109 protein-coding genes, 1 tRNA gene and 1 pseudogene (1 of these 111 only partly in view) are annotated in these 115,343 nt (G+C 55.5%); 66 read left to right on the forward strand and 45 right to left on the reverse strand.

Annotated features, from left to right (window positions below; all coding sequences use genetic code 11):
* Window positions 1-367: 367 nt before the first annotated feature.
* The 7 genes from AB4N48_RS15455 to AB4N48_RS15485 form a co-directional block, all read right to left on the reverse strand.
* Complete coding sequence (locus tag AB4N48_RS15455) at window positions 368-703, reverse strand: antibiotic biosynthesis monooxygenase family protein (protein ID WP_122750976.1); 336 nt, start codon at window positions 701-703, stop codon at window positions 368-370.
* A 40-nt stretch (window positions 704-743) separates the two neighbouring features.
* Complete coding sequence (locus AB4N48_RS15460) at window positions 744-1,718, reverse strand: zinc-dependent alcohol dehydrogenase family protein (protein ID WP_305382523.1); 975 nt, start codon at window positions 1,716-1,718, stop codon at window positions 744-746.
* A gap of 575 nt (window positions 1,719-2,293) precedes the next feature.
* Window positions 2,294-4,051, reverse strand: coding sequence for an acyl-CoA dehydrogenase C-terminal domain-containing protein (locus AB4N48_RS15465; RefSeq protein ID WP_122610597.1), 1,758 nt, complete (start codon window positions 4,049-4,051; stop codon window positions 2,294-2,296).
* Window positions 4,052-4,601: 550 nt separating this feature from the next.
* Complete coding sequence (locus tag AB4N48_RS15470) at window positions 4,602-6,224, reverse strand: acyl-CoA synthetase (RefSeq protein WP_122610605.1); 1,623 nt, start codon at window positions 6,222-6,224, stop codon at window positions 4,602-4,604.
* A gap of 140 nt (window positions 6,225-6,364) precedes the next feature.
* Window positions 6,365-7,813 carry an ethanolamine permease gene (gene eat / locus AB4N48_RS15475; protein WP_122610598.1) on the reverse strand — a complete coding sequence of 483 codons (1,449 nt, stop codon included), beginning with the start codon at window positions 7,811-7,813 and terminating at the stop codon, window positions 6,365-6,367.
* 82 nt (window positions 7,814-7,895) lie between these two features.
* On the reverse strand, window positions 7,896-9,416 hold the full coding sequence (exaC, locus tag AB4N48_RS15480) for an acetaldehyde dehydrogenase ExaC (protein WP_122610599.1): 1,521 nt from the start codon (window positions 9,414-9,416) through the stop codon (window positions 7,896-7,898).
* Window positions 9,417-9,471: 55 nt separating this feature from the next.
* Window positions 9,472-10,782: an aminotransferase class III-fold pyridoxal phosphate-dependent enzyme gene (locus AB4N48_RS15485; RefSeq protein WP_122610600.1), complete on the reverse strand. Its 1,311-nt coding sequence runs from the start codon at window positions 10,780-10,782 to the stop codon at window positions 9,472-9,474.
* Between the two features lie 431 nt (window positions 10,783-11,213).
* Here AB4N48_RS15485 and AB4N48_RS15490 point away from each other — a divergent pair, with 431 nt between their 5' ends.
* Both AB4N48_RS15490 and AB4N48_RS15495 read left to right on the forward strand, forming a co-directional pair.
* Entirely contained in the window at window positions 11,214-12,059 is an 846-nt protein-coding gene (locus AB4N48_RS15490) for a phosphotransferase enzyme family protein (protein WP_460143617.1), read from the forward strand.
* Window positions 12,060-12,827: 768 nt separating this feature from the next.
* On the forward strand, window positions 12,828-13,055 hold the full coding sequence (locus tag AB4N48_RS15495; RefSeq protein WP_240995586.1) for a hypothetical protein: 228 nt from the start codon (window positions 12,828-12,830) through the stop codon (window positions 13,053-13,055).
* A 340-nt stretch (window positions 13,056-13,395) separates the two neighbouring features.
* Here the strand turns inward: AB4N48_RS15495 and qhpR are convergent, their stop codons facing one another.
* Window positions 13,396-14,445 (reverse strand): AraC-like transcriptional regulator QhpR, encoded by a 1,050-nt coding sequence (gene qhpR, locus AB4N48_RS15500; RefSeq protein ID WP_122610602.1) that lies wholly within the window; start codon window positions 14,443-14,445, stop codon window positions 13,396-13,398.
* A gap of 757 nt (window positions 14,446-15,202) precedes the next feature.
* Here qhpR and fabG point away from each other — a divergent pair.
* The 10 genes and pseudogenes from fabG (at window position 15,203) to AB4N48_RS15550 (ending at window position 23,646) form a co-directional block, all read left to right on the forward strand.
* Window positions 15,203-15,976, forward strand: coding sequence for a 3-oxoacyl-ACP reductase FabG (gene fabG, locus AB4N48_RS15505; RefSeq protein ID WP_122610603.1), 774 nt, complete (start codon window positions 15,203-15,205; stop codon window positions 15,974-15,976).
* Between the two features lie 27 nt (window positions 15,977-16,003).
* The gene (locus tag AB4N48_RS15510; protein WP_240997339.1) at window positions 16,004-17,539 is read left to right on the forward strand and encodes an APC family permease; all 1,536 of its coding nucleotides are present in this window, start codon (window positions 16,004-16,006) and stop codon (window positions 17,537-17,539) included.
* A gap of 253 nt (window positions 17,540-17,792) precedes the next feature.
* Window positions 17,793-18,095 carry an ArsR/SmtB family transcription factor gene (locus AB4N48_RS15515; RefSeq protein WP_122611912.1) on the forward strand — a complete coding sequence of 101 codons (303 nt, stop codon included), beginning with the start codon at window positions 17,793-17,795 and terminating at the stop codon, window positions 18,093-18,095.
* Between the two features lie 61 nt (window positions 18,096-18,156).
* Window positions 18,157-19,131, forward strand: a complete 975-nt coding sequence (locus AB4N48_RS15520; protein ID WP_122611915.1) for a zinc-dependent alcohol dehydrogenase family protein — start codon at window positions 18,157-18,159, stop codon at window positions 19,129-19,131.
* 42 nt (window positions 19,132-19,173) lie between these two features.
* Window positions 19,174-19,338 (forward strand): annotated as a pseudogene (locus AB4N48_RS15525) (antibiotic biosynthesis monooxygenase family protein); the annotation flags it as partial.
* Between the two features lie 236 nt (window positions 19,339-19,574).
* Window positions 19,575-19,862, forward strand: a complete 288-nt coding sequence (locus AB4N48_RS15530; RefSeq protein WP_122611914.1) for a DUF2790 domain-containing protein — start codon at window positions 19,575-19,577, stop codon at window positions 19,860-19,862.
* A 285-nt stretch (window positions 19,863-20,147) separates the two neighbouring features.
* Entirely contained in the window at window positions 20,148-21,434 is a 1,287-nt protein-coding gene (locus AB4N48_RS15535; protein WP_122611913.1) for an OprD family porin, read from the forward strand.
* Between the two features lie 536 nt (window positions 21,435-21,970).
* Window positions 21,971-22,273 (forward strand): ArsR/SmtB family transcription factor, encoded by a 303-nt coding sequence (locus AB4N48_RS15540; RefSeq protein ID WP_122611912.1) that lies wholly within the window; start codon window positions 21,971-21,973, stop codon window positions 22,271-22,273.
* A gap of 61 nt (window positions 22,274-22,334) precedes the next feature.
* Window positions 22,335-23,309, forward strand: a complete 975-nt coding sequence (locus AB4N48_RS15545) for a zinc-dependent alcohol dehydrogenase family protein (protein ID WP_122611915.1) — start codon at window positions 22,335-22,337, stop codon at window positions 23,307-23,309.
* A gap of 40 nt (window positions 23,310-23,349) precedes the next feature.
* Window positions 23,350-23,646 (forward strand): antibiotic biosynthesis monooxygenase family protein, encoded by a 297-nt coding sequence (locus tag AB4N48_RS15550; RefSeq protein WP_122611430.1) that lies wholly within the window; start codon window positions 23,350-23,352, stop codon window positions 23,644-23,646.
* A 483-nt stretch (window positions 23,647-24,129) separates the two neighbouring features.
* Here AB4N48_RS15550 and AB4N48_RS15555 read toward each other — a convergent pair whose 3' ends face one another.
* On the reverse strand, window positions 24,130-24,567 hold the full coding sequence (locus AB4N48_RS15555; protein WP_277342533.1) for a helix-turn-helix domain-containing protein: 438 nt from the start codon (window positions 24,565-24,567) through the stop codon (window positions 24,130-24,132).
* On the opposite strand from AB4N48_RS15555, the gene AB4N48_RS15560 reads away from it, so the two are divergent.
* The 11 genes from AB4N48_RS15560 (at window position 24,452) to AB4N48_RS15610 (ending at window position 38,047) form a co-directional block, all read left to right on the forward strand.
* Window positions 24,452-24,772 (forward strand): hypothetical protein, encoded by a 321-nt coding sequence (locus AB4N48_RS15560; RefSeq protein ID WP_236248998.1) that lies wholly within the window; start codon window positions 24,452-24,454, stop codon window positions 24,770-24,772. The genes AB4N48_RS15555 and AB4N48_RS15560 overlap by 116 nt on opposite strands.
* A gap of 668 nt (window positions 24,773-25,440) precedes the next feature.
* Window positions 25,441-25,743: an ArsR/SmtB family transcription factor gene (locus AB4N48_RS15565; protein WP_122611429.1), complete on the forward strand. Its 303-nt coding sequence runs from the start codon at window positions 25,441-25,443 to the stop codon at window positions 25,741-25,743.
* Between the two features lie 489 nt (window positions 25,744-26,232).
* Entirely contained in the window at window positions 26,233-26,862 is a 630-nt protein-coding gene (locus tag AB4N48_RS15570) for a LysE family translocator (protein ID WP_122611428.1), read from the forward strand.
* Window positions 26,863-27,353: 491 nt separating this feature from the next.
* Window positions 27,354-28,040, forward strand: a complete 687-nt coding sequence (locus tag AB4N48_RS15575) for a hydrolase (RefSeq protein WP_122611427.1) — start codon at window positions 27,354-27,356, stop codon at window positions 28,038-28,040.
* A gap of 1,079 nt (window positions 28,041-29,119) precedes the next feature.
* Entirely contained in the window at window positions 29,120-31,102 is a 1,983-nt protein-coding gene (locus AB4N48_RS15580; protein WP_122611426.1) for an amidohydrolase, read from the forward strand.
* A gap of 182 nt (window positions 31,103-31,284) precedes the next feature.
* On the forward strand, window positions 31,285-32,049 hold the full coding sequence (locus AB4N48_RS15585; protein ID WP_122611425.1) for an alpha/beta hydrolase: 765 nt from the start codon (window positions 31,285-31,287) through the stop codon (window positions 32,047-32,049).
* Between the two features lie 4 nt (window positions 32,050-32,053).
* Complete coding sequence (locus tag AB4N48_RS15590; protein WP_460093883.1) at window positions 32,054-33,457, forward strand: ligand-binding sensor domain-containing protein; 1,404 nt, start codon at window positions 32,054-32,056, stop codon at window positions 33,455-33,457.
* The gene (locus AB4N48_RS15595) at window positions 33,436-35,088 is read left to right on the forward strand and encodes an ATP-binding protein (RefSeq protein ID WP_460093884.1); all 1,653 of its coding nucleotides are present in this window, start codon (window positions 33,436-33,438) and stop codon (window positions 35,086-35,088) included. The genes AB4N48_RS15590 and AB4N48_RS15595 overlap by 22 nt, the downstream gene beginning before the upstream one ends.
* Entirely contained in the window at window positions 35,085-35,726 is a 642-nt protein-coding gene (locus AB4N48_RS15600; protein WP_122611423.1) for a response regulator, read from the forward strand. The genes AB4N48_RS15595 and AB4N48_RS15600 overlap by 4 nt, the downstream gene beginning before the upstream one ends.
* Before the next feature lie 87 nt (window positions 35,727-35,813).
* A complete protein-coding gene (locus tag AB4N48_RS15605) occupies window positions 35,814-36,383 on the forward strand; it encodes a helix-turn-helix domain-containing protein (RefSeq protein ID WP_122611422.1) in 570 nt (189 codons plus the stop codon).
* Between the two features lie 1,052 nt (window positions 36,384-37,435).
* The gene (locus AB4N48_RS15610) at window positions 37,436-38,047 is read left to right on the forward strand and encodes an HAD family hydrolase (protein ID WP_160768068.1); all 612 of its coding nucleotides are present in this window, start codon (window positions 37,436-37,438) and stop codon (window positions 38,045-38,047) included.
* A 25-nt stretch (window positions 38,048-38,072) separates the two neighbouring features.
* Here the strand turns inward: AB4N48_RS15610 and AB4N48_RS15615 are convergent, their stop codons facing one another.
* Complete coding sequence (locus AB4N48_RS15615; protein WP_122882100.1) at window positions 38,073-38,708, reverse strand: antitoxin Xre/MbcA/ParS toxin-binding domain-containing protein; 636 nt, start codon at window positions 38,706-38,708, stop codon at window positions 38,073-38,075.
* A 314-nt stretch (window positions 38,709-39,022) separates the two neighbouring features.
* Here AB4N48_RS15615 and AB4N48_RS15620 point away from each other — a divergent pair, with 314 nt between their 5' ends.
* The 7 genes from AB4N48_RS15620 (at window position 39,023) to AB4N48_RS15650 (ending at window position 48,112) form a co-directional block, all read left to right on the forward strand.
* Complete coding sequence (locus tag AB4N48_RS15620; RefSeq protein WP_460093887.1) at window positions 39,023-40,159, forward strand: hypothetical protein; 1,137 nt, start codon at window positions 39,023-39,025, stop codon at window positions 40,157-40,159.
* A gap of 362 nt (window positions 40,160-40,521) precedes the next feature.
* Complete coding sequence (locus tag AB4N48_RS15625) at window positions 40,522-40,917, forward strand: DNA-binding protein (protein ID WP_122751799.1); 396 nt, start codon at window positions 40,522-40,524, stop codon at window positions 40,915-40,917.
* A gap of 798 nt (window positions 40,918-41,715) precedes the next feature.
* A complete protein-coding gene (locus tag AB4N48_RS15630) occupies window positions 41,716-42,378 on the forward strand; it encodes a TnsA endonuclease N-terminal domain-containing protein (RefSeq protein ID WP_122611418.1) in 663 nt (220 codons plus the stop codon).
* Window positions 42,371-44,257: a DDE-type integrase/transposase/recombinase gene (locus tag AB4N48_RS15635; RefSeq protein WP_122611417.1), complete on the forward strand. Its 1,887-nt coding sequence runs from the start codon at window positions 42,371-42,373 to the stop codon at window positions 44,255-44,257. Before AB4N48_RS15630 ends, AB4N48_RS15635 begins: the two co-directional genes overlap by 8 nt.
* Window positions 44,254-45,216 (forward strand): ATP-binding protein, encoded by a 963-nt coding sequence (locus AB4N48_RS15640; protein WP_122611416.1) that lies wholly within the window; start codon window positions 44,254-44,256, stop codon window positions 45,214-45,216. Before AB4N48_RS15635 ends, AB4N48_RS15640 begins: the two co-directional genes overlap by 4 nt.
* A 670-nt stretch (window positions 45,217-45,886) precedes the next feature.
* Window positions 45,887-47,056, forward strand: coding sequence for a hypothetical protein (locus AB4N48_RS15645; RefSeq protein WP_162999800.1), 1,170 nt, complete (start codon window positions 45,887-45,889; stop codon window positions 47,054-47,056).
* A 309-nt stretch (window positions 47,057-47,365) separates the two neighbouring features.
* Window positions 47,366-48,112, forward strand: a complete 747-nt coding sequence (locus tag AB4N48_RS15650; RefSeq protein ID WP_056784118.1) for a 3-oxoacyl-ACP reductase family protein — start codon at window positions 47,366-47,368, stop codon at window positions 48,110-48,112.
* Window positions 48,113-48,174: 62 nt separating this feature from the next.
* On the opposite strand, the gene AB4N48_RS15655 is transcribed toward AB4N48_RS15650, so the two are convergent.
* A complete protein-coding gene (locus AB4N48_RS15655) occupies window positions 48,175-48,870 on the reverse strand; it encodes an HAD-IA family hydrolase (protein ID WP_056784114.1) in 696 nt (231 codons plus the stop codon).
* Window positions 48,871-49,109: 239 nt separating this feature from the next.
* Here AB4N48_RS15655 and AB4N48_RS15660 point away from each other — a divergent pair, with 239 nt between their 5' ends.
* The 5 genes from AB4N48_RS15660 (at window position 49,110) to AB4N48_RS15680 (ending at window position 56,327) form a co-directional block, all read left to right on the forward strand.
* A complete protein-coding gene (locus AB4N48_RS15660) occupies window positions 49,110-53,966 on the forward strand; it encodes an RHS repeat-associated core domain-containing protein (RefSeq protein WP_460093894.1) in 4,857 nt (1,618 codons plus the stop codon).
* Window positions 53,963-54,349: a hypothetical protein gene (locus tag AB4N48_RS15665; RefSeq protein WP_460093896.1), complete on the forward strand. Its 387-nt coding sequence runs from the start codon at window positions 53,963-53,965 to the stop codon at window positions 54,347-54,349. The genes AB4N48_RS15660 and AB4N48_RS15665 overlap by 4 nt, the downstream gene beginning before the upstream one ends.
* Window positions 54,350-55,053: 704 nt before the next feature.
* Window positions 55,054-55,467, forward strand: a complete 414-nt coding sequence (locus AB4N48_RS15670; protein WP_217851032.1) for a DUF6896 domain-containing protein — start codon at window positions 55,054-55,056, stop codon at window positions 55,465-55,467.
* Complete coding sequence (locus AB4N48_RS15675; protein WP_406228628.1) at window positions 55,455-55,685, forward strand: DUF6896 domain-containing protein; 231 nt, start codon at window positions 55,455-55,457, stop codon at window positions 55,683-55,685. The genes AB4N48_RS15670 and AB4N48_RS15675 overlap by 13 nt, the downstream gene beginning before the upstream one ends.
* Before the next feature lie 267 nt (window positions 55,686-55,952).
* Entirely contained in the window at window positions 55,953-56,327 is a 375-nt protein-coding gene (locus AB4N48_RS15680) for a hypothetical protein (RefSeq protein ID WP_460093899.1), read from the forward strand.
* 68 nt (window positions 56,328-56,395) lie between these two features.
* Here the strand turns inward: AB4N48_RS15680 and AB4N48_RS15685 are convergent, their stop codons facing one another.
* From AB4N48_RS15685 to AB4N48_RS15700, 4 genes are all read right to left on the reverse strand, one after another.
* Window positions 56,396-56,563 carry a hypothetical protein gene (locus tag AB4N48_RS15685; RefSeq protein ID WP_282387937.1) on the reverse strand — a complete coding sequence of 56 codons (168 nt, stop codon included), beginning with the start codon at window positions 56,561-56,563 and terminating at the stop codon, window positions 56,396-56,398.
* Between the two features lie 118 nt (window positions 56,564-56,681).
* The gene (locus AB4N48_RS15690; RefSeq protein ID WP_024012287.1) at window positions 56,682-57,101 is read right to left on the reverse strand and encodes a YMGG-like glycine zipper-containing protein; all 420 of its coding nucleotides are present in this window, start codon (window positions 57,099-57,101) and stop codon (window positions 56,682-56,684) included.
* A 135-nt stretch (window positions 57,102-57,236) separates the two neighbouring features.
* On the reverse strand, window positions 57,237-57,608 hold the full coding sequence (locus tag AB4N48_RS15695; protein ID WP_123418714.1) for a bacteriocin: 372 nt from the start codon (window positions 57,606-57,608) through the stop codon (window positions 57,237-57,239).
* Between the two features lie 312 nt (window positions 57,609-57,920).
* Complete coding sequence (locus tag AB4N48_RS15700; RefSeq protein ID WP_024012286.1) at window positions 57,921-58,109, reverse strand: hypothetical protein; 189 nt, start codon at window positions 58,107-58,109, stop codon at window positions 57,921-57,923.
* Window positions 58,110-58,330: 221 nt separating this feature from the next.
* On the opposite strand from AB4N48_RS15700, the gene AB4N48_RS15705 reads away from it, so the two are divergent.
* On the forward strand, window positions 58,331-58,609 hold the full coding sequence (locus AB4N48_RS15705; protein WP_016773802.1) for a hypothetical protein: 279 nt from the start codon (window positions 58,331-58,333) through the stop codon (window positions 58,607-58,609).
* A 55-nt stretch (window positions 58,610-58,664) separates the two neighbouring features.
* On the opposite strand, the gene AB4N48_RS15710 is transcribed toward AB4N48_RS15705, so the two are convergent.
* From AB4N48_RS15710 to AB4N48_RS15740, 7 genes are all read right to left on the reverse strand, one after another.
* Window positions 58,665-58,985 carry a YbjQ family protein gene (locus AB4N48_RS15710; protein WP_016773801.1) on the reverse strand — a complete coding sequence of 107 codons (321 nt, stop codon included), beginning with the start codon at window positions 58,983-58,985 and terminating at the stop codon, window positions 58,665-58,667.
* 68 nt (window positions 58,986-59,053) lie between these two features.
* The gene (locus AB4N48_RS15715) at window positions 59,054-60,334 is read right to left on the reverse strand and encodes a Y-family DNA polymerase (protein WP_252885632.1); all 1,281 of its coding nucleotides are present in this window, start codon (window positions 60,332-60,334) and stop codon (window positions 59,054-59,056) included.
* Window positions 60,321-60,752 (reverse strand): LexA family protein, encoded by a 432-nt coding sequence (locus AB4N48_RS15720; protein ID WP_041479371.1) that lies wholly within the window; start codon window positions 60,750-60,752, stop codon window positions 60,321-60,323. The genes AB4N48_RS15715 and AB4N48_RS15720 overlap by 14 nt, the downstream gene beginning before the upstream one ends.
* A gap of 136 nt (window positions 60,753-60,888) precedes the next feature.
* The gene (locus tag AB4N48_RS15725; protein WP_256811932.1) at window positions 60,889-61,221 is read right to left on the reverse strand and encodes a type II toxin-antitoxin system HicB family antitoxin; all 333 of its coding nucleotides are present in this window, start codon (window positions 61,219-61,221) and stop codon (window positions 60,889-60,891) included.
* Complete coding sequence (locus AB4N48_RS15730; protein WP_256811930.1) at window positions 61,218-61,472, reverse strand: type II toxin-antitoxin system HicA family toxin; 255 nt, start codon at window positions 61,470-61,472, stop codon at window positions 61,218-61,220. The genes AB4N48_RS15725 and AB4N48_RS15730 overlap by 4 nt, the downstream gene beginning before the upstream one ends.
* A 431-nt stretch (window positions 61,473-61,903) precedes the next feature.
* Window positions 61,904-61,993, reverse strand: a tRNA-Ser gene (locus tag AB4N48_RS15735).
* Window positions 61,989-62,225 (reverse strand): hypothetical protein, encoded by a 237-nt coding sequence (locus tag AB4N48_RS15740; RefSeq protein ID WP_460093903.1) that lies wholly within the window; start codon window positions 62,223-62,225, stop codon window positions 61,989-61,991. Before AB4N48_RS15740 ends, AB4N48_RS15735 begins: the two co-directional genes overlap by 5 nt.
* A 64-nt stretch (window positions 62,226-62,289) precedes the next feature.
* Between AB4N48_RS15740 and AB4N48_RS15745 the strand changes: the two genes are divergently transcribed.
* The 3 genes from AB4N48_RS15745 (at window position 62,290) to AB4N48_RS15755 (ending at window position 65,025) form a co-directional block, all read left to right on the forward strand.
* The gene (locus AB4N48_RS15745) at window positions 62,290-62,979 is read left to right on the forward strand and encodes a crotonase/enoyl-CoA hydratase family protein (RefSeq protein ID WP_423664442.1); all 690 of its coding nucleotides are present in this window, start codon (window positions 62,290-62,292) and stop codon (window positions 62,977-62,979) included.
* 219 nt (window positions 62,980-63,198) lie between these two features.
* A complete protein-coding gene (locus AB4N48_RS15750; RefSeq protein WP_460093905.1) occupies window positions 63,199-63,921 on the forward strand; it encodes a lysophospholipid acyltransferase family protein in 723 nt (240 codons plus the stop codon).
* 132 nt (window positions 63,922-64,053) lie between these two features.
* Window positions 64,054-65,025 (forward strand): magnesium and cobalt transport protein CorA, encoded by a 972-nt coding sequence (locus tag AB4N48_RS15755; RefSeq protein WP_122612025.1) that lies wholly within the window; start codon window positions 64,054-64,056, stop codon window positions 65,023-65,025.
* Window positions 65,026-65,094: 69 nt separating this feature from the next.
* Here the strand turns inward: AB4N48_RS15755 and AB4N48_RS15760 are convergent, their stop codons facing one another.
* From AB4N48_RS15760 to AB4N48_RS15770, 3 genes are all read right to left on the reverse strand, one after another.
* On the reverse strand, window positions 65,095-65,823 hold the full coding sequence (locus tag AB4N48_RS15760; protein WP_375123333.1) for an amidotransferase: 729 nt from the start codon (window positions 65,821-65,823) through the stop codon (window positions 65,095-65,097).
* A 92-nt stretch (window positions 65,824-65,915) separates the two neighbouring features.
* Window positions 65,916-68,060: a 3-hydroxyacyl-CoA dehydrogenase NAD-binding domain-containing protein gene (locus AB4N48_RS15765; protein ID WP_460093908.1), complete on the reverse strand. Its 2,145-nt coding sequence runs from the start codon at window positions 68,058-68,060 to the stop codon at window positions 65,916-65,918.
* Between the two features lie 24 nt (window positions 68,061-68,084).
* Window positions 68,085-69,290, reverse strand: coding sequence for an acetyl-CoA C-acetyltransferase (locus AB4N48_RS15770; RefSeq protein WP_041479365.1), 1,206 nt, complete (start codon window positions 69,288-69,290; stop codon window positions 68,085-68,087).
* Window positions 69,291-69,867: 577 nt separating this feature from the next.
* On the opposite strand from AB4N48_RS15770, the gene AB4N48_RS15775 reads away from it, so the two are divergent.
* Window positions 69,868-70,689: a c-type cytochrome gene (locus AB4N48_RS15775; RefSeq protein ID WP_252878162.1), complete on the forward strand. Its 822-nt coding sequence runs from the start codon at window positions 69,868-69,870 to the stop codon at window positions 70,687-70,689.
* 121 nt (window positions 70,690-70,810) lie between these two features.
* Here AB4N48_RS15775 and AB4N48_RS15780 read toward each other — a convergent pair whose 3' ends face one another.
* From AB4N48_RS15780 to AB4N48_RS15825, 10 genes are all read right to left on the reverse strand, one after another.
* Window positions 70,811-71,614: a transglutaminase family protein gene (locus AB4N48_RS15780; RefSeq protein WP_095180819.1), complete on the reverse strand. Its 804-nt coding sequence runs from the start codon at window positions 71,612-71,614 to the stop codon at window positions 70,811-70,813.
* Window positions 71,611-72,561: an alpha-E domain-containing protein gene (locus AB4N48_RS15785; protein ID WP_016773788.1), complete on the reverse strand. Its 951-nt coding sequence runs from the start codon at window positions 72,559-72,561 to the stop codon at window positions 71,611-71,613. Before AB4N48_RS15785 ends, AB4N48_RS15780 begins: the two co-directional genes overlap by 4 nt.
* Window positions 72,562-72,573: 12 nt before the next feature.
* On the reverse strand, window positions 72,574-73,983 hold the full coding sequence (locus AB4N48_RS15790; protein WP_056784066.1) for a circularly permuted type 2 ATP-grasp protein: 1,410 nt from the start codon (window positions 73,981-73,983) through the stop codon (window positions 72,574-72,576).
* 477 nt (window positions 73,984-74,460) lie between these two features.
* Window positions 74,461-74,808: a ribonuclease E inhibitor RraB gene (locus AB4N48_RS15795; RefSeq protein ID WP_003223226.1), complete on the reverse strand. Its 348-nt coding sequence runs from the start codon at window positions 74,806-74,808 to the stop codon at window positions 74,461-74,463.
* A gap of 209 nt (window positions 74,809-75,017) precedes the next feature.
* Window positions 75,018-75,251, reverse strand: coding sequence for a hypothetical protein (locus AB4N48_RS15800; protein WP_150638715.1), 234 nt, complete (start codon window positions 75,249-75,251; stop codon window positions 75,018-75,020).
* 288 nt (window positions 75,252-75,539) lie between these two features.
* A complete protein-coding gene (gene speE, locus AB4N48_RS15805; RefSeq protein ID WP_016773785.1) occupies window positions 75,540-76,415 on the reverse strand; it encodes a polyamine aminopropyltransferase in 876 nt (291 codons plus the stop codon).
* Between the two features lie 240 nt (window positions 76,416-76,655).
* Window positions 76,656-76,847 (reverse strand): PLDc N-terminal domain-containing protein, encoded by a 192-nt coding sequence (locus AB4N48_RS15810; protein WP_016773784.1) that lies wholly within the window; start codon window positions 76,845-76,847, stop codon window positions 76,656-76,658.
* A 71-nt stretch (window positions 76,848-76,918) separates the two neighbouring features.
* Window positions 76,919-77,449: a hypothetical protein gene (locus AB4N48_RS15815; protein ID WP_460093911.1), complete on the reverse strand. Its 531-nt coding sequence runs from the start codon at window positions 77,447-77,449 to the stop codon at window positions 76,919-76,921.
* Window positions 77,450-77,583: 134 nt separating this feature from the next.
* Window positions 77,584-78,102, reverse strand: a complete 519-nt coding sequence (locus tag AB4N48_RS15820; protein WP_056784059.1) for an ankyrin repeat domain-containing protein — start codon at window positions 78,100-78,102, stop codon at window positions 77,584-77,586.
* Between the two features lie 94 nt (window positions 78,103-78,196).
* Window positions 78,197-80,035, reverse strand: a complete 1,839-nt coding sequence (locus tag AB4N48_RS15825; protein WP_460093913.1) for a long-chain-acyl-CoA synthetase — start codon at window positions 80,033-80,035, stop codon at window positions 78,197-78,199.
* Between the two features lie 385 nt (window positions 80,036-80,420).
* On the opposite strand from AB4N48_RS15825, the gene AB4N48_RS15830 reads away from it, so the two are divergent.
* A complete protein-coding gene (locus AB4N48_RS15830) occupies window positions 80,421-80,699 on the forward strand; it encodes a DUF3509 domain-containing protein (RefSeq protein ID WP_016773780.1) in 279 nt (92 codons plus the stop codon).
* A 174-nt stretch (window positions 80,700-80,873) separates the two neighbouring features.
* Here AB4N48_RS15830 and mtnC read toward each other — a convergent pair whose 3' ends face one another.
* The 5 genes from mtnC to aroC all read right to left on the reverse strand — a co-directional run bounded on the left by mtnC (window position 80,874) and on the right by aroC (window position 85,094).
* Window positions 80,874-81,557 (reverse strand): acireductone synthase, encoded by a 684-nt coding sequence (gene mtnC / locus AB4N48_RS15835; protein ID WP_236169483.1) that lies wholly within the window; start codon window positions 81,555-81,557, stop codon window positions 80,874-80,876.
* A 4-nt stretch (window positions 81,558-81,561) separates the two neighbouring features.
* The gene (locus AB4N48_RS15840) at window positions 81,562-82,107 is read right to left on the reverse strand and encodes a 1,2-dihydroxy-3-keto-5-methylthiopentene dioxygenase (RefSeq protein WP_038861971.1); all 546 of its coding nucleotides are present in this window, start codon (window positions 82,105-82,107) and stop codon (window positions 81,562-81,564) included.
* 92 nt (window positions 82,108-82,199) lie between these two features.
* A complete protein-coding gene (locus AB4N48_RS15845; RefSeq protein ID WP_024012225.1) occupies window positions 82,200-82,826 on the reverse strand; it encodes a methylthioribulose 1-phosphate dehydratase in 627 nt (208 codons plus the stop codon).
* Window positions 82,823-83,968, reverse strand: coding sequence for an MFS transporter (locus AB4N48_RS15850; protein ID WP_460093915.1), 1,146 nt, complete (start codon window positions 83,966-83,968; stop codon window positions 82,823-82,825). Before AB4N48_RS15850 ends, AB4N48_RS15845 begins: the two co-directional genes overlap by 4 nt.
* Before the next feature lie 34 nt (window positions 83,969-84,002).
* Window positions 84,003-85,094: a chorismate synthase gene (gene aroC, locus AB4N48_RS15855; RefSeq protein WP_460093917.1), complete on the reverse strand. Its 1,092-nt coding sequence runs from the start codon at window positions 85,092-85,094 to the stop codon at window positions 84,003-84,005.
* A gap of 130 nt (window positions 85,095-85,224) precedes the next feature.
* Here aroC and AB4N48_RS15860 point away from each other — a divergent pair, with 130 nt between their 5' ends.
* Both AB4N48_RS15860 and AB4N48_RS15865 read left to right on the forward strand, forming a co-directional pair.
* Window positions 85,225-86,178, forward strand: coding sequence for an alpha/beta hydrolase (locus tag AB4N48_RS15860; RefSeq protein ID WP_056786766.1), 954 nt, complete (start codon window positions 85,225-85,227; stop codon window positions 86,176-86,178).
* A gap of 99 nt (window positions 86,179-86,277) precedes the next feature.
* Window positions 86,278-87,069, forward strand: coding sequence for a hypothetical protein (locus tag AB4N48_RS15865; RefSeq protein ID WP_056784049.1), 792 nt, complete (start codon window positions 86,278-86,280; stop codon window positions 87,067-87,069).
* Between the two features lie 134 nt (window positions 87,070-87,203).
* On the opposite strand, the gene prmB is transcribed toward AB4N48_RS15865, so the two are convergent.
* Entirely contained in the window at window positions 87,204-88,112 is a 909-nt protein-coding gene (prmB, locus tag AB4N48_RS15870; RefSeq protein WP_016773773.1) for a 50S ribosomal protein L3 N(5)-glutamine methyltransferase, read from the reverse strand.
* Between the two features lie 238 nt (window positions 88,113-88,350).
* Between prmB and AB4N48_RS15875 the strand changes: the two genes are divergently transcribed.
* The 5 genes from AB4N48_RS15875 to AB4N48_RS15895 all read left to right on the forward strand — a co-directional run bounded on the left by AB4N48_RS15875 (window position 88,351) and on the right by AB4N48_RS15895 (window position 91,123).
* The gene (locus AB4N48_RS15875; RefSeq protein WP_016773772.1) at window positions 88,351-88,941 is read left to right on the forward strand and encodes a cysteine hydrolase family protein; all 591 of its coding nucleotides are present in this window, start codon (window positions 88,351-88,353) and stop codon (window positions 88,939-88,941) included.
* 131 nt (window positions 88,942-89,072) lie between these two features.
* Window positions 89,073-89,393, forward strand: a complete 321-nt coding sequence (locus tag AB4N48_RS15880) for a hypothetical protein (protein ID WP_041479344.1) — start codon at window positions 89,073-89,075, stop codon at window positions 89,391-89,393.
* Window positions 89,394-89,467: 74 nt separating this feature from the next.
* Complete coding sequence (locus AB4N48_RS15885) at window positions 89,468-90,025, forward strand: Smr/MutS family protein (protein ID WP_071171525.1); 558 nt, start codon at window positions 89,468-89,470, stop codon at window positions 90,023-90,025.
* Between the two features lie 77 nt (window positions 90,026-90,102).
* A complete protein-coding gene (gene folE, locus AB4N48_RS15890) occupies window positions 90,103-90,648 on the forward strand; it encodes a GTP cyclohydrolase I FolE (protein WP_011062625.1) in 546 nt (181 codons plus the stop codon).
* A 103-nt stretch (window positions 90,649-90,751) separates the two neighbouring features.
* The gene (locus AB4N48_RS15895; RefSeq protein ID WP_041479340.1) at window positions 90,752-91,123 is read left to right on the forward strand and encodes a glutathione S-transferase N-terminal domain-containing protein; all 372 of its coding nucleotides are present in this window, start codon (window positions 90,752-90,754) and stop codon (window positions 91,121-91,123) included.
* 167 nt (window positions 91,124-91,290) lie between these two features.
* Here AB4N48_RS15895 and AB4N48_RS15900 read toward each other — a convergent pair whose 3' ends face one another.
* Window positions 91,291-92,457: an aminotransferase-like domain-containing protein gene (locus AB4N48_RS15900; protein ID WP_406228618.1), complete on the reverse strand. Its 1,167-nt coding sequence runs from the start codon at window positions 92,455-92,457 to the stop codon at window positions 91,291-91,293.
* An 81-nt stretch (window positions 92,458-92,538) separates the two neighbouring features.
* Here AB4N48_RS15900 and AB4N48_RS15905 point away from each other — a divergent pair, with 81 nt between their 5' ends.
* From AB4N48_RS15905 to AB4N48_RS15925, 5 genes are all read left to right on the forward strand, one after another.
* Window positions 92,539-92,985, forward strand: coding sequence for a MarR family winged helix-turn-helix transcriptional regulator (locus AB4N48_RS15905; RefSeq protein WP_041479388.1), 447 nt, complete (start codon window positions 92,539-92,541; stop codon window positions 92,983-92,985).
* A 289-nt stretch (window positions 92,986-93,274) separates the two neighbouring features.
* The gene (locus tag AB4N48_RS15910) at window positions 93,275-94,624 is read left to right on the forward strand and encodes an NCS2 family permease (RefSeq protein ID WP_024012217.1); all 1,350 of its coding nucleotides are present in this window, start codon (window positions 93,275-93,277) and stop codon (window positions 94,622-94,624) included.
* An 85-nt stretch (window positions 94,625-94,709) separates the two neighbouring features.
* Entirely contained in the window at window positions 94,710-95,339 is a 630-nt protein-coding gene (locus tag AB4N48_RS15915) for a LysE family translocator (RefSeq protein WP_041479336.1), read from the forward strand.
* A gap of 193 nt (window positions 95,340-95,532) precedes the next feature.
* The gene (locus tag AB4N48_RS15920; protein ID WP_460093919.1) at window positions 95,533-99,054 is read left to right on the forward strand and encodes a calcium-binding protein; all 3,522 of its coding nucleotides are present in this window, start codon (window positions 95,533-95,535) and stop codon (window positions 99,052-99,054) included.
* Window positions 99,055-99,150: 96 nt separating this feature from the next.
* Entirely contained in the window at window positions 99,151-100,989 is a 1,839-nt protein-coding gene (locus tag AB4N48_RS15925; protein WP_460093920.1) for a hypothetical protein, read from the forward strand.
* Window positions 100,990-101,116: 127 nt separating this feature from the next.
* Here AB4N48_RS15925 and uraH read toward each other — a convergent pair whose 3' ends face one another.
* Window positions 101,117-101,470, reverse strand: a complete 354-nt coding sequence (gene uraH / locus AB4N48_RS15930) for a hydroxyisourate hydrolase (RefSeq protein WP_041479332.1) — start codon at window positions 101,468-101,470, stop codon at window positions 101,117-101,119.
* 420 nt (window positions 101,471-101,890) lie between these two features.
* Between uraH and puuE the strand changes: the two genes are divergently transcribed.
* The 8 genes from puuE (at window position 101,891) to AB4N48_RS15970 (ending at window position 110,026) form a co-directional block, all read left to right on the forward strand.
* A complete protein-coding gene (gene puuE, locus AB4N48_RS15935; protein WP_150638729.1) occupies window positions 101,891-102,817 on the forward strand; it encodes an allantoinase PuuE in 927 nt (308 codons plus the stop codon).
* Complete coding sequence (gene uraD, locus AB4N48_RS15940) at window positions 102,814-103,329, forward strand: 2-oxo-4-hydroxy-4-carboxy-5-ureidoimidazoline decarboxylase (protein ID WP_252877737.1); 516 nt, start codon at window positions 102,814-102,816, stop codon at window positions 103,327-103,329. Before puuE ends, uraD begins: the two co-directional genes overlap by 4 nt.
* Before the next feature lie 87 nt (window positions 103,330-103,416).
* Window positions 103,417-104,418, forward strand: a complete 1,002-nt coding sequence (gene alc / locus AB4N48_RS15945; protein WP_122611965.1) for an allantoicase — start codon at window positions 103,417-103,419, stop codon at window positions 104,416-104,418.
* 120 nt (window positions 104,419-104,538) lie between these two features.
* Entirely contained in the window at window positions 104,539-105,042 is a 504-nt protein-coding gene (locus AB4N48_RS15950) for an ureidoglycolate lyase (protein ID WP_016773758.1), read from the forward strand.
* A 51-nt stretch (window positions 105,043-105,093) separates the two neighbouring features.
* Window positions 105,094-106,407, forward strand: coding sequence for a urate hydroxylase PuuD (locus AB4N48_RS15955; RefSeq protein WP_431078393.1), 1,314 nt, complete (start codon window positions 105,094-105,096; stop codon window positions 106,405-106,407).
* Between the two features lie 161 nt (window positions 106,408-106,568).
* Complete coding sequence (locus tag AB4N48_RS15960) at window positions 106,569-107,921, forward strand: nucleobase:cation symporter-2 family protein (protein ID WP_039763799.1); 1,353 nt, start codon at window positions 106,569-106,571, stop codon at window positions 107,919-107,921.
* Window positions 107,922-108,083: 162 nt separating this feature from the next.
* On the forward strand, window positions 108,084-108,869 hold the full coding sequence (locus AB4N48_RS15965) for an outer membrane protein OmpK (protein WP_431078392.1): 786 nt from the start codon (window positions 108,084-108,086) through the stop codon (window positions 108,867-108,869).
* 371 nt (window positions 108,870-109,240) lie between these two features.
* Window positions 109,241-110,026, forward strand: a complete 786-nt coding sequence (locus AB4N48_RS15970) for an outer membrane protein OmpK (RefSeq protein ID WP_460093922.1) — start codon at window positions 109,241-109,243, stop codon at window positions 110,024-110,026.
* 91 nt (window positions 110,027-110,117) lie between these two features.
* Here the strand turns inward: AB4N48_RS15970 and AB4N48_RS15975 are convergent, their stop codons facing one another.
* Both AB4N48_RS15975 and AB4N48_RS15980 read right to left on the reverse strand, forming a co-directional pair.
* On the reverse strand, window positions 110,118-111,290 hold the full coding sequence (locus AB4N48_RS15975) for a patatin-like phospholipase family protein (RefSeq protein WP_041479321.1): 1,173 nt from the start codon (window positions 111,288-111,290) through the stop codon (window positions 110,118-110,120).
* A gap of 35 nt (window positions 111,291-111,325) precedes the next feature.
* The gene (locus tag AB4N48_RS15980) at window positions 111,326-112,258 is read right to left on the reverse strand and encodes a lipid A biosynthesis lauroyl acyltransferase (RefSeq protein WP_041479319.1); all 933 of its coding nucleotides are present in this window, start codon (window positions 112,256-112,258) and stop codon (window positions 111,326-111,328) included.
* A gap of 117 nt (window positions 112,259-112,375) precedes the next feature.
* On the opposite strand from AB4N48_RS15980, the gene minC reads away from it, so the two are divergent.
* The 5 genes from minC to AB4N48_RS16005 form a co-directional block, all read left to right on the forward strand.
* Window positions 112,376-113,113, forward strand: coding sequence for a septum site-determining protein MinC (minC, locus tag AB4N48_RS15985; RefSeq protein WP_041479318.1), 738 nt, complete (start codon window positions 112,376-112,378; stop codon window positions 113,111-113,113).
* 169 nt (window positions 113,114-113,282) lie between these two features.
* Window positions 113,283-114,095, forward strand: coding sequence for a septum site-determining protein MinD (gene minD, locus AB4N48_RS15990; protein ID WP_007913953.1), 813 nt, complete (start codon window positions 113,283-113,285; stop codon window positions 114,093-114,095).
* On the forward strand, window positions 114,095-114,349 hold the full coding sequence (gene minE, locus AB4N48_RS15995; RefSeq protein WP_003223146.1) for a cell division topological specificity factor MinE: 255 nt from the start codon (window positions 114,095-114,097) through the stop codon (window positions 114,347-114,349). The genes minD and minE overlap by 1 nt, the downstream gene beginning before the upstream one ends.
* A 169-nt stretch (window positions 114,350-114,518) precedes the next feature.
* The gene (locus tag AB4N48_RS16000; RefSeq protein WP_460093924.1) at window positions 114,519-115,154 is read left to right on the forward strand and encodes an RluA family pseudouridine synthase; all 636 of its coding nucleotides are present in this window, start codon (window positions 114,519-114,521) and stop codon (window positions 115,152-115,154) included.
* Between the two features lie 152 nt (window positions 115,155-115,306).
* Window positions 115,307-115,343, forward strand: partial view of a protein kinase family protein gene (locus AB4N48_RS16005; protein WP_460093925.1) — the 5' end (the start) only. The gene runs 806 nt beyond the window's last position; only the first 37 of its 843 coding nucleotides appear in the window; its start codon is at window positions 115,307-115,309; the stop codon falls past the right edge of the window.

Genomic DNA, 115,343 nt, shown 5'->3' on the forward strand with positions numbered 1-115,343 from the left:
TGTCTTCAGAGAAAAGTGTATGAGGTTATCGAGCGTCCGCAGTCGCATCGAAAGCTCGGTCACCAACTTAAGGTCATCCGCGAATTTGCACATATACGAGTCGCGCTTGTTTCAACGCTCGAGTGAAAAATAAGTAATAGACTACGTCATTGCCGAACGCTGTTCAGCGTTAAACAAAAATCAACCGTTTCGCAGGTTGAATCGGTGGCGGCAATGTTTCGAAGATCATCACTCAAGTCTTGCTTAACTCGGCCTATATCCCTCACCTCAGTTAAAGGTAAAAATCTCGATTACTACAAATTAGCGATATTTATCCCGATTATTGCTGATGACAAACCATCGGTTAAAAGCGAACCCTAGCAGGGCATTACCAAGCTGCGATCGTGCTCGGAGCTTCATATTCTCCATTAAAAAAATTCGCTCCTTCAATATGATAGACCTGCGGCTCTTCGGAAAAATATTCCTCTAAGCCCATCATGAATTCCTGATGGTCGTCGCTCGCTTCGAAGCCCGGTGTGTGATCCTCGAGCGATTGCCAGCGCACGATCAGGTTGAATTGTTCCGGGGTTTCGATCCCTTGGGCCAGCATATGCCCGCAATAACCTTTTGCGCGGGTGAGCAAAGGCACGACCTTGGCAAATGCTTGTCTGAACGCTTCAGTGCGATCTTTGTGAACGGGTAGCAGAGCGATTTCATAAATCATGGCATTCCTCCAAAAAACTCAGTGGGTTTAAAGTGCACATTCACGGGATGAGCGATGGCTCGACCGCAATCACGATTTTGCCCTGAAGGCCGTTGTTGGGGCTTTCCAGCCGTGCATGGGCGAGCCCAATGTCGGCCAACGAATAGACCGCGCCAACGTGCGGGCGCAGTTGACCGCGCTCTACCAATGCACTTAGCTCATCCAGTTTGCCGCGGTTTTGGCGGGTGAAAACGAAGTGATAACTGGCGTTCTTGCCCCAGGCCTGCACGAGGTTTTGTGGCTTTGCAATGTCCACAATCGAGACCACACGGCCCAGTTGGGCGAGCACGTCGGGACTGCGTGTCAGGGTGTCGCCACCGATAGTGTCGAACACCACATCCACGCCGTGGCCGCTGGTTTCCCGCATGATGGCGTCAACGTAATCTTCTTTTTCGTAGTCGATGAGTACATCGGCCCCCATGTCTCGTGCGAACTCAAAGTTTGCTTCGCGCACGGTCGTGAACACCCGGGCGCCAATGGCTTTGGCCACCTGGATCGCCACGTGACCGACGCCGCCAGCGCCACCATGTACAAGAATACTTTCTCCCACTCTGAGGGCCGCACGCACGGTCAATGCTTCCCACACTGTCCCGCCCACCAAGGTCAGACTTGCCGCCTCAAGGTGGCTCAGCGATGGTGGCTTCTTCCCGATAATGCTTTCGTCCGCGACGTGGTATTCGGCGTAACTGCCTGGACCGTCGAAGATTTGCGGGGTGTACCAGACTTCGTCACCGGGTGCGAAGCTCTTCACACCCGATCCGACTTCTTCGACAACGCCCGATACGTCGTGCCCGGTAATGGCCGGCAGTGGCACGTAGTCGACGTAATCGCCGCGTCGGACCTGATAATCCAAAGGATTGATGGAGGTGGCGTGAACCCGCACCAAGACTTGTCCTGCACCCGGTACTGGCTTGGGCACGTCGCTCAACTCGAACGATTCCGGGCCGCCAAATGATTCAAGTACCATCGCTTTCATCGTAGATCCTCCTATCATTTAAAATGAATGTCGAGGTACTGCACAAGACGCTCACCCTCGACAAGTAAGCTAATTACTGATACGCCCGATACTGTCGCAAAACGCCGCCGTTTATAATTGGATGACTGTCTGAGGATGGGATGATCTTGTGATATGCGGGTTTTTGGATGATTACTGGTACTCGTAATGATTATGCATAGGAGCGCCTGTCTGCGACTGCGAAAATATTTGGAATTTCCACCTCCCCCAAATCCCTTGACATGGAGTTCATTAAGCCCACTGAGCTTTGACCAGCCGCGCTATTGTGATAGCCGACACAGTCTTAGCTGTTGTGAATCTCCTATGGCAAGCTTCGCTCTTACGGACTGTTCGCATAATGCGCAATGCCCCTATTCTGCTCGCTCACCGTTGACTTTGAATGTCGATCTCGCATCGGGTAGGAAGCAGCAAGGGTTTGCCAATCTGCTCGATACCCCTTCCGTGATGGAGTGCGTCAAAAGAATCGTCGGATACACCGTTCAGACAACGCTTTATATTCAGCACCATTTGGTCTCTGTACACGAGGTTCGAATGCATTAAAAATCTTCATCCTTGATGCCATAAAGCGGATCTGCGCCTCCCCGAAAACTGGCGCTCAAACCCCAAACACGAGGCACTAACCTACGGAAGAAAAATTCTGCGGTCGCCATCTTGGCACTATAAAATGCGGGTTCATCAGACTCGTGCCTGGCCGCAATGGTCGCCATCTTCGACCACATCCACCCATAGATCACGTAGCCAACCAGGTGCAAAAACTCCACCGAGCATGCACCTACCTCCCGTGGATCCCGTGTACCGCGCTCAACGACCCACTCCAAGTCAGCCTTGAGCAGCAGCGTCACTTCTCGAAGTGCACCAGCATGCGCAACGCCCGGAACGTCCGCTTCCCGAAGGATTTCGTCGATTAACCCTAATAAAACCTTGCCGCCATCGCCGACAACTTTACGGCCGACGAGGTCTAGAGCTTGAATGCCATTGGTGCCTTCGTATATCTGGGCAATACGTACATCACGGACCAACTGCTCCTGCCCCCATTCCCGCACGTAACCGTGACCGCCAAGCACCTGTTGCCCAAGTACCGTGCTGTCGAAGCCCATGTCGGTGAAAAACGCCTTGGCGATTGGCGTTAACAACGCCACTTTCTGCTCAGCATGAAGCTGCTGCGCCGGCTCGGCAGTATGTTTGGCGATATCCATCTGCTGCCCAATGTAAGTCGCCAGTGCTCGGCCGCCTTCCGTCAGTGCACGCATGGAAAGCAGCATCCGGCGCACATCGGGATGGGTAATTATGGAAGCGCTCGTTTGCCTACTATCAGACCGACCTTGCTTACGTTCACGCGCATAAGCGACCGCTGTCTGATAGGAGGTCTCAGCACACCCTAATCCCTGAATGCCGATCGATAGCCGTTCATAATTCATCATGGTAAACATGGCGCTGAGGCCTTGGTGCAAATTGCCAATCAACCACCCTGTCGCACTATCAAAATTCAGCACGCACGTGGCAGACGCATTGATGCCCATCTTGTGTTCAATGGAGCCGCAGCTCACCGCATTGCGCTCCCCAAGTGTCCCGTCATCTTTGAGCAAAATCTTTGGAACCAAAAAAAGTGACAGCCCTTTAGCTCCATCAGGCGCGTCCGGGGTTTTGGCGAGTACTAGATGGATAATATTCTCGGTTAGGTCATGCTCGCCGCCCGTGATGAATATCTTGCTGCCGCTGAGGGCATAGCTGCCATCAGAATTCCGTAGCGCGCGCGTTCTAATCAAGCCAAGATCACTGCCTGCGTTCGACTCTGTCAGGCACATGGTGCCTGACCATCGCCCGTCATACATTGCCGGCAGATACCGCTGTTTCAATGTCTGATCACCATGTGCATCGAGTGCTAGGCAAGCACCGCTGCTAAGCGCCGAATACAATGCAAAACTACAGTTGGCGGCGTACAGCATTTCATCAAGATGGACTGTCAGCATTTTCGGCATCCCTTGCCCGCCGAAATTGGGGTTACCGGCGATACCGACCCAGCCACCTTCGACATAGGTCTTATAGGCCTGCTTGAAACCATTCGGGGTTGTTACCTGCCCATCTCGCCAACTAACACCCTCTTCGTCACCACTGTGATTGAGTGGAGCTACTACTTGCGAACTCAGACGAGCCGCTTCCTCCAACACCGCTGAGGCAATCTCAGCATCCATTGTATCTGCAAAAAATGGCAGTTCCGACCAAGTGCGCGAAGCAGCGAACACGTCATGCAACAGAAAACGAATATCACGTAACGGGGCTCGGTACTGCGTCATAGCATTTTCTCCGACTAACTGAATGCAAGGAGGTGGCTGGAATGCACACTCTGGCAACGGTATGAGCCACGTAGCGATGCCACGACTGACGCCACGGGCATCAGCCAACACACCACGAGGAAGTTGGGTCAGTTTTGCTGCCAAGCAGCCCGGTTTGGGCTACCCATAAAAGCAACCGTGCGGTACTTAATTCGATGCGTGTGTGCAGTACGGTTAACCTATCTTCGTTTTACACTGTTTCATCGCATACGCTGCATTGAAGCAAGGCAACTGGTGAACAGCGTTTATGTAAACAACCGGGGCCGAGGCACCGATGAGTGACCAAAGCTAAAGGTGAATTATTTCAACGGGTCTCCGGGAGAATTTGGAGCAAGGAGACTACGCAGGCCTATTGAGCGAAATCTCACTTGGCCCCGATCAAGCACATAACCGCGACCTTCAATCCAGCTCGCTAATCCGGGAAGTGACGCGTATCGGACGATGCCTCATCAACCAACCCTCAACCCCCAACGTACGCATAAGAACTACACACGCCGGTGGCCGAGTTTTGTCACAGTGCTCTGGCCCAGTCTCGCAACAAATATTTCTGAATCTTGCCCGTCGAGGTTTTCGGTAACTCACGGAACACCACGGTTTTAGGTAACTTGTAACTGGCCAATTGCTCTCGACAAAACTCAATGATGTCGGCCTCCAGAGTGACCACACAGCCGTCTTTAAGTGTGATGAACGCACACGGTGTTTCTCCCCACTTCTCATCCGGTCGGGCTACTACCGCAGCTTCCAGGACTGCCGGATGGCGGTAGAGAGCATCCTCGACCTCGATGGTGGAAATATTCTCGCCACCGGAAATGATAATGTCTTTGAGTCTGTCCTTAATTTCGATATAGCCATCCGGATGTCGCACCGCTAGATCGCCAGTGTGAAACCAACCTCCAGCGAAAGCCTCGCGGGTCGCATCTGGGTTTTTCAGGTATCCCTTCATCACCGTGTTGCCGCGCATGAAGGTTTCGCCAATAGTGATCCCGTCGTTCGGTACCGGTTTCAACGTTTGCGGATCGGCCACCATCAGACCTTCGAGCGTGGCATACCGCACCCCCTGACGCGATTTGAGTCTGGCGCGTACCTCTAATGGTTTTTCATCCCACTCGTCATTCCACGCGCACACTGTCACGGGACCGTACACTTCGGTGAGCCCGTAAACGTGGGTGACCTTGATGCCCATTTCCTCAACCGCACTGATAACCTTCGCCGGCGGCGCTGCTCCGGCCACCATCGCATCAACTGGATGCTCGATGAGCACCTTGTCTGCATCCGGCAGATTGACCAGAGCGTTAAGTACGATGGGCGCACCACATAAATGGGTGACCTTGTGTTCATTGATCAAGCCCAAAATTTTCTGCGGCTCAACGCGACGTAAAAACACATGGGTGCCCGCCAGCGCCGTTACCGTCCAGGGGTAGCACCAGCCATTGCAATGGAACATCGGTAAAGTCCAAAGGTATACCGGGTGATTGCCCATCGCCCAAGTCACCTGATTGCCCAGCGAATTCAGGTAGGCACCGCGATGGTGATAGACAACCCCTTTGGGATTGCCGGTGGTGCCAGAGGTGTAATTAAGCGAAATCGCTTGCCACTCATCTTCAGGCCATTGCCAAGCAAATTGCGGGTCACCTTCAGCGAGGAACGACTCATAATCCAGCGCACTCACAGCGCGACCTTCGCCATACTCGGGGTCGTCTACATCGACCACAAGTGGCGGATCGGTCAGCAAACCCAACGCCTCACTAATAACGGCGTGGAACTCCTGGTCGGTGAACAGTACTTTCGCTTCGCCATGCTCCAACATGAAAGCAATGGCTTGAGCATCGAGCCGCACGTTTAGAGTGTTGAGAACCGCGCCAATCATCGGTACTCCAAAATGCACTTCTAGCATCGCCGGAATATTCGGCAGCATCACAGCCACCGTATCGCCCTTGCCGATCCCGCGCCGGCTGAGCGAACTGGCTAGGCGCCGGCAACGTTCGTAGGTGTCTTGCCAATTGCGCCTGATCGATCCGTGAATCACAGCGGGAGACTGCCCATAAACAGAAGCGGTGCGCTCAATGAAACTCAGCGGTGTGAGGGCAATATGGTTGACTGCCGAGGGCGCCAGGCCCGTTTCGAAAATCGACATGACGTTTTCCTGTAAGAAGGCCACCAGCCACATTGCTGCGCTGGAAACCTCCGGTTGCTGATTGTTAGCTCTGACCAAGCTTTGAACGGTGCCGCCATGCACGTTTTGATGATGCATGAGCGGCCCTCCAGTAGTAGTCGTTAATGAGGTGTTTCTTCGGTTTTCTGGATGGCCGCGAACTCTTCCTCGGGAGTACCGGACACCAAGTGGTGCCGGCTGTATAACGCAAAGTAGGCAATGAACAGGCCGTAGATTGCCGCCGTACCCAACATGACTTTCGGATCGACCAGGAAGCCGGCGACTAAAGCAACCGCGGCCAGTACCAAGGCGAATGAGGAAGTGACGATGCCACCTGGTGTGCGATACGGGCGCTGCATGTCCGGGCGACGTATGCGAAGGGAAATATGCGCAGCCATCATGAGCACGTAGGACAACGTCGCGCCGAACACCGCTACCAGGATCAGCAGGTCACCTTGCTCCGTCAGCGACAAACCGAATCCGATGATTCCCGGTACGACCAGCGCGTAGACCGGAGCCTTGTTGCGGTTGGTAACCGACAGTTTGCGCGGCAGGTAGCCCGCTCTTGACAACGCGAAGATTTGCCGAGAATAGGCATAGATCACCGAGAAGAAGCTGGCAATCAGGCCTGCCAGGCCAACTAAATTGACAAGCTGGCTCATCCAGGTCGTCCCCCCATACACCGCCTCCAGCGCTGCCACCAGCGGGTTTCCGGAATCCAGCAGTGCCTTGGCACCCGAGGCCCCTGGACCTACCGTCAGAATGAGCGCGGCAAAGATGAGCAGCACCAGCATTGAGCCGATCAAACCTCGTGGCAGATCGCGTGTGGGATTCTTGGTTTCCTCTGCGGCTAGAGCGACACCCTCTACGGCGAGGAAGAGCCACATCGCATAAGGAATTGCCGCCCAGATCCCGACATACCCAAACGGCAGGAAGCTACTGGCTCCCTTCGCTTCGGTCACCGGGATGTCGAATAGGTTGGCAACTTCAAAGTGTGGAATCATCGCGACAATAAACAGGCCAAGTGCAAGGGCCGCCACCGCTGTAATGACGAACATCAGCTTCAATGCCTCTCCCGCGCCGAGCACATGGATACCGATGAAAACCGTGTAGAACGCCAAATAGATCGGCCAGCCGCCAATGCCGAACAGTGATTCACAGTAAGCACCGATGAAGCAGGCAATTGCTGCTGGAGCGATGGCGTACTCAAGGAGGATCGCCGCCCCGGTGAAGAATCCACCCCAAGGTCCGAAGGCTGTACGGACGAAGCCGTAACCGCCACCTGCGGTCGGAATCATCGAAGACAGCTCCGCCATGGAGAAGCACATGCACGTGTACATGGCAGCCATCAGCAAAGTGGCGAGAAACATCCCACCCCACCCGCCTTGGGCCAAGCCAAAATTCCAACCTGCAAAGTCTCCGGAGATGACATAGGCAACACCGAGGCCGATAAGCAACACCCATCCTGCTGCGCCTTGTTTTAACTGTCGATTCTGAAAGTATTGCGCGTTAACACTCTCAGTCCCGACCCCGTGTGCGAGGCTCACCGTATTGTTTTTTTGAGTGGACATAATCAAGGTCCTCTTCTTGATGGTGACCGCCGTGAACTTCGACGGCGGCGTGCGGCCAATAATGAAGTGGCTATTGCTGTGCTTAGAAAAATCCCAGCGGGTTGATGTCATAGCTGATCAGCAAATTTTTTGTCTGCTGATAGTGATCAAGCATCATCTTGTGAGTCTCGCGACCCACACCGGACTTCTTGTACCCACCAAACGCAGCGTGCGCCGGGTACAGGTGGTAGCAGTTGGTCCAAACACGCCCGGCCTTGATCGCACGACCCATGCGGTAGGCGCGATTGATATCGCGGGTCCACAGGCCTGCGCCGAGGCCGAACTCAGTGTCGTTGGCGATGGCCAATGCTTCTGCCTCGTCCTTGAAAGTAGTGACTCCCACCACCGGGCCGAAAACTTCTTCCTGGAACACGCGCATCTTGTTGTTGCCCTTAAGCAGGGTCGGCTGGATGTAATAACCGTTGGCCAAGTCGCCCTGCAGGCGCTCGACGGAGCCGCCTGTGAGTAGCTCGGCCCCTTCCTGTTGGGCGATCTCCAGGTAGCTGAGAATTTTGTCGTACTGCTGCTCGGAAGCCTGGGCGCCAACCATGGTCTCGGTGTCCAAGGGATCACCGCGCTTGATCTGCTTGATCTTCTTCATCACCTCGACCATGAAGGTGTCGTAGATCGATTCTTGTACCAGCGCACGGGATGGGCAAGAGCACACCTCGCCTTGGTTGAAGAAAGCCAACACCAAACCTTCGGCGGCTTTTTCGATAAAGGCCGGCTCGGCGCTCATGACGTCTTCGAAGAAAATGTTTGGCGACTTGCCGCCCAGTTCGACGGTCGATGGAATGATGTTCTCGGCGGCGCACCTGAGAATGTGCGATCCCACCGGGGTGGAGCCGGTGAACGCAATCTTGGAGATACGTTTGCTGGTGGCCAAGGCCTCACCGGCTTCGCGGCCAAAGCCTTGGACCACGTTGAGCACGCCCGGTGGCAGCAGGTCGCCAATCAACTCCATCAACAGGGTAATCGACAGCGGCGTCTGTTCGGCCGGCTTCAAAATCACGCAGTTACCCGCCGCCAGCGCTGGAGCAAGCTTCCACGCAGCCATCAACAACGGGAAGTTCCACGGGATGATCTGGCCGACCACACCCAGTGGCTCGTGAAAGTGATAGGCGGCGGTGTGTTCATCGATCTCTGCAGCGCTGCCTTCTTGGGCGCGGATGCAGCCGGCATAGTAACGAAAATGGTCTGCTGCCAAGGGGATATCAGCATTCAGGGTTTCGCGTATGGCTTTACCGTTGTCCCAAGTTTCGGCCACAGCCAGTAGTTCGAGGTTGGCTTCGAGGCGGTCGGCAATTTTCAGGAGCACCAAGGCGCGTTTTTGCACAGACGTCTTGCCCCAGGCGTCGGCGGCGGCATGGGCGGCATCCAGTGCCAGTTCGATATCTTCGGCACTTGAGCGGGGGAACTCTCCTATCACCGAAGCATCGACTGGGCTGGTGTTGGAGAAGTACATACCTTTGACCGGCTCAATGAATTTGCCACCGATGTAGTTACCGTACCGTGGCTTCAGTTTAAAAATCGCGTCGGGTGTTCCGGGTTTTGCGTAGATCATGGCTTTCTCCGTGACATTATTCTTGTGATTGTCGAGCGCAGTAGGGCTGCGCCGGTCAGAGTCGTTCGAGCACTCGCTCAAGGCTGTTGAGGAGTATCTCTGCGTGCTCACGCTGGAATACCAACGGTGGCCTGATTTTGAGAGTATTAACATGTGGTCCGGCGGCGCCGATCAGCACTTTTTCCTCTCGTAGGCAGTTGACCACTCTTGCCGCGGTCGCAGCATCCGGGGTGCCGTCCGGGCTCGTGAAGTCGACGCCGGCATACAGCCCCATGCCGCGAACATCTCCGATGACTGTGTGGCGCGCGGCTAGGCTCTTGAGCCCTTCGAGCAAAAACTTGCCGGACTCATGGGCATTCGCGATGAGGTTTTCCTTCTCGATCACCTCTAATACCGCCAGCCCCACCGCGGACGACACTGGGTTGCCGGCGAAGGTGTTGAAATAGCCGGACTCGCTGGCGAAACGCTCAAGGATTTCCGGCTTGACGGTGAGGCCAGCCGTTGGATGACCGTTGCCCATCGGCTTGCCCAGGGTGACGATGTCCGGGACCAGGTCATGACATTGGAATCCCCACATGTGGCGACCTGAACGACCAAAGCCGGGCTGAACTTCGTCGGCGATATACAGCCCACCGGCCTCTCGCACAGCCCCAACGGCCTCGCGCAAAAAACCTGCCGGTTCGAAAAAGCCACCGTCACTGGTAAAGAAGGTATCGAGTAGCAGGGCCGCTGGTTTGATACCGTGCCGGCGCATATCGGCCAAGGCCGCACGCACGTCGGCGGCAAATCGACGGCCAACTTCTTCGGGGTTCGTCGGATTATGAATCGGCGCAGCAACCGTGCGTGCATCAGGGCTCGCTGCGATCTGCGGAAACTGCGAGGAAGACAATTCCGCAATGCTGGCGGTCAGCCCGTGATAAGCGTACTTCGTGATGATCACGCCGGTACCGCCGGTGTAGTCACGGGCGATACGTACGGCTAAGTCGTTGGCCTCGCTGCCCGTGCAGGTGAACATCGCCTGACTCAGTTCGCCAGGCATGGTTCCCAGCAGCTTTTCGGCAAAATCCAGCACGTTATCGTGCAGGTAACGAGTGTGCGTGTTGAGTAGGCGAGCCTGGCGACACAGGGCATCGACCACACGTGGATGGCAATGTCCGACTGACGGCACGTTGTTATAGACGTCCAAATAGCGCTGACCGTCGATATCGTAAACCCATACACCTTCACCACGAATCAGGTGCAGCGGGTTTTGATAGAACAGTTGATAACCCGGGCCGAGCAAACGACGACGACGCTCGATCATCTGGCGGGTGCGTGTCGAGAGTGTGTGACTGTTTTCTTGCGAAAAAGCGTTGGTTTTCAACATGGTGGACCGAGCCTCGCTAGACATGCAAAGAGTGCGATACGCGCCATCCGCGTTTCAGAGCTTCCTAGAGAGAGATGGTGCCCATGGTTTCTTCACAGGACTTGACCTTGAGAGATTTGTTATCTGCTCTGAGGTCAATTTTTAGCTCGCGATATTGGTATTTGTCCTCTGTAGTCAAAATCGCTTAACCCAAAGTCAAGCACGTCCAAGACAGTCTCTCCATCCTGACTCTGACTTTTAATCAGAACGCTCTGGAGCTGACGTATGACCACGGCACAACAAGAAGAACTTGGTATTCAGGCCCTGCACGAAGCGGCTACCCGCACGCTCGCCCGTTGCTACCCCCCCATGTGCAAGGGCAAGTAACTTTATTGTGTCGTTCAGAGAATGCCACCTATCGCATCGACACCCCGAGTGGGCAACGTTACGCCTTGCGCGTTCATAAATTGGGTTATCACCAAAAGGCCGATATCGAGAACGAACTGGTATGGTTGGATGCTTTGCGGTCTTCAGGTATTCAAGTCCCGAACCCCATCGCTGGCTTGGATGGGCACCATGTGCAGAATGCTCAGTTGGGGGACGAAAAAGAACTTAATCTGGTGCTATTCCACTGGGTAACCGGGGTTGAGCCCACAACAGATGTAGACCTGAGTGCCTTTAATAGGTTAGGCGCCATCACCGCAAAGCTACATAAGCATAGTCAGGAATGGCAGCGCCCAGCTGATTTTCGCCGGATCGTCTGGGATCACCGGAGTATGGTCGGGCCCCAGGGACATTGGGGAAACTGGCGAGATGCGGTCAATTTGAACAGCAGCGCTTTGGGTTTGATAGAGGACACATTGCACCGCGTGAGTCGCGAATTGACAAGCTATGGTCAGGACGAAAAGCGTTACGGATTAATCCATGCGGATCTGCGTCTGGCTAATCTGCTGGTCAATCATGAGCAAACACATGTGATTGATTTTGATGACTGTGGTTTCGGTTGGTACATGCACGATCTAGCTGCCGCCCTGAGTTTTTACGAAAATCACGAGCGGCTTGATGAATGGGTTGAACATTGGCTCACCGGCTATACGAGCATTACCCCTTTGAGCGCTCACGACATAGGCATGATTCCGACTTTCATCATTCAGCGGAGAATTCAGCTTTTGGCCTGGATCGGATCCCACGCTGATACCTCGCAAGCGCGTAGCCTGGGAATTAACTGGGCGCAGCAAAGTGTTGAACTATGCCGGAGATATTTAAATAACGAGCTTGCTCAAGTCGCGGCTAGATGAAGCTTTTGCGTGTGAGCCTATCACTCTGAAAACAACAGTAATCAAAGAAAATTCATCCGGAGGTGCGCCGTGAAAACGCTGTCTGAAATGTATTCTTTCGTCGCCGTAGTGGACGCGGGTAGTATCTCCGAAGCTGCTCGTCGTATGGGTACAGCCAGTCGGTGGTTTCCCACAGAATTCAAAACCTGGAAAAGTGGTTGTGCGGCTCTTTGCTAGATCGGGGGCAGGCATACAAGACAGACCGAGTCGGGCGAACTATTTTATCGCCCTGCATAGACATACTGGCTGATATTGAGGACTGAAAACGCCGTTCAGATTTCTCAGGCTACCGTCCGGGGACGCTTGGGTGTTGCAGCGCCCATGGTTTTTGGTGCGTGCTACCTCGACCTCGCTCCGATCTTGTACTTTGTCAGGCATTACTCCGAGTTTCAGTTAGATGTTGAGTACGACGATCGTCGGGTTAACTTGCAGGAGGAGGGGGTCGATGTGGCCGTACGTATTGGTTAGCTGCAAGACTCTTCGCTAGTGGCCAGAGCCATCAGGCACAACCGCCACGTCATCTGCGCCAGCCAAGATTATCTGAGTGTCCACGTATACCGTTGACCCCACAAGAATTGACCAAACATTTTGCTATGCATTACGTGAATCGTGAGCCCCATGCCATGTGGTCGTTCCGGTTAACAACACTTTGACGTCATTTCGCGTTCGATGTCGCAGCGTACCAATTGTGGTCACCAGCTTATGGATGCAGCTAAGGCTGGCTTGGGGATGGCTATATTGCCCACTTTCCTAGCCGCGCAGCCCGTAGTGGATGGGGAACTCATAGAGGTACTGGGACCTTATACCCCGCGAGGGGGCAATATCTCTGTGGTGTATCGCCAGTCGCAGAAAATCTCATCCAAACAGCTTGCGCTAGGTGGTTTTCTCGGTGAGAAGATCGGTGATCCTCCAATATGGGATCAGATACTGGAGGCCCATTTGCATCTATCGGGTTGATTCGCTCGATAAAAGCGGAATACTGGTTCATTTTGTCCCGACTAATATTCGCTTTAGCCCTAATCCATCCTTTTCACAACAAAGGTATCACCTGTATCTGAAAATGAATAGAAAAGGGCGGATGACAATTTTCGCCAACAGCCTCGTTAGAAAGCCTCAGACCGCAACACCCGTACTCACTCGCCCGACGTACACTCTCATTTGTTTAAAATCAACATAAACCTAACCGTCTTGGGGCTTCACATACGCCCTACCCCATGCCTCGGCATTGCTCGATCTGCGAATGATCAATGCAATAAATCGCCGGCAGCTTACTTAATACCGATAGGGAGAACGTATTTCAGTCGGACTTACGACACTGTTTTGGACTGGCTCCATGCCACCGCCGGAAAGCACGCGAGAAAGCACTGGTCTCCGAATATCCAAGCAAAAGTGCAAGTTCGGAGATTGATAAACGTGTCTGAGTCAAATAATACCGAGCCAGCTCTTGACGCACCTTATCAACTAAGCCAGAAAAATTTAACCCTTTCTCTCCAAGCCGACGTTGCAAGCTCCAACTTGTAATCTTAAGTAGCTCTGCGACTTGATCAAGGCTAGGTTCACCATTAGCGAACTGAAGTCGGATTTGCGCTTGAACATCATTAATGATGTCATGCCCCCCTTGTCTTTCACCCCATTGCCGCGCTAACAGCACCATACTTTCCATGACGATAGATAATAGGCGACTATCGCGGCCGGGCATAATTTTATCCAGTGCACTCCTCCTGAACACTAGTGAATTACAAGGCTGGCCGAAGAAAACAGGAGCATCGAAGGCTTTACAATGTTCGTGCCAAGCCTGTGGCTGAGGATGCTCGAAATGCACCCGCTCAGGTGCCCACTTTTGCCCGATAGAGTGACGAATCAAGTTGGTGAACATCCCCATAGACAATTCAGCATCCTGGCGCTTGCGAAAGATTGCGCCGTACTGAACCTGATAATCAAGCCGACACCATTCGCCCTCCACCTCAAATCGCAGCAGACTACCTTGCTGATGTATTGGAAATACCTTCACCACGTTGCGCAACGCATCTCCTAGGGTTTCCGAGCAAAGGCCGACGTATCCGAGCATGCCTAGGCCGTCTGGTTTGAATTGACTGCCGTAACGCAATCCGAAATTATCATCGTGCGTCTGGCGCGCAGCCTCCTCGAAAACTGCGCAATACTGTTTGAGATCCAGACTCAATGTAGGATGCTGCAGATGCTCCGGATTGAACCCCGCGTGACCGAAAATTCGATCTGCATCTCCCCCCTTCTGCTGGATAAACTCGATCAGACCTGTTGCGGCCGAACTGAGCACGCCGATTGATTGAAGCTCATCGGCGTATCGCCGCGAAGTGTCAAGTTGCATGGCAACCTCTCAAAAAGTTGCTAATAAGGACGCTAAAACGGTTTTAGAATCATAACAACAAGAACAAGGCAAATCCCATGCCGCTCCAATTATGTGCGCGCTGAATGCTTTGCGAAACGATCCGCTACCTGATAGCTCTTCTCTATGATTGAACGGCTTGAAAACCTTAATTGTGATGTACAGGAACTCCAGCGCTGACGCAAGGTTATGAAATACCAGCAGAAGCCGTGATAATCCATGTCGCTCATGCGAGTTTGCCCTCCATTGATCATTAGATTCTCTATAAGCGGGTCCACCTCTACCAAGCTGAAAAGCGATGCTTGTTACTGAAATCCAAAGGCATTTCTCCATACCTGCAACGAACAGCTCGATCAACGACCAATAGACTCTCCGCAGTTGCCGCACATGTTTCCAATTACCCCAATGGATGTTACTGCGGACCACACCTTGAATGGTCACACATCAAGCGCTGAATATCTGGAGGGACGACCAGTATGAGCAGAGCTTTGCAAAGCTACCACCAGCCCTTGGGGTTAACGATAGCGGCGTCTATATCGGGGTTCCGATAACCCCAAAGTGCCAACTGACGTGGGTCAACGCTTGACACCTGTAAGCCGGTCTTTGATAGGCGAGCACATAACAAAAATTTTTTGCAATTGATTTGACGCCAGAGGACAAAAAATGTGCTCGACGGTCAAGCCGCGCGCGAAGGTTTAACTCACTATCCAGCCACTCTCAAATGATTGGAGCCGCGCACATGTTCACGTCTTTAAGTGGCAAGAGTGTCTTAGTCACCGGCGGCAGCAGTGGTATAGGCCTAGGGATCGCCAGGCAATTTGGTATTCAAGGCGCGAAAGTATTTATTACCGCCCGCAACGCAGACAAGATTGAAGCGGTCGCTGCCGCTATGCGCGCTGAGGGTTTGCACGTGGAGGGGCTAGCCGCCGATGTGGCTAATGCCGCTTCTGTCGAGGCTCTCATGCACACCGTTGAGGAGATGCATGGCGGCCTGGACGTGCTGTGCTGCAATGCTGGCATTTTCCCAAGTTCAACATTGGAAGGCCTGACTGAGGCAGATTGGGATCGGGTGATGGCCACCAATGCCAAAGGCACATTCCTATGCGTGCAAGCCGCTCTGCCTCTTCTGCGGTTCGCCGAATACGGTCGCGTGATTCTCACCTCATCAATCACCGGCCCAGTCACTGGGTCTCCAGGCTGGGTTCATTACGGCGCGAGTAAGGCGGCGCAGTTGGGATTCATGCGAACTGCGGCAATTGAGTTGGCAAAAGACCGTATCACCGTCAATGCGATACTGCCCGGCAACATCATTACTGAGGGCTTCCTTGATGTGGCCGCCGATTATCAAGCAGGCGTGGCAGCTTCCATCCCTCTCAAGCGGCTGGGCACTTCCGAGGATGTTGCTAGCGCAGCTTTGTTCTTTGCCAGCCGCGAAGCCAGCTACATCACCGGCCAGAGCTTGATCATCGACGGCGGCCAGGTCTTGCCTGAATCACTTCAAGCCCTTGTTTAAAAAACATCCTGAACAAGGAATATGCTCGTGAACACAATTATCAGTGATGCTTCACCGGAGCACTCAGCACCTGCAGATATTCAGCGGTTGCGCAAAAACGCCGTCGGGTTAGTTGGCGTATTATTCATGACGGTCGCGACGGCGGCGCCGATCACCGCAATGCTGGGTAATGTGCCAATTGCCGTGGGTAGCGGTAATGGACAATTTGCCCCCGCCGGTTACCTGGTGGCTACGGTAATCTTGGCTTTGTTCGCGCTGGGGTATTCGCAGATGGCCAAATACATCACCGCGACTGGAGCCTTTTACGGCTTTATCTCCCATGGGCTGGGCCGGGTTGTAGGCATGTCATCGGGCATTACCGTCACCTTGACCTACATTGTATTTGAAGCCGCGCTGGTGGGAATTTTTGCTTTTTTTTGCCAGGAATTCGTGCACAGCGTACTTGGTTTACATGTCCATTGGCTGCTATTCGCGCTGTTGATGCTCGCGGCAAATGGCATCCTTTGTTATTTCGACCTGAGTCTGGCAGCCAAACTGCTGGGCGGCTGCCTGATCCTCGAGATTCTCATGTTGGGGGTGACTGCGTTCGCAGTGTTGTTACATGGCGGTGATGCGCATGGCTTGCACGTGGAGTCGATCAATCCTCTCAACGCATTCAAACCGGCCGAGGGCGTTGTCGGCGCTAGCGCGGGTCTTGGATTGTTTTTCGCTTTTTGGTCATGGGTCGGATTTGAGTCCACCGCTATGTATGGCGAAGAGTCCCGAGATCCCAAGCGCATCATTCCTCTGGCCACAATGATGGCGGTGATCGGCGTGGGAGTGTTCTATGTCTTTGTCTCTTGGATGGCCATCGCTGGAACAGGCCCGGCCAACGCAATTCAACTGGCCCAGAATCCAGCAACTGCTGCCGAATTGTTTTACGGTCCGGCCCGTACTTATCTAGGAGAGTGGGCAGTAACCTTGTTCAAAGTGTTGGTAATCACCGGGTCCTTTGCCTGCGCCATGGCTTTTCACAACTGCGCGTCGCGCTACCTGTACGCAATCGGACGAGAAAATCTGTTTGAATGCCTAGGCCGTAGTATTGGTCGCACTCACCCGCAACACGGATCTCCGCACGTGGCGTCTACTGTCCAGACGGTGATCGCCACGCTGATCGTTTTGGCATTCTGGCAGCAGGGCAAAGATCCCTATGCGGACATGTTCACCTTGCTAGCCATCCTTGGCACCATGGGCATCATGATCGTCCAAGCGCTCTGTGCTTTCGCAGTCATCGCCTGGTTCCATTTCGATCCAGAGAATCGCCATAAAGCGAACTGGTTCAAGACCTTTTGGGCACCGCTCATTGGCGGTCTGGGGATGCTGTACGTGGTCTACTTGCTGTGGATCAATATGGGCTTTGCTGCCGGTAATGCCGTCAGCTCGCTGCTCTACCAACTCATTCCCTACATCGTGCTGGCGAGCTTTCTAGTCGGTGCTGGTATCGCCCTATATTTCAAATACTTCGATACCCACAAATATCAGATCATCGGCCGTATTGTCATCGACGAGCAGCGTCACATTTGAGGAAATCGTGGTTGTGAAATACTAATCTGTACGATCATAAATGAAGGTGATGTAGAAGCCAAAAGCTCGGATGGCGCGCTTCGCCAGTGTCTGCCGGAGCATGAGAAAAGCCAATGAGCGGCGTACATGAAAACTTCACATCCTCTCCCTTCAGAAGGCCTGCAATGTGAGAGCGACTGGAATCGGATCAGCTCCAAATACCGTCGATCAATTTCCGTATTGACATATCGATAATTCTAGATATGATGGCGCCATGGAACTGATCGAAGTCTTCAAAGCCCTCTCCAACCCTACTCGCCTGAAGATCTTGCAAGGCTTGAAGGATCCGGTAAAGAGTTTCCCTCCGCAGGATGAGGGTGACGTCTTCACCGTAGGGGTCTGCGTCAGCAGCATTCAAGAAGGCATTGGATTGTCGCAGTCGACGGTGTCTGGCTATCTTGCAACGCTGCAACGAGTAGGCTTAGTCGAGGTCAGGCGCATCGGGCAGTGGACCTACTACAAGCGTAATGAAGCAGCCATCAAAGCGTTGGCTGAGGCAGTGAGAAAAGAGTTGTAATTTTTTAATATATTATATCGATATTTCTCGATATCCCTTTTTATAGATGCGGAGTTCAAACATGCAAGCGATGATACTTAAAGCATTTGGCGGCCCGGAATCGTTCGAGTTGAGCGACGTGCCCAAGCCAGTACCGGGTGCAGGACAAGTCTTGGTGCGGGTTCACGCCACCTCCATCAATCCTTTGGATTATCAGGTCCGACGCGGCGATTACGTCGACTACGTGCCACTGCCGGCCATTACCGGGCACGACGTATCGGGCGTTGTCGAAGAAGTCGGATCGGGTGTGAAGAGCTTCGCACCCGGTGACGAAGTCTGGTACACCCCGCAAATCTTCGACGGTCCAGGCAGTTACGCCGAATACCACGTCGCGGACGAAAGCATTATCGGGAAGAAGCCACCATCGCTGAGCCACCTTGAGGCGGCAAGTCTGACCTTGGTGGGCGGGACAGTGTGGGAAGCATTGACCGTGCGTGCGGCCCTCAGAGTGGGAGAAAGTATTCTTGTACATGGTGGCGCTGGCGGCGTCGGTCACGTGGCGATCCAGGTGGCCAAAGCCATTGGCGCCCGGGTGTTCACGACCGTGCGCGAAGCAAACTTTGAGTTCGCACGAGACATGGGGGCCGATGTACTCATCGACTACGAAAAAGAAGATTACGTTGACGCCATCATGCGGGAAACCGGCGGCCACGGCGTGGATGTGGTGTTCGACACTATCGGTGGCGACACCCTGACACGCAGTCCCGACGTGCTCGCCCAACTGGGCCGTGTGGTCTCGATTGTGGACATTGCAAAGCCACAAAACCTCGTGCAGGCCTGGGGCAAGAACGCCAGTTATCACTTCGTTTTCACCCGCCAAAACCGCGGCAAACTGGATGAGCTAAGTGCATTGGTAGAGCGCGGTCAACTGCGCCCGCACGTTGGCGCGGTCTATTCGTTGGCCGACATTGGGCTCGCCCATGCACGGCTGGAAAGCCCCAACAACGGCCTTCAGGGCAAAATCGTGATTGCGGTCGAGCCATCGCTCATCCCGTGAACGAGAACCTTTCAACCGGTCGTGTCTTTTGGGTGGAACGCCATGATTTATGAAATCACTCTGCTCTCTGTACACAAAGATCGCACTGAGGTGTTCAGACAAGCATTTGCCAAGGTCGTGCCTTTGCTCACCCGCGCAAAAGGTTACTGCGGGCATATGCTGGCCCAAGGGATCGAAACACCGGAGCAATTCGACCTGATCGTGCGGTGACAATTGCTCGATGAGCACACGCCTGTCTCTGAAGATATACGATTTGTTAGATAACTTAATTTTTTCAGCGCATTATTTCGATGCGATGCAGCTACATAGGCACAAAGTGAAGATGTAGCAACTAACCAGTGCTTAGGTACCCGAGCGCCCCATGTCTTTTGCTCCGCTGCAACTAACACTCAAAGAATGAACTTAAAAAGCCTTAGCAATAATTCGACTTTACGGAGTGAGATATGACCAGCAAGAAACTCAGACAATTAGCAACAGCGATTGCTGCCAGCTTTAGCTTAATTTTATCCTCTAGCGTACTCGCTGAAAGCGACCCAACAACATATGAATATGGAATGAAGCTTGACATTGCGAAGGTTATATCTATATCAACAACAAGAAGCCGCACTTGCGAGCCAGTTGACCGCATATTGAAATATATAGATTCATCTGGAAAAACCGAAACTCTGAAATATCGGGTTCTTTCGGATGCTTGCGACAAAAGGCACTTACATCACAGTAACGGCATCTAACAGGCTCCCTAAATTTATCAGAACCCAAAATTTAAAATGCTCAACTAAGGCTCAACAATATTTTGACTACCCCTGAGGCATACGTATACTCCGTGATCGTCAAAGCATTTTTCCGTATTTAAATTCGCGCATTAAATAGTACTGGACTGTCGCGTCGTTCAGCCCAGCTCATTAACGCGTTTAACATTGATTCAATGCATCCAGCAGTCTTATGAAACAAAGAGCGCATAGCGTCATTTCATCTGTTCGGCACAATGCATATTAACTCGTAAAAAGGACAATAAAATGTTGAATAAGCGAATCAGTTTGATCGCTCTGGGGATGATGAGCGCAACGCAGGTCATGGCTAACGACCAGGCCGAGTCCAAGGGCTTTGTTGAAGACAGCAGTCTCAATGTGCTGCTGCGCAACGCTTACATTAGTCGTGACTACAAGGACGGTCGTGAAGATAAAGCTGAGTGGGGCCAGTCGGCAATCGGTACGTTCTCGTCTGGTTTCAGCCAAGGCACAGTCGGCGTGGGCGTGGACGCTTTTGGTCTCTACGCTCTACGTCTGGATGGCGGGAAAGGTCGTACAGGTGCACAAGGTATCGACTTCTTCAAAAAAGGCGACAGCGGCAGCGCGGCTGACGACCTGTCGAAGGGCGGCGCGGCGGTTAAATTCCGGCTCTCTAGTACTACATTGATCTACGGCGACCAGATGCCGGCCCTGCCGGTGTTGAGTTACCACAACGTGCGCCTGCTGCCGGAAAGCTATACCGGCACGCTGATCACCTCGAAAGAGATCAACGGTCTGGAACTGAATGCAGGTCGTTTCACCGCCCAATCGCGCAAAAGTGCGGAGGGCCGTGACAGTGGTGGCTTGAATTCGATCAGCGTCTTGGGTGGTAGCTACCAGTTCACTGAACAATTCAAGGCAGCGGTCTACGCGTCCGATGTTGAAGATGTGTTGAAAAAGCAATATGTCAACGCCAACTACTTATTACCGATCGACAAGGATCAGTCCCTATCCCTGGACTTCAACGGCTATCGCACCAAGCTGGATGATGGCTACGTTCGCCAAAAAGGCGCTAGTGGCGACGACAACAAAATCTGGAGTCTGGCCGCCACATTCAAAAATGGCCCGCACTCGTTCACTATCGCTCATCAGCGCAGTACAGGCGACAGCAATCTTGGCTACGCATTTGGCGGCTACCAGAAAGGCCAAGGTCGAGTCGGCGACGGTGGCAACACCATTTACTTGGCAAACTCCTACTGGTCCGATTTCAACGCTGAAGACGAACGCAGTTGGCAACTGGGGTACGGTCTGGACTTTAGCACCTTCGGCATCCCTGGCCTAAGCTACAACGTAGCCTACGTGCGCGGCGATAACATCACCACGTCTACTAGCGAAGGGGGGACAGAGCGCGAAATTTTCAATCAGCTCAAATTTATCGTACAGAGCGGTCCGGCCAAAGACCTCAGCGTGAAACTACGTAGCTCCGTCTTACGCGTGTCGCAGAAATCTAGTGAGTACAACGTTAGTGGTAATGAGGTGCGTGTGTTTATAGATTATCCGATTAATATCTTTTGATGATGGGCGGCGCTATCGAGGGTGGATTAAAGGCTGTCAAAGGAAGAAGCCCCAACTGGTTCGGGGCTTCTTTGTAATGATCGAAAGTCGCTGTGCAACACATGATTAGCCGCGTAGCGGTCAAACTGACCACCCTGACTTCATAGGCGCCTACCATTGGCGGCGTGTGGCTAAAAAACGCTAGGGGGCAAACGGCCGTTCTAGGCGCACTTCGCTCCGATTCACTGATCCAGCCGCCTGCACTTGACGCACATGAGCGAGTGCACCTGCTTGAGCTAACGCTTGTAGAGTTTCCCGTCACATCCCAGATGATAGATTCGCACTCACGACGGTTGTCCGCGAAGCCAACGGTTGAGGATCTTATTGGTCGATCCGAACGGCTTAATGCGCAGATTCAGTGGACGGGTTTAATTTGGAAATGGAAGTCTTCTCTCTTAGACGGTTGACATGTGAGAAGGACATCGGTCGAGAGGGGTCCAAATGCCGTCGATCAATTTTCGTATTGACATATCGATAATTCTAGATATGATGGCGCCATGGAACTGATCGAAGTCTTCAAAGCCCTCTCCAACCCTACTCGCCTGAAGATCTTGCAAGGCTTGAAGGATCCGGTAAAGAGTTTCCCTCCGCAGGATGAGGGTGACGTCTTCACCGTAGGGGTCTGCGTCAGCAGCATTCAAGAAGGCATTGGATTGTCGCAGTCGACGGTGTCTGGCTATCTTGCAACGCTGCAACGAGTAGGCTTAGTCGAGGTCAGGCGCATCGGGCAGTGGACCTACTACAAGCGTAATGAAGCAGCCATCAAAGCGTTGGCTGAGGCAGTGAGAAAAGAGTTGTAATTTTTTAATATATTATATCGATATTTCTCGATATCCCTTTTTATAGATGCGGAGTTCAAACATGCAAGCGATGATACTTAAAGCATTTGGCGGCCCGGAATCGTTCGAGTTGAGCGACGTGCCCAAGCCAGTACCGGGTGCAGGACAAGTCTTGGTGCGGGTTCACGCCACCTCCATCAATCCTTTGGATTATCAGGTCCGACGCGGCGATTACGTCGACTACGTGCCACTGCCGGCCATTACCGGGCACGACGTATCGGGCGTTGTCGAAGAAGTCGGATCGGGTGTGAAGAGCTTCGCACCCGGTGACGAAGTCTGGTACACCCCGCAAATCTTCGACGGTCCAGGCAGTTACGCCGAATACCACGTCGCGGACGAAAGCATTATCGGGAAGAAGCCACCATCGCTGAGCCACCTTGAGGCGGCAAGTCTGACCTTGGTGGGCGGGACAGTGTGGGAAGCATTGACCGTGCGTGCGGCCCTCAGAGTGGGAGAAAGTATTCTTGTACATGGTGGCGCTGGCGGCGTCGGTCACGTGGCGATCCAGGTGGCCAAAGCCATTGGCGCCCGGGTGTTCACGACCGTGCGCGAAGCAAACTTTGAGTTCGCACGAGACATGGGGGCCGATGTACTCATCGACTACGAAAAAGAAGATTACGTTGACGCCATCATGCGGGAAACCGGCGGCCACGGCGTGGATGTGGTGTTCGACACTATCGGTGGCGACACCCTGACACGCAGTCCCGACGTGCTCGCCCAATTGGGCCGTGTGGTCTCGATTGTGGACATTGCAAAGCCACAAAACCTCGTGCAGGCCTGGGGCAAGAACGCCAGTTATCACTTCGTTTTCACCCGCCAAAACCGCGGCAAACTGGATGAGCTAAGTGCACTGGTAGAGCGCGGTCAACTGCGCCCGCACGTTGGCGCGGTCTATTCGTTGGCCGACATTGGGCTCGCCCATGCACGGCTGGAAAGCCCCAACAACGGCCTTCAGGGCAAAATCGTGATTGCGGTCGAGCCATCGCTCATCCCGTAAATGTGCACTTTAAACCCACTGAGTTTTTTGGAGGAATGCCATGATTTATGAAATCGCTCTGCTACCCGTTCACAAAGATCGCACTGAAGCGTTCAGACAAGCATTTGCCAAGGTCGCGCCTTTGCTCACCCGCGCAAAAGGTTACTGCGGGCATATGCTGTCCCAAGGGATCGAAACACCGGAGCAATTCAACCTGATCGTGCGGTGGCAATCGCTCGAGGATCACACACCGGGCTTCGAAGCGAGCGACGACCATCAGGAATTCATGATGGGCTTAGAGGAATATTTTTCCGAAGAGCCGCAGGTCTATCACATTGAAGGAGCGAATTTCCCATAGGTAATATCGGTTTCTAGATTCCCACATTGCAGAGAATCATTGGGTCAACGGACATCTGCGCCCTTGGCCCAATAACACTAGGCAAAGGCGTTCTCGCGATATTAATTCGCACTGCTTAACACATGTGTGCTTGTGCCGGGTGGACGCCAATAGTGCAGTTGGTTAACCATTAGGAATTTCTCCCATTTTTACCAATTTCGTAGAAATTGCTCAGGAGTTACAAATGCCTTTTTTCAGAAGCTATGTTTCTGACCTTGACGATGCCTCACGCGAGAAGGAATGCCGGCCCTCCGATTTTTTTGCATGCGATATTTTAATCAACGAAGATGGCACGCTTTGTCCAAACGAAGACAGTAATCTCTTTGAACTATCACCCTCAGTTCCACCAGGAAAACGACCAGTAGCGTTACTCTGATCGGCAGCAATCACTAGGGAATTATTAAGCGCAGATGAGAAGAAAAGATGTCTATTTAACAGACGAAACTACCGCGCTATTTTTTTCTCTCTACCGCCCTTTTTTACCCCATTGGAACAACGCCAATGTCTTGGCGGAATGCCGAAACTTTTAGAAAAAGTCTTCGTAAAGTGAGATTGATCGGAGAAACCACATTCATGACCTATTTCCGTAAGCGAGAGGTTACTCACCTGAAGTAATATACGAGCCCTTTCGATCCTAGCATTTATCACCCATTGCTGAGGGGACAATCCAGTGGATTTTTTGAAGGCACGAGAAAAATAGCTCCGAGAAAGTGAGCACGCCGCTGCTACGTCAGAGATACTAATTTGACCGTTGATCCTTGAAAGAATGAAGCTTTTTGCAAGACGTTCTTTACGCTGTGAAAGACAACCCTTTGGCGACGATCGCGAATCTACTCTAAAAAGAGCCGGTGCTGAGCGAATTAAGCTGATTCCATCTTTTATACTTCCCCTGAAATATAGCGCTGATGCCCCTCCGGTTTGGGCAAGAAATCTAAATATTGGCATCGTGGAGTTCTTTATCATGGATTCGGCACTTATTTCTGTCAACTCCAAATCAGCAACGCCCATTGTAGGCGTGATACTAGTGAGCAGCACCTTCATATTAACTACTAACCGCCTGCAAAAAAATTCAAGTTCAAGTTTATGAATTCGACGCTTCCAAGTTGAAAAATTTCAAATTTGATAATTCTGCAAATTTGAACACTGAGCCCTTCATGGCGCCGAGGAGCTTGCAGCTACAAAATGCAACAACGCGTCGTCCTTAACCAAGCCGATTGAAATCTCTAAAAATTTACTTCAAGCCATTTATTCGGCATTGACAAATTATGAATGTGGAAAACACTATCAGCTCCTTAATCAAACTTTTGCCTACGCCAAACTAGAAAAATCATAAGCATCGAAAGCCGAACCTCTGGCTATTTTGTTGCTTCATGATATGTTCATACCTGCGAGGCGAGTGTAGTAGGGCGTGAATTCTGCTGGGTAATAGCAAGCAATTTGACAAGCATATTGTGCTCCACTGAGTGCTCTGCTCTGTTTCGAACTTGCGAGGCAGAATCGACACTGAAATGATACGACTGCTCTAAAGGTGATCGAAAGCTAATAAAGGGGGTGGTGCCCCCCCTCAAAAGTGTGGGAGCACAGCGCCCACGGTAATAATCCTGCATCATCTCGCTGGGACTCAGCGACCTAGAGCCGATACGAGCCATTCCCCTTGGGACGTTTGCAAATTCTCGAGGGTGCTACAGCGCAGACGGGCACCAATCATGCGCTTTTCCGTATTGACATATCGCGGATTGTCGTTATGATTAGGGAATGGAATTGATCGAAATATTCAAAGCTCTCTCAAACCCTACACGCCTTGCAATTTTGAAAGGCCTGAAGGATCCCTCAAATAGCTTTCCTCCGCAGGATGAAGGTGACGTTGACACAGTGGGAGTGTGCGTTAGCAGCATTCAAGAAGGCATAGGATTGTCGCAATCAACTGTGTCTGGTTATCTTGCGACTCTCCAACGAGCCGGCTTAATCGAAGTAAGGCGAATCGGACAATGGACCTACTACAAGCGAAACGAAGCAGCCATTAAGGCGCTCGCAGAGGCTGTAGGCAAAGAGCTTTAAACATTTGACCTTAAAAATCGAAAAATCTAAATATCTGTTTTTATCGATACGGCGGTGTTGGTGGCATGACCTTCAACGACATGCAGAATGGAATCGATCAAACTCAGGGACGATTTTTCGCCAGCTTCGAAAGCAGGGTAACGTCCGGATACATCCGAGCAAAATATTTCACTAATTTTGCATGGCGATCACTCAAAATTTGACCGTATCACTCACTTTACAGAATCGAACGTAATAGCTGCCGATCAAATAATTATCTTCGGAGCCATTCGTAGATTAGTGAGTTAGTAAACCAACGTATATTTTTTGCTTTATCGATGTATGTCGAAATGTGAGGTTATTTGACTGAAAGAATTCCGTAGGTTTATCCATGGAATCTGCAAGAACGCTCATGTGCCTCATTAGCTTAATTAACCTTGGCTTCAGCCCGGCGTATTTTATCCGGTTCAATTCCGCTGATCACGACGGTCATACCTATCGGTATCTTCTATGCCTCTCACAGAATACGTGCTTTTCACACTAATCGCCGTTTCTCAGATTGGCTTTCCCAAGCCATCAAAGATATTTCTGGTTAATCATGCACTGGTACATAGCCCCAACAGAGACATGTTGATTCTTAGCGGAGATGTATTGGCCACCACGGTAGTCGCGGCCTGCTCATTGCTAGGTATTAATTCATTATTATGGGCACATCCAGACGCTCTAAAAATTATGCAATTTACTGGTGCAGTCTATATTTTGTGGTTAAGCCTTAAGCAACTTCGAAAAAAGAGTAGTAGTCAAAATAACGGCGCGCAGCATGTAATATACGGGCGAACCTCAGTACTTTGGGTGAGATCGTTCATTGCGGGAATTAGCAACCCCAATACAGTGTTATTGTTCTTATCGCTACTACCACAATTCATCGAAAGCGCCCAAGAAATAAACAACGAAGCGTTGTTTCTAATGACTCTAATCTTCGTCTTTTGCAAATTTTTACTATCAAGCACCTACACTCTCACCTCGAAAAAAATGAAAAAATGGCTAGATGAGTCTCATGTACTGTTGTGGAGTAAACGTGCGTTGGGTAGTGTGACGATGTTTTTTGGACTAGTAATGGGATTTCATGCTTTTGATTGAGCCGTGCTTACAGTGAAACTCCAATTACTACTCACGCGTTACTCGAAAATAAATCTGAGTGCTTGGTGAACTCCAGCGCATAAATTTTCAGCTCGCTAAGTCGCGCGCAATAATTCGCTTGAGTTTTTTTCAAAAAACGCTCACCCAATAATATATTCTTTCAGGGACGTTAATGGCAGACTTAGTTGGCAGCTGTTCCGAGCAATGAGAAACAGCTGTACCAATAGTTTTTTTCAACGCCTTGGTTACGCACTTACACTTTAAAATTTCGACTTGACGCCAAAACGGGTCCAAGTTCCAACCATGCATCGCCGTGCAAGGGGTGCGCTTGACTGTTTTCATCACCGCAAACTGATCCCAAGATCACACATTGGTCCAATGCAACGTAGGCCTGCTCGGCAATCATTCGATTACCTACCGGCGGCCGATTAACAACCACAGCTATTAGGACGCTTGGATAAGGACCCCAACATAACAGACAGGTTACCGAAATGAGCAATCCCAAAACTGAACTCCTCACACCGCACAACTGCCAGTTGATCTTCATCGATCACCAACCACAAATGGCGTTTGGCGTGCAGAGCATCGATCGGCAGACGCTGAAAAATAACACAGTGGGCTTGGCTAAGGCCGCCAAAATTTTCGACGTTCCTACCATTATCACTACTGTCGAGACGGAAAGCTTTTCCGGCCATACCTACCCGGAACTGCTCGCCGTATTTCCAGAGGCGCCGCTGCTGGAGCGCACCTCGATGAACTCTTGGGATGATCAGAAAGTACGCGATGCATTGAAGAATAACGGTCGCAACAAGGTGATCGTCTCTGGGTTATGGACCGAAGTGTGCAACCTGTCTTTTGCCCTTTCCGCTATCCATGATGCTGGATACGAAATCTATATGGTGGCCGATGCCTCAGGCGGTACCACTCAGGGGGCTCACGATTACGCGATGCAGCGCATGATCCAGGCGGGGGTGGTACCCGTAACGTGGCAACAGGTGCTGCTGGAGTGGCAGCGAGATTGGAAAAACCGCGATACCTATGAAGCAGTAATGGCTTTAGTGTCGGAACACTCTGGCGCGTATGGCATGGGCGTTGACTACGCCTACACCATGGTGCACAAAGCTCCGGAGCGAGTACAACACGGTCCAACTCTGGCACCGATTGCGGCCCCTATCTGACCCAGTAACGGCGGACAGTTTTATCGAGTCAGCGTCGACCTTGAGTGTGGGGCTGGCTCGACAAAACAAGACTCTGAACAGGACTTAAACATGAGCGAGCCGCAGGAGGAGACTGTGACCTTAGTGGTGCGACATCAGGTTCTTCTGAGGCATGCGCCAGATTACGAAGTTTGGCTAAAACGCATCGTCTCTGTAGCTAGCCGGTGCCTGGGCCACTTGGGCGTGAACGTGGTTCGCAGTCTGCTAACCAGCCTAGCGAAGCTCACCTGTCTACTACACTTCGCTCGATTGGAGCAATCGCAGCAATGGCTAGAGTCGGGAGAGCGCCATCAGTTTGTTACTGAGGTAGCGCCTATGTCGCATGCGAGCGAACGATTCAAAGCTACCAAGAATCATACGTTCTGGTTCAGAACACAATCTGGACGGGCACCGCGCTGGAAAGAGGCAAATGTAGCTTGTCTAGTAGTCATGCCGTTAAGCCTCCTTGTGCCATGGTTGTGGCAACTACTGACACATCAATTTATCTGGCTCGGCGGTTACGTGCCAAGCATCGTAGTGATTACGCTAAGCACTGTGTTGCTTTTGCTGTATCTATCCATGCTCTTGTCGAGGAGATTATTTGCTGGTTGGTTGAGTCTATCTGCGGGCTCCGAGACTAATTGCCCGAATATGAGGGGAATGCCATGTCAGCGTCGATGTTATCGGTCCTCCACGTAGATTTTCAGTCATGAGTATAACTCTCTTCTTACAGCTCGCACCCGCTGCTGAAGCACTTGGGCTTTACCTTGGCCGATTGGGTGGGGCGTATTAAATGACTGGGAATGTCTCTCGTTGCGAATCTACCCTAAGCATTCAAAACCGATGACCTGGACAGCCGAACAATTTTGGCGCTCTGCTGAAGCTCGGGATGCATTTGTAAACAGCAAGTCGTTGCATCAGATACTTTAAGCGATCAATAAAAATTCGATAGCCAGCAAGAGATTCAGCAGCGCCCCCTGCAGCGAATAGTTAGGGAATTCGCACTGATGTTTCGTCAAGTCAGACTAGCGAATTTACTTATCAACTTATGAGGATCGACCATGAGCCAGCCTCCCTCTCACGAACAGCGCCGCCAATTCCTTGCCACAGCCGGCCTGCTCGGCGCCGCTGGCGCCCTATGGCCATTTTTTCCCCTCGCTGCTACGACAGACAACTCAGCCAACTATTCACAAGGAAGCAGCACAAGTGCCGATCTAATTCTGTACAACGGTCGCTTACACACGGTTGACCGCGAACAACCAGAGGCTAGCGCTGTGGCAATCAAAGATGGCCGATTCATTGTAGTTGGCAGCGACGCCGAGGCCATGGCCCTGCGTGGTGATAGCACTCAAGTAATCGACTTGCAGAAACGTACGGTGATACCCGGCATTAACGACTCACATCTGCACCTGATTCGCGGCGGTCTCAACTATAATTTGGAGCTACGATGGGAAGGTGTGCCGTCGTTGGCTGACGCCTTGCGCATGCTAAAAGAGCAAGCCGACCGTACCCCCACACCACAATGGGTGAGGGTGGTCGGCGGTTGGACAGAGTTCCAGTTCGCTGAAAAACGCATGCCCACAATAGAGGAATTGAACAAAGCTGCACCTAGCACTCCCGTATTCGTCCTCCACCTCTATGATCGCGCCCTCCTGAACCAAGCTGCGTTGCGAGCGGTAGGCTACGACCGGAACACGCCCAATCCGCCGGGCGGCGAGATCCAGCGCGACGGCAGCGGAAATCCCACCGGTATGCTTATTGCCCGGCCCAACGCGCTAATTTTGTACGCGACTCTGGCCAAAGGGCCAAAGCTGCCGTTGGAATACCAGATTAACTCCACTCGCCAGTTCATGCGCGAACTAAATCGCCTAGGCGTAACCAGCGCCATCGACGCTGGCGGCGGCTACCAAAGTTATCCAGACGACTATCAGGTCATCCAGGAGCTGGCCGACAAGGGCCATCTGACCGTACGTATTGCCTACAATTTGTTCACCCAGCATCCGAAGGAAGAGTTGACCGACTTCAAGAATTGGACCAGCAGCGTCAAACTGCATCAAGGCAACGACTTCCTGCGTCACAACGGCGCCGGTGAAATGCTCGTGTTCTCTGCCGCCGATTTCGAGGATTTCGTCGAGCCCCGCCCCGACCTGGCACCGAGCATGGAAGACGACCTAGAGCCAGTGGTACGTCACCTAGTAGAGCAGCGCTGGCCGTTCCGGTTGCACGCAACTTATGACGAGTCGATCACCCGCATGCTCAACGTGTTTGAGAAAGTGAACCGTGACATTCCGTTTAATGGCCTGCCTTGGCTGTTCGATCACGCTGAAACTATCAGCCCGCGAAACATCGAACGCGTGCGCGCACTCGGAGGTGGCATCGCCATCCAACATCGCATGGCTTTCCAGGGGGAGTACTTCATCGACCGCTATGGTGCGAAGGCCGCTGAAGCTACACCGCCTATTCAGCGCATGCTGGCCGAAGGCGTGCCAGTGGGTGCCGGCACTGATGCGACCCGCGTTGCCAGCTACAACCCCTGGACCGCAATGTATTGGCTGGTAAGCGGCAAAACCGTCGGCGGCACCACGCTTTACCCGCAAGGTCTGCCGCGATCAACCGCGCTGCAACTGTTCACCCACGGCAGTGCTTGGTTTTCCAGCGAGCAGGGTAAAAAAGGTCAGATCCGTGTCGGTCAGCTCGCCGATCTGGTTGCCCTATCAGGTGATTTTTTCAGTGTCGAAGAAGAACAAATCAAGTGGATTGAGTCGGTACTCACTGTGGTAGGTGGCAAGGTAGTACATGCCGCGTCCGAGTTCGACAAATTTGCCCCGCCGCCTCTACCGGTCATGCCGGACTGGTCGCCAGTTGCGCTCGTCCCCGGTCACTGGAGCCCAAACAGAGCACCTCTAGCCGCCAGCGTCCACCAGTGTATCGGAGCCTGTGCAGTACATGCCCACCAGCATGAGCGTGCGCGCCGCAGCAACGTGCCGGTAAGCGACCATGGAGGTTTCTGGGGTGCTTTCGGGTGCTCATGCTTTGCCTTCTGAACATAAGCGGCCGAACAACGTATTGAGGCGGCCGCTAGACGCTTCCAGAACGTTAACGTGCCGGTGCCCATTGATCATTTCCCGATGCCCGTGGAAAGCGCACCGCAGCAAGTTGAGAAGCAACATGCGGCTACATGATGACCGCATTTGCCGACTGCAACCTATGAAAGGCTAAGTATCGAATGCCTCATCAAGCCCTGTTCATCCATGGCATCTGGGTCACACCTGCGATCTGGGAATCGTTCCAGCGTCGTTTCCGAGCCTGTGGTTATTGCTGCAGTGCGCCGCCTTGGCCTCTTGATCAAAGCAGGCCATACGCAAAGGGTGAGCAGAAAATTCAGCAACTAGGTATCAGCGCCATCCTCGCCCACTATGAAAAACACATCCGCAGTCTCGAACAACCGCCACTGTTGATCGGTCATGACCTAGGGGGGCTGCTGGTGCAAATGCTCCTCGACCGCGGCTTGGGTCAGGCCGGAATTGCCATAGAACCGCTACCACGACGAGCCGACCTGCTGAGTTTATACAGAAGCTGGCCTTGGCTGTTGCAATGGGCCGGCTGGCGCAAAGTTTTACACATGACACCGCAACATTTCGCGCGCAATATGGCGCAGACATTAACGCCGGAACAGCAGAGAGCCGCTTATGCACGACAAATCGTACCAGCGCCCGGACGAGTGGTTTTCGAAGCCGCGCTGGGGATTGGCATTCGCGTAAACTTCGCCAACGATAAACGTGCGCCCTTGTTGTTGATCGCTAGCGACAGCAACCGAATTGTACGAGCCAGCGCGGTAGCCGCCACCTACCGTCGTCATCGGCAATCGGTTGCTGTTACTACGTTCAAACAGTTTGCAGGCTACAGCCACTGGCTAATCGCCGAACCCGGCTGGGAGAAACTTGCCGATTACGGCATTGAATGGGCGCAGTATCAGCTTGAACGCTTCTAGGCACTTGATCCCTTCTTTCCGTCCTTTGTTGGCGGCCTTGGCAGCTTTATACCTGCTCTGTCATAGCGTGTGCGGATGGGCGGAAGCTCGCGTCCTGGATCAACTAGAACATCGTCGCTGGACGCTTGCTGATGACAGTCCAAGCCACATCGGCGCTCTTGCACAAACCCGGACTGGCTACCTGTGGCTCGGCACACACGATTCGCTATACCGCTTCGACGGTTTCACTTTCAGCCGTTATCGAACATCCAGCGGCCAGGATCTGGGCATAATTTCCAGCCTACTGACCAGTCAACATGGCCTGTGGGTAGGTCAACGTAACGGCCATATTTCCTTTATACCGGATGGAGATGCACCGTCTACGAGTTTTAAACTTGGACGAGGGGTAATTTACGCTTTGGCGGAAACGCCAGACGGCTCCTTATGGGCTGCCGCCAACGACGGCCTCATGCGATTCGATGGCGAGCAATGGCAGCATGTCGGAGTATCTGAGGGCTTCCTTGGAAAAAATGCCCACAGTCTTATCGTTGATAATAGCGGCAGGTTATGGGTCGCAGATGAACAGCGTCTATATTTCTTAGCACGCGGCGCGCATGTACTTCAGGATAGCGGCGTTCGCAGCACACGCACCCTTCACATGACGCAGGCCAGCGATGGGAAGCTTTGGCTGATCGAGAGTGGCAGTGAGAATCTGCTTCAGGTGGAACTGAACGAAACGCCTCGGCTGGCTCGGCGTATCAAGGTTGGAGAATCAATCAACCAACTGCTTTTTGATCGAGTAGGCGGGCTTTGGCTGAGCACTACCAGCGGTGGTCTGCTTTATGTGGCTCAGCCGGACAAACTCAAGGATGACAGCTTCGCTAATTTGGAGCGGTTTTCCGCAGTGGACGGACTTAGCTCGAACTTTGCCCGCCCTCTGCTTGAAGACAGCGAAGGTAGCCTCTGGATTGGTACTCAAAGTGGTCTTGACCGCCTGCGCAGCAAACTCCTCCATCCTGCTGGCTTCCCCGCCAGCGCGCACAATCTGGCGCTGGTAGCCGATAGTCACGGCTCGCTTTGGGCAGGTAGCAGCAATCTGCCGATAATGCGCCTCGACAGTGAGGGTATTCATTACCTGCCGGTGCAGACGCCGATCAGTGCGACGGCTCAAGACCCGCAGGGACATGTATGGATGGCCGGACCGCAGGGCGTTTGGCGCAGTTCTGGCGAGCGCCTAGAGAAGGTCACTGAGCTTCCCCCCGGAAGCAGCCTGGACTCCGTGGTGCGCGCAATGTTAGTCGATCAACAGGGTGAGCTATGGTTATCGCTGAACCGTCGGGGCCTGTTCCTACTGCGAGGGGGGGCTGGCAGGCACTACCTTCTTCGAGCGAAAAACCTTCCCAGCAAATGCCTGTCAGCGCTAGTTTAGCGAGGGATGGAAAGCGTTGGTTTGGTTACCGCGATAATCTGATCGTCACCTACGATAAAAACGGTGAACGTCGCTGGGGAAAAGACGAAGGACTTGACGTTGGCCATGTAACGGCTATGGCGCACGCATCAGACCATAGCTGGGTTGGTGGCCAGAATGGTCTCGCGCGCTTCGATGGCGAGAGATTTCAGACTCTGAAATTGCCTGATAACCGATTATTCGACAACCTCTACGCTATTATCCCTGTACCGGTAGTAGATGGCGAAGACCTCTGGCTGCAGGGACAAGGAGGCATTTTTCAAATACCCGCAAGTGAAGTTCAACAAGCGCTGGTAAACCCCGAGCACCATATCCGTTATCGCAATTACGATCCGCAGGGCGGCCTTGCGAATGATCCCCACCATGTGCTGGTATTGCCTACAGCAGTGCGTACAAGCCAAGGCCACCTATGGTTCGTCACCCGCAAAGGAGTAGTCGGCGTCGACCCCGCTCGCGCGATGCAGACCAGTGCACCACCCAAAGTGCGCATTGAATCACTGGTAGTGGACGGCAAGTCGGTCCCTCTCACGTCATCAACGGAGCTACAGGCGGATAGTCAGCAATTGCTGATCAATTACAGTGCACTGAGCTTATCTGCATCGGATAGCTTGCATTTTCTGTATCGCCTCGATGGATATGATACCGGCTGGCAAACCGCCGGCCTGAGGCGCGAAGCCCTTTATAACGATCTGCCAACCGGCGAATACCGGTTTAGAGTTCGCGCGCTCAATCAGAATGGCGTGCCTAGCGCACAAGACACCGAGTTGAACTTCATTATCGCCCCGGCATTCTATCGTCACCCGATGTTCCTACTAGTTGCGGGAGTCACAACGCTGGGCCTACTGCGACTGATCTACGGCATTAATATGCGGCTTGTGGCCGATAGCCTGCGGACTCGTTTAGAAGAGCGGCATGGAGAACGAGAGCGCATCGCTCGAGAATTACACGACACTCTGCTGCAGGGCGTGCAGGGGTTGATATTGCACGTGCAGGCTGTAGCAAACAGCTTACCCGCAGACCAATTAGCCCGTTGCCAGTTAGAAAAGGCACTGGACCGCGCTGACCAGATGATCCGAGAGGGACGAGATCGAGTGCGCGACCTACGCTTTGTGCAGCATGTTACTGTCGATCTGCCATCGGCGTTGCGGGACCTAGAGCATTTGCTGAGTCATCAGAATATTGCCTACGAGGTGGTGGTCATCGGCGAGCCGAACGGACTCCACCCTGTGGTCTACGACGAAGTCTACCAGTTGGCTCGAGAAGCGATTAACAACGCGTTTCGCCACGCCCAGGCAAGTATGGTAAGGGTTCAGCTGGACTATCACACTCGCCAGTTCGAGCTACAGGTGATCGACAACGGGTGTGGCATTCTCGCTGATCAACAAAAAGCTGAACCCTCTGAGCGCTGGGGGTTGAAAGGCATGTACGAGCGCGCTGCAAAGATTGGCGGTACTCTCAGCGTTCACAGTGCTCCGGAGCGAGGCAGCAACGTTCACCTGACCCTCCCAGGAGCGCTGGCATACTGCCAACGGCAAACTCGTCGACGCCGCTGGTTGGACTGGAAAATACTCGCAAGGAGCTCGCACCGATGACAGCCGAAAACCGTATTCGTGTTCTAGTCGCCGACGACCACCCTTTAATGCGCGAGGGCATCGCTGCGGTCATTGCGACTGAGGACGATATTGAATTGGTGGGCGAAGCTTGCGATGGCCGCGAGGCTTTAGACTGCTTCCGCCGCCTCCGTCCGGATGTAACCTTGATGGATCTACAGATGCCACGCATGAACGGAATCGAGAGCATTCAAGCCATTCGCAGCGAATATCCTGACGCACGCATTGCAATCCTCACTACATACAGTGGCGATGTGCGTGCCCTTCATGCCCTACAGGTAGGAGCGTTGGCTTACCTGCTCAAAAGTAGCCTTCGCAAGGAGCTGGTTGAGACTATCCGCCATCTAGCTGCCGGCAAACGTCATATTCCCGCGGAAATTGCCACCGAGTTAGCCGCGCATATCGGCCAGCAATGCCTAACACCGCGCGAGGTCGAAGTTCTGCATGTTGCAGCGCGCGGCCTATCGAACCGCGAAATTGCGAAGCGACTTTGCATCACTGAAGACACGGTAAAAGGCCACATGCGCCTGATTATGGACAAGCTGGGAGCAAAAAATCGTACGCATGCCGTAGCTATTGGTTTACAGCGCGGCATTCTGGAAGCCTGGACCATACTTTAGTGTTGCATCGATCTTACTCTTTGTGAGCTGTGCGTCGACGCAAAAAAAAACCATGCTCCACATCTATAACAAGATGGGAGACTTCGTATGGGCGCGCGCGGAAATACGAGTGAAGATATGCACGACTGCCAGCATAATGCCGGTTGCAACCTTCAAACACTTCTGAAAATCAGCCTCCTCCTCGGTGAGGCTCAGGCTTCTCTGAACGAAGATACGCAAAGGGCCTACGTGTTCTTGGACAACGCTATGGAGCTACTACGTCAGGAGAATTCGGCGAAGAATCGTAACTTTGATCAGCCGGGCAAGCTCAGCCGCCGGCAGATGAGGAATTTAAACGATTACATCGATCATCATTTAGAGTTACCCATCCGAATCTACAACCTGTCTGCCCTCCTCGGTCTGAGCACCAGTCACTTCTGTCACTTATTCAAGAACACTTTTGGAGTCACCCCCAGAGTCTATGTAGCGCGAATGCGTCTCGCGGCGGCGCGTAGAATGATGCTGGACACCGACCAGCCCCTAACAGATATCGCTCATGCTCACGGCTTCTGTGACCAATCACACTTTTGTCGTACTTTCCGTCGCGAGATAGGTATGAGCCCCCAAGTGTGGAGGCAGCGACGCGCTCACACCGACGCCCATCTCTCGATCAGTTAAATGTGAATATATCATCGATAAGGCCTCGGGATGAGGCTCAGCCTAATTGGATATCCGAGAAATAATTGAAAACCCACCTTATAACTAAACTTAATCAAAAGCTTAACCATTTCATGAAGACGCCTCCCCTAGTCTGGATAGACGATAATTAAGCGTCGCTCATGATAATCAAAGACGAATTAGGTATGCAGGTGCGCCTGCATAGGCGCTTCGCGAGGTCGTAAATTTTCATGCATTCTCCTATGGTTTTTAATTTCCAACTGCGCGCCTTATGGGCCTAATTAGTTATACAAATGACGCCTCGAAATTACGCCTAGTGGAAAAACACCTATTAGGATAGAGCTCCATGCTTCGTGAGCCAATTTCTGGCGTAGCACAGCTTCTTGCTAGCGAGCACCGGAAACCTCGTCAGCCACGACCAGCATCATAAACTGATCGGTTGTTACATCGAGATCAAGCAAGTGTTGATGAGCTTTAAACCGAAAATCATTGTCGGTGGGGACACGCGTCCGATGTCGGAGATGTCAGGGACTAGGAGCCGTTGTTTCTGCCCCTAGAGCGTGGCACGCAATTGGTGCTTTGAATACTCAACACAATGCTCAGGGGAGTTGCCTATCTATCCAACGCTCGGCGACTGTCATTGTTTCAGCAAGCACGTCATGATAGTCAGGCCATGGCCCTGGCAGATCGGCAACACTGTCATCGAGACCCGGTGCGACCATCCTCGATCATGTGTGCTGCCACGGGAGAATCATTGCAGGCTTTTCCTAATCAAACTTCACGGCCAGCTTACGCCCGAGGTACTCGAATGCTATTTGCGCATCCCAAACGTGTGACATGACCGGTTCGTAGTCCCTAATAAGAGGTTTAGATTTTCACCCCTTTTGGCAAATGGCTCTATCGAAGCAACCTGCTAGCCTTGGGGTAGAAGCGCTTAGAATTGTCTTGACCGCACTTTCAAAGAAAAGCCTCCTCTGGTTCGGAGCGCACTCATCCGCCCAAAAATGATAAATCACGCCCGCAAGCGTCGTGCGATGAGAACCGGAGTTGCTATGCCCCTTGCAGTTATCTTCGACGCCTTCGGCACCCTCATAAAAATTCACAAAGGCAGTAGCCCCTATCGAAAAATCCTCAAAATCGGGATTGAGCAAGGACGGCGCCCCCAACCGAGCGATGCAGAAATCATCCTATCTTCACCTATGGATCTTCGCCAGGCGGCTGATTTTTTTGGGATAAACGTCGCCCCCTCGGTGATGGCGAGTCTGGAGGAAGGCCTTAATCGTGAGCTCGCTGAAATACAAGCCTACCCAGATGGCCTTCATGCCGTTCGACTTTTGCAAGAAGCGGACATCAAGGTGGTGGTCTGTTCAAACCTTGCGAAACCCTACGCAGCTGCCGTAAAACGCCTCTATCCAACACTGGATGCTTGCTCTTACAGCTTTGAAGTTGGCGACGTTAAGCCATCATTCAAGATATACAGCCATGCGGTTCAAGCTGTTTCATGTTCTCCAGCTGAAGTGTGGATGATCGGGGACTCCAAGGAGTGCGATTGCGACGGTCCAACTGCCTTCGGTATGCGAGGATTCTGGCTAGATCGAAAATTCCAAAGCAACCACTCCTCTCTCGACCAATTTGCTGCTGAGGTACTGGGCTTTCGCTTGTGATCATGCGCTTCGCTAGAAGGAAGCCTTAGCCATACAATCCTTCACTTACGCGAATCAGCATTTCTTCGACGTGATGGAAGCCAACAGTAGTTCGGAGGAATTCCAGCGGGGTTTTTTCTGTAAGATGGAATTGAGGTTTACTGAGCCAGCGAGCCGCTTTTTCGGAGTCATCGAAAACAGCAGTAGCCATCGCAACTATATGGACCGTACGGTACAAGCGATCGCTGGCAGCAACGTCTAAGGGCAAATCATCCTTCAGATAAGCTCGGAAAACTCTGCTCGAAACGATCCATTCGCGGTCTGCAATCCTTAGAACCCCTTCATCACAGAGTGCCTTGAGGATGACGGCTGAAAAACCGGACTCTATTGTCTTATGGATGGCAAGCTCGGAGGCCTCAGTGGGGATACACAAATAGGTCTCAAGCAGCGATCTGTAAGTCCTGTAGAAAGCGTTCCTGGAAGATTCCGGTGTTGGCCGAAGACCTGAGGTGTGGCCTATCGGGCGTAGCACAACCACACCATTCTCTACCTCAACACTTAGCTCGTCGCCAATTCCGAGACCAGCCTGGGTAAGGAGATCAGTAGGAAGATTGACAATCATGTCTCCGCTGCCATCCCCTGCATCAACGCTCCCAACTAACCAGCGATTCTTTTCGTTCATGGTCCGTGCGCTCGCTTCAACGATCGAGTCGTTGGAGTATGCTCGCAATACGTCTAATACACATGCCTAGACCATTGGTATCGCTAGGCAATTGCTTGCCGCTTGGGGAAAAAAATTGCTGACGATCACACGACGAGCAAAGCGTGACCGATGAAAAAGCGTCATTTGCGCAAGGACTCTGCAAAGGGAGAATGCATGGACGTTAGAAAAACTCACACGTGAGCATCTTTTCAAGAAACGACGGATGGAGGCGATATAGCGGCCGTCAGCCTGCTCATCAATTCATCGTCGTTAGTCCACAAGAGAAGCCAAACGTGTCAGATCAAGCGCAACCCAACTTCAAGCAAGCATTAAAGAAAAACCTCAAACGAATCCTAGCTTTCTGGGTCCTGATCGCTGTGCTTTTGGGCGGCCTCGGCACGCTGTTGGGAATCTACACGATATCTAATTACACAACAGCCATTGGACGACCTGATCTGATGGCCGCCGCGCTATCGGCGAAATCGGATCTAGTGACTTGGCTGGTCATCGTCGCGCTCGTGGTAACCGCCTACTTTCTTGTCTTGATGACCACTGGGATTCTGTTTGGCTTGGCCGTGTCATTGTTCAACGAAAGTCCCAGTCTGCAATCCGATATTGTGAAACTGCTACTGTTACCGGTTTTTCTGGGCATCGCGGTCTTGATGGCTTTGGTGTTGAAGGTGCAGCAGTTGGATGATCTAGGTAGGCTTGGCTTTCTCATTTCCTTCGTGGTTATTACGATATGGTCGCTTCATTTGAGCCCGAAGTTCAGACTGGCCGTAGATCTCTGCGCGACAGCGGCAACACCAGGAAAAGCCAATAGCAAAGGATCGAGAATTTTTCTGTTGGTGATGCTGATGTTTGTCTTGGTGAGCGCAGTGTTTTCAGCGGTCCTACCGGTGAGCCTGATTCTGAAAGGTTACACGGGCGAGGACTCACCGGAAGCCATCACCAAGCTCATGTTTATATCCATTTTTTCAGCCGCCCTACCCCTGATGCCGGCTTTGGTCTTTTATGTTAGCCGCGCGGACCTTTTCAAGCGTGTTGCGCAATGCCTCGCATTGGCGTTGCTGATCCTGCCCATCGTGATAGGAATTTCCCCTGGCGGCTCTCAGAGCATCGTCTATTCGTCGGCCTCGCTGATGAAGGTGCGCGACCAATCTGAAGCCAAATTTTTGCTGACTGAAATCTACGCGGCTGACGACTTCTCCTCCGATATCTGGGGGGCGGTGGAAAGCGTGCGCAATCAACCGCTCATTTCAGCGTTTCCCCTTTTCTCCTTTGGCGATGTCTTGCTTCTCTGCCCCATCAAGCTGATCAAAACCAAGCTCAAGGACTGGCCTGCCGAATCAGCGTACTGCGTCACTACGAAGGGTGGCAAAGCCATCCGCATGCCTCGCAAGCCCGAAGCGTCAAAGAACGCCGCTTAGCCTGGAAACAGGAGGCTCCCTTTGAGACGTCACATGGTGCGTGGGCGCACTCTCCCGCCGGCCCAATTAAACCGTGCAAAACTGCGGTATCGTTATATTATTCGTTGTAATTCGCGCAGTAGGAGATGCAGCCGCTCCTCCTACTTGCTTAACCGTATTGCTGTGGTGCGGGCTGTGCAGAAATGATTCAAACCGCTCAAACAGTATGAGTCTGACCAAGTGAAAATCCGATGAGTGGTCATCACATGAGATAACTCTAAATTATCACGTCTCAAAGTTACTCCGAACAAGCGTTTAACCAGCTGAATTTTTAGCCTGTAATTTAATGGAACGTAATACAGTACGAAATCGTAGGGGGTGAGATGGGACGAGGCGGCATCACCAAACAAATGGTTAAAAAAGCAAAAGCGGATTTGATCGCTCAAGGCCTCCACCCAAGCATCTATGCGGTCCGGATTGCGCTAGGGGGTACAGGCTCGAACTCCACTATCTCTCGTTATCTCAAAGAACTCGAAGAACCACCGAAGACAGCTTTCGATCGTTTATCTGAACCATTACTTGTCTTGATTAACGAAATAAGCGAACAACTCCAGCAAGAGGCAAACGATAAATTGAGGGCTGCGGAAACTAAGTTCGCCCTCGAAAAAAATCAGTTAGCAGAGGAGCTAATAGAGGTCCGAAGCCAAACCGAGCAACTTAAGCGAGAAAACTCGGAATTAAAGTTGCTAATACAAAAAAAACAGCAACATAAGATGTAAAATATGAAAAATTAATTATTCATTCCATTAAAATAGAGGCGCGCACTACCACATCCAATGCGCTATCAAAAGTCGCACATTGAAGTAACCTTCTGCCAAGTACAGCACAGAAACTCTCCGGGTTTTCAGTTCGAACTATCCACTACCCCGAAGATCCAACTTCGGCAAGGCGTATAGCATCGAGCGTTTTAACTACATACGCCTAGCTATTTTGCAAACCCTCTCCGAAGCTTACATACGTCTTATCGAGTGTTTATATAGGGTCCGCATAAGTCTTTTCCCCACGAATGATTGGCTTCCATCAGCGAGCCAAGCCCAAGGGTATGCATTAAACCATATCTTGAATGAGCTAGAGAGCGTACGAGGTGCACCAGCTTAGGCGTGCCACTACTGCCGAAAAAGTGTCAACACATCAAATCGGGCCATACCTTGCACCGCTGGCGGTTTCGTCAGGCAGGTGTACGTTACGCTCAATATTGACGAAAAATCTCCTCCTATCGTCTGGTATCTAATTGTATTTATTAGCGATTTACCGATTGTCGCTTGGTAGTGGACGATACGTAAGAACGTGTAAGAATAGTCATAGTCCTTGGCAGACGTTCGTGAAATTTAATTTCTGCACCCAATATTTATCGAATTTGAAACGGCCCCTTTCTGAACCCAGGAACCCTACCCCCTGCAGTTACTGATCCACGACTACAAGGCGTTGACGGCAAGCGGATTCTTATGAGGCACAACGAGTACGAACCTATGTTTCCATGCGTGATGGAACATCGGATGTCTTAGTGGGGATCTCCTATGATCATCACCTCGAAGCCTATGATTCTCGAAAATAGCCCGGTACGTCAGTCGCTTCCGCGCCGGCGTCAGAATTTTATCGTTAATTTTCCGTCCTTAAAAAACGGTCGCTCGATTGAATGCGAAGCGATTCTCGAGTCATCTTATTGCATTTGGTTAGAGTATTATCCGCAAGTGCTCAGGTACTATGCACAGCCACACACATTTACCTGGATCGACGACGACCAGCTTTATCGCTATACACCCGACTTTCTTGTCATTACTAACGATGGGGACGGTTATTTCACCGAGGTCAAATACGACTTCACTAAACAACGCTTAAGCCGAATTATAAAACTTGAAAGCTTTAATAATTTATGCACCCAGGAAGGATGGAGTTTCCAACAGCACGATAAACTGAGCATAACTGGCTCTGCCGAATTCACGACGTTAAAAGCACTATATAGCCGTTGCAGGAACAGCAGCGGTCAACAACAAGCACATTTTTGTTACTACGTACGGCAACGTTCATGGCCAGCCACTCTCGGTGACCTGATCCAAGATGACGCCGCCCCGCACGCATCTACGATTTTTTATAATATTCTTTTGGGAAGACTGGTTGTTGATTTGACTCAAAAATTAACACCAAGCCTTCTAGTAGATTGGAGGCCGAAACATGCGTAATGAACCGCCGGCTCCGACCATCGGAAGTCAATATGTGGTAAATGGGCGAGTAATGGAAGTTATACACGTCGACGAAGAAATCGTGACTTTAAGGGATTTAGAAAGGCTTCACACAATATCTCTGACCTATGAAAGAATGGCACATGAAATTTCGCTCCGATCTATCGTCCAGTTTGCAAATTCGCCTGGCACAGGGTCTAAAGCGCTAGCTTTCACCAATCCTTGCGACCCAGCGGTAATCTCAGCGCAACGTAAATTTTCTTACGTTGAGGCAGCGATAAAACAGTTAGGAGGTACGCTTCCACTAAAGGCAACAATTGATCTTATTTCTCATTTGGGTCGTAGCATGTGCGATCCAAAACCTCCTAGTTACAGCAGTCTTTACGCCTGGACGAAGGAGTACAAGAAGCACAACTGCGACCGTTTCTGTTTATTAAAAGATCGAAGCTTCCTGCCGCGCGGCAAACGCTTACAACCAGATGTAGAAACAGTCATTCATGATCTGATCAAAGAGTACTACCTATCTCCACGTCGCATAGGATTTAAAACACTGCACAGCTACATCCACGCTCAGATCACAATCATCAATCGCCGAAGAGAAGGATATTCGACAGTTCTACTAAAAGCGCCTTCCCTCTCAACGGTTAGAAGAAAGGTACTTAATCTTTGTAAAATTACCAGCGACGAAATACGTCATGGCCGAGACTATGTAAAAAAAGCTCATCACTCAAGCAAGTGCAGCGAGGAACCTGAAGAGTGTTTGGATTCGGCAGAAATAGACAGCCACTTGTTGAAGATAGATATAAATGATAAAGATGGTAACTGTCTAGGTAGGATTTTATGGCTTACCATCATTTTAGACATCAAGACGCGATGCGTAATTGGGTGGGAGCTGTCCGCTACATACCCCTGCGCAGAAAAAACGATTCGAGCTCTAAAGAAAGCACTAATAGCTGTGCCAGGCGAAGAACAGATACGGGGTAAGCCCATCTTCATACATAGTGACAATGGTTCGGAGTTTGACAACTCAACAATCAAGTATTTTTTAGACCGCCTAAACATTCTCTTCGACCGCGGCCCACCCTATACACCTAACGCACGTGCTCGTGTAGAACGTTTTTTTGGAACGTTTGAATCTTGGCTTCACGAACAAGCAGGGGCGACGAATGCCGACTTGTCGTTACGCATGTATTACGCTAATGAACGAGAAGCTACGTTCACAGAAGAAAGCCTAGGCCGTCATTTCGAATATTGGTTAGAGCGTGTATATCATCAAAAAAAACACCGGGCGTTGAATATGCCTCCCGCTGTTGCATGGCAGCGTGCGATAAAAAATCACTTGCTCCCTGAGAAATTTACGGAAGAGGATCTCGATGCGCTATGCAGAATCGTAAGAAGGGCGAACATCAGCGCTGCGGGGCGAGTGCATTTTTTGTCCTTGAGTTGGTATGGTCCCGGCCTTCCAGAAATTCGGTCGAACTTAAGGCGTGGACAAAAAGCAATTTGCTATTTCAGTCCTTTAAATTTAGGCGAAATCTGGGTAGCTCATCCTGACAATCCACGTAATCCCGAACGCGCATACGCGACACAACCAGAGTACCAAAATGGCCTGACTCTCACAGAGCATGAATTGTTGCGCCGTCACTTCTTGGAAGAAGGCCACGAATTTGATGATAGCGATGCTGACCTAGCATTGCTTCTCCTGCGACAGAGCATGGCCGAGGAGTATGAAGACTCTCGATCCGAACGTAGAAAAAGGAAGCGTAGAACGACTCCTTCAACCGAACCATCTCGCGATGCCGATGCCCCTTTGATATCTGACCTCGCAGGTAAAGGTGATGTAGACGACATACCGATTTTTGAAGGAGAAACTTTATGACCTCGACAACTGTTAATACCGATGAAATTCTGGAGACACTTGCTGCCTATACGATTCTCTACCCTGACTTCTGCGAAGCGATGCGTCTGATAACAAAGTGCTTTGACACTACCCGCCATCGAAAAGATCCAGCGTCAGCCATGCTAATCGGCTCAACCGGCGTGGGCAAAACCCGTCTATGTCGTATGATAGAAAAACAATTGGGCTACGCGCGAAAAGTCAGAGACGTTAGGTGCGAGCATATTGTTAAGCCTTGCTTATATGTTGAGCTTCCTGAGTCTGCCACGATCAAAAGTTTGTCAATGGTTCTAGCGAGAGAGCTAGGTGCAAACCCCAACGACCATCAAAGCGTCACGACCTTGGAAACGCTAATAATCGAAAGACTTGACATAATGCAAGTTAAATTAGTGATATTAGACGACTTCCACCATATTGCTGAAAAAGGTCAATCAAAAACAAAATACTCACTTTGCAGTTGGATAAGCATACTTCTAAACAAGTCAGGAGTTCCTTTCTTACTATCGGGAACTTCGGCTGGAGAAACCATCGTGAATATGATTCAGGAGCTGAGCGACCGGTTCCCGTATCGGGCGAAACTGAAAATACTGCCCATCACAGAGGAAACCTCATCTTCCTCATTCATCGGTATACTTTCTGGATTGCAAAAAGAACTGATCAGACTAGGTGATTTGCAAAAATTTATCCACCTAACTGACCCGAATCACTATATCGCTGTTTATCTCTCAACCCAAGGAAATTTCCGTAAATTAAGTAACCTACTGCACGATGGTTTTCGGATTTCTTTACTCAGGGGTGATCACACTCTAACTCTTAATGATTTCGCCGAAGCTGCTGATGACCTTGCATTTTGCTGCAGTCCAAACTATTTCCGCATGTCTCCCGCCCAGCTTAAGATCGCACTAAAATCAAAGAATAGCGCCACAGGAAGTAAATCGTGAACACCTTGTGTTATGTAGGTATCCCTCAACAGTGGGAAAGCCCAAAAGGGCTGCTCATGCGCACAGCATTACATAATGGATATAACACACTTTCGTCGTTGTGCTTCGCTCTAAACACACCATGCCCTTCCGACACTCTTGAGTTGTTAACAGAACGTTCTCCGCTGTTTGTGCATTTTCTATCAGAGTTTCCAAATATCTCATTCGACAAATTCGTTTACTCCACTCACCCCTGCGCCGATTCTTATTGGGGGATAGATGATGTGAGCTTGACTCGGCAACAGTTTACGAGAATATTTAGATATTGCCCAAAGTGCCTGCTTGAAGAATTGATCACGATATTTTCAGACGTAAAAAATATAGAGCATTGCCCCATACACATGATCAAATGCATAACTCAATGTCCGCAATGCCAAAAAAAAGAATCATGGACCAATGCTAACTTATTATATTGTGCGTGCGGATATGAAAGAAGAACTGCCCCTTGCGAAACAGCGATTTTCGTCGACAAAAGCAGAGTACATGTTTTCGGGACTGATTCATATATAAAGGAATTGTCATCGTTAACCAAAATGGCGATCATATGCGAAACCCTTTGGATAGCGCGCCAACCCGACCACACCCCCCTACGCACAAATTATTTCCAACCATACTTAAACATGCAAAGAGCATGATTAGCTATCAGTCCAGCGAACACCCCAACTTTACTAAACCAATGCATCTTGCGCCCTGGGTTAAAAGCCATGCCGTATTAAGAAGCTATGCAGATAATGCGCTTGCGGAGGAGCTTTCTATAAATCCACGCCGCCAATGCACAAATGACAGCTGCTGCTCACAGGTAGAGTTTTCATTGAAGGAGCTCCATTACTTGATAGGAGGAAATAGCAAGTGGCTATGGAAAAATGATTTTATTCAGAGAAATTTTGAGTACGACAAAAACAAATCACCGTACAGTAGGCACTACAAATCATGCACTCCACTATGCCAAATTGTCGATCAGATAACATCTCACATATCACAATTCAACAAAGATAAAAAACTTATTGAACTCAAACACTACCGTATTCGTGAAGCTTGCACATTGCTTAAATGTACAACCGATGCCGCAGCAAAGTTAATAAAATCTGGCATCTTAGTAGCAATCAAAAGCGAACAAAACCCTGGACCTAAAAATTTAATACTAATTACTAAAAAATCGGTGAATGCTTTTAGAAAACTATACATCTTAACCAGCGAAATCGCATTTTTTCTAGGGTCAAGTACTCATAAAACACGGCGTCTAATTCAGGAACTTGAAATCACTCATGTCAGCGACATTTCTCTGATTGATTTTTATCACCGAAACGAAATATTCGTCAAATTGGAAGAGTTGCGAAAGGCTCTTTTATATCGGAAACCGCTACTCCCCGCCTCATCCTCAACAGATGAGCTTTATAACATCACACCAGCTGAAGCCGCGAACAAGCTAGGTATTGCTGTAACGCTTTTTCATCGTCGCTTTCTTCTGACAAACTTAATCATGCCTAAAATATTCGATGGAAAAAAATTTCTATCAGCATCCCAAATTCATGAAGCAAAAACTCACTTAATTAATCACTTATCGATTCAACAGATTGGTGACATCATAGGTTACCACCGAGGCAAAGTCAGACTTTTAATTGAACGACATCAACTTAAACCTTCTTGCACATTGACTCTCTGTAATGGCGATACTCAGCATTTGTATGACCCCACATCGATTTATGAATTAAGAAACCTTTTGCAAAGCGCCCCATACCGCCCAAAACTCACACGAAAAAGATGCGGAAGTACCACTACACGTAGATCTAGCGACATCTGAAGCCACCAAATTTTTACTGTGCATTCGTTAGCGTCTCCAAAAACCACTCCTACCTGATGGATCCTTTTCCGTCATGCGTCACTCCCTGCTCCTTTCAAAAGCCTATTTTATTTTATAACGGCATGCTAAAACTAAATTTAAGTATTGATGAATTTTCACTGTATTTTCTAATGAACACACCTGCATAACCCACTGTTTTCATTAGGCTGGAATTTAAAATCTGATGAATGACGATGCCGGTTGTCGATGCCAGGCCGATACTCGGCACCAACACCAAGGCATTCCGCCTTGAACACTTGGAGATCGAACATGACCACTCAACACCTCAGCGGCAAGGTCGCTCTGATTCAAGGCGGTTCGCGCGGCATCGGCGCGGCCATCGTCAAACGTCTGGCCGCTGAAGGCGCCGCTGTCGCTTTCACCTACGTCAGCTCCGCCGCCAAAGCTGAAGAACTGCAGAACAGCATCACCGGCAACGGCGGTAAAGCCTTGGCGATCAAGGCTGACAGCGCCGACGCCAGCGCGATTCGCCACGCCGTCAGCGCCACCGTCGAAGCGTTTGGACGCCTGGATATTCTGGTCAACAACGCCGGCGTGCTAGCCATCGCGCCGCTGGAAGATTTCAAACTCGAAGATTTCGATCAGACCCTGGCCATCAACGTGCGCAGCGTGTTCATTGCTTCGCAGGAAGCGGCGAAACACATGGGCGAAGGCTCGCGGATCATCAACATCGGCAGCACCAACGCCGACCGCATGCCTTTCGGCGGTGGCGGTGTCTACGCGATGAGCAAATCGGCACTGGTCGGCCTGACCAAAGGCCTTGCCCGCGATCTCGGCCCTCGCGGCATCACCATCAACAACGTGCAACCTGGCCCGGTCGACACCGACATGAACCCGGCCCATGGCGAATTCGCCGACAGCCTGATCCCGCTGATGGCCGTCGGTCGTTACGGCACCGCCGATGAAATCGCCAGCTTCGTCGCCTACCTGGCCGGGCCTGAAGCCGGCTACATCACCGGTGCCAGCCTGACCATCGACGGTGGTTTCGGCGCCTGACAGACCGGCAAGAAAAAACGCCGCCCTTCTTTACAGGAAGGACGGCGTTTTTGTGCGGACGGTCAAGCCAGTTCCAGCGTCGGCAAGCCAAAGGCGCTGGGCATAAATGCTTTCAGCGAGCGGATAATGCCGTCAGCGTGAGCATATTTCTCATCAGCCATCGCTGCGTCGGGGATGGCGATTGCGGTCATGCCTGCCGCTTTCGCGGCGGTGACGCCGAACGGCGAATCCTCGAACACCAGACAATCCCCGGGCGCGATGCCCAGGCGCCGGGCGGCGGTGAGGAAGATATCCGGCGCCGGTTTGGCCGCGCCGACTTCCGGATCGTCCGCCGTGACGATGAAATCGAACAGCGCAAACCACTCACGGTGCAAGGTGGTTTTCTGCCCGAACGACTGGCGCGACGAACTGGTGCCGACTGCGATCGGGATGTTGTGCGCCTTGAGGTGACGCACCAGCGCTTCGGCCCCCGGCATCGCTTGCGCCTTGGGGAAACGCTCGCGCATCAGCGGCTCGCGGATCTGCAGAAATTCTTCCGGAGTGATCGGTAACTCCAACGCCTGCACCACGTAGTTGGCCAGATCATTGGCACCGCGACCAATGATGTTCTGCTTGACGCTCCAGTCGAAGGTTTTCCCGTAGCGCCCGGCAATCAGCGAGGTGACCTCGGTGTAAATGCCCTCGGTGTCGAGCAGCAAACCGTCCATATCGAAAATCACGGCCTTGATCGGGCCGAACGTCTTCAGCGGTGCATTCATCATCGGATCCGTTAACAAAGACATCCCGGGCGACAGGCAGCGTGCCGCAACGCGGATCTGATTAATGGGTTCAGCAGCATAGCGAGGCCGATGGACATTGAGCAACGGGCAATGCCATCGACGCCTTTTCGCATTTAGCGAAAACTCCTACAGACACTGCCTACTTCCCCGACTTCTTTCCTTTTTGATCCCCCGCAAAGTCCGCGCTCCCGTTTCTTCATATGCGCGAGCGACTGCGAATGTTTCAACCCGATCAGCTCCTGGCCCTGAACAACAGCATCGGACTGCTGGTGGTGGCCGCCCTGAATCCGAAGCAGCTAGATTTTGAAGCGCTGATCGACGAGTTCCGCCTGTGCCTGAACAACTACGACGCCTGGGCCGAGCAATTCTGGACGGGGACGGCGCTGGACATCGAGCAGGTGTTCAAGGTTGGCAATGACGTACAACTGAGCGCGCCGATCACTTCGCGCGCACCTGTCAGTTCATCGGTGGTCATGTGTTCGGCCAGCGGACCGCTGACCCTGGTGCATCTGTTTGAAGCAGCGCGCTTCGTACCGATCGGCGACACCCCGGTGACCCTCGAACCGCTGCTCAGCGACGTCGACGGCGTGCTGACCTTCGGCGAACCAAAGCGCTACACCATTGGCCCGAGCGGGATCCTCGAGGTGACCGATTGCATGCGCGGCCAGCGCTATCGCGTCACCTTCTTTCCCAACGTTTCCTCCGCCCATGTCCGCGCCCTGTATGCCTCATATGAAGGGGTCATTGCCGGCCTTGAAGGCTGGCTGCGCAGCGAATGGACAGGCTTCCAGCCGCAGTGGACGGAGTTTTCCAGCGCCGGTTTTCTTGATCGTTACGGGCAGTTGCAGCGGGCCGATTGGCGCGGCCTGGAAAAAGCCCTGAATGGCGTCTGGGATGACATTCAACAGCTGTTCGCCCTACTTGCCGATCTGCAGGAGCACAGCGCAAAGCTCCTCGAATACCTGAGCGAAGTCGAACTCGAGGCGCTGCTTGCCGCTTCAAACGAAGCGATCGCCAACGCCTTGTTGATGCTCAGCGACGAGCCGTTGTTGTTCATTCATCTGGCCGCGTTCACCAGTTGGCTGAAGATGCTGCCGCCGCAATACCTCGCCGAGGTGGTGGCCGAAGTTCGCACCGAGTTGCTGATCAGCTTCCTGTTGATGCGCGTGGCGGGCGGTGCCGGCGTATCGCTGCGTTTGAGCGGCAAGGTCTTGGCGAAGATCAAGTCGCCAAGGGCGCGGGAGTGGCTGGCCGCCTCAGCCTTGCGTCTGGCTGAGCTGACTTCGACACCGGAACTCAAACAGCACGCGAGCACGCTGAAGCCGCTGATGTTCCATGCCCGCGAAGTGGAGCTGAAGCCGACGCCATCGATTCCGCTGAACATTCGTCAGGCCGACGCGGTGGTGCTCCGCGTGCCGAATCCGGCGCCGCTCGCGCGGGAAAAATCCCAGGGCATGGCGCGCCTTGAGCGCCACGAGCCCCACGACGACGCCCCCGACCAGGCGAAAAACCCCAACGGCGACGCCGCCGACTGCGTCCCCAATACCTGCAAAAACGGCTGCCCGGTGTCGATGGTCACCGGCGAGGAACTGCTGACCCTGACCGACGCGGTGCTCGATGGCGTGCTGCCCTTCGAGTTCACCCGCTTGTACCGCAGCAGCGCGGTCGAGATAGACATCGGCCTGGGTTTCGGCTGGAGCCACACGCTGGCCCATCGCCTGGCCTTCGACGGCGATGGCGTGATCTGGATCGACCACGAAAACCGCCGCACCCGTTTTCCCCTGCCCAACGTCGCGCGCCCAGCCATTCACAACAGCCTGTCGCGGGCGGCGATCTTTCTTGGCGATGAGCCGGAAGAACTGATTCTGGTTTTGGCCGGCGACAGCGCGCGCTTTTATCACTTTCGCGCCGGCCGGCTGACGGCGATCAGCGATGTCTACGGCAATCGTCTGACCCTGCAACGCGATCGCTCCGACCGCATTCAGCGTCTGGACAACGGCGCCGGCCGCTCATTGCTGTTGCGTTATGACCGCGCGCAGCTGGTGGCGATTGATTATCAGGTGTTCGTCCAGGGCGAGTGGACCACCGAGCAAACCCTTGCCACCTACAGCTTCGATGCCCGGCAACGCCTGCTGACCGCGACCAACGCGGTCGGCGACAGCGAACGCTACGACTACGACGACCATCACGTCATCCTCCAGCGCCAGCTGACCGGCGGCGCGAGCTTCTTCTGGGAGTGGCAGCGCGAGGGCAAAGCGGCGCGCTGCGTGAGGCACTGGGCGTCGTTCTCGCAGATGAACACCCGTTACGTCTGGAACGATGACGACGCCAGCGTGACCGTGCATTACGTCGACGGTACCGAAGAAGTCTACGTCCACGACGAGCGCGCACGGCTGGTGCGGCAGGTCGCGGCCGATGGTGGCGAGCAGCTCAAGGCCTATGACCAGCAGGGCCGGTTGATCGCCGAGCAGGATGCGTTGGGCGCGGTTACCGAATACCGCTACGACGAGGTCGGACGGCTGATCGCGCTGATTCCGCCGGACGATGCACCAACGTCCTACGAGTACCGCAACGGTTTTCTCTACAAGCGTTGCCGTGGTGATGCGGTGTGGATCTACCGGCGCAACGCTGAAGGCGCCGTCACCGAAGCGGTCGATCCCGACGGCCAGGTCACCCATTACTACTACAACCTGCGCGGGCAATTGCTGTCGCTGCGTTATCCGGACAGCAGCCGCCACCGCTGGGTGTGGAACGAGCTCGGTCAGCTCATCGAAGAAACCCTGCCCGATGGCGGCGTGCGGCGCTTTTCCTACGATGCGCTGGGACGGCGGATTACCACCCAGGACGAATTTGGTGTTGTCAGTCGTCAGCAGTGGGACGCGGCCGGCCGACTGATCCTGACGACTTCTCCTACGGGCAGCACGCGCGCCTACAGCTACGGCGCCTACGGCCAGATCACCGCTGAGCGCGACGAGCTCGGGCGCATCACCCGCTACGAATATGACGACGACCTGCACCTGGTCTCGCGGCGGATCAATCCTGACGGCACCCGCGTGCAGTACCGCTATGACCATGCGCGGCTGTTGCTGACCGAGATTGAAAACGAGTCCGGAGAAAAGTACCGACTGGATTACACGCCGACCGGATTGATCCGACAGGAAACCGGGTTTGATGGGCGGCGCACGGCGTATGCCTACGACCTCAACGGGCACCTGCTGGAGAAGACCGAGTTTGGTGATTTCGGCCCCAGTCTGGTCACCCACTATGAGCGCGACAAGGCCGGGCGCTTGCTGGTCAAAACCCTGCCCGATGGGCTCAAAGTTCGCTACGACTACGATCGCCTCGGTCGGTTGATCGGTGTCGAGGACGGGCAAAACCATCCGCTGGCCTTCGAGTACGACCGTCAGGATCGGCTGATCACCGAGCATCAGGGCTGGGGCACCTTGCGCTACGCCTATGACGCCTGCGGTCAGCTCAAACGCCTGCGTCTGCCGGACAACAGCAAGCTCGATTATCACTACGCCAAGGGCGGTGCGCTGTCAGCCATCGACCTCAACGGCACGCCGCTGACCCGGCATGTGTATCAGTCCGGTCGCGAACAGCAACGCCAGCAAGGTTTGCTGCTCAGCGAATACTCCTACGACGATCAGGGCCGCTTGCTCGCCCACGCTGTAGGCCATCGCCACGCCTCGCTGTACCGCCGCGATTATGCCTACAGCGCCAACGGCAATCTCGAGCACATCGCCGACAGCCGCCACGGCCAGCGCACCTACGGCTACGACGCCCTCGACCGGTTGATCCGCGTCCGTCACTCGCGCGACGAACTGCCCGAATCCTTCGCCCACGACCCGGCGGGCAACCTGCTGATGCAGGACCGCCCCGGTCCCGCGCAGATCAAGGGCAACCGCCTGCTGATGCAAGGCGACCGCCATTACGACTACGACGCCTTCGGCAACCTGATCCGCGAACGCCGTGGCCACGGCCAGACCCTGGTCACCGAATACCGCTACGACTGCCAGCACCGCCTGATCGGCCTGACCCGCCCCGACGGCCAGACCGCCACTTATCACTACGACGCCTTCGGCCGGCGCATCCGCAAAACAATCGACGGCGCCGTCACCGAATTCTTCTGGCAAGGCGAACACCTCGTCGCCGAAAGCAGCGCCACGCAATACCGCAGCTTCCTCTACGAACCCGGCACCTTCCGCCCACTGGCGATGCTCGACGGCAAAGGCCCAAAAAAAGCCTGCCCGTTCTACTACCAACTCGACCACCTCGGTACTCCGCAGGAACTCACCGACTACAGCGGCGAAATCGTCTGGTCCGCGCAATACGACGCCTACGGCAAAGTCGCCGCCGTCACCTTGGCCGGCGAAGACTACCTCGACCAACCGCTGCGCTTTCAGGGGCAGTATTTCGATGTTGAAAGTGGGCTGCATTACAACCGGCATCGGTATTACGACCCGAGATTGGGGCGGTATTTGACGCCGGACCCGGTGAAGCTCGCGGGTGGGTTGAATCAGTACCAGTACGTGCCGAATCCGACGGGGTGGGTGGATCCGTTGGGGTTGACGTCCAATTGCCCACCGCCGAAGAAGCCTGGGTGTGAGGTTCCGGGGGCGAGTGATGGGGTTAAGGTTGATGAGGGGGAGCCTGATGCACCAGCGCCTAAGAAAAAGCAGGAATATCTGTACCGAGGAGATTCAAGAGACCCGTCCGATGTTTTTGTGAACGGATTCAAAAGCAAGGGAGACAGCGAGGACTTATTCCTCCACTCCATTGATAGCGATTTTCCTCCAAGCGGCTTTATCAGCACCTCCCCCTCTCGAGACGTGGGAAAAGAGTTTGCTACCAGCTTTTTTACAAAAACCGGGTTTCTTTATACTTTGAAGAGAGTCAATGGCTATGATTTGAAGCAAGAATTAGGAAACCGATACAAATTTTCCCGAGAACAGGAATTCGCCGTCCCAAAAATCATCAAAAACGAAGATATTCTAGGCGCCACGATAATTATTGATGATGGGCGTGACTTTGGTTACTCCATCCCGAATCCATATAGGAAAATTGACAAATGATTTCGGAATTCACAATTATCGTAGAAAAAGAATATGCAATCAAAGATGTAGTTCTGATTTGCGATAGCGAGAAAATAAGCATAACTCTAAACCTGGACGGTTTATCGTCAAAAACATATGCCGGCAAAAATTTTTATCATTGTTTCGGTTTGATCCGAAAGGACAACCCTCTAGTAACTTTTTTTTGCAAAGGCTCAAAGCTAAATGTTCACCCCTCGAGCTTATCATCACAAATGTCTCTTGGATTAAAAGCTTATGAATTGACAAATGGAGCAGAACCATCACTAAAAGACGTAGTGTCGATATTTGACTACGAAAATGAAAACCTAACAAACTCGCCAGAATTACAGAGGGAATTTTTCTTACAGTGGATAGGGACTTAGGGGAAGAACGACATATCTCGTGACGACAGAATGGACAAATGGCGCCCATGTGAATATTTAGAAAAACGCAGGCCGAGCATTAACCAACACTACATGAAGGCGCTTTCTAGAAATAGATCGACAGAGTAAAAGAAACACATGAAATACTGGAATGAGATAAATGGCAGCAAATTCTTCAATATGGTCTTCAGCCGAAATATACCTATCGGAGAGATTAAGCTCTTCACTCTAAACATAGACAATAATCTTTCAACACTGACTCTGGCATTTGACATCAGAGAAATTCCAGACACGCCTCCGAAGACGTGAGAATCCATAGAATACAATGCTTGCCGCATAGGGATGACGTGCAGTGAAGTTACAAGCTTGACGACATCCAATCTCCCCACACGGGAAAAATTTTAATTATCCATTCAAACTATTGAGAGCAGGCACTTAGTTTGCGTTGCATCAGAGACTTCCGAGATAAAATTCATTACATCATCATTGAGATTAAGAGAACCTAGCGTCTACTTAACAGAGTCACTTTTCTAAACATCACGCATCAAACACTCCTCGCGCATCGCCTGCAAGACCAAAAGCAATATCACCAAGGCTGAAAATCACTACCACCCCAAAGAGCACTCAGCAATTTTTAAACAATAAAAATGCAATCCAACCAGCCAAATCATTGGACTAGATATTTCGCAAAACCGGAGAAAAAAATGAGTGACCAAGATCAAACTTTGGATACCCTGATACATGACTTTACTTCTATGGTAGAGACAAGCACGCTTATATTTGAAAAAAAATTTGGCACTCGGGACATTCGAAGGCTTTGGCATACCAGGGCGATAAAGCGTCGCGGGAGAGTCACTCGAGGCGTTAAATATGAACTGCACGGCATTGGCTGCCGCATTAATCTATCGACAGGAACTGTAGATTTTGACTATGGGCCTAATGGTGAAATCAATGGGTTTGACATTCGCCGCTTATACTTCTTTGCTTGTGAAAGACCATCTAAATATAGAAAATACTGCGACAAAAAAATAATCGAAAAAGAATTCGCCGAATACATAGATCTAAAAAAAATCAAGAAAATTTCCTTAATTAGCAACTTGTATATATGGACCAACTGAAAAAAAGAAGGAACAACGCTATTACAAGAAAAATTTGGCACTCGAAACATCCTAAGACTTTGGGGAGCGGCAAAATAGAAAGTTGCGGAGAAGTCATCGATGGCGTTGAATATGAACTACACGGCATAGGCTGTGCTATTCATTTTCCCACTGAATCAGTGGATTTCGATTACGGTTCGAATAACAGGATCGATGGTTTTGATGAGTGGCGCCTTTAAATGTACGCCACCGACAGACCTGAAGAGTACAAAAAATACACTGACATAAATTTTCTTGAGAGCGAGTTCAAGTCTTATATAGGCTCAGGCAGAATCAAAAAAATATCGCCCTCCGATGACCTCTATGAATTAATCGACCCGCCGGAAAACCTCTGAAAACGAGACTTAAGCGCCTGCTGACTCAGGCCATTATGGCAAAGTCCAACTCATAAAAAACTTCACTGATCACCTCAATCCTCTGAAAGAAAACGAGAGCATGGCTCGCAGATGACTAAGAAATATCCCGCGCATATTGTAGAGATCGACCCAATCATCGAAGAAATGGTCCTACTCAGCATCAACGGTGTGACTGTGAGATGCTTCGCAGGCCACTGCCCGTCAGTAATCGAAGTAGGTGAGACCTACTCAGCCGAGTTCGAAATGGTGCTGCCGGACGAAATAGACATCTCAAAATGTGATGGCAGCGAAACACGTGTCAAGATGATTGACAATGGTTTCTCATGCGATATCTACGGGCGCTTAGAAGGCAATACGCTCAAGTCGTTCGTCGAATTTGCGGATCAAGATATCCACTTCGATTTTCCGCACCTCAATGGTCAGTTTGTAAAAATCAGAGCACAAAGAATCGACGTCTCATTCTGAGGAACAGATTTTCTGTAGGGCCTGCGGAGTCAGGCCCTTAAACCATCATTCAAAACCTCAACCCCACCTCACTGCTCATCCCCATCCTCCTCATACTCCATATCCGCCTCATCCGCATCATTCAACGGCACCGGCGCATCATCCGTCACCGCTCCAGGATCTTCACTGCCCGGATCATTGATAAACGGCAGCCCATTAGGGCCCTTCTCTTCTTTGCCTTCGGTTTCGGGAGTCATGGCGCACCTCTTGAGCGTGTGGGATGTATCACTTTCGAAAAGCCCTATCGCCAATCGTTCCTCCGCCTGACGGCCAGACACAAAAAACCCGGCGCCAGGCCGGGTTTTCGTTGATCAATCAGCGATGTTTATTTTTGTGTTTGTTCTTGTGCTTGTGGCCACCGGAATGAGATCCACCGTCGTCGTCGCCAAGATTGTTACCTACCGCGCCGCCTGCTGCGCCGCCCAGGCCCGCGCCAATGGCGGAGCCGGTGGAGCCGCCGAGGCTGTTGCCGACGACCGAGCCCCCTGCTGCGCCAAGACCGCCGCCAATCGCGGCTTCGGTGCGGTTGCGTTTGTTCGCGCCGACGGCACTGCCGGCCGCGCCGCCAACACCTGCGCCGACCGCTGCGCCCGTACTGCCGCCAAGTTGTCCGCCAACCACATTACCCAGCGCACCGCCGAGACCACCGCCTACGGCAGCGGTGCCGTCTCCGGCCGCCATCGCGCCCTGCGCCACGACCAAGCCAAAAAACAGTGCAGATAATGACAATCGCATATGAACCTCGCAGTTCCCGAATCGGGACAGTCCGCCCAAGCGGGGCGTATGCAGATTGGAGATGATTTCTGACGAAACGTTCAGCCATGAAAAAGCCCGACATCGAGTCGGGCTTTTTCTGACAGGCCATCAGTCTCAGTGGCGCTTGTGACCTTTGCCCAGATTGCTGCCGACGGCACCGCCGGCCGCGCCGCCCAGACCTGCACCGATGGTGGCGCCGTTGCGGCCGCCCAGGCTGTTGCCGATCACCGAACCGCCGGCTGCACCGACACCGCCGCCGATCGCCGCTTTGGTGCGGCTGCCCTTGCGTGCGGCGACTGCGCTGCCCGCTGCGCCCGCAACGCCAGCGCCAATTACGGCGCCGGTGCTGCCGCCCATTTTCTGACCGACCACGTTACCCAGCGCGCCACCCAGGCCACCGCCCAGCGCAGCGGTGCCATCACCGGCAGCCATCGCACCTTGAGCAACCAGAAGGCCAAGAACCAGAGCAGGCAGTGTTAAACGCATGACGAAAACCTCAAATAAACGGGATGACGAAAAGGAGCGGGATTTAATGCGCTCGGCCCAGGAAAGTCCAGACGCAGGCGACAGCGTCGTTTGGACCGCGATCAGGGAAAAGGTTTTATGCCGGGCAAAAAAAAGCCCGCTGGGGAAACGGGCTGGAGACTTGCTTTCTAACGGATGGCTTCACACTACGTTGGCCAACGTGAAAAGTTTGTGAAAAAAAACCGACATTAATGTCAATGCTTGCCAGAGATTTCAAACCCCTATTCTTGCGCACATAAAAAACCCCGTTCAGTGACGGGGTACGGGATGAAATCACTTTCTGGTCCTTGCCGTGACCTTGGGTAGGAATTTCGCTTTCGGCCCTTTGGGGGCTGTGGATTTGATTTTGCCGATGCTCACCGGATCCTCGCCAAACCCCGACTGATACTCCGACTGACCGCAGCGCACACAATTGTTGAATGAAAACTCTGCGCCATCATCTTCGATAAATGGACCTGACATAGACTCTCCCCTACGCAACCGGGTCGACACCGACAAAACAGTTTTGCCTGGAAAATATCGCCCCTCAGCGCTTTTGAGACTAGCTGGTCACTACTGGACTTGCCGTTCAGAAAGGCTGATCACCGACGAATGGAAAAAAGCGTCGTGAACGATCATTCGCTAAAGATTTCCATCGAACGGCCGCTGCCCTTACTCCTACAAATGAATCTCAAGGAGAGATCATGCAGATCAATGGATTCCCGAACATGCCAGTCGTAAAACTCACGGACGAGCAGATCGCTGCCGGCAAGGCCGGTGCGGAAAAACTCAAGGAAAAGATCGCCTCGGGTGAAATCACCATCAAATACCCGGACAAACCGCTTCTCCAGCCGGGCGTCGTCTACCATCCCAGCGAGCCCGCACCATCGGCGCAGCCTGACGGGACACCGCCCCTCGTTGCCATCGATACACCGCTGACCTATGACGCAAGAGGTGCTGTGTTGCTCAAGCCACAAGGCTGATTGACGCGAAAAAGCCCATTCGTTGTGCGAGTGGGCTTTGCCTTGAACACAATGATCAACGCAGCTTCACCGCCGTTCCGGTGACAAACACCACGACCATGCCACCCTTGCCTGCCGGCATGCTGATCTCAAAATCCACGCCAACCACCGCGTCAGCCTGCAATGCCCGCGCTCGATCTTTCAGTTCGTCGGTTGCCTGAATACGTGCTTCTTTAAGAGCCCGCTCCAACGTCTGCGAGCGCCCGCCAAAGAAGTCGCGCATGCCCGCAAACATATCGCGGATCACGTTGACGCCCTGCACAGACTCGGCGCTGACGATGTCCAGATAGGCCGTGATCTGCCGCCCCTCGACGGAATGAGTGGTGGAAATGATCATGAAAGTCGTCCTTTTACTGCAAAAGTGAAGGCGGCGATTGTAACGCGGCACCAGATCTGGCCCGTGCCTCAATTGGATTTAACCACCCACAATTGATCCAGCTTCGTCGTAAAACTCGAACTCATCATCTCCCGCCGCATGCCCCAGGCCGGATCCGCCGGCACACTCCCCGCTCGCAACGTTCCATGCCCCCAGCGCTGATTGATCTGGTCGAGCACCCCCATCACCTTCTCCGCCGTCTGCGGTTGCGACTGGGAAAACAAGTCTTCGGTAAACTCTCCGGGCTGCCGAAGATCCATCAATAACACTTCAGCCTTGCTGTACTTGAAGCCCGGCCGGAACAATCGATCAACCGCCTCGCTCGCCACCTTGCTCAGCAATCGCACATCATTGGTCGGATAAGGCAACTCGATCAGCGCGCCATTGGCGTACTTCGCCTCTTCCGGATTGAACATGCCGGTGCGGATACTCACGCGGATCTTTTTGCACAGCGAACTCTGCGCACGCAGCTTTTCCGCCGCTCGATGCACATAAGTAGCAACGGCTTCCTTGATCGGCTCGATGGTAGTCAAACGGTTGCCAAACATGCGGCTGCTGCAGATTTCCTGCTTCGGCGGTTCTGTTTCCGACAGTTCCAGACAGGATGTGCCGCCCAGTTCGCGCGCGGTCTTCTCGATCACCACGCTGAACTTGCGCCGCAGTGTCCACGGATCGGCCTTCGCCAAGTCCATCGCACTTCTGATTTGCATGCTTTCCAGATGAGCTTTCATCCGCCGTCCGACGCCCCACACTTCACCGACATCGGTATTGCGCAACACCCAGTCGCGTTTGGACGGATCGCAGATGTCGACCACGCCGCCGGTATGCGCTTGCAGGCGTTTCGCGGTGTGGTTGGCGAGCTTGGCCAGCGTTTTCGTCGGGGCGATGCCGACGCCGACCGGGATGCCGGTGCGCTTATAAACAGCAGAGCGGATGGTCCGGCCAAAACCTGTCAGGTCCCCAGGAATGCCGCTGAGATCGGCGAACGCCTCATCAATGCTGTAAACCTCGACCGCCGGCACCATGGATTCGATGATCGTCATCACCCGTTCGCTCATGTCGCCGTACAACGCGTAATTACTGCTGAACACCTGAATGCCGTGGCGGCGCAGATCATCACGAATCTGAAAGTACGGCGCGCCCATTTTCACAAAAGGTTTGGCATCGTAGCTGCGCGCGATCACGCAGCCATCGTTATTGCTCAGCACGACAATCGGCGTCTTCGCCAGATCGGGCCGGAACACTCGCTCACAGCTGGCATAGAAGCTGTTGCAATCGATCAGCGCGAAAACCTGCTCACGATTTGCCATGGTCGCGCACGCTGTAAGTCACCACACCCCAGATCACCAGCTCATCCCCTTCCATCACATAGCGAGGCGGGTATTTGCTGTTGGCCGAAAGAAGAATGATGGTGTTGTCGCGCATGTGCAGGCGCTTGCAGACAGGTTCGGAGTTGAGACCGGCGATGACGATATCGCCGTGCTCGGCATTCAGGCTGCGATCAACAATCACCAGATCACCGCAAAATATCCCGGCGTCCTGCATGCTCTCGCCTTCGATCTTCGCCAGATAAACGTGCGGCGCACGAATATCAAAAACCTCGTCCAGAGAGATGTGCTTTTCAATGTGATCAGCCGCCGGCGAAGGAAAACCGGCGGGAATCCGAAACGAATACAGCGCAAGCTGTTCGCCCGCGCCTGACAAAGGGCCGAGGATGGTGACGCTCATGATACGAACCTGATAGTGAGTTTACTGTATGCGCATACAGTAAACTCGGGACGGTTCGGGGGGTCAATGAGGCGTGTAGGAGATTTCGACGGGTGACAGGGTTTTGTACAACTGCTGCCGAAATTGGGTTTCGCGGCTACGCGTGGACTTCACGATCGAGCACGTCTGCAACCCATTGATTGATGCTCTTGTGAGCAAGCTGCGCCTTTACAGCGACAGTCGCATGCAGCGCTGGTGCCAAACGCAGGCTCAGATTTCCCGAATAGGGTTTCTGCGGTTCGCGACCGAGCCTGGCGCAGGTTTCGAGATAATCAGTCACGGCCTCCTGAAACGCGTTTCGCAGTTCTGCCACCGACTCTCCATGGAATCCAACGACGTCCTTGATACCGGCGATGTGGCCGACAAAGAGGCCGTCTTCGTCGCTGTATTCAATCCGGGCGGCATAGCCGTTGTAGTTCATTACATTCACGGGATGACTCCTGCTTGCTCAAGGAAAGCCCGAGCGTCACGCACCTGATAGGGCTTCGCTTCTTTGTCTGGGTGGGGCCGGTGAAACGTCACGACCACACCGTTCAATTCAAAACGCACTCTAGAGCCGCTGCCTTCGATGGTCTGGGCGCCTACTGCGCCGAAGAGGGATTCCATACGAACCCACTCCAAGTTATTTGGGACCGGCCTTGAAAAAATAGCTTTAAGCGTGCCGAGCTGTTTGTTGTTCATGGTATTAGATCATGATACCGCGATAATAGGGCAACTGGGTCAAACCGCAATTACGAGGAGAAAGCCTGCTTTCTGCGGAAAACGTATTTCCTGATGGGATCGCTGCAGACTGGTACTGCATCAGGATAACGAGAGACTCAACGCGCGGTTGTAGGCGAATTCTGCGAGTTGTGTGAGGAAGAGCGACTTTTCCGTTTCCAGCAGGCAGTGCTCTTTTCCGAGTACCAGAATTGGGACACCGCTATATCAGCGCGGATATTCTTGGCGAGAAAAGGTGAAGGGCTCAAGGGAGCTGTGCGCTTGGCGCATCCATCCAAGGCACAAACAAACCGACACTGAGTCGGGTTATTTTTGATATTCACTTTTTGGGCTTTCAGAAACGCAAAACCCCTGAAAACTCTAAGTTTTCAGGGGTTTTGTCGTTTCAAATTTGGCGGTGAAGGAGAGATTCGAACTCTCGATACAGTTTCCTGTATACACACTTTCCAGGCGTGCTCCTTAAGCCACTCGGACACTTCACCGTATCTCTTCAGACATGTTCTGTCTGTCGAGGCGCGCTAATGTAGTCGAAAGCTTTTCCGATGGCAAACTTTTTTTCAGAATTTTCATGCGCTTAAGAGAGGCCGTTGCGTTCAGCCAGAGCGGACGATGGCAAACCTGCCAATCTCGGGTAAGCCGTGCGCTTCCTTTATAGAAGGCAACACGCGCGCAGCGCTGGCCGAAGCGCAAAACGGTGACTGGCAGGTCAGTCACGGCGCTTTACCTGGCCTGCGGCGGTGGGTAACGTCTGCCCATCTTTCTAATAAGGAATAGCGTCATGAGCGAGTTGATTGCCTACCACCTCGAAGACGGTATCGCAACCCTGACCCTGAACAATGGCAAGGTCAACGCGATTTCTCCGGATGTGATTGCGGCGTTTAATGCGGCGCTGGATCAGGCGGTGGCGGATCGCGCCGTGGTGATCATTACCGGGCAGCCGGGGATTCTCTCCGGTGGTTATGACCTGAAGGTGATGACGGCCGGTCCGAAAGAGGCCGTTGCGCTGGTGACAGCCGGTTCGACCTTGGCGCGCCGCCTGCTCTCTCACCCGTTCCCGGTGATCGTTGCTTGCCCGGGGCACGCCGTGGCCAAGGGTGCTTTCCTGCTGTTGTCCGCCGATTACCGCATCGGTGTCGACGGCCCGTTCAGCATCGGTCTGAACGAAGTGCAGATCGGCATGACCATGCACCATGCCGGTATCGAGCTGGCACGCGACCGCTTGCGGCGGTCGGCTTTCCATCGCTCGGTAATCAATGGCGAGATGTTCGATCCGCTAAGTGCCGTTGATGCAGGCTTCCTCGACAAAGTCGTCACTGCCGAAGAATTGCAGGGCGCCGCGCTGGCTGCCGCGCGTCAGTTGAAGAAGATCAACATGCTGGCGCACAAGAACACCAAGCTCAAAGTGCGCAAGCAACTGCTGGAAACCCTCGACGACGCGATCCTGCAGGATCAGCAACATCTGGGCTGACTCGTCCAAAATCTGCCGGTAAGAGAATAGCCCGACCTTGGTCGGGCTTTTTCTTACGTTCAGCGTTGAAGATTCGCTGAAAGCTCTAGGACGCGCCTGACAGGCAATGCTGAAACATGCGCTTAAACATCGGCCATCTCCGAACTCTATAGCGGCAATTGCCGAAAACAGTGCACATCCGTACACTGCGCCACCTTTTGTCCCGGTGGGCCTGCAAAAATGCTGTTCGCGTTTCGTATGTTGTTGATGGGCCTGCACTTTATTCTGGCCGGCGTGCTCGGCGTGATCCTTGGATTGTGCCGCCCGTTCAACCCGGACAACAGTCGACTGTGCGCCCGCCTCTACGCTTTGCCGGCGATGTGTATCTTGCGTTTGCGGGTCAAGTCAGAGGTCAACGGCTTGATGAACAAGCCCGACAGTTGCGTGATCATTGCCAACCATCAGTCCAACTACGATCTGTTCGTGTTCGGCAATGTCGTCCCCCGCCGCACCGTGTGTATCGGCAAGAAAAGCCTGAAGTGGGTGCCGTTGTTCGGCCAGTTGTTCTGGCTGGCCGGCAATGTGTTGATCGACCGTGGCAATGCGCACAAGGCGCGGCAGTCGATGCTGACGACGACCCACACCTTGCAGAACGAAGACACCTCGATCTGGGTATTCCCGGAGGGCACCCGCAACCTCGGTGAAGATTTGTTGCCGTTCAAGAAAGGCGCGTTCCAGATGGCGATTGCCGCTGGCGTGCCGATCGTTCCGGTGTGCGTGAGCAGCTATATAAAGCACATGCGCCTGAATCGCTGGCGCAGTGGCAACGTTCTCATACGTTCCTTGCCGGCAATTCCTACAGTCGGATTGACCATGGACGACATGCCCATGCTGATCGAGCGATGCCGCGAGCAGATGCGCGAGTGCATCGAATCGATGGATCGGCAACTGCAAGCCGCGTGAAACCAAACCCGCCCCGTGCGGGTTTTCTTTTGCCGGGTGAACTGTAGAAGTTTCACTGACTCTCAAGCAGCGACACGGCTAAGCTGAAGCCTAGTTTCCCTGCCATCTGCCAAGAAGAAGTGAATCACCACCATGGGTCGAGTTGTTGCTGCTGCGGTGTACAGCGAGGGTAAGAAAGTCTCCAATATTTCGCTGGACGAAGGTGCTGCCTGGGCCGCCAAACCCGGCCATTTCGTCTGGATCGGTCTGGAAGAACCGGACGCACAGGAATTATCCAACCTGCAACGACAGTTCAACCTGCATGAACTGGCCATCGAAGACGCGCTGGAAAAACACAGCCGACCGAAACTGGAAACCTTTGGTGACGCTTTGTTTATCGTCACCTACTCACCGGTCCGCGAAAACGGCGTTTTGCAATTCATCGAAACTCATATTTTCGCTGGCAGGGGTTACATCATTACCGCACGCAACGGCCACTCCGCGTCGTATGCCTATGTGCGCCAACGCTGTGAAGCGCGCCCGCTGTTGCTTGAGCACGGGGAGGATTTCGTCCTGTATGCGCTGCTCGATTTCGTCATCGAGAACTATCAGCCGGTGGGCGAAGCGATCCACGCCGAGATCGATGAGCTGGAGCGCAACGTGCTGTGCAGCGCTCTCAACGAGCGCGACATCCAGAAGCTGCACGGTCTGCGCCGCGATGTGGTGCGCTTGCGTCGGTACGCGGCACCGATGGTGGAGATCGGCGAGGAGCTGCAAAAGCTCAGTTTCCCGTTCATCGACAAGAACATGCGCCCGTACTTTCGCGATGTGCAGATTCATGTAACGCGGCAGATGGAAGACCTCAGTACGCTGGCGGACATTGCCAGCCAGACGATCGAGATTGGCGTGTTGCTCGAGGCATCACGGCAGAGCGTGGTGCAGCGCAAGTTTGCGGCGTGGGCGGCGATTCTGGCGTTCCCGACAGCCGTGGCGGGGATCTACGGGATGAATTTCCAGAACATGCCCGAGTTGACCTGGCACTACGGTTATTTTGCAGTGCTGGGGTTTATTGCGGTGGGGTGTGTGAGTTTGTGGGCGAGCTTCAAGCGGTCCGGGTGGCTGTAGCCGGGACCGCGTTGCCCCGGAGATTCGCGAGCAGGCTCGCTCCCACAGGGATTGTGGGAGCAGAGCCTTTTAGCGTTGAGCAGCTTCTGGCTTGTGCGCCACGAACCGCATCATCCACTCCGCAACCGTAGCGCCATGATGTTCCTGCTCAAGGCTGGCCATGCCTTTGCTGTAAATCTGCGGGCCCAGCGCTTCCTGGCGCAGATCGAGCAGCGCGCGGGAGTAATCGTGAATGAATTCCGGGTGACCCTGGAAGCACAGCACTTGATCGTTGATGTGATACGCCGCGAACGGGCAGAAATCGCTGGAGGCGATGACCGTGGCGTTTTCCGGAAGCTCGGTTACCTGATCCTGATGACTGATCAGCAGTGTCAGCTCTTCGCGCGCCGGGCTCATCCACGGTGCCTTAGCTGCCAGCTGATAGCTGTGAGTGCCGACGCCCCAGCCTTGGGACGCACGCTCACTCTTGCCACCAAGCAGTAGCGCCAGCAATTGGTGGCCGAAGCACACGCCGAGCAGTTTGTCGCCGCGTTCGTAGCGATTCAAAAGGTAGGTCTTGAGGGTCTGGATCCACGGATCCGTGCCGAACGAATCGGCCTTGCTGCCAGTGACCAGGTACGCATCGAAAGTCTCGTCGTCACTTGGGTAATCCCCTTTCACCACGTTATAGACAGTGAAATCAGCGGCGATCGGTTGCTGCGAGAACAGGCGCTGGAACATCTGCCCATAGCCCTGATATTGGTCAATCAATTCGGGCCGCAGGATGTCGGTTTCGAGAATGCAGATGCGCAGCGACATAAAAAATACCTGACACGTGATGGGAATAATGAACACCCCAGAGCCTGCCCTGAAACACCCGGCCAAGGCAAGCCCCGATATGCTCGCCAGCCCTAGAACATTTCACCTTTCGCCGCTTTGTCCAGCAGCAGCGCTGGCGGGGTAAAACGCTCGCCGTATTGCTCGGCCAGATACTGCGCGCGGGCGATGAAGTCCTCCAGGCCATACTGGTTGATGAACTGCAGCGCCCCGCCGGTCCACGCGGCGAAACCGATGCCGAAGATGGAACCGACGTTGGCATCCGCCGTCGAGGTCAGCACGCCCTCCTCCACGCAACGCACGGTTTCGATGGCCTGTACAAACAACAGACGATCACGCACATCCTTCGCAGAGATCTGTCCGTAGGCCTTCTCGAAGCGCGTTTTCAGCTCCGGCCACAAATGCTTCTGCGAGCCCGCTGGATACTCATAAAAACCGCCTCCGGCAGCTTTGCCCGGTCGCTTGAATTCATTGAGCATCAAGTCAATCACGGCGAAGGCCGGGTGCTCAATCAGCGGTTTCCCTTCAGCCTGTAGGTCCTTGGCCGTCTGTTGACGGATATGGCTCATCAGGCTGAGGGAAACTTCGTCGGAGATTGCCAGAGGCCCGACCGGCATCCCGGCCTTGCGCGCTTCGGTCTCGATCATCGGCGCACTGACACCCTCGCCGAGCATGGCGATGCCCTCGTTGGTGAACGTGCCGAAAACCCGCGAGGTGAAGAAGCCGCGACTGTCATTGACCACGATCGGAGTTTTCTTGATTTGCAGAACGAAGTCGAAACCGCGAGCGAGAGTTTCGTCGCTGGTCTGCGCGCCCTTGATGATTTCCACCAGCGGCATTTTTTCCACCGGACTGAAGAAATGCAGGCCGATGAATTTGCTTTGATCGGGCACGGCCGTCGCCAGGCCGGTGATCGGCAGGGTCGATGTGTTGGAGGCGATGACAGCGTCGCCACCCACCACCTGTTGCGCGGCGGCAGATACCTTGGCTTTGAGCTGGCGATCCTCGAACACCGCTTCGATGATCAGATCGCAACCGGCCAGATCGCCATCGCTTTCGCTCGCAACGATGCGCGCCAGCACCGCCTCGCGCTGTTCGACAGTCAGCTGGCCACGGGCAACTTTTTTATCCAGCAGCGCCGCGGAATGCGCCTTACCTTTCTCGGCAGCAGCGAGATTGATGTCCTTGAGGACGACTTCGATACCGGCCGAAGCGCTGACAAACGCGATGCCCGCGCCCATCATTCCGGCGCCGAGCACACCGACTTTCCGGGTTTTATAGGGCGCAAAACCTTGCGGCCTGGAACCGCCGGCGTTGATTTCGTTCAACTGGAACCAGAACGTGCCGATCAGGTTTTTCGAAATCTGCCCGGTCGTCAGCTCGGTGAAGTAGCGGGTTTCGATCAGGTGCGCGGTGTCGAAACCGACCTGAGCGCCCTCCACCGCCGCGCATAGAATCTTCTCCGGCGCCGGCAGGGTGCCCTGGGTTTTCGCGCGCAGGATCGACGGCGCAATCGCCAGCATCTGCGCCACTTTCGGGTTCGATGGCGTGCCGCCAGGGATCTGATAGCCCTTCACATCCCAGCGCTGCCCTGCCGTCGGATTGGCGAGAATCCACGCGCGCGCCTTGGCCAGCAGCTCATCGCGATTCGCTGCCAGTTCATCAATCAGCCCGGCCTGCAACGCCTGTTGCGGGCGCACCTTCTTGCCTTCGAGCAAGTACGGCAGGGCTTTTTCGATACCGAGCATGCGCACCATGCGCACCACCCCGCCGCCGCCCGGCAACAGGCCCAGCGTCACCTCCGGCAAACCGAGTTGCACCGAGGCATCATCCACAGCGATGCGATGGTGGCAGGCCAGACAGATCTCCCAGCCGCCGCCCAACGCAGCGCCGTTGATCGCCGCGACCACCGGTTTGCCGAGGGTTTCCAGGCTGCGCAATTGCGCCTTGAGGGTCAGCACCATGTCGTAGAAAGCTTTGGCTTCGGGTTTGCCGACCTTGATCAATTCATTGAGGTCGCCGCCGGCAAAAAAGGTTTTCTTCGCGGAGGTGATGATCACTCCGGCGATGCTGTCCTTCTCCGCTGACAAACGAGCAACGCAAGCGGCCATGGCCTCGCGATACACGGCGTTCATGGTGTTGGCGCTCTGGCCCGGCATGTCCATGGTCAGCACGACGATACCGTCCTGGCCTTTTTCGTAACGAATGGCTTCGCTCATAACAGGGTTCCTTGAAGTCGGGGCTCAGAGGCGTTCGATGATGGTGGCAATGCCCATGCCGCCGCCGACACACAGCGTCGCCAGGCCGTAGCGCAAGTTGCGCGCTTCCAGTTCATCAAGCAGGGTGCCGAGGATCGCGCAACCGGTGGCGCCCAGCGGGTGGCCCATGGCGATCGAGCCGCCGTTGACGTTGACCTTGCCCGGGTCGACGGCCATGTCCTTGATGAATTTCAACACCACCGAAGCAAACGCTTCGTTGACCTCGAACAGATCGATGTCCTCCACGCGCAGTCCGGCCTTGGCCAAGGCTTTGCGGGTCGCCGGCGCTGGGCCGGTGAGCATGATGGTCGGATCTGTGCTGGTGACGGCCGTGGCGACGATACGCGCGCGTGGCTGCAGCCCCAGCGCGCGGCCCTTGGCTTCGGAGCCGATGAGCATCAGCGCCGCACCGTCGACAATTCCGGAACTGTTGCCCGGCGTGTGCACGTGGTTGATCCGCTCGACATGGCTGTAGACCCGCAACGCCGTGGCGTCGAAGCCCATTTGCCCGATCATTTCGAAACTCGGCTTGAGCTTGCCCAGGCCCTCGAGGGTAGACTCGGCGCGGATGAACTCATCGTGGTCAAGCAGGATGATGCCGTTCTGATCCTGCACCGGCACCAGCGACTTGTTGAACGAGCCGTCGGCCCGCGCTCGTGCGGCTTTTTGCTGGGAGTGCAGTGCGTAGGCATCGACATCCTGCCGGCTGAAGCCTTCGAGGGTGGCGATCAGATCGGCGCCGACGCCTTGCGGAGTGAAATGGCTGTGCAGGTTGGTCTGCGGGTCCAGTGCCCAGGCGCCGCCATCGCTGCCCATCGGCACCCGCGACATCGACTCGACGCCGCCGACCACCACCAGATCCTCGAATCCTGAGCGCACTTTCATCGCGCCAAGATTCACCGCTTCCAGACCCGAAGCGCAGAAACGGTTGATCTGCACACCGGCGACGCTGACGTCCCAGTCGGCCACTTGCACCGCCGTCTTGGCGATGTCCGAACCTTGATCGCCGATCGGCGTGACGCAGCCGAGGACGACGTCATCGACCTGACTGGTATCCAGCGCGGTGCGCGCCTGCAAAGCGCTCAGCAAACCGGCCACCAGGTTGACCGGCTTCACGCTGTGCAGCGCGCCATCGGCCTTGCCTTTGCCACGCGGAGTGCGTAACGCATCGAAAATCAAAGCTTCAGTCATGACGTCCTCGAACCTGATTCATTGTCACTTCACTTTCGCCCTGCGCCGACTGGCAAGCAATGACCACATTGCTCAAAGCGCTTGACGCACACGCTCAGACGGACGGTCATCGGACCTCAGGTGAACCGGTTCAGGTCGTCGAGTTGTCTAGCCAGCGGGCGGCAAAGAAGCTGGCAATACGCCTCATGCCGTTTTAAAAGCTTTTTTCAAGATCCCCATATGAAATGGATCTAAGCGAAGAGTGACGCGGGCTCTAAGGTGAACATGTACGCCATCGTCGTCGGGTTTTGCCGAGACGGGCGTGCTTCAACAGGAAGTGCAACGCGTGCCGTCAGGGAAATGCAGTCAGGCATGCATCAGGAAATAACAATAAAGGCGGTCAAGCCATGTTCAAACAACCGAAAGTACGTCAAGCAGGACTCATTCTTTTCGCCACCACGCTGTTGTTGATCTTGCCGAATCTGACCAAGGTCATCGGCTGATTCAAACGTCGCGTGCTGTATATCGCCAATGAAAATGTGACTGGCCCGCTACCCGGGCCAGCGTGGTTGTGCCAACCTTTGCGCACTTCCTCGACATGGACGGCGATCATTTGAAAACGCTCATTGCGCTCGGTGCCTTGCTGCTGAGCTTGCCCTTGTCCGCCGCACAACTGGATCTGCAGTTGGGCGCAAACAGCCGCACCTGGCAGACCGAAGAGCTGCTCAAGCATCCTCAGCTGCAAACTCTCACGATCAACAATGATGTTTCCTATAAGAAGGACATGACCTATCAGGCCGTGCCGCTGGCCGCATTGCTGACGGGGGTCAAGCCGGAGGATCACTTGCAGGCGGTGGCGCTGGATGGCTTTGCCGCAGAGTTGGCCGCCGCGCCCTTGCTGAACAAGGACGGCGCGCGGGCATGGCTGGCGATCGAGGATCCGGCGCAGCCGTGGCCACCGCTGTCTGCCGGCAAGCACAGCGCCGGGCCGTTCTATCTGGTCTGGACCGACCCGCAGGCCGGCAATATCAGCCCCGAGCAGTGGCCGTTCGAAGTCGCCAGCATCAAGCTGATGGCGCCGGTGGCCCAACGCTTTCCTGCCCTGCTGCCCGATCCTGCCTTGAAGGCCGATGATCCGGTGAACCAGGGTTTTGCCCTGTTTCAAAAAAACTGCCTGGCCTGTCACCGGTTGAATGGTGCCGGAGACGCGCAGTTCGGTCCGGATCTGAATATTCCGTATAGCCCGACCGAGTATTTCGGGGCGGATTTCTTGAAGCGCTACATCCGCGATCCGCAGAGTTTGCGTCAGTGGCCGCAGGCGAAGATGCCGGGGTTTTCTGCTGAGGTATTGCCGGATACAGATCTTGAAATGCTGGTGGGCTATCTCAAGCATATGGCCGGGCGCAAAGTTAAGCCGTAAGCCTTAGGGTGTTATTACTGGCCTCTTCGCTGGCAAGCCAGCTCCCACAGGGTATGCGCAGAGTTCGAATCAGCGGTCATCCTGTGGGAGCTGGCTTGCCAGCGATAGCGGTATCCCGAATCTATTGTTGCTGCACGGAAATAACCGGTGTCGGCGAGACGAACACCTTCGCATGCATCTGCTCGCAGCCACCGCCCCGGCGCATGCCACGGACCGGGCAGGCATCGAGATAATCCAGGCCCACCGCCAGCTTCAGGTGTCGCTCCGGGCGCGCCAGCTGGTTGGTCACGTCGAAGCTGTACCACGCGTCATCCAGCCACGCTTCCGCCCAGGCATGACTGGCCAGATGCTCGCAATCTTCGCTGTACAGATAACCCGACACGTAACGCGACGGCACCCCGAGACTGCGGGCGCAGGCTAGGAAGGCGTGGGCATGATCCTGACAGACCCCGGCCCGACCGGCGAAAGCTTCGGCGGCGCTGGTGTCGACTTCAGTCGAGCCCGGCGTGTAGCTCATGTGCTGATTCAACCCGTGCATCAAGTCGATCAGCGCGGTGCGATCACGCCGTTGCTTGCAGTTCTTCTCGGCAAACTCGCGCAAGGCTTCATCGGCTTCGGTCAGGCGCGTGAAGCGCAGGAACGGCAGCGCCGACTGGCTCTCATGTTCGGCCTCGCGCAATTCGTCGATATCGACCTGCCCCCGGGCGCCAATGATGATCGCTTCGTGCGGCTCGTCCATGGTCAGCACATGCAGGATGTTGCCGAACGGATCGAGCTGCGCACGCACCGGACGCGGCAAGTCGAGTTGCCAACTGAGGACATGCTGACGCTCGCTGTCGTGGGGTGTCAGGCGCAGGTACTGGATGCTCGCGCGCACCTGATCTTCGTAGTGATAGGTGGTCTCGTGGCTTATGGAAAGTCTCATGCAGCCTCCAGATAGGAACTGTGAATGGCGTTGCCCAACTGGCGCACCAGCGGGATGAATTCGGTCAGCCAGGCGTGCAGGCCTTCTTCGAGAATTTCGTTGATGCCGGTGTAACGCAGGCGCGCATCCATTTCCGCCGCCAGGCGTTGTGCCGGGCGGCCGTTGGCGCCGGGCAGTTGCGCGAGGATCTGGTCAATCTCTTCTGTACAGGCACGCAGCGAACGCGGCACATCGGCGCGCAACAGCAGCAATTCGGCGACATGCCGGGCGCCGGGCGCGTCGCGGTAGATTTCGGTGTAGGCCTCGAACGACGACAACGCCCGCAGCAGCGCACTCCACTGGTAATAAGCGTGCGCGGTGCCATCGCTGACCGCTTCGGCCTGATCGCCGGCCATTTCGTAACGCGCATCAAGCAGGCGCAGCGTGTTGTCCGCGCGCTCGATAAACGTGCCCAGACGAATAAAGCGAAACGCGTCGTTGCGCATGATCGTGCCGTAAGAGGCGCCGCGAAACAGGTGCGAACGCTCCTTGATCCATTCGCAGAAACGACTCATGCCATAGCGGCTCAAGCCCTGTTCGGCGATGCCGCGAATTTCCAGCCAGGTCGCGTTGATGTTTTCCCACATGTCCGCAGTGATTCGCCCGCGCACGGCATGGGCACTGGCCCGCGCTGCACCAAGGCAGCTGTAGATACTGGCCGGGTTGGCCGCGTCCAGTGCGAAGAAATGCAGCAAGCGTTCAGCGTGCAGGTCGCCGTGGCGTTCAAGGTAATCGTCCAGGGTGCCGGTGATCAGCAACGGCATGGCGAGTTCGTGCAGACCGTCGCCGCGCCCGTCCTGCGGCATCAGCGACAGCGAATAACTGATGTCGAGCATGCGCGCGAGATTCTCCGCACGCTCCAGGTAACGCGACATCCAGTACAGATCCGAGGCAGTTCTACTTAACATGGCAAGCTTCCTTCAATCCTCGACTACCCAGGTGTCCTTGGTCCCGCCGCCCTGGGAGGAGTTCACCACCAGGGAGCCTTCACGCAACGCGACACGGGTCAAACCGCCAGGCACCACACGGGTTTCGCGGCCGGACAGCACGAACGGACGCAAGTCGATATGGCGCGGCGCGATGCCGTTTTCGACAAAGGTCGGACAGGTCGACAGCGACAGCGTCGGCTGCGCAATGTAGGCATGGGGTTTGGCTTTGATGCGCTCGCGAAAGGCATCGATTTCCGCCGTCGTCGCGGCCGGTCCGACCAGCATCCCGTAACCGCCGGAGCCCTGGGTTTCCTTGACGACCAAATCCGCAAGATTGGCCAGTACGTGGGACAGCTCGGACGGGTTGCGGCATTGCCAGGTCGGCACGTTTTTCAGAATCGGTTCTTCGTCGAGGTAGAAACGGATCATGTCGGTGACAAACGGGTACACCGATTTATCGTCGGCCACGCCGGTGCCGATGGCGTTGGCCAGCACCACGTTGCCGGAGCGATAGGACGACAGCAGCCCCGGCACACCGAGCATCGAGTCCGGGTTGAACGCCAGCGGATCAAGGAATGCGTCGTCGAGGCGGCGATAGATCACATCGACCGCTTTCGGGCCATCGGTGGTGCGCATGAATACCTTGTCGTCACGCACGAACAGATCTGCGCCTTCCACCAGTTCAACGCCCATCTCCCGCGCCAGAAATGCATGTTCGAAGAACGCGCTGTTGAAGCGTCCCGGCGTCAACACCACCACGCTCGGGTTGTCGATCGGGCTTGAGCTTTTCAGGGTGTCGAGCAGCAGATTGGGATAGTGATCGATCGGGGCGATGCGCTGGGCGGAGAACAGTTCGGGGAACAGGCGCATCATCATCTTGCGGTCTTCGAGCATGTAGCTGACGCCACTGGGTGTGCGCAGGTTGTCTTCGAGAACGTAATAAGTGCCATCGCCATCGCGTACCAGATCGACGCCGGAGATATGCGAGTAGATGTCGCGGTGCAGATCCAGGCCCTGCATTGCCAACTGGTATTGCTCGTTGGCCAGCACCTGTTCGGCGGGAATAATCCCGGCCTTGATGATGCGCTGCTCGTGGTAGAGGTCAGCGAGAAACATGTTCAACGCCTTGACCCGCTGGATGCAGCCGCGCTCGACAATCCGCCATTCACTGGCGGGAATGCTGCGGGGAATGGTGTCGAACGGAATCAGGCGCTCGGTGCCCTGCTCGTCGCCATAGAGCGTGAAGGTGATCCCGGCCCGGTGAAACAACAGATCGGCCTCGCGGCGGCGCTGCGCGAGCAGCTCGTCGGGCGTCTCGGCCAGCCAGCGGGCAAATTCCCGGTAATGCGGGCGGACCAGGCCACCGGCATCGTACATCTCGTCAAAATAGGTGCGGATCATGCCGTACTCCTTGTCACTCCGGACATACAGGCCTTCGCAAGGCCCGTGCCATCGGCATAAACGCTTTGATTTCAATCGGTTGTAGATCCACGCCGAACGCTGCGCACCATTCCTGTGCGGCAAATGCCCCGGCCCGATTGCCCCCGCTTCATTGCGACGCACTGCATCGCCTATCACCAGCATAGTCAGAGTTGATTTCACTGCCCGGCCGCGATTGCGGATAATCCGCGCATTCGCTGCAAAACTTCCCCGGCACGCCGTCGCGAAGTAGTCAGCTCAACTGATCTGAACTGCCTTGGCAGCCCCGTCCCGACGGGACTTTATTGCATACGCGTCTTCCCTTTTAGCCACCCTCTCCGGTGGCTTTTTTTTGCCCGGGATTCTTGTTTCAGGGTTTTGCCACTGCGATGTGCAGAAGCCAGAAACGACAACGGCCGACCCGAAGGTCAGCCGTTGTCCGACAAACAATGCGCAATATCAATTCAACCGGTAACGATTGCGCACCTCCTGCTTCACGCCCCAACCCTCGATAATGCCGCCCAGCGGTTCGACCACGGCAGAAAAGCCTTGCTCGAAATCGCCGATGTCGTCATAGGTTGCGTACATCACTTTGCTCAATTCCAGCGACCAGGCGCCGTCGTCGCGCGCACTGACCTGGGCATTGATGGATTCACCGCGAAATTTGCCTGCTGCCCTGCGCGCCCGCTCCTCGTCCGGGAAAATCGCGTAGAACTCGATGGGATGGAACCGGGAAAAATCGAAGCCGCCTTCTTTCATGCGGCGCAGAACGTTGCTGCTGATGTCTTCTTGATAGGCTGTGCTCATGAATCGTCCCCCTCGATTGATGGATAGACTTTCCGTATTCCCGCCCCGGGCCTTTTGGCCTAAGTACTACGGCAACGTGGTTGCGCGCGGGAAACAAGCATGTAGCTGACAAGACCAGACCTTAGCGATCCATTCGCTGATCTCGCTTGCAGAGTAGCCCCAAGAGAGCGCCGCTGCCAAGGCCTGGTTTACGAGATGACAGGAAGTGTTCAGACAGGGGTGATGCTGAGGATTTCGATGCCGTTCTGGGTCTTGAGGTTTTTCACCCCGGCATCGGCGGTGCGCCCTTCCAGATCGTTGAGATCCAGCTTGGCGGCAACCGGAAGAAGCCGCTCCTTGATCAGCCGGGCGGCTTCATCATCGGACGGGCATTCCTCACGTTCGAAGACTTCATCAACAATTTCGCCGTGATCATCCACGAAAGTGACTTTCCACTTTTGCATCAGTGCCTCCTCGATCAACCCGTAAATGGGCTTACCTCTATCTCGACTTTTTTCCGCGAGAGTTGGTTCAAAAGGATTACAGCCGCCAACGGTGAAAATAACCATCCGATCGATAGGGCGGACTCTGTGGCGAGGGGATTTATCCCCGTTCGGCTGCGCAGCAGTCGTAAGACCGTCCATTGCGGTTTAACGGAGACACCGCGCCGGCCGGTTCAGGGATGCTGCGCATCCCAACGGGGATAAATCCCCTCACCACAAAAGCTCCCTTGCAGAGCGCCTTCAGCGTGATCAGTCGTTGCTCGGCTTGTTGACCGCTTGCAGCACGTATTGCGGCAAGGCGAACGCGCCGATGTGGATTTCCGGATTGTAGTAACGGGTGACGATGCCGCTGCCGATGAAGCGCTGTTGCAGGGTTTCACGGCTGAGCTTGCGGTAGGCCGGGTTGGTCGAGCCCCAGGCGAAGGTCATCGAGCCGCCGATGTAGGTCGGCACGGCGGCCTGGTAGAAGTGCCAGTCCGGGAACAGGCTGCGCAGGCGACCGGCGGTGGTTTTGACTTCGTCGATCTGCATGAACGGCGTGCCGTTCTGAGTCACCAGGATGCCGCCTTCGTTCAGGCAGCGGTGGCACGCCTGGTAGAAGTTCTCCGAGAACAGCACTTCGCCCGGGCCGATCGGGTCGGTGGAGTCGGAGATGATCACGTCGAATTTTTCAGTGGTGGTGGCGACGAAACGCATGCCGTCATCGATCACCAGGTTCAGGCGCGGATCATCGTAGGCACCGGCGGAATGGTTCGGCAGGAATTCCTTGCACATGTCGACCACGGTGCCGTCGATTTCGACCATGGTGATGTGTTCGACGCCGGCGTGCTTGGTCACTTCGCGCAACATGCCGCCGTCACCGCCGCCGATGATCAGCACGCGCTTGGCAGTGCCGTGGGCGAGGATCGGCACGTGGGTGAGCATTTCGTGGTAGATGAATTCGTCGGCTTCGGTGGTCTGGATCACGCCGTCCAGCGCCATCACCCGGCCCATGCGCGGGTTCTGGAAGATCACCAGATGCTGGTGTTCGGTGCGCACTTCGTGCAGCAGTTTTTCCATGCGAAAACGCTGGCCGTAGCCTTCGTAGAGGGTTTCCAGGTACTCGCTGGTCTTGGTAACGGTCATGGTCAAGTGCTCCGATAAATGCGCGGGCGCCATCGTGGGGACGATTGCCCGGGAAAGGCGCGCATTCTACGTTGCCGAAGATGACAGGTCGAACCTCAGCTTGTTTTTACCACCGCAAACCAATGTGGGAGCGAGCCTGCTCGCGAAAGCGGAGCGTCGGTTGCCGTTGATGGCGACTGACACAACGTCTTCGCGAGCAGGCTCGCTCCCACAGGGATGACCGTGTGATCGAAACTCAGCTCAGATCCGGACGTTACCCCGTGGCCCGGCAATAGCCCAGATGATCAGGCCCAGCACCGGCAGGAGGATAATCAGCAACACCCAGACGATTTTCATCCCGGTGGAGGCGCCGCTTTTGAGCACATTGATGATGGCCCAGATATCGAGGGCAAGGATGATCAGGCCGATCAGACCGTTAAACGTGGAACCCATGGTGTCGCTCCAGAATAGTGGCATGCACTTTTAGGATAGACGGTCGCGCGCAGGGTTCCCTTTTATTGCGTTCAGACGTGAACAGCGACCTTCAAGGCTTCCAGTGCCGGCGCAGCGGCGATGCCGACCTCGGCGCACAACTCCAGCACGCGGGGCACGTCGTTGCCGTAGACCAGGACCATTTGCAATTCATCGTCGAGCAACTGGCTGAAGTTCATCAACGTGTAACCGCCGTTTTCCTTGTTCAGGCTGCTCATCTGCACCTGGATGCGGTTGAGTGCGGTCAGTGCTTCGGTCTTGGCCAGTTGTTTGGGCGTGAGGTTGAAATCCACGCCGGGGCCAAACGAAGCAACGATTTGTGCGAACAGATCGACATAGGTATCGGCCTGGAACAGCACAGTTTCCGGCAGGCTGCCGACCACTACCCACTCACCTAGCGGGATCGGGAATGTGTCGTCGTAGTTGATGTCCGGATTGGCGGCCAGAAAAGCATTGGCATCGGCGTAGGCCTGCGCGGCTTCGTCGGCCACTTTCAGGATCTCGTCCTCGCCCATGCAGCCGGAGCTGATTTTGCTGATGAGTTCGACGAGTGCGGCTTTCATGAGGGCGGATCCTGTGATGGAGGTAGATTTTGCGGGCGCGAAGAATAGCGCAGAAAAGCAAAAGATCGCAGCCTTCGGCAGCTCCTACGGATTCTGCTTTTGACTGCGGACAGGCTGCGATCTTTTGACGTTTATCAGGCCAACAACTTTTCCAGCTGCGCAGTGGTATCGACTGCACCCATGGTCCGCGCCGCATCCAGCGCGGTCACGCCATTGGCGTCCTTGGCTCTCGGGTCAGCACCCTGGCCGATCAGGTAATCGACGATTTCAACGCGGTTGAACATCGCCGCCATCATCAGCGCCGTGCGGCCGTCGAAGGAAGAACCTTCAATTTCGGCGCCCGCCTCGACCAGCGCCTTGACCACCGCCAGATCGCCTTTGAACGCAGCGCCGGCAATCGGGCTCTGGCCGTTGCCATTGCGCATTTCCGGATCGGCTTTGTGTTTAAGCAGAACCTTCACCGCATCAACATGGCCGTAGTAGCTGGCGAGCATCAGCAAGGTGTCGCCCTTGCTGTTTTTCAGGTTCACCGGCAGCCCGGCGGTGACCAGGCGATCAAGCATCTCGGCATCACCGTCGCGCGCCTTGTTGAAAACCTGCTCGGTGAATTCGGCAGCTTCTTCAGGGGTCATCTGGCGGCTTTGGTCAGACATGTGGCACTCCATTTCGGTCTATCGGAAGCCGACAGTTTCCCGAGCGCGACGGTGCCTGTCACTCGGTTTTTTCCGAGCGTCCCGATAGCCACGCTCAATACCGATGTTTGCCTTGTTGAATATCAGCGAGGATTTGCTCACTGACATGCACATAAGTTTCGCTGCCCGGCAGCCAGGCGAAGATCGGGTCATCGCCCGTGAGGCCGGGATCGAAGCCTTCTGTTTTCAGGCGAGTCTTCTGGTACTTGAACGTGCCGGTGGTTTCCATTTTCACTTTCACCCGCAGGAACAACGGCACGGCATAAGCCGGCATACGTTGCCGGACGAAACTCAGCAATTCAGCGAAATCCAGCGTGGCCAAGGATTCCGCAGGAGTGATGGCGGCCATTCCGGCGCGCCCGTTGGTGTTGGGGATTTCGACACCGTAGGCCACGGCTTCAGCAATCAATGGATGTTGCAGCAACAGGTTCTCGACTTCGGTGGTCGACACGTTTTCACCCTTCCAGCGATAGGTATCGCCGAGGCGATCAACAAATTGCGCGTGGCCGAAACCGATGTTGCGCAGCAGGTCGCCGGTGTTGAAAAAGCGATCGCCCTTGTTGAACACATCGTGGAGGACGACGCGCGCGGTTTTCTGCGGATCGGTGTAACCGTCCAGCGGCGCTTTGTCGTCGATCCGCGCCAGCAGCAGGCCTTGCTCGCCCTTGCCGACCTTGCGCATGAAACCATCTTCGCCGCGCAACGGTTCGCCACTGTCATGGTCGTAAGCGACCAGTTCCCAGGCCATCAGCGAAAACCCGACGGTGTTGTCGAAATTAAGGATGTTGGTGAAACCGATGTTGCCGTCGCTGGCCGCGTACAGCTCACAGATATGCTCCACCGCAAAACGTGATTTGAACTCGGCCCAAGCACCAGGACGCAGGCCATTGCCGATCATCTTGCGCACATCGTGACGGCTGTCATCGACGCTGACCGGTTGTTCGACCAGGTAGCGGCACAATTCGCCAACATAGCCGATGGTGGTCGCGCGATAGCGGCGCACATCATTCCAGAACTGGCTGGCGCTGAATTTGCGGCGGATGGCGAAACCCGAGGCGCCGTTGATCGCCGATCCCCAACACACGCACAGACCTGTGGCGTGATACAGCGGCAAGGTGCAGTAAACGACATCATCCGGGCGCATATCGAGGGCGATCATGCCGAAGCTCGCCGAACTGCGCATCCACCGTCCGTGCTTGAAAACCCCGGCCTTGGGCAGACCGGTGGTGCCGGAGGTGTAGATGTAGAAACACGGATCGTCGAAGAATACTTGCGCGCTGCTCGGCGGGTTATCGCTGCTGGCGTCAGCACTGGCGCTGATCAGATTGACGTAATCCTCGGGCGCGATGCCCGGGTGGGTGTATGTGTCCTGATCAGCGACAAACCAGGTACGGGGCGCTGCGATCGCTACCTGATCACGCACGCCGGCATAGGCAGCGGTCAGTTCTTCGCCGACCACGATGGCCACAGGCGCAACCAGATTGATGCTGTGAACAAGCGTGTCGCGCATCAATGAGGTGTTGAGCAGCGCACTGACCGCGCCGAGCTTGGCCAGCGCCAGGATTGTCACCAGTAATTCCGCACGGTTCTCGATGAACACCGCGACCACATCGCCCTTGCCGATGCCCTGCTCGCTCAGGTAATGCGCGATGCGATTGGCCCACTGATTGACCTGTGTATAGGTCAAGGCAACGTCGCCCTGCAACAACGCCGCACCATCGGGATTGCGCAGCGTCGCCTGCTCGAACGTCCAACCCAGGCCGCACGTTTGGGTCGGATCCGTGACGTTGGCCACCTTCATGCCTTTGACCACCCGGGGGATGGCCTTGGCGATCATCGGCAGTTTGCGGAGCATCATGCCCCAGGTAATCGTGTCGCTTGGTGCGTGACGCATGAAAGCTCCCCGTTCGATCTTGACGTGCAGACCGCTGTTCTTGTTATCGGGTAATGACTGCGACCGACGCGTTTACTCCGTGGGTCGAGAAGGAAAGTACGTCAGTGCTCGCGGGGCTGTACACGCGGTTTTTGCAATGATTTGTATCCCGTCGCGCCTCCGGGGAAGAGCGGATTCTGGTACGGACGTTTGGTTCCGTTGTACGGAGAAAAATCACGCAAAATGCAGGATGCACGATGGCCATTCATGCAGATTGCACGACGCCTGCAAAATGCAACGCCTTCAACTTGTTGATTTTAAAGGGATTTTATTCGAATCAATACTGGCACAAACGCTGCAACTACCTCCGCATGCTTGCCATTCAAGTACATACGGAGCTGATGACATGAGCCTGATTCAAGAAAAATTTACATCGCTGTTCTCCAACTACGAAGTCAGCACTGCCCCGCGTCCTGACGGTGGCATCCTGCTCACTCTGCGTAGCAGCGACGGCAAAGTCTTCAAACGCGCCCTCTCGTATCAGCAACTGCATGCCGGTGACCAACTGTCGTGGGCGATCAGCGCGATCCGCCGCGACCTGGCCGAACAAGCCAGCGAGCTGCCGCAAATTGCGATGCTGCAGAGCCAGCAGCGTTTTGCTCTGCCGACCTATCACTCGCTGTAATTGGCTTTAAACAAAAACAGGCCGTGGAGCATGCGCTTCACGGCCTGTTTTTTGTGCGCATGATTTTTGTAGGAGCTGCGGTACGCTGCGATCTTTTGATCTTGATTTCATGCGTAAATCGAAAGATCGCAGCCTCGTTTCACTCGACAGCTCCTACAGGGATGCGTGCAATGGTCAGAACGCTTCCGGTTCGATCCCGGTAAAGCTGTCCACCGTCACGTGTCCTGCCAACTCCCCGCCTTCACGCGCCAGGCCACAGGTTTTCATGCCGGCTGACTGGGCAGCGTCGAGCTCTTCGACGATATCCGACAGGAACAGGATTTCATCGGCTTCAACACCCACCGCCTGCTGAATGTTGCGGTAGGACTGCGCCTCACGCTTCGGCCCCGATGTGGTGTCGAAATAGCCGCTGAACAGCGGTGTCAGATCCCCCGCTTCCGAGCAACCGAAAATCAGTTTCTGTGCCTGGATCGAGCCGGACGAGTAAACAAACAGTTGATAACCGGCCGCATGCCAACGTTGCAGCGCTTCAACGGCATCCGGATAAACATGCCCTTTCAACTGCCCGGCCTGATAGCCCTGCGCCCAGACCATGCCCTGCAACGCCTTGAGCGGCGTGGCTTTGCGGTCTTCAGCGATCCAGCTCAAGAGGATTTCAACAACCCGCTCGACATCGGCCTGCGGCTCATTGCTGTCTCGGCGCACGGCGTCGAGCTGTTCGGCGACATCGGCACGCGAAGCGGTCTGGCGCACAAAGTCGGGCAAATGTTCGGCGGCGTAGGGAAACAGCACGTCGAAGACGAAACTCACCGCGCTGGTGGTGCCTTCGATGTCGGTGAGGATGGCTTTGATCGACACGGTTTCAGTCCTCCAGACGCGGGAAACGACCGGCGATGTCTTCGCCGGTGAAATTGGCAACCCAGCCTTCCGGGTTGTTGAACAGACGAATCGCCACGAAATGCGGATGTTCGCCCATGTCGAACCAGTGCTTGGTGCCGGCCGGAACCGAGATCAGGTCGTTCTTTTCACAGAGCACGGCGTAGACGTAATCGTCGATATGCAGGGTAAACAAGCCACGACCGGCGACGAAAAATCGCACTTCGTCTTCGCCATGGCGGTGCTCTTCGAGGAACTTGGCGCGCAGCTCGGCTTTTTGCGGATGATCACTGTTGAGGCTGATCACATCGACCGTAATGTAACCGCGCTCGGTCATCAGTTTGTCGATCTGCTCTTTATAAGCGCTGATGACCTCTTCCTGACTGGCGCCGGGCTGAATCTTCGCGGCGGCCTGCCAGCGGTCGAAACGCACGCCCTGCTCGGCCAGCGTCGAGGCGATGTCTTCGAAATGGGTCAGCACCTTGTTGGGAATCTCAGGGCTGGAAACGTGATAAACGGACAGGCTGCTCATGGGCAATTCCTCGGTAGCGGCGGCGCCGTCCGGCTCTTGAAGACCGGTCGGGCGCCGCATGGCATCAGGCAAACGGGCTGTTTCAGATGAACTCAGCCTTGGCGGTTCATGACGCTGCGGGTTTTCAACTCGCATTCAAACAGGAATTCAAAAGCCTCGATCTGCCGCAGCGCGTCGCTCATCTGCGCGCCCCAGGTATAGAGACCATGGCCGCGGATCAGATAACCGACGCAATCGGGATGGGCGTCGAGCCAAGGCTGCACCTTGGCGGCGAGGCGCGCAATGTCCTGATCGTTGTCGAAAATCGGCACACGCACCCGTGATTCGTGGGTGGAAATGCCGCTGAAGGCTTTCTGCAATTCGTAGTCTTCAAATTCGATGAAATCTTCCGGGGTCAGGCGCGACAGCACCGTGGCATTCACCGAATGGGTGTGCAGCACCGCGCCGATTTCCGCGCGCCAACTGTAGAGCTGGGTGTGCAGCAAGGTTTCGGCGGAGGGTTTCTTGCCCGGCTCCAGGCTATTGCCGGACAGATCGGTAGCGAGCACGTCATCCACACCCAACTGGCCCTTGTGCTTGCCCGATACGGTCAACAGCGCTTCGCTCGGCGACAGGCGTGTCGAATAGTTGCTGCTGGTAGCTGGCGACCAGCCACGGCCATATAGAAAACGCCCGGCGTCAACGATCTGCTGGGCGAGCTGTTCACGACTAAGGCTCATGGCCTGTCCTCTTGCATACATGTGGCAATGATAACGGCAGCGGCAAGCGCTGCGAGACTGGCAATACTAAAGGTCAATGTTGCGCCGAGGGCATTCCAGCTGTAGCCGGAATACAGCGCGCCGAGCGCCCCGCCGGTGCCGGCCAGTGCCGCATACAGCGCCTGGCCCTGGCCTTGCTGGCGGGCGCCGAAACTACGTTGCACGAAAGCGATGGCAGCCGCATGAAAGCTGCCGAATGTCGCTGCATGCAACACCTGGGCGAACAACAACACCCAGAGAAACTCCGCAAACGAACCGAGCAGCACCCAACGCAACGCCGTCAGAAGGAAGCTCGCCAGCAGCACCCGGCGCAGGGAAAAGCGCGCCAGAATGCGGCTCATGGCCATGAACATCAGCACTTCCGCCACCACGCCCACGGCCCAGAGCATACCGATGACGCCACGGCTGTAACCGAGGCGTTCAAGGTGCAAAGTCAGAAAGGTGTAATACGGCCCGTGGCTGACCTGCATCAGCGCGACGCAAGCATAAAACGCCAGCACGCCGGGATGACGCAATTGCTTGAGGAAGCCCTCACCCGTCGGCCGATTGCCTTGCGCCGGCTGTGCATTCGGCACCCACAGGCTGCTGAGAACGATACCGGCCATGATCAGCACCAACGCCGCTGGGTAGATGTCCAGACTCAGCCATTCGAACAGCCGTCCCAGCACCACCACAGTGATGATGAAGCCGATCGAGCCCCACAGGCGAATCTGGCTGTAACGCGAGGTCTGCCCCTGCAGATGCGCGAGGGTGATGACTTCGAACTGCGGCAGCACCGCGTGCCAGAAGAACGCATGCAGGGCCATGACCATCGCCAGCCAGGCGTAGGTCTGGCTGACGAAAATCAGCGAAAAGGTCAGCAACGTACAGACCGCACCAAAGCGCACGATGGCCAGACGCCTGCCGGTGTAATCGCCGAGCCAGCCCCAGATGTTCGGCGCCACGCAGCGCATCAGCATCGGAATCGCCACCAGCTCGCCGATGCGTGCGGCGCTGAAGCCGAGGTGATCGAAGTACAGCGCCAGAAACGGCGCTGTCGATCCGAGCAAGGCGAAATAGAACAGATAGAAACTGGACAACCGCCAGTAAGGAAGCGCCGCCACGCCCGTTATGCCGCGACGGCTTTGAGCGCAGCCATCAGAGCTGGCCCAGCACCGGCGTGCTCACGCGCACATCGGCGTTCTGCCCACGGTGGCGCAGCAGGTGATCCATCAGCACGATGGCCATCATCGCTTCGGCGATCGGCGTCGCGCGGATGCCGACGCATGGGTCGTGACGACCCTTGGTGATCACGTCGACCGGGTTGCCATTCACGTCGATCGAGCGGCCCGGGGTGGTGATGCTCGAGGTCGGTTTCAATGCCAGATGCGCAACGATTGGCTGGCCGGACGAGATGCCACCGAGGATGCCGCCGGCGTTGTTGTTGAGGAATCCTTCCGGCGTCAGTTCATCGCGGTGTTCGGTACCACGCTGGGCGACACAGGCGAACCCGGCGCCGATCTCGACGCCCTTGACCGCGTTGATGCTCATCAGCGCGTGGGCCAGTTCGGCGTCGAGGCGATCGAAGATCGGCTCGCCAAGACCCGGCATCACGCCTTCGGCGACCACGGTGATCTTCGCTCCGACCGAGTCCTGATCGCGGCGCAACTGGTCCATGTACGCTTCCAGCTCCGGGACCTTGTCCGGGTCAGGACTGAAAAAGGCGTTTTCTTCGACCGAATCCCAGGTCTTGAACGGAATTTCGATCGGGCCGAGCTGGCTCATGTAACCGCGAATGACGATGCCCTGACTGGCCAGATACTTCTTGGCGATCGCACCGGCCGCCACGCGCATGGCGGTTTCCCGCGCCGAACTGCGGCCACCGCCGCGATAATCGCGTTCGCCGTATTTATGGTGATAGGTGTAGTCGGCGTGAGCCGGGCGGAACAGGTCCTTGATCGCCGAGTAGTCCTTGGACTTCTGGTCGGTATTGCGAATCAGCAGGCCGATCGAGCAACCGGTGGTGCGGCCCTCGAACACGCCGGAGAGGATTTCGACTTCATCGGCTTCCTGGCGCTGGGTGGTGTGGCGGCTGGTGCCGGGCTTGCGGCGATCGAGGTCGCGCTGCAGATCTTCCAGGGAAATCTCCAGGCCCGGCGGGCAGCCGTCGACAATGGCGACCAACGCCGGACCATGGCTTTCGCCAGCGGTGGTGACAGTGAACAACTTGCCGTAGGTATTGCCGGACATGCAGGACGCTCCGTGAAATCAAACCCGAATTCTTGATGCGCGCCAGTATACGCAGGCTAACCGACTAGTTCATCCTCGAACCTTAGTGGTGCTGGCGAGTCCAACCGGCACCTTGACCAATGATGGCGTGATGATGCTGCGAGTTCTGATCTTGAGTCTTACCCTCTTTACCGGCTTTGCCCAAGCGACAGTCCTACAGCGCCCGGTCACTCTGGACACCGGCAGCGGCGAACTTTTCGGTTCGCTGTTGCTGCCCAAGTCCGACAGCCCGGTGCCGATTGTTCTGATGATTTCTGGCTCAGGTCCTACAGATCGCGACGGAAACAACCCCGACGGCGGACGCAATGACAGCCTCAAGCGCTTGGCCTGGGTGCTGGCCAAACACAACATCGCCAGCGTGCGCTATGACAAGCGCGGCGTCGCCGCGAGCCTGGCGGCCGCTCCCGATGAACGTGATTTGTCTGTAGAAGGCTATGCGGCGGACGCAGTGGCATGGGGGCAGAAGCTCAAGGCCGATCCGCGTTTCGGCAAACTGATTCTGCTCGGCCACAGCGAAGGCGCGCTGATTGCCAGCCTCGCCGCGCCGAAGCTGGACGCAGCGGCGGTGATCTCGCTGTCCGGCAGCGCGCGCCCGGTCGACCAGGTCATCCGCGAACAGTTGGCGCGCAGCCTGCCGCCGCCACTGATGCTGCGCAGCAACGAACTGCTCGACAGCCTCAAGGCCGGCCATACCGATGACAACGTGCCGCAGCCGTTGCAGGTGATCTTTCGCCCGAGCGTGCAGCCGTACCTGATTTCGCTGTTCCGTCAGGACCCGGCGCAGGCCTTTGCCCAGTTGAAAATGCCGGCGCTGATTGTCCAGGGCAGCAACGACATTCAGGTCGGCACCGAGGACGCGAAGCTGCTCAAGGCGGCGAAACCGGAAGCGCAACTGACGGTGATCGACGGTATGAATCACGTGCTGCGCATCGTCCACAACGACATGAAGCGGCAATTGGCCTCCTACAAGGACCCGAATTTGCCCCTGGCCGCCGAACTGGGCGCCGCCGTCATCGAATTTATTGACGGAATTCGTGCAAGTTAACTGCGTTTTACCCTCCAGCCTCACAGAAAACGGCCGATAAGCCTTTGTCGCCAGCGCAACGTCTGGCGGCAAGCAGGGCTTGGACAGGATCTCGCCGTTATGACTGAAACCCAGACTTCACCCGACACCAGCGCTGAAAAAGACGCATCGCCAGCGGTCGAACTGCCGTGGGCGGACGTTCAGGCCGAGCACCACAAGATGCTCCGCCTGGCGCCGCTGCAGACCGACCGCAATACCGGCGGCCGGCCGTTGCGCTTTGTCGAATTCGGTTACGCCGAGCGCAACAGCAAAGAGCGCAGCCTGATGCGCATGGCGATCAAGCTGCCCAACCAGCGCGTGCGCAAAGAGCAGAATCATCTTGATGTGTGGGTAGACCACGCGAGCAAACGGGTGAGCTTCGGTCCCGATAGCGGCTTGCAGATTGAACCGCTGAATCGCGGTATCGGCCGCTTCATGGCTGCGCAAGGCATCAATTGGGCGAAAAAGCGCTGGCCCGGCTACACCGTCGACGGCATGGACCTGAACAACAAGGACGCGCTCAACGAAGACACTCGCTTGCGTCGCGACCATTTCCTGCGCGTGCACGGTTTCGATGTGGCTTACGCCGACGCCCAGCATTTGAAAGGCAGCATCAAGGCCGTGCAGGTCGGTGATCTGCTCGGTGACTGGAACAGCGAAAAGCTGCAGATCGTCGAAATTCTTGAAGCCGCGCAGATGCTCCAGCAGGCCGAACAGAACCTGGCCGAGCAGGAAGTGAAACTGAAGAAGCAGGAAGAAAAAGTCAGCAAGTTCAAGCGTGAAGACGCCGGGCTGCGTTTCACCATTACGTGTCTGGTGGCATTTGCGGTGTTTCAGGCGGGGTTGTTGATCTGGATTGCTACGCACCGCTGAGGGCTTGAGCGCGTACTGATCGTTCCCATGCTCTGCGTGGGAATGCAGCCCGGGACGCTCCGCATCCCAAAAGCGGACGCAGAGCGTCCATTGATGCATTCCCACGCGGAGCGTGGGAACGATCTGTCACAACCTTAGACGCGGGACGCGAACAGGGCCTGATGCGCGCGGCACTGCTCGGCTGTCAGCATGAACACGCCATGCCCACCACGCTGGAACTCCAGCCAGGCGAAATCGACTTCCGGGTACAACGCCTCGACGTGCACCTGGCTGTTGCCCACCTCGACAATCAACAAACCTTTCTCGGTCAGGTGATCCGCCGCTTCGGCGAGCATGCGCCGGACCAGATTCAGACCATCATCACCGCAGGCCAGACCGAGTTCCGGCTCGTGCTGATATTCATCCGGCATGTCGGCGAAATCTTCCGCATCGACGTAGGGCGGGTTCGACACGATCAGGTCGAAACGCTGACCCGGCAAGCCATCGAAGCCATCACCCTGCACCGTGTAGACGCGCTCATCGACGCCATGGCGCTCGATGTTCTGGTTGGCCACTTCCAGCGCTTCGAACGACAGATCCGCGAGCACCACTTCGGCATTCTGGAATTCGTAAGCGCAAGCAATGCCGATGCAGCCGGAGCCAGTGCACAGGTCGAGAATCCGCGCCGGTTCGTTGCCGATCCATGGCGCAAAGCGGTTTTCGATCAGTTCACCAATCGGCGAACGCGGGATCAGCACGCGCGGGTCGACGATGAACGACATGCCGCAGAACCAAGCTTCACCGAGCAGATAGGCGGTCGGAACGCGATCCTCGATGCGGCGCTTGAGCAAGCGCTGCAGATTGACCAGTTCGTCATCTTCCAGCGCGCAATCAAGATAGCTGTCGGCGATTTCCCAAGGCAGGTGCAAAGCGCCCAGTACCAACTGGCGCGCCTCGTCCCAGGCGTTGTCGGTGCCATGACCGAAAAACAGATCCTCCCCATGGAAGCGGCTGACGGCCCAACGGATGTGGTCGCGCAGGGTACGAAGTCGGGAAGTGATCACGGCGTAGAACTCCAGAAAAAACGACTGGCGATTCTAGCAGCCAAAACGCGCGACGACGACGCAGGAAAAACCGCGTGGTAACGGTAGGAGATTTCTTTTTTTGCATCAGGCATTGAACGGAACGTGTAACTTGACAAGGCTGCAGGCCAAGAACGACGGCGCCTACGATGGTAGCGATTCACAGAACCGCTCAGCCAGAGGACAATGTCGCAAAAGCCCCACCCCGAGGAGCCCCAGAATGTCCGTTCCAAAAACGATGTTTCAACTCAGCGGCCGCGGTTACGCAGCGGCCACACTGAGCCATGCCACCGTGGTCATCATCGATGCCCAGAAGGAATACCTCAGTGGCCCGCTGGCCCTGAGCGGCATGGACGCGGCCGTCGCGAACATCAAACAAGTGGTTGCCGCAGCCCGTGCCGCCGGTCGGCCGATCGTGCACGTGCGTCATCTCGGCACCGTGGGTGGCCTGTTCGACCCGCAGGGCGAACGTGGCGAGTTCATCCCTGGTCTGGAACCACAGGGTGATGAAACCATTATCGGCAAACTGCTGCCGAGCGCGTTCCATGGCACCGAACTGCTCGAGCGCCTGCAGAACCTCGGCTCGCTGGACCTGATCGTTTGCGGTTTCATGAGTCACTCCAGCGTCAGCACCACCGTGCGCGCGGCGAAGAATCTCGGTTTCCGCTGCACTCTGGTCGAAGACGCCTGCGCGACACGCGATCTGCCGTTCAAGGGCGGCGTGCTCAGCGCCGAGCGCGTGCAGGAAGCGGAAATGGCGATCATGGCCGACAACTTCGCCACGCTGGCCAAGACTCAGGACCTGATCTGATCCTGCCCTTGCGAGCGGTGCGTTGGCGCCGCTCATCCGCTATATCCGCTGATTTGCCGCAAATGCCATAGCCTCAGGAACAACCCGGTCAACTCCCGGTCGAAGGGCCGATACCATTGAGGAAGGTCGGAATGAAGTTATCCGATGGATTTGACGCACGCCGTTTGCGGCCCAAAGGCCAAAGCAACTGGCGTTTTCGATTTGGCGCGGCGATCTCGGCCATTCTGGCGACGTTCGGCGTGCTGCTGGCGATGGCCGGGGCAGCCAGCCTGCTCGGCCGCCCGCCGGCGCTGGGTGACCTGAACGCATCACCGCTGGGCTCGGCAATCATGCTCGCGGTCGGCTTGCTGTTTCTGTATTTCGGCGTTGCCCTGTGGCGCCGCTGCCGACGTCGCGCACGGCAATCGCGGGAACTGAACATGGCCCCGCATCTGATGAAAAAACACGACTGACCCAACGGCCTGGCTTTTTGCCGGGCCGTTTTCTGTCGACTTGGGTAAACTGGCCGCCCTTCGCGGAGGCTGACATGCAAGACGACGATTTTTCTCTGTTCAAAAGTGCGATCCAGGGCGTCAAGCCGATCAAGCACGACCGCGCCGACACCGGCAAACCCAAGGCTGACCGCGCGCAGATTGCCAAGCTGCGTCAGTCCGCCACCGTGCGCAGCGACACCACCATCATTGATGGCTTGTCCGACCAGTTCGTGATCGACGTCGGCCCGGAAGACGAGCTGATGTGGTCCCGCGACGGCGTGCAGGAAAGCCAGATGCGCAAGCTCAAGGTCGGGCAGATCCCGTTCGAAGGCAGTCTCGACCTGCACGGCATGAGCGTGGAAAAGGCTCGGGAAACACTTTGGGCATTTCTTGCCGAAGCGACCAAATTCGAAATCCGCTGCGTGCGCGTGACGCACGGCAAGGCTGTGCGCCTGGATGGCAAGCGCCCGATGATCAAAAGCCACGTCAACACCTGGCTGCGCCAGCATGCGCAAGTGCTCGGTTTCTGCTCGTGCCAGGCCAAACACGGCGGTGCCGGCGCGGTTTATGTGATGCTGAAACGGACGATGATGGAAGGCCGCGACGAATAAAGCCGTCACACCGAACTTGCAGGGTTGTGTCCGCCACCGTACCCTTGCCCTTTGCGAAAATCCCCACAGGTAGTTTCATGTCCCTGGAACAGAATTACACCGCGATTCTCGGCCAATTGGGCGAGGACGTCTCCCGCGAGGGCCTGCTCGACACGCCAAAGCGTGCCGCCAAAGCCATGCAGTACCTCTGCCGCGGTTATGCACAGACGCTCGAAGAGGTCACCAATGGTGCCCTGTTCAGCTCCGACAACAGCGAAATGGTGCTGGTCAAGGACATCGAGCTGTATTCGTTGTGCGAACACCACTTGCTGCCGTTCATCGGCAAGGCGCATGTCGCCTATATCCCGAGCGGCAAAGTGCTGGGCCTGTCGAAGGTTGCGCGGATCGTCGATATGTACGCCCGTCGCCTGCAGATTCAGGAAAACCTCAGCCGCCAGATCGCCGATGCGGTGCAGCAAGTCACCGGCGCACTGGGCGTGGCCGTGGTGATCGAAGCCAAGCACATGTGCATGATGATGCGCGGCGTCGAAAAGCAGAATTCGTCGATGATCACTTCGGTGATGCTCGGTGAGTTCCGTGAAAACGCGGCAACCCGTAGCGAATTCCTCAGCCTCATCAAGTAATTCGCAACAGAAAAGAGCCGGCGTTGATCGCCGGTTTTTTTTCGCCCGTGAAAAATCGGGTAAGCTGCGCGCCTTTCTTCATTTGCACCGTGAGGCTTTCAACGTGTTCGTCAAAGCGCTTCGTGTCGGCCTCGGCCAACTGGTTATCTTCATCGATTTCATCACCCGCCCGGGCAAGACCAAACGCCCCGCTGCTGCTCAGGCACAAGTCGACGCTGCCGCGAAAGATCTGACCCTGTACCAATTTCACGCCTGCCCGTTCTGCGTGAAAACCCGCCGCGCCCTGCATCGCCTGAATGTGCCGGTGGCGCTGAAAGACGCGAAGAACAACGAGCAGGATCGCCAGACCCTGCTGGAACAGGGTGGCCGAATCAAAGTGCCTTGCCTGCGAATTGAAGAGAACGGGCAGACAACCTGGATGTATGAATCCAAGGTGATTATTGATTATCTGGATAAGCGGTTTGCTGCAGTCTGACATTGATGTGCTGTGGCTGAAGGCGCCATCGCTGGCAAGCCAGCTCCCACAATTCTTGTCTACAACCTGAGATCAATGTGGGAGCTGGCTTGCCAGCGATGAGGCCCGTCAAATCATCACAAAACTCAGACAATGATAAACCGGCCCTCCAGCCGGTTTATTGCTTATCAGGCCGCCCTCTCCATCTGCGCCCGCCGCACCACCGCCGCCAACCGCTTCAACCCTTCATCCAGCCGCGCCGGATCGATGTGGCTGAAATTCAGGCGCAAATGCCCATGATGCTTGTCCGGCTCGGGAAAGAACGGCTCACCGGGCATGAATGCCACATCATTGGCCAATGCCTCATTGAGCAAAGTGCGCGTATCCAGCGGTTGCTTCAGCGTCAGCCAGAAGAACAGTCCGCCTTGCGGCATGTCCCAGTCAGCCAGATCGGCAAAATGGCTTTCCAGCCCCATTTGAAACGCATCTCGCCGCAGCCGATAGAAATCCCGCAACTCACTTAAATGCTGTTGATACTTTTCCGAGCCGATCCATTGCAGCGCCTGCCACTGACCGATGCGATTGGTGTGCAGATCCGCCGATTGCTTGAGCTTGAGCAGGTGCGGGAACAGATCCGCACTAGCGATCAAATAACCGACACGCAAACCCGGGAGCAAGGTTTTCGACACGGTGCCGGTGTAGATCCAGCTGGCTTTTTTCAGACGCGCCGCAATCGGCTTCGCGCTGCCACCATCGAAAGTCAGTTCGCGGTATGGCTCGTCTTCAATCAGCGTGACGCCAAATTCATCGAGCAATGCCGCAACCGCTGCGCGCTTGGCCTCGCTGTAGCGCACGGCGGAAGGATTCTGAAACGTCGGGATCAGGTAGATAAACGCCGGGCGGTGTTGTTCCAGACGTTTGCGAAGTTGCGCCAAGTTAGGTCCGTCCGCTTCCTGCGGCACGGTCAGGCAATCGGCGCCGAAAAGCTGGAAGATTTGCAGCGCGGCCAGATAAGTCGGCGCCTCCAGCAAAATTTCCGTGCCCTTGTCGATATACAGTTTTGCCGCCAGATCCAGAGTTTGCTGGGAACCACTGACCACCAGCACCTGACTCGCATCGCACTCGAGGCCCAGCGCCCTCGCCTCTGCCGCCAAAGCTTCGCGCAAGGCCGGCTCGCCTTCGCTCATGCCGTACTGACCCAGCGATAACGGCATTTCGTCCCACTCGACCTTCGGCAACATCGCCTCAGCCGGCAAGCCGCCGGCGAACGACATGACCTCCGGACGCTGGGCCGCCGCGAGGATTTCTCGGATCAAAGAACTTTTAAGGCGCGAGACACGTTCGGACAAAGCCATGGAGGTCACCGTAGCAAGGCATGCAGGAAATGAGTCAAACTTGTTGACTGAAATTACGACAGCTTGAGCGAGTACGTCAACATGCTTGACCTTAAGAACCCCTCTACTCAGCAACAGGCCATGGAAGCGTTTTTCTTCGGCTATCAGGCGTTCACTGCCAAGGCTGATGAAATGCTCGAGCGTCGCGGCCTCTCGCGGGTGCATCAGCGCATCGTGTTTTTCATCGCGCGCTATCCGAACCTGAGTGTGAAAGAGTTGCTGGCCCTGCTGGGCGTGAGCAAACAAGCGTTGAACATGCCCCTGCGCCAGTTGCAGGAAATGCATCTGGTCGACAGCGTCGCTTCGCAGACGGACAAGCGTAAGCGCCTGCTTGAGTTGACGGCGGAAGGCGCGAAGTTCGAGCAGGCGTTGCGCCGTGAGCAGGTGAAATTGCTCGAGCGGGTATTTGCCGAGGCTGGGGAAGCGGCGGTGAATGGGTGGTTGGCGGTGAATCTGGCGCTTGGGGGGAATCAGCCGCATCTGGATTGACAGGACCGCCCTCTTCGCGAGCAGGCTCGCTCCCACATTGGAACGCATTCTCCTGTGTGAGCGAGCCTGCTCGCGAAGCCATCCTGATAGCCATATATCCCTATCGGCAAAAAAATCGGCGACAAAAACCAAAACAATATTTGCTTTATTTGTACACAAAAGCATAATCCACTGCGTGCGAGTTCCTGACTATACGGTCAACAAATTCGCGTATGCCTCAAAGGGCCGCTGCCACCCCTCATGGGTCCGGCCCTGGAAATAACAATAAAACTCTTGAGGAGTACTCGCTGTGGAAAGCCGCAAATCCGAAGCACCGCCGCTCGAGCTCACGCCGCCATTACGCAATGGCCTGCTGGAGCGTCTGTTCAAACTCAGCTTGCATGGCACCACGGTGAAGACCGAGCTGATTGCCGGTCTGACAACCTTCATCACCATGGCTTACATCATTTTCGTCAACCCGAACATCATGGCCGACGCAGGCATCGATCACGGTGCGGCCTTCGTCGCCACCTGCATCGCCGCTGCGCTCGGTTGCCTGTTGATGGGGCTCTATGCCAATTGGCCGGTGGGTCTTGCACCGGGCATGGGCCTCAATGCTTTCTTCACCTACACCGTGGTCGGCACCATGGGCTACAACTGGGAAACCGCCCTCGGCGCGGTGTTCGTCTCGGGCGTGCTGTTCATGTTCCTGACCTTTTCGCGGATCCGCGAGTGGCTGCTCAACAGTATCCCGGTCAGCCTGCGGTTCGCGATGGGCGCCGGTGTCGGTCTGTTTCTGGGCCTGATCGGTCTGAAGACGGCCGGTATCGTCGTCGACAGCCCGGCGACGCTGATCAAGCTGGGTTCGCTGCGTGAACCTGGCCCGCTGCTCGCTGCGATCTGCTTCCTGATGATCGCGATCCTCAGTTACCACCGCGTGTTCGGTGCGATCCTGATCAGCATCATCACCGTCACCCTCGCCGGCTGGGGCCTGGGTCTGGTGCACTACGAGGGCATCATGTCCGCGCCGCCGAGCCTGGCACCGACCTGGATGGCAATGAACGTCGCCGGCGTGTTCAACGTCAGCATGATCAGCGTGGTGCTCGCGTTCCTCTTCGTGCACATGTTCGACACCGCCGGTACGCTGATGGGCGTGGCCCAGCGCGCCAACCTTGTCGCCGCTGACGGTCGCATCGAGAATCTTTCCCGAGCCATGAAGGCTGACAGCGCATCCAGCGTATTTGGCGCCGTGGTGGGGGTTCCACCCGTGACAAGTTACGTGGAAAGTGCCGCCGGCGTAGCCGCTGGTGGTCGGACTGGTCTTACCGCCGTCACCGTGGGTGTGCTATTTATAGCAGCCATGTTTTTCGCACCGCTGGCTGGCATGATTCCCGCTTATGCCACGGCAGGTGCACTGATCTACGTGGCGATGCTGATGATGGGCGGTATGGCCCACATCGAATGGGACGAAGCGACCGACGCCATTCCGGCGATCGTCACGGCGATCATGATGCCGCTGACCTTTTCGGTCGCCGACGGCATCGCGCTGGGCTTCATCACTTACGTCGCGTTGAAGGCTGGCACCGGCAAGTACAAGGAAATTTCCGTCAGCCTGTGGGTGCTCTGCGCGATCTTCATCGCCAAGTTCATCTTCCTGTAAACGCTGCGCGGTTCAGGCTTCAAACCAGCCTCACCCTCACCGGTGGGGCTTTTGCACATCTCGATAACAACAAAGGAGCAATACGATGAGTCTGGAAACCTGGCTGCTGTTCAGTGGCGCTGCGCTGGTGGTGATCCTGATCCCGGGACCGCTGTCATTGCTGATGATCAGCAACAGTCTGAATTACGGTTTGCGCCGGTCGTACCCCGCGTTCCTGGGTGGCGTGATCGCCTCGATCTGCCTGCTCAGCGCGTCGGCACTTGGCCTCGGCGCATTGCTAATGGCTTCGGAGCAGTTGTTCAGCGCATTGAAAATCGTCGGCGCGCTGTACCTGTTCTACCTCGCCTGGCAGAGCTGGCAGCAGTCGCGGCAGCCATCGACGGGCGCCGAAGTACCTGAGGCTGCACCGGTGCCGCGTTTTCGCACATTGTTCGGACGCGCTTTTGTACTGGGTGCGAGCAATCCGAAGGACATCCTGTTTTTCGCCGCGTTTCTGCCGCAGTTCCTCCGCGCTGAGCAACCTTTTCTGCCGCAATTGCTGATCATGATCGCGACCTGGGTAGTGCTCGATCTGTGCTGCAAGCTGGCCTATGGCCTGGGCGCCCATGGCGCCGCACGTTATCTGCGCAGCGGCAAAGGCCAGAGTTGGTTCAATCGGGTCAGTGCCGGACTATTTGGTGGTGCTGGCGCCGCGTCGTTGCTTGGCAGCCACTGAAAAGCGCCACTATTGATCATCCTGCCGGAACGGACCTCGGGCGGGATGATGTGTTGTTTTGAATCAATTCAACTCGAACAACATTCAATCTTTGATATGCAATAGATAGCAACAACCCCCCGATATACAGCTCTGGAAAAGCCAACGTACTATTATTCGCCTTAACGACAATTGCCGGAACAAGGAAGTTCTAATGGCCACACTGATAAGCGAAGCAACAGCACAAACCGACCCTTCAATACATGCGGACCTGCAACCTGTTTCCGATACCGTAATAATCATGGATCTGGGCTATGAAGCCAACGAATACAAGCCCTCAACCATTGATCAGAGCCGAACTAACGAAAAATCGAGTCAGTTGCAAATGGTGGACGAAGTGTTCGGCCCCTTGGAAATTGGCGATATTTCAATTACCCGTACCGCACTCGACGGATTAGGCGCGACCATTGACGGTCAGCCGTTGAATGGCGAGAACAGTTTCTTTCGCCGCCCCAAGCGCTCTTTTATCAATAGCCTGCAGTTCGACGCCAATAAAGTTGAACACTACCTGAAAACTTCAACGGGCAGCGATAGCTACTTGTTGCCCACGCTCCTGTTTGAAATGGCCAGCCAGCGCCCGCTCACCGCTCCCCGGCTCTTGAGGGAAAGTGCTGCAGATACTGTATCCGGCAATTACCGCGACAAACTTGTCAAACTTCTGAGTGCCGCACAGTCGCTTGATCTGCAACACGTGCACGTCCCCAAACATCATCCCCGCTGGGCCGCATTGACCAAAAGTTACGCGACGCTGGGCTCCAGCGTGGGCATCCAGGGCTTCGGCATCTTCATGGGAATTCGCGGCGTTGTCGATGCGATCAAAGCCGAAAACACTGCTGAAATAGCGATAAACAGCGCAGGCATTATATCGGAGCTGGGCTCCATCGCGGCCGATGTCGCGGTGAGCAAGATAGCCACGCAGATGCTCACAGCCGGGCAAAGTGCTTATCGGGACTTCGCCAAAACCCGCTTTGCACTCAGATTGGGTCGATCGGGAGGGTTGGTCGGCGGCATGCTGACGCTGCCCTTCGACATCTTTACCGCCGTGAGGTCGATGAACGCCGCTCAGAATGCCACCGGCAAAGAAGCGATGGATCATTACGTCAGCGCTGGCCTGAGCATTACCAGTGCAGCCATGACTGTCATCCTCGGGTCCGCCGCGATGGCCGGGTTCTCGTTTGCCGGCCCTGTCGGACTTGCAGCCGGCGCGATCCTCGCCATTGGCTCACAGGTCTACGGCGCAGTACGTATCGTTGACGATATAGATGACTACATTGAATTGACTGTCGATGAACGGTGGCGTAGCGGTTGGTTTTCGTTCTGCATGATGGAGGTCGATCAAAGCGTTCAAAACCGCTATATCAAGGCAAAGACGCTGTTGCAGCACTCTCTGCAACTGAAAAAGACCGCCAGAACGCTGCTCGACGGCCCCTTGAAAGAGACCACCGAAGCCATCGTCAACGGCAAGTTCGATGTGCGTCTGAAACCAACGCGGGTCTGGAAACGAAACTGGTGGACCAAACAGGATGCGTGGGAATCGGTCAATGTCCCTGAAGTGGTAGGCACCGATGACATCATTGATGCACGCGCAGGGGTTACAAAAGATACACCCGGCGCGGAGTTGGGGGTCGCCGCAGAGGGCAAGAACGTTCTCTGGTTCATCAGCGAGGGCAACGACTCGATCAGAGGGGTAGAAAAAAAACCCAACACCTTCCATTACAAGTCAGGAAAAAAACAACTTTCGGGCGGCGAAGAAAATGACCAGTTCCTGTTTGAGAACGCAGCGGACTTCCTTGAAAGGGGTCGCCATGTCGCAGATCATTCGACGCTGAGCGGCGGCGCGGGAAATGACACACTGGTACTCGGCGGCAGCTACTCCTCCCGAAATACCAACAGAACTGGCTATGACGTAGATCTGCTGGCTGGAACATTGCAGATCATCACGAGCGATGTCGATGCCGACAATAACCGGATATTTATCCTGCACAGTTTGCTGGACAGCATCGAAAACGTTGAGACAGTCCATCGCGCGGCAAGCGTGGTAACGGGCTCCGCGCAAAACAACATCATCAAATCCCGGGGCAGCGACAGCATTGAAGCTGGCGCTGGGGACGACCAGATATTTCTCTCTCACGAAAGAGCAAAAGCGTCGGGAGGCGCCGGCACCGATCAATATTACATTGCGCATGTGGCTGGCCGTTTTTCCATTGTCGATGATGGTGAACAGACCAGCTACATCGTCATGAACTGGCGCAAGGAGTTGATTGAATCCTTTGATATCGAGGGTAACGACCTGGTCATCCGCTCAGGTTTCGAAACGTCTGACCACCTCAAAAACGTGTTGACCATTCATGACGTTTATACGAACACCGAACACACTAGAAAGCTGAGCAACAAAAACCTGGTTTTCGTAACCAGCGATGATTTCCATTTCAGACTTGATCTGCCAGACACAATCCCGGACGGCCACACCGTAGAAATAACCGAAATTTTCCTCAAACGAGGAAAACCGGTAAACCCGATCATTATTTATGCAGCGGAATGCTGGATCCGCCACCGCAAACCCGCTGCCTATTACGTCCCGAGAACCGGCAAGACAACCACTTTTTACGCAGTTTTACGTTCTGATGTAATCACCCGGATATATCTGGATTTCCGCAGCGACGAGCTGACAAAAGCGGAGGCGCATTTTTTCTCGGACAAACCCAAGTCATATCACCTGACTGTTGGTTGCCATCTCGTCTATCACTTCGGCGCGAAAAGCATCAAGCTCAATTATTACTCCGCTGCGCGTAACGAAGACGATCACGACAATATTACGAAGATCCTGCGCACCATGGCTGTTCGTCCGTTCAGCCGTTACGTATTGATTTTCAAGGACGGTGTCGTTGCAGATGCCGAGCTTACAGCGCAAACCGAAATCGCACCTGCCTTTACGGATTTCACGGTATCGCGGGATTGGGTGACCCAGATGAAACTGCCGCTCGAGGTTCGCTCTCAGCGCTACTTTCACAATCTGGCTGAAAAAGCAGCTGAACCGATGGGCCGTACAAGAGTTTGCGCAACGCCGATTCGACTGGCCGTGCAAACCGACATGGACAACTACGAAGGAGAGGGTTCGAGTTATCTCATCCACGTACTCCCGGACATGACCATCAAACTCTCGACTCCCGGCGCACTTGCCGATGCCAAAGTTCGCCTGCCCTATTCATCCACTTGGGAACTTGATGCAACGCAGCTCGGCAAGGTCGAAATAAGGCTGGAAGAAAACCGGCTCTCCATCGGCACCACCACTTTTTATCTGCCGGTCTATGGAAGCGAAGATCTGATAGACCAAATCCGCGTTATTACAACCGGTGGAGTTGTGCACACGGTCGATCTGGTCTTTGATCGCATTTATCTGGATGGGCTTGATGCACGTTTTTTCGAAGAGCCCGACGCCTCAAAAGCGCTCCCGCCATATCTTGCCGCATTGGCCAACGACGAAGTCAAAGTCTGGAACGTTATCTGCGTCAACGACGAAACCGCGCGCGTGGGCTACAACCTGGCCGCCCATGGCTGGGTATTGCGTGCCGACAAATCCCGCATCGAAAAGTCTGCGTTAAGAGTAGTGAATCGCTGCAGTCACCAGACCAACATTTTCCGCCCTGTTTCGCTGATGAAAGTGCCTCCCGCGTAATTCGCGGTAACCCGTCGACAAACACCCTTTTTTTATCAGCGTACTGTCTACGCGGCACCCGCACGCGTCTGCGCGCTCTTTTTCCGAGTATTTCCCATGGCCAAATCACCCAAAAAAATCCCGACCATAAAATCGCCCGATTCGCCCGATGCCACACATCCCGGATCACCGCCCCTCGTCAAAAATGTGGGCCTGGACATGCCTGACGCCCTGCTCCTGGGCATCGATTCGCCGGCGATCAGCCAAGCGCCAGCCACCTCTGCCGCAGCCAACGCAGTGCCCACGGTCAGCCTTCATGCCTTGCCAGATGCAGCGCATGATTTCAGCGCCACTCGGAACGCAATCGCCTGGCCGCAAGAGCGTTTCCACGAATTGGTACCGGTGACGCAGAACGATGGCTTGTTCACTGGACCGGATCAGCGCACCTACGCTCAAATCGCCAATGAAGGCCAATTTGTCGTCGAGCAGGACGGGCAAGGCAACTACCATGTGCCACTGACCTTCGCGCCCGGCGTGCCCGGCCTGCCTCTGACGCGAACCGAGGGTCAGGCGATCTGGCAAATCCAGCGGCCCGCGAGGCCCTCCAACCGGCCTGCGTCCTCCACGCCACACTTGCCCTCATACATCTCGCCGGCCGACGCCATGACGTTGACCAAGCCGGAAATGGCGACAGAAGGCCTTCGTTACAACAGACTCAGGCAGACCTTCGTAACCACGGTAGACGGCACCGTCATGGTGCGCAAAAACCAGGACGGTGAATATCAACAAGCGTTTGCCTCAACGACCAATGCACCCGACCTTTTCTTCGAGCAAATCCCCGGCACCGTTTTCTGGCGGCGAAAAACACCCGGGACGAAGCCATCAGGTACCAAGCCCGAAGCCAGCCAGTCCGACAACGCAGTACCCGGCCCGAGCAAGCGTCCACGACTTGCCGAGGCCACAGAAACACTTACCGCGTCGAAAGCCACGACTCCGCCTGAGGAGCTGACCCCATATTTCTGGCTGCCCTGGGGGCACCTGAACAAACCTGTGCACATCGAATCGGTACAGCTTGGCTGGCTGCATTATCCAATCGTCCCTGTCGGCTCGAACACGACACCCAAAGTGTATTTCGTATGTCATCCCGAGTTTGTCCCGACAGATTTCAATACTTTCGAAAGCATGCTGATAAACATGCCCGAGCGACAGCCGGTAGCGACTTTTCGCATCGGCAGTGATCCGGGTGAGGTCCATCCGGGCAAACGTTTTTTTGAAGAGCCGATATCAACGTCCGTCGCTCGCGCGTTCCCCGATTTCTCTGAAGCAACAGCAAGGGCCGTCGCCCGCAGGTTGTTCGAACTCGCCGATCACTCCGAGACGATTACCGGCACCGGATTGATCAATGTCCAGGCCGTTCTGCATCAGTGGAAACAACTGCCGTTTTCCACAGCTCCCGATTTTGCCGACCCGCTGAACATGCTGGCCGTTGCGCCGGACATCGACCTGGGAAGCAAACGGCTTATTCCGATGCCTTCCCAGACCGACAGCGAATTGCAACGCCTGAGCTTCGATCCGCAGCATTTCCCCTCTGCCTGGAATCATTACAAGACCTATCCCTCGGATCTGAATCTGCGGCGATTGCTCGGCGCGTTGCTGGTCGGCTGTGGTTACGAGCTGTTTCCACTGACTTATGAGCACAGAATGCCGACGCTGGTCTTCAAACGAGCCGGTCACGATCAGATCTTCTTTTTGAAACTGGGTGCGATCAGTCAGGCCGGCCTGACTCATGTGCCTGGCAACGAACTGGCGGAACCGGGCTTGCCCGCCAGAATCGGTCAGGACGCCTTCAAGGCACTGACCGATGCAGCCGCGCAGAACAAAGTGGTATGGCTGATCGGGGGCGTATTGAAGGTCGCGTCCACGCCAGATTCGGTATTCATTATCCGCGAGCGCTGAGCCGCTACCCGCCTGCACCGGCAGATGAGCTGTAAACAGGCATAAAAAAAGCCCGCAGTGTGAGCGGGCGAAAGACCAAAGAAGCTATATGCGCAGTCGCTTCCCGGTGGGGGCAGCTGCTTGGGGGTCAGCTGCCCCGATACGTGGAATAGCTGTAAGGCGAAATCAGCAGGGGCACGTGATAGTGCTCCTGCTCGGCGGAGATGCCGAAACGCAGCACCACCACGTCCAGGAAGGCCGGCTCGGGCAGTTGCACGCCCCGGGCGCGGTAGTAATCGCCGGCATGGAACTGCACCTGATAAACCCCGGTGCGGTAATCATCGCCCTGCAGCAGCGGCGCATCGACCCGGCCATCGCTGTTGGTTGTCGCACTGGCGACCAATTCCAGGTGCGACCCTTCAACGCGGTACAGCTCGACCTTGATCGAGCTGCCCGGGCAACCGTGTGCAGCGTCCAAAACGTGTGTTGTCAAACGTCCCATTGATTCTGCGCGCCCGGCCGCAACAAGCGGTCAGACTTCGCGCCTCCCGAAGTCAGTTGAAAAGGAGACCGCACCGTTTCGGAGCACGAAACGCTGCGGCGAGCGACTGATTAAGACACTTTTCAAAAAAATTGTACACAATAAAAACGACATTTTTCGCTTCACCCCCGCCATCCGGGTCTTTATCACCAATTCGCAGGCAAAGCGCCTGATCATTGAACCTTCTATTCATTAGCTGACTGGTCAGGCAGGTTTCTTGCAGGCTGGAACCATTAACAGCAAAAGATGACAGCCGGTGAAAAATGCGAAAATTCAGGCTTACAAAATGTAAATAAAGTTGTATACAATCAGCCCATCGCTGTGACGCCAGCCTGCCAGGCCGCCACACCAATCTGTCAACGTACAAGAAGGAAGACTGCAGTGAGCGCTGACTACCCACGCGACCTGATCGGTTACGGCAGTAACCCTCCTCACCCACACTGGCCGGGCAATGCCCGGATCGCCCTGTCCTTCGTACTCAATTACGAAGAAGGTGGCGAGCGCAATGTTCTGCACGGCGACAAGGAATCCGAAGCCTTCCTGTCGGAAATGGTCGCTGCCCAGCCGCTGCAGGGCGCGCGCAACATGAGCATGGAATCGCTTTACGAGTATGGCAGCCGCGCCGGCGTCTGGCGCATTTTGAAGCTGTTCAAGGAATTCGATATTCCGCTGACCATCTTCGCCGTGGCCATGGCCGCCCAGCGTCACCCGGACGTAATCCGTGCGATGGTTGAGGCCGGCCACGAAATCTGCAGCCACGGCTACCGCTGGATCGACTACCAGTACATGGACGAAGCGCAGGAACGCGAGCACATGCTCGAAGCGATCCGCATCCTCACCGAACTGACAGGCGAGCGTCCGCTGGGCTGGTACACCGGCCGTACCGGGCCGAATACCCGTCGCCTGGTGATGGAAGAAGGCGGTTTCCTCTACGACTGCGACACCTACGACGACGACCTGCCCTACTGGGAACCGAACAACCCGACCGGCAAGCCGCATCTGGTGATCCCCTACACCCTCGACACCAACGACATGCGCTTCACGCAAGTGCAGGGTTTCAACAAGGGTGACGATTTCTTCGAATACCTCAAAGACGCGTTCGACGTGCTCTACGCCGAAGGTGCTGAAGCGCCGAAAATGCTTTCGATCGGTCTGCACTGCCGCCTGATCGGCCGTCCTGGTCGCCTCGCTTCGCTCAAGCGCTTTATCGAATACGCCAAAAGTCATGAACAGGTGTGGTTCAGCCGTCGCGTCGACATCGCACGCCACTGGCAGCAAACCCACCCGTACCAAGGGACTGCAAAATGAGCCGCTTTCAAACCCTGCAACCGTCGACCCTGAGCCGCGACGCTTTCGTCAAAGCCTTCGCCGACATCTACGAACATTCGCCATGGGTGGCCGAAAAGGCCTACGACCTCGGTGCGGACGCTTCGATCGACGAGATCGAAACCCTGCACCAGCGCATGAGCGATATCCTGTTGAGCGCCGATCATGCCAGCCAGCTGGCCCTGATCAACGCTCACCCGGACCTGGCCGGCAAAGCTGCCGTCCAGGGCCAACTGACCGAAGCCAGCACCAATGAACAGGCTGGCGCCGGTATTCACCAATGCACGGCCGAAGAGTTCCAGCGCTTCACCGAGCTGAACGACGCCTACAAAGCCAAGTTCAAGTTTCCCTTCATCATGGCGGTAAAAGGCAGCAACCGGCATCAGATCCTCGCGGCGTTCGAAACGCGCATCAACCATTCGGTGGAAGCCGAGTTCAAATGCGCGCTGGCGGAGATCAACAAGATTGCCCTGTTCCGTTTACTGACTCTTTAGCAAGCCTGGCCCGAGCGTGCATGAACGCGCAAACGCCCAGGGCCCTGCGAGCATCCCCAGCCAACTTATCAAAGGCAGACAAGAAGAATGAAAGCTTACGCCGTACCTTTCGAAAAATACGTCAACCTGGCCGACGCCCGTCTGGGCACCAAGATCATTTCGGTCACCGATGACTGGTTCGCAGACGCCAATCGTCTGTTCCAACCGACCCCGGCCGTATGGAAGGAGGGCGTGTTCGATGACAACGGCAAGTGGATGGACGGCTGGGAGTCGCGCCGCAAGCGCTTCGAAGGTTACGACAGCGCGGTGATCCGTCTGGGCGTACCGGGCTCGATCAAAGGCGTGGACATCGACACTTCATTCTTCACCGGCAACTACCCGCCATCGGCCTCGCTGGAAGCGTGCTTCCTGGCCTCGGGCGAGCCGGATGAAAACACCCAGTGGACCGAAGTGCTGTCGGCCGTCGAGTTGCAGGGCAACAGCCACCACTACCATGAAATCAGCAACGACAAAGCGTTCAGCCACCTGCGCTTCAACATCTACCCGGACGGCGGTGTTGCCCGTCTGCGCGTGTACGGCATTCCGTTCCGCGACTGGTCTGCTGTTGGCGACAACGAACAAGTGGACTTGGCAGCAGCCCTCAATGGTGGCCGCGCCCTCGCCTGCTCCGACGAACACTTCGGCCGCATGAGCAACATCCTCAACCCGGGCCGCGGCATCAACATGGGCGACGGCTGGGAAACCGCGCGTCGTCGTACGCCGGGCAATGACTGGGTGATCGTCGCCCTGGGTCATCCGGGCGAGATCGAGAAGATCGTCGTCGACACCCTGCACTTCAAAGGCAACTACCCGGACACCTGCTCGATCCAGGGCGCCTTCGTCAAGGGCGGCACCGACAGCCAGATCGAAACCCAGTCGCTGTTCTGGCGCGAACTGCTGCCAAGCCAGAAGCTGGAAATGCACGCCGAACACACCTTCGTCGAGCAGATCAAGGCACTCGGCCCGATCACCCACATCCGCCTGAACGTGTTCCCGGATGGTGGCGTGAGTCGCCTGCGTGTACTCGGCAAGGTCGCTAAACAAGGTTGAACCCAATCGCTGGCAAGCCAGCTCCCACAGGTTTTGTGAACGCCACAGTCCACTGTGGGAGCGGGCTTGCCCGCGATGGCGATAGATCTAACAACACAGAATCCGGATAAGAAGAACAGCATGCGCACACTGACGATTGAACCGCTGACCAAAGAAGCATTCGCCCCTTTCGGTGACGTGATCGAAACCGACGGCAGCGATCACTTCATGATCAACAACGGTTCGACCATGCGCTTCCACAAACTGGCGACGGTCGAAACCGCTACGCCTGAGGACAACGCGATCATCAGTATTTTCCGCGCCGACGCGCAGGACATGCCGCTGACCGTTTGCATGCTGGAACGCCATCCGCTGGGCAGCCAGGCTTTCATACCGCTGCTCGGCAACCCCTTTCTGATCGTGGTCGCGCCAGTTGGCGATGAACCTGTATCAGGCTTGGTCCGCGCCTTCGTCACCAACGGCAGGCAGGGCATCAATTACCATCGCGGCGTCTGGCACCACCCGGTGCTGACGATCGAAAAGCGGGATGACTTCCTGGTGGTTGATCGCAGTGGCACAGGCAATAACTGCGATGAGCATTTTTTCAAAGAGGATGAGCGGTTGATCCTCGCCCCCCACCAATAAGAGAAGGTCTGATCACTCGACAACAAGAGTGACAGGCGAGAGGTAAAGACTGTGGAAGCACATCTGTTGGAATGGCTGAACCTGAGCGTGCGCTGGGTTCACATGATCACTGGCGTGGCCTGGATCGGCGCGTCGTTCTACTTCGTCTGGCTGGAGAACAACCTCAACCGCGTCAACCCGAAAACCGGTCTGGCCGGTGATCTGTGGGCGATCCACGGCGGCGGCATCTACCACCTGGAAAAGTACAAACTGGCCCCACCATCCATGCCGGACAACCTGCACTGGTTCAAGTGGGAAGCCTACTTCACCTGGATGTCGGGGATCGCGCTGCTGTGCGTGGTGTTCTACTCCAATCCGGTGCTCTACCTCGTGGCACCCGGCAGTGGCCTCAGCGGTCCTGAAGGCGTGGCCATCGGTATCGGCTCGCTGATCGTCGGCTGGTTTGTCTACGACTTCCTCTGCGATTCGGCCCTGGGCAAGAAACCCGCCCTGCTCGGCTTCATCCTGTTCGTGCTGATCATTGCCGCCGCCTATGGCTTCAGCAAGGTGTTCAGCGGTCGGGGTGCGTACCTGCACGTTGGCGCGATCATCGGCACCATCATGGTCGGTAACGTGTTCCGCATCATCATGCCGGCGCAACGGGCACTGGTCGCGGCGATTGCCGAGAACCGCACGCCGGATCCGGCCCTGCCGGCCAAGGGTCTGCTGCGTTCGCGTCACAACAACTACTTCACCCTGCCAGTGCTGTTCATCATGATCAGCAACCACTTCCCGAGCACTTACGGCAGCCAGTACAACTGGTTGATCCTCGCCGGGATCGCGGTGTTGGCGGTATTGGTGCGTCACTACTTCAACACCCGTCACGACAGCCACAAGTTTGCCTGGACCCTGCCGGTGGCAGCGGTGGGCATGATCTGCCTGGCCTACGTCACTGGCCCGGCGCCGATGTCGAGCGCACCTGAAGTGGCCAAGGCACCGGCGAGAATCGAGTACCAACCGCTGCCGGAAACGGCACTGGGCGGTGGCGCGAAACCGGCCGAAGCGGCGCAACCTGCGGCACCCGCAGCCCCTGCGGCGGCACCCGCGCAAGCCTCGAATGCCGGCCCCGGTTTCGACAAGGTGCACAACGTGATTCAAGAGCGTTGCACGGTGTGCCATTCGTCCAAGCCGACCAGCCCGTTGTTCAGCGCAGCCCCGGCCGGTGTGATGTTCGACACCCCCGAGCAGATCCGCCAGAACGCCGCGCGCATTCAGGCGCAAGCCATCACCACGCAGATCATGCCACTGGGCAACATCACCCAGATGACCCAGCAGGAACGTGACCTGATCGGTGCCTGGATTGCCCAGGGAGCACAAACCAATTAATCGTTAAAAGCATCGCGAGCAGGCTCACGCCTACAGAGATCCTGTGGGAGCGAGCCTGCTCGCGAATAGCCGCCGAAACGCGGTCCTCCTGATGCAAAGAAACAGCTGCAAGCAACCCGGCAGCTGTTAATCACAAGAATAAAAAAGATCCGAGGTGTTGCATGTCCGAGCTGTCCAAAGCGCGCATCCCCGACGCACCCGCCATTCAGCGTTTGCCCCTTTTGCAACTGATCCTGGTCGGTCTGCAACATGTTCTGCTGATGTACGGCGGTGCCATCGCGGTGCCGCTGATCATCGGACAGGCCGCTGGCCTGAGTCGTGAAGAAATCGCCTTCCTGATCAACGCCGACCTGCTGGTCGCCGGCATCGCCACTATCGTGCAGTCGCTCGGCATCGGCCCGATGGGCATTCGCATGCCGGTGATGATGGGCGCCAGTTTCGCCGCAGTCGGCAGCATGGTGGCCATGGCCGGCATGCCCGGCATCGGTCTGCAAGGGATCTTCGGTGCGACGATAGCTGCCGGTTTCTTCGGCATGCTGATCGCGCCGTTCATGTCCAAGGTCGTGCGTTTCTTCCCGCCACTGGTGACCGGCACGGTCATCACCTCGATCGGTTTATCGCTGTTCCCCGTGGCCGTGAACTGGGCCGGTGGCGGTGTCGACGCCGCGCAATTCGGTTCGCCGATTTATCTGGCCATCGCTGCGCTGGTGCTGGCGACCATTCTGCTGGTTCATCGCTTCATGCGCGGATTCTGGGTCAATATTTCGGTGCTGATCGGCATGTGCCTGGGCTATGTACTGTGCGGCGTGATCGGCATGGTCGACCTCAGCGGCATGGCCAGCGCACCGTGGATTCAGTTCGTCACCCCACTGCATTTCGGCATGCCGAAATTCGAGCTGGCACCGATTCTGTCGATGTGTCTGGTGGTGGTGATCATCTTCGTCGAGTCCACCGGGATGTTTCTCGCGCTGGGCAAGATCACCGGCCAGGAAGTCTGCCCGCGCATGCTCCGTCGTGGCTTGTTGTGCGATGCCGGCGCGTCGTTTTTCGCCGGTTTCTTCAACACCTTCACTCACTCCTCGTTCGCGCAGAATATCGGCCTGGTGCAGATGACCGGCGTGCGCTGCCGTTCGGTGACCATCGTTGCCGGTGGTCTGCTGATCGTCCTCAGCCTGTTGCCGAAAGCGGCGTTTCTGGTGGCATCGATTCCACCGGCGGTGTTGGGCGGCGCGGCAATTGCGATGTTCGGCATGGTCGCGGCCACTGGCATCAAGATCCTCCAAGAGGCCGACATCGGTGACCGCCGCAATCAGTTGCTGGTCGCGGTAAGCATCGGCATGGGCCTGATCCCGGTGGTGCGTCCGGAGTTCTTCGCCCACCTGCCGCTGTGGATGAGCCCGATCACCCACAGCGGCATCGCCATGGCCACCCTCAGCGCGCTGACGCTGAACCTGCTGTTCAACATCCTCGGCGGCAAGGAGCGTGCGGCGATCAATGATTGCCATGCTCACTGATTGAAACCACCACGCCACCTGTGGGAGCGAGCCTGCTCGCGAAAGCGCTGTGTCATTCAACATTGATGGCGACTGACACAACCGCTTCGCGAGCAGGCTCGCTCCCACAGGGACTACGCAACTGCTTGTGCCTCAAACAATAAAAACAACAGGGAGCAACAGATGACCCGCACGCAAAGCAACGTTCTGTTGAGTGGCGGCCTGCTGGCCGCGAGTCAGGCCATGGCCGGCGATCTGCTGCTGTGGCAGAGCAACAGCCTCAGCTATCTGTACGGCAAGAATTTCGCGATCAACCCGTCGTATCAGCAGACGGTCACCTTCGAGCACGCCGACAAGTGGAAGTACGGCGACAACTTTCTGTTCGTCGACAAGATCTTCTACAACGGCAAGGAAGACCCGAACAAAGGGCCGCATACCTTCTACGGCGAGTTCACCCCGCGTCTGTCCTTCGGCAAGATCCTCGACCGCAAGATCGAGTTCGGCCCGATCAAGGATGTGCTGTTGGCGATGACCTACGAGTACGGCGAAGGCGAAACCGAGGCCTATCTGATCGGCCCCGGCTTCGACCTGAAAGTGCCCGGCTTCAACTACGTCACCCTGAACATTTTCCGCCGCCAGACCGAAGGCCCGCGCCCCGGCGATGGTGTCTGGCAGATCACCCCCGCGTGGTCCTACAGCTTCCCGCTGGGCAATTCCGATGTGCTGATCGACGGCTACCTCGACTGGGTCGTCAACAACGACGAAAACTCGCGCGGCACCTACCACGCCAACCTGCACATCAATCCGCAGATCAAATACGACCTCGGCAAAGCCATGGGCTGGAGCCAGAAACAGCTGTACGTCGGCACCGAGTACAGCTACTGGAAGAACAAATACGGCATCGAAAACAGCCACGCGTTCGATACCAACCAGAACACCGCCAGCCTGCTGCTGAAGGTGCACTTCTGAGATGGCCCGCAACCGTGCGCCATGCTTGCCGACGGTGCTCTGTTGCGGGGCACTTGAGCGTTGGCCGAGGAGTCAGTATTCTCCGCGGCCTTCCGAATTCGCTCTAAAAAAAAGCCTGAATTCAATTTCTGACCGAAAAGCCAACTTATCCCGGCTGCGGTCAGTCCTGAGGCATCCCGAAAACACGCTCGTCGACTGTTTTTCAGCAGCCGAACGGGCGTTTTTTGGTTTTTCAAAAGCCTTGGCGCAGCTTTTGCTACCAGCATTCAAAGCTGACCGATCGGATGAAATTTGCGGTACGAAAAAAGGCGCCACATCAGAGCGCCGATCTTAAAAAAATAACGTGGAACACCTACTTTGGGAGCAACCGAATGAAACGTATGTGCACCAGCCTGATGCTGGCCGGATCGATGTTCGCCGGCGGCCAGGCGATGGCCGAAGGCCTGCTGCAGTGGCAGAACAACAGCCTGACCTACCTGTATGGCAAGGACTTCCAGGTCAACCCGCGCATTCAGCAGACCGTGACCTTCGAGCACGCCGATGCCTGGAAGTATGGGGACAACTTCCTGTTCATCGACAAGATCTTCTACAACGGCAAGGATGATGGCGGCGTCGGCTCCAACACCTACTACGGCGAGCTCAGCCCGCGCCTGTCATTCGGCAAGATCTTCGATCAGAAACTGGCCTTTGGTCCGGTGACTGACGTGCTGCTGGCCATGACCTACGAGTTCGGTGAAGGCGATACCGAGTCGTACCTGATCGGTCCGGGCTTCGACCTGGCGATTCCGGGCTTCGATTACTTCCAGCTGAACTTCTACCAGCGTCACACCCAGGGCGCACGCGCCGGTGACAATGTCTGGCAGATCACCCCGGTGTGGTCCTACACCATCCCGGTGGGCAAATCGAACATCCTCATCGACGGCTTCATGGACTGGGTGGTCGACAACGAGTCCAATTCCAAGGGCGACTACCACGCCAACCTGCACTTCAACCCGCAGGTCAAATACGACCTGGGCAAGGCGCTGAATTTCGGCGAGAAGCAGTTGTATGTCGGTGTCGAGTACGACTACTGGTCGGACAAATACGGGATCAAGGACAGCCAGTACTTCAAGACCGATCAGAGCACCACAAGCTTCCTGGTCAAGTTCCACTTCTGACCCTAAAAGCTTCGCGAGCAGGCTCGCTCCCACATTCAGACCGAGTTCCAATGTGGGAGCGAGCCTGCTCGCGAAGGCCTCACCGCAGATTTCAGGCAGGAGCCACCGCTTCCGATATCCGCAAAAACCGGCACAGCTCCTCGCGCTTGGCCAACGCATCCCGCCGCCCCAACTCGATCAACTCGCTGCAATACCCCGCCTCGAACAGCAGGTAACTGAGCACCCCCGCCCCGCTCGTCTTCGTCGCCCCCGGCCCACGCAGAAACAGGCGCAAAGCCGCCGGTAACTCCTGGCGATGCCGCGCGGCGATTTCGTCGATCGGCTGACTCGGCGCAATCACCAGCACTTCCACCGGCGCCACACCCAGCGCGCGAGTGGGTGTGCCGGCCGGGAGCAAATGACTGAACTGATTCAGACGCTGCAGCAACTCGATATCGCTTTCCAGGCTGTCGATAAACGTGCTGTTGAGCATGTGCCCGCCGATCTGCGCCAGCGTCGGTTGCTGGCCGCTGTAGGCGCGCTCCAGCGGCTGCTGCGGATCAACGCCGCGCGGGTTGCCGCTGACGCCCACCACCAGCACGCGACTCGCACCCAAATGCAGCGCCGGGCTGATCGGCGCCGACTGGCGGACTGCGCCGTCACCGAAATATTCCTCACCGATTTTCACCGGCGCGAACAACAGCGGAATCGCCGAACTGGCCAACAGGTGATCGACCGACAATTGCGTCGGCACGCCGATGCGGCGGTGCCGCAGCCAGGCGTCGATGGTGCCGCCGCCCTGATAGAACGTCACCGCTTGCCCCGATTCGTAGCCGAACGCAGTCACCGCCACCGCATGCAATTGCTTGCGCGCGATGGATTCGGCGATGCCGGGCAGGTGCAGTTTTTCCTCGAGCAGTTCGCGCAGCGGCGAACTGTTGAGCAGTGCCACCGGCATCTGCCGACCGAGGCCGAGCAGGCTGTGGCTGACGAAGCGGCTGGCTTGATGGATCACGCCCGGCCAGTCGCTGCGCAGCACGCGGTGGCTGCGAAAGCCCTGCCAGAACTGGGTCAGGCGTTCGATGGCAGCGCGAAAATCCATGGCACCACTGGCCAGGCTGACCGCATTGATCGCCCCGGCCGAGGTGCCGACGATCACCGGAAACGGATTGTCCGCACCGACCGGCAGCAACTCGGCAATCGCCGCCAGCACCCCGACCTGATAAGCCGCCCGAGCCCCGCCGCCGGAAAGAATCAAACCTGTGACCGGTTCAGCAGGACTCATCGCAACACTCCACAGTGCTTGTCAGTACGGGTGAATCAACGACGCTTGGGATAAAGCTTCGGCTCGCCCGGTGGGCGACTCTTGAAGCGCCGATGCGCCCACAGATACTGCTCGGGGCAGGCACGCAAAGCGCTCTCGACCCACTGATTGATGCGGATGCAATCGGCCTCCTCGCTCTCGCCGGGGAAATCTTCCAGCGGCGGATGAATCACCAGACGATAACCACTGCCGTCGGCCAGACGTTCCTGAGTGAACGGCACCACCAGCGCTTTGCCCAGCCGTGCAAACTTGGTCGTCGCAGTGACGGTGGCGGCCTGAATGCCGAACAGCGGCACGAAGATGCTCTGCTTGGCGCCGTAATCCTGATCCGGCGCATACCAGATCGCCCGTCCCGAGCGCAGCAGTTTGAGCATGCCGCGCACGTCATCGCGCTCCACCGCCAGCGAATCGAGATTGTGCCGCTCGCGGCCACGGCGCTGGACGAAGTCGAACAAGGGGTTTTTGTGTTCGCGGTACATGCCGTCGATGGTGTGCTGCTGGCCGAGCAGCGCCGCGCCGATTTCCAGGGTGGTGAAATGCGCGGCCATGAGAATCACGCCTTTGCCTTCGCGCTGGGCCTTCTGCAGATGTTCAAGGCCTTCGACGTGGGCCAGTTTCGCCAGACGCTCGCGCGACCACCACCAGCTCATCGCCATTTCAAAAAAGGCAATGCCGGTGGAGGCGAAGTTTTCCTTGAGCAGGCGTTTGCGTTCGGCGGCGGATTTTTCCGGAAAGCACAATTCCAGATTGCGCCGGGCGATGGTTCGCCGGTCGCTGGCGACGCGATACATCAACGCGCCCAAAACTCGACCGATGGTCAGCAGCGCCGGATACGGCAACTGCACGATCAGCCACAAAAGCCCCAGGCCGCACCAGAGCGGCCAGAAGCGCGGAGCAAGATATGCTTTTCGAAAACGCGGGCGATCCATTAAAGCTTCCGTAAATACAGTGGCCGCGCATTCTACATCGTTCGACCCGGCTTGCGGCTCGCGGGCGTTCTCGTTATAAGTCTCGGCACTTTTAGTGACAAGCCGTTGTATGCCGACATGAGCCAAACCGACCCGTTAGACCAAGATCCCGTATTCCAGCTCAAGGGCAGCATGCTGGCCATCACTGTGCTGGAACTGGCCCGTAACGACCTCGAAAGCCTCGATCGGCAATTGGCCGCCAAAGTCGCCCAGGCGCCGAATTTTTTCAGCAATGCACCGCTGGTTCTGGCGCTGGACAAACTACCGCCGAATCAGGGCGCGGTTGACCTGCCGGGGCTGATGCGCGTCTGCCGTCAGCACGGCTTGCGTACCCTGGCCATTCGCGCCAGCCGCATCGAAGACATCGCCGCCGCCATCGCCATCGACATCCCCGTGCTACCGCCCTCCGGCGCCCGCGAGCGTCCGCTGGAGACGCCGGAAGCCGAAGTCAAAAAGAAGCCGGAAAAGCCGCCTGAGCCGACCGTCAAACCGACCCGCGTAATCACCACGCCAGTACGTGGTGGCCAGCAGATATATGCCCAGGGTGGCGATCTGGTCGTGGTCTCATCGGTCAGTCCGGGGGCGGAACTTCTCGCCGATGGCAACATCCATGTATACGGCCCGATGCGCGGCCGTGCGCTGGCCGGCGTCAAAGGTGACACCAAGGCACGGATTTTCTGTCAGCAATTGAGCGCTGAACTGATCTCCATCGCCGGTCATTACAAGGTCTCCGAGGATTTGCGTCGTGATCCGATGTGGGGCTCGGGCGTCCAGGTCAGCCTGTCAGGCGACGTGTTGAACATCATTCGGCTTTAACGGATACTGCCGCATTTTCCAAGCATCTCTAAAACGTAGCGAAAACGGCTCAAACGAAGTAGGAAAAAGGCTCAAAGCCAAATTCCAGCCAAGGCTGTCCGACTGCAGTAGTTTTCAAGAGATGTTTTTCAGGGGCTGAACAGTCCTTCTTCCTTAGGGGTGAAACACCTTGGCCAAGATTCTCGTGGTTACATCCGGCAAGGGTGGTGTGGGTAAGACCACCACCAGCGCCGCTATCGGTACCGGTCTCGCTCTGCGCGGCCACAAAACAGTGATCGTCGACTTCGACGTGGGCTTGCGTAACCTCGACCTGATCATGGGTTGCGAGCGCCGCGTGGTGTATGACTTCGTCAACGTGGTAAACGGCGAAGCCAACCTGCAACAGGCACTGATCAAAGACAAGCGCCTGGAAAACCTCTACGTATTGGCGGCCAGCCAGACCCGCGACAAAGACGCGCTGACCGTCGAAGGCGTGGAAAAAGTGCTGATGGAGCTCAAGGAACAATTCGAGTTCGTCGTCTGCGACTCCCCGGCGGGCATCGAGAAAGGTGCGCACCTGGCCATGTATTTCGCCGATGAAGCGATCGTCGTGACCAACCCGGAAGTCTCCTCGGTACGTGACTCGGACCGCATGCTCGGCCTGCTGGCGAGCAAATCGCGCCGCGCCGAACGTGGCGAAGACCCGATCAAGGAACACCTGCTGATCACCCGCTACCACCCGGAGCGTGTCGAGAAGGGCGAGATGCTTGGCGTTGAAGACGTCAAGGAGATCCTCTCGGTGACCCTGCTCGGCGTCATCCCGGAATCCCAGGCGGTACTCAAGGCTTCCAACCAGGGCGTGCCGGTGATTCTCGACGACCAGAGCGATGCCGGTCAGGCTTACAGCGATACCGTCGACCGCCTGCTGGGCAAAGAAAAAGCCCACCGATTCCTCGATGTCGAGAAGAAGGGATTCTTCGAGCGCCTGTTTGGAGGTAGGTAATGAACCTTTTTGACTTCTTTCGTGCCAACAAAAAGCCAAGTACCGCCTCGGTAGCGAAAGAGCGTCTACAGATCATCGTGGCGCATGAGCGCGGCCAGCGCAGCACGCCGGATTACCTGCCAGCCTTGCAGAAGGAACTGGTCGACGTGATCCGCAAGTACGTCAACATCGGCAACGACGACGTACATGTTGCACTGGAAAGCCAGGGCAGTTGCTCGATTCTGGAACTCAACATCACCCTGCCCGATCGCTGAGTCGATTTGGCAGTCGCTACGGCGGCTCGGGCTGTTGATGCTCGTGTAGGAGCTGCCGAAGGCTGCGATCTTTTGATCTTCAAAGTCAAAAGATCGCAGCCTTCGGCAGCTCCTACAGAGTTATCAGCAGTCCCGAGCCGCCGTTGGCATTTGTTACGAGGCTGTTTTAATGCCGCTGTCCAACATCCGCATCATCCATGAGGACGCCGCCGTACTGGTGGTCGACAAACCGACCCTGCTGCTCTCGGTGCCCGGTCGCGCTGACGACAACAAGGACTGCCTGATTACCCGCCTGCAGGAAAACGGCTACCCGGAAGCGCGCATAGTTCATCGCCTGGACTGGGAAACCTCCGGCATCATCCTGCTGGCCCGTGACGCCGACACTCATCGCGAACTGTCGCGGCAGTTTCACGACCGCGAAACCGAAAAAGCCTACACCGCTTTGGCCTGGGGTCAGCCGGAGCTGGACAGCGGCAGCATCGATCTGCCCCTGCGCTACGACCCACCGACCAAGCCACGGCATGTCGTCGATCACGAATTCGGCAAGCATGCGCTGACCTTCTGGAAGGTGCTGGAACGTTGCGGCGACTGGTGCCGTGTCGAACTGACACCGATTACCGGCCGCTCGCATCAACTGCGCGTGCACATGTTGTCGATCGGCCATCCGCTGCTGGGTGACGGACTCTACGCCCACGAGCAAGCGCTGGCGGCCTGGCCGCGTCTGTGCCTGCACGCGAGCATGCTCAGCTTCACTCATCCGCAGACCCGCGAGCGCCTGCGCTTCGAGTGCCCGGCTCCGTTCTGAACTGCGTGAATACTTTGAAAGCCCTTCGCAATGAAGGGCTTTTTTTGTCCTGCCAGAATTCCACCGGCAATAGATTGACGTAAAGAACTGTCATAAAATTGTAATCAAATATAAAATCATGGCACTTCGATATCAGGCAGGAGGCCTTTCCCGTGTTCTGCAGCAAAACACTTCAATCCGAATACCCGA

The organism is Pseudomonas sp. S2_C11, assembly GCF_054668395.1.

Coding starts and splice junctions, on each gene's coding strand:
- AB4N48_RS15565 (WP_122611429.1), top strand. CDS start 25,441: ATGGAATTGATCGAAATATTCAAAGCTCTCTCAAACCCTACACGCCTT.
- AB4N48_RS15550 (WP_122611430.1), top strand. CDS start 23,350: ATGATTTATGAAATCGCTCTGCTACCCGTTCACAAAGATCGCACTGAA.
- alc (WP_122611965.1), top strand. CDS start 103,417: ATGAAAGCTTACGCCGTACCTTTCGAAAAATACGTCAACCTGGCCGAC.
- AB4N48_RS15530 (WP_122611914.1), top strand. CDS start 19,575: ATGACCAGCAAGAAACTCAGACAATTAGCAACAGCGATTGCTGCCAGC.
- AB4N48_RS15730 (WP_256811930.1), bottom strand. CDS start 61,472: ATGAACAACAAACAGCTCGGCACGCTTAAAGCTATTTTTTCAAGGCCG.
- AB4N48_RS15675 (WP_406228628.1), top strand. CDS start 55,455: ATGGACCAACTGAAAAAAAGAAGGAACAACGCTATTACAAGAAAAATT.
- qhpR (WP_122610602.1), bottom strand. CDS start 14,445: ATGCAACTTGACACTTCGCGGCGATACGCCGATGAGCTTCAATCAATC.
- eat (WP_122610598.1), bottom strand. CDS start 7,813: ATGTCCACTCAAAAAAACAATACGGTGAGCCTCGCACACGGGGTCGGG.
- AB4N48_RS15770 (WP_041479365.1), bottom strand. CDS start 69,290: ATGACTGAAGCTTTGATTTTCGATGCGTTACGCACTCCGCGTGGCAAA.
- AB4N48_RS15560 (WP_236248998.1), top strand. CDS start 24,452: ATGAAGCTTTTTGCAAGACGTTCTTTACGCTGTGAAAGACAACCCTTT.
- AB4N48_RS15905 (WP_041479388.1), top strand. CDS start 92,539: ATGCTTGACCTTAAGAACCCCTCTACTCAGCAACAGGCCATGGAAGCG.
- AB4N48_RS15885 (WP_071171525.1), top strand. CDS start 89,468: ATGCAAGACGACGATTTTTCTCTGTTCAAAAGTGCGATCCAGGGCGTC.
- AB4N48_RS15965 (WP_431078392.1), top strand. CDS start 108,084: ATGACCCGCACGCAAAGCAACGTTCTGTTGAGTGGCGGCCTGCTGGCC.
- AB4N48_RS15535 (WP_122611913.1), top strand. CDS start 20,148: ATGTTGAATAAGCGAATCAGTTTGATCGCTCTGGGGATGATGAGCGCA.
- AB4N48_RS15495 (WP_240995586.1), top strand. CDS start 12,828: ATGGCTATATTGCCCACTTTCCTAGCCGCGCAGCCCGTAGTGGATGGG.
- AB4N48_RS15600 (WP_122611423.1), top strand. CDS start 35,085: ATGACAGCCGAAAACCGTATTCGTGTTCTAGTCGCCGACGACCACCCT.
- AB4N48_RS15860 (WP_056786766.1), top strand. CDS start 85,225: ATGATGCTGCGAGTTCTGATCTTGAGTCTTACCCTCTTTACCGGCTTT.
- AB4N48_RS15460 (WP_305382523.1), bottom strand. CDS start 1,718: ATGAAAGCGATGGTACTTGAATCATTTGGCGGCCCGGAATCGTTCGAG.
- AB4N48_RS15975 (WP_041479321.1), bottom strand. CDS start 111,290: ATGAGTCCTGCTGAACCGGTCACAGGTTTGATTCTTTCCGGCGGCGGG.
- AB4N48_RS15775 (WP_252878162.1), top strand. CDS start 69,868: ATGGACGGCGATCATTTGAAAACGCTCATTGCGCTCGGTGCCTTGCTG.
- AB4N48_RS15780 (WP_095180819.1), bottom strand. CDS start 71,614: ATGAGACTTTCCATAAGCCACGAGACCACCTATCACTACGAAGATCAG.
- folE (WP_011062625.1), top strand. CDS start 90,103: ATGTCCCTGGAACAGAATTACACCGCGATTCTCGGCCAATTGGGCGAG.
- AB4N48_RS15685 (WP_282387937.1), bottom strand. CDS start 56,563: ATGACTCCCGAAACCGAAGGCAAAGAAGAGAAGGGCCCTAATGGGCTG.
- AB4N48_RS15660 (WP_460093894.1), top strand. CDS start 49,110: ATGTTTCAACCCGATCAGCTCCTGGCCCTGAACAACAGCATCGGACTG.
- AB4N48_RS15785 (WP_016773788.1), bottom strand. CDS start 72,561: ATGTTAAGTAGAACTGCCTCGGATCTGTACTGGATGTCGCGTTACCTG.
- AB4N48_RS15670 (WP_217851032.1), top strand. CDS start 55,054: ATGAGTGACCAAGATCAAACTTTGGATACCCTGATACATGACTTTACT.
- AB4N48_RS15760 (WP_375123333.1), bottom strand. CDS start 65,823: ATGTCGCTGCGCATCTGCATTCTCGAAACCGACATCCTGCGGCCCGAA.
- AB4N48_RS15880 (WP_041479344.1), top strand. CDS start 89,073: ATGAAGTTATCCGATGGATTTGACGCACGCCGTTTGCGGCCCAAAGGC.
- AB4N48_RS15845 (WP_024012225.1), bottom strand. CDS start 82,826: ATGAGCCTTAGTCGTGAACAGCTCGCCCAGCAGATCGTTGACGCCGGG.
- AB4N48_RS15540 (WP_122611912.1), top strand. CDS start 21,971: ATGGAACTGATCGAAGTCTTCAAAGCCCTCTCCAACCCTACTCGCCTG.
- AB4N48_RS15610 (WP_160768068.1), top strand. CDS start 37,436: ATGCCCCTTGCAGTTATCTTCGACGCCTTCGGCACCCTCATAAAAATT.
- AB4N48_RS15820 (WP_056784059.1), bottom strand. CDS start 78,102: ATGTCTGACCAAAGCCGCCAGATGACCCCTGAAGAAGCTGCCGAATTC.
- AB4N48_RS15925 (WP_460093920.1), top strand. CDS start 99,151: ATGGCCAAATCACCCAAAAAAATCCCGACCATAAAATCGCCCGATTCG.
- minC (WP_041479318.1), top strand. CDS start 112,376: ATGAGCCAAACCGACCCGTTAGACCAAGATCCCGTATTCCAGCTCAAG.
- AB4N48_RS15720 (WP_041479371.1), bottom strand. CDS start 60,752: ATGAGCGTCACCATCCTCGGCCCTTTGTCAGGCGCGGGCGAACAGCTT.
- AB4N48_RS15950 (WP_016773758.1), top strand. CDS start 104,539: ATGCGCACACTGACGATTGAACCGCTGACCAAAGAAGCATTCGCCCCT.
- AB4N48_RS15795 (WP_003223226.1), bottom strand. CDS start 74,808: ATGAGCACAGCCTATCAAGAAGACATCAGCAGCAACGTTCTGCGCCGC.
- AB4N48_RS15755 (WP_122612025.1), top strand. CDS start 64,054: ATGGGTCGAGTTGTTGCTGCTGCGGTGTACAGCGAGGGTAAGAAAGTC.
- AB4N48_RS15580 (WP_122611426.1), top strand. CDS start 29,120: ATGAGCCAGCCTCCCTCTCACGAACAGCGCCGCCAATTCCTTGCCACA.
- AB4N48_RS15810 (WP_016773784.1), bottom strand. CDS start 76,847: ATGGGTTCCACGTTTAACGGTCTGATCGGCCTGATCATCCTTGCCCTC.
- AB4N48_RS15455 (WP_122750976.1), bottom strand. CDS start 703: ATGATTTATGAAATCGCTCTGCTACCCGTTCACAAAGATCGCACTGAA.
- AB4N48_RS15570 (WP_122611428.1), top strand. CDS start 26,233: ATGCCTCTCACAGAATACGTGCTTTTCACACTAATCGCCGTTTCTCAG.
- AB4N48_RS15625 (WP_122751799.1), top strand. CDS start 40,522: ATGGGACGAGGCGGCATCACCAAACAAATGGTTAAAAAAGCAAAAGCG.
- fabG (WP_122610603.1), top strand. CDS start 15,203: ATGTTCACGTCTTTAAGTGGCAAGAGTGTCTTAGTCACCGGCGGCAGC.
- minE (WP_003223146.1), top strand. CDS start 114,095: ATGAACCTTTTTGACTTCTTTCGTGCCAACAAAAAGCCAAGTACCGCC.
- AB4N48_RS15710 (WP_016773801.1), bottom strand. CDS start 58,985: ATGATCATTTCCACCACTCATTCCGTCGAGGGGCGGCAGATCACGGCC.
- AB4N48_RS15745 (WP_423664442.1), top strand. CDS start 62,290: ATGAGCGAGTTGATTGCCTACCACCTCGAAGACGGTATCGCAACCCTG.
- AB4N48_RS15875 (WP_016773772.1), top strand. CDS start 88,351: ATGTCCGTTCCAAAAACGATGTTTCAACTCAGCGGCCGCGGTTACGCA.
- AB4N48_RS15645 (WP_162999800.1), top strand. CDS start 45,887: ATGATTAGCTATCAGTCCAGCGAACACCCCAACTTTACTAAACCAATG.
- AB4N48_RS15465 (WP_122610597.1), bottom strand. CDS start 4,051: ATGACGCAGTACCGAGCCCCGTTACGTGATATTCGTTTTCTGTTGCAT.
- AB4N48_RS15595 (WP_460093884.1), top strand. CDS start 33,436: ATGCCTGTCAGCGCTAGTTTAGCGAGGGATGGAAAGCGTTGGTTTGGT.
- AB4N48_RS15960 (WP_039763799.1), top strand. CDS start 106,569: ATGTCCGAGCTGTCCAAAGCGCGCATCCCCGACGCACCCGCCATTCAG.
- AB4N48_RS15695 (WP_123418714.1), bottom strand. CDS start 57,608: ATGCGTTTAACACTGCCTGCTCTGGTTCTTGGCCTTCTGGTTGCTCAA.
- AB4N48_RS15705 (WP_016773802.1), top strand. CDS start 58,331: ATGCAGATCAATGGATTCCCGAACATGCCAGTCGTAAAACTCACGGAC.
- AB4N48_RS15920 (WP_460093919.1), top strand. CDS start 95,533: ATGGCCACACTGATAAGCGAAGCAACAGCACAAACCGACCCTTCAATA.
- AB4N48_RS16000 (WP_460093924.1), top strand. CDS start 114,519: ATGCCGCTGTCCAACATCCGCATCATCCATGAGGACGCCGCCGTACTG.
- AB4N48_RS15635 (WP_122611417.1), top strand. CDS start 42,371: ATGCGTAATGAACCGCCGGCTCCGACCATCGGAAGTCAATATGTGGTA.
- AB4N48_RS15800 (WP_150638715.1), bottom strand. CDS start 75,251: ATGCAAAAGTGGAAAGTCACTTTCGTGGATGATCACGGCGAAATTGTT.
- AB4N48_RS15585 (WP_122611425.1), top strand. CDS start 31,285: ATGCCTCATCAAGCCCTGTTCATCCATGGCATCTGGGTCACACCTGCG.
- uraD (WP_252877737.1), top strand. CDS start 102,814: ATGAGCCGCTTTCAAACCCTGCAACCGTCGACCCTGAGCCGCGACGCT.
- AB4N48_RS15615 (WP_122882100.1), bottom strand. CDS start 38,708: ATGAACGAAAAGAATCGCTGGTTAGTTGGGAGCGTTGATGCAGGGGAT.
- AB4N48_RS15485 (WP_122610600.1), bottom strand. CDS start 10,782: ATGTTGAAAACCAACGCTTTTTCGCAAGAAAACAGTCACACACTCTCG.
- AB4N48_RS15515 (WP_122611912.1), top strand. CDS start 17,793: ATGGAACTGATCGAAGTCTTCAAAGCCCTCTCCAACCCTACTCGCCTG.
- AB4N48_RS15915 (WP_041479336.1), top strand. CDS start 94,710: ATGAGTCTGGAAACCTGGCTGCTGTTCAGTGGCGCTGCGCTGGTGGTG.
- exaC (WP_122610599.1), bottom strand. CDS start 9,416: ATGATCTACGCAAAACCCGGAACACCCGACGCGATTTTTAAACTGAAG.
- AB4N48_RS15690 (WP_024012287.1), bottom strand. CDS start 57,101: ATGCGATTGTCATTATCTGCACTGTTTTTTGGCTTGGTCGTGGCGCAG.
- AB4N48_RS15815 (WP_460093911.1), bottom strand. CDS start 77,449: ATGAAAGCCGCACTCGTCGAACTCATCAGCAAAATCAGCTCCGGCTGC.
- AB4N48_RS15825 (WP_460093913.1), bottom strand. CDS start 80,035: ATGCGTCACGCACCAAGCGACACGATTACCTGGGGCATGATGCTCCGC.
- AB4N48_RS15575 (WP_122611427.1), top strand. CDS start 27,354: ATGAGCAATCCCAAAACTGAACTCCTCACACCGCACAACTGCCAGTTG.
- AB4N48_RS15545 (WP_122611915.1), top strand. CDS start 22,335: ATGCAAGCGATGATACTTAAAGCATTTGGCGGCCCGGAATCGTTCGAG.
- AB4N48_RS15865 (WP_056784049.1), top strand. CDS start 86,278: ATGACTGAAACCCAGACTTCACCCGACACCAGCGCTGAAAAAGACGCA.
- uraH (WP_041479332.1), bottom strand. CDS start 101,470: ATGGGACGTTTGACAACACACGTTTTGGACGCTGCACACGGTTGCCCG.
- AB4N48_RS15655 (WP_056784114.1), bottom strand. CDS start 48,870: ATGAATGCACCGCTGAAGACGTTCGGCCCGATCAAGGCCGTGATTTTC.
- speE (WP_016773785.1), bottom strand. CDS start 76,415: ATGACCGTTACCAAGACCAGCGAGTACCTGGAAACCCTCTACGAAGGC.
- AB4N48_RS15520 (WP_122611915.1), top strand. CDS start 18,157: ATGCAAGCGATGATACTTAAAGCATTTGGCGGCCCGGAATCGTTCGAG.
- AB4N48_RS15680 (WP_460093899.1), top strand. CDS start 55,953: ATGACTAAGAAATATCCCGCGCATATTGTAGAGATCGACCCAATCATC.
- AB4N48_RS15750 (WP_460093905.1), top strand. CDS start 63,199: ATGCTGTTCGCGTTTCGTATGTTGTTGATGGGCCTGCACTTTATTCTG.
- AB4N48_RS15715 (WP_252885632.1), bottom strand. CDS start 60,334: ATGGCAAATCGTGAGCAGGTTTTCGCGCTGATCGATTGCAACAGCTTC.
- AB4N48_RS15470 (WP_122610605.1), bottom strand. CDS start 6,224: ATGTCGATTTTCGAAACGGGCCTGGCGCCCTCGGCAGTCAACCATATT.
- AB4N48_RS15900 (WP_406228618.1), bottom strand. CDS start 92,457: ATGGCTTTGTCCGAACGTGTCTCGCGCCTTAAAAGTTCTTTGATCCGA.
- AB4N48_RS15640 (WP_122611416.1), top strand. CDS start 44,254: ATGACCTCGACAACTGTTAATACCGATGAAATTCTGGAGACACTTGCT.
- aroC (WP_460093917.1), bottom strand. CDS start 85,094: ATGTCCGGCAATACCTACGGCAAGTTGTTCACTGTCACCACCGCTGGC.
- AB4N48_RS15970 (WP_460093922.1), top strand. CDS start 109,241: ATGAAACGTATGTGCACCAGCCTGATGCTGGCCGGATCGATGTTCGCC.
- AB4N48_RS15840 (WP_038861971.1), bottom strand. CDS start 82,107: ATGAGCAGCCTGTCCGTTTATCACGTTTCCAGCCCTGAGATTCCCAAC.
- AB4N48_RS15700 (WP_024012286.1), bottom strand. CDS start 58,109: ATGTCAGGTCCATTTATCGAAGATGATGGCGCAGAGTTTTCATTCAAC.
- AB4N48_RS15665 (WP_460093896.1), top strand. CDS start 53,963: ATGATTTCGGAATTCACAATTATCGTAGAAAAAGAATATGCAATCAAA.
- AB4N48_RS15765 (WP_460093908.1), bottom strand. CDS start 68,060: ATGAGCGAAGCCATTCGTTACGAAAAAGGCCAGGACGGTATCGTCGTG.
- AB4N48_RS15830 (WP_016773780.1), top strand. CDS start 80,421: ATGAGCCTGATTCAAGAAAAATTTACATCGCTGTTCTCCAACTACGAA.
- AB4N48_RS15650 (WP_056784118.1), top strand. CDS start 47,366: ATGACCACTCAACACCTCAGCGGCAAGGTCGCTCTGATTCAAGGCGGT.
- AB4N48_RS15790 (WP_056784066.1), bottom strand. CDS start 73,983: ATGATCCGCACCTATTTTGACGAGATGTACGATGCCGGTGGCCTGGTC.
- AB4N48_RS15605 (WP_122611422.1), top strand. CDS start 35,814: ATGGGCGCGCGCGGAAATACGAGTGAAGATATGCACGACTGCCAGCAT.
- AB4N48_RS15630 (WP_122611418.1), top strand. CDS start 41,716: ATGATCATCACCTCGAAGCCTATGATTCTCGAAAATAGCCCGGTACGT.
- AB4N48_RS15980 (WP_041479319.1), bottom strand. CDS start 112,258: ATGGATCGCCCGCGTTTTCGAAAAGCATATCTTGCTCCGCGCTTCTGG.